Here is a 103,958-nt window from a genome sequence, read left to right as displayed (position 1 = left end):
ATTCAACGATACGAGCATTACCAAAGGGTGAGTTGAAAAAAGACTTATTATCCTGTCTGCGTCATGAAAATAAAAAGCGAAAAGCTAACGGTGAACCTAAAAAAGATTCTATATTACAGGATATTAAAACTATTCATGAGCGCCCAGCCGAAGTTCAAGAAAGAAAAATACCGGGTCATTGGGAAGCTGATTTAATTAAAGGTAAAGACAATAAAAGTTCGATAGCAACACTTATTGAACGAAATACACGGCTCTGTATCTTGGCAACATTACCTGATGCAAAGGCAGAATCAGTGCGCAAGGCTTTAACTGAAGCTCTGAAATATTTACCTGCAGAACTGCGTAAAACGTTGACCTATGACCGTGGACGCGAGCTGGCAGAACATAAAATACTTGAAGAAGATTTAGGCATAGATGTATATTTCTGTGACCCACATTCACCCTGGCAAAAAGGCACATGCGAAAATATGAATGGTTTAATTAGGCAATATTTACCTAAAGGGATTGATTTAAATCAGGCAGATCAGCATTATTTAAATCAAGTTGCGATGTCACTGAATACTCGTCCTAGAAAAGCGTTAGATTGGCTTACACCATTAGAGAAATTTGCTCAGCTTGTTGATTATCATAAGACTTTTCAAACTGTCGCACCTCATGTTTGAATTCGCCCATTTTTTCTTCAAAAAAATAATTAAAATTTTGATTGTAAAAATAGATGGGTAGAAGTAAAAGACATAAAAAAACCACCCATATGGGTGGTTTTTTTAGTAATCAATTCTAAATGAATTAACGACCTTGGATGTCACGTTGAACTTCACCAGTGTAAAGCTGACGTGGACGACCGATTTTGTAAGGACCGCTGTGCATTTCTAACCAGTGGCTGATCCAGCCCACTGTACGTGCAAGTGCGAAGATTACAGTAAACATTTCAGTCGGGATACCAATCGCTTTAAGGATGATACCTGAGTAGAAGTCTACGTTAGGGTATAGGTTACGTTTAATGAAGTATTCGTCAGAAAGCGCGATACGTTCAAGTTCCATAGCAAGTGCAAGCTGTGGATCGTTGATGCCAAGTGCACCAAGAACTTCGTCACAAGTTTCTTTCATTACTTTCGCGCGTGGGTCGAAGTTTTTGTACACACGGTGACCGAAGCCCATGAGTTTAACTTCTTTAGTCTTCACTTTTTCCATGAAGCCAGCCACGTTTTCTACAGTGCCGATTTCATCAAGCATCTTAAGAACGGCTTCGTTCGCACCACCGTGAGCAGGACCCCAAAGTGCAGAGATACCAGCAGCGATACATGCATAAGGGTTAGCACCAGTAGAACCCGCTAGACGTACTGTAGACGTAGAAGCGTTTTGTTCGTGGTCAGCATGAAGCGTGAAGATACGGTCCATTGCTTTCGCAAGAATTGGGTTAACTTTGTAGTCACGGTCTGCAGGAGTAGCAAACATCATGTACAAGAAGTTTTCAGCGTAGCTCAAGTCGTTACGTGGGTAAACGAATGGTTGACCAACTGTGTATTTGTAGCTCCAAGCCGCTAGCGTAGGAACTTTAGCAATCAGGCGGATTGCAGTAATTTCACGGTGGTTAACATCTTCGATGTCCAGGTTGTTGTGATAGAACGCAGAAAGCGCACCAACTACACCAACCATGATTGCCATCGGGTGAGCGTCACGACGGAAACCATTGAAGAAGCGGCTAACTTGGTCGTGAACCATAGTGTGGTTACGAACTTTAGCATCAAATTCTACTTTTTGTTCAGCGGTTGGAAGTTCGCCGTTTAACAATAAGTAGCAAGTTTCTAGATAGTCTGCTTTAGTTGCAAGCTGGTCGATTGGGTAACCGCGGTGTAAAAGCACACCTTTATTACCATCGATGAATGTGATTTTAGATTCACATGCAGCTGTTGCCATAAAACCAGGATCAAAAGTAAAGTGACCTGCGGCCAACACATCTTTAACGTCGATTACATCTGGGCCCAATGTGCCGCTGTAAATTGGTAATTCAATTTCTTTGCCATCAAGCTGTAAAACGGCTTTTTTGCCAGTTGCTGCAGACATTCAATAGATCTCCTGTCCTGGTGAATGTTTTATCTGACTCGTAGTACTAATCTTTTAATGCGCGAATCAGACGGATCAAAAATTTGCTATAAGATTAGAGAGTACTGAAATTTTGTCAATTATACTTATGGATAAAACGACGCCCTCATAAGGATTGGATCACAAAATCCAGTAGCCATGAGGAAAATATCAGTATCGACGCCGTATAATAAGTCAAATGAAAATAAGTTGCAGAAAAAAATATGCATGTTGTGGGAATTGTAGGCAATTTTTAATTCCTAAAAACTCTGATAGATTGAAAATTTATATCAAGTCTAATATTTAAAATTATTATAAATTTCGTAACTTACATCTTTTTATTGTGTTTTTTGCTGTTTTATTGGTCATAATTAAAAGCGATAAATTAAAAGTAAAATAAAGTTTGTTTGGTTAAAAAATAACTGCTAAAAGTGGGTGTAAATGCTGGTTATTTGTTCAAATTGGGAAAAATAAACCATAATTTTGCTGAAAAAATCAGCATGATTTTGCTGTAGAGGGGAGTTATTCACAGACTAAGTGATTATTTCATTTCATGATCTTAAGCTGATATAATTTTTATAAATGCTATATATTTATATTAAAAATGAAAATTATCATAAATGATATAAATGTGGTTAAGCTTGTTGTAAAATATAGTAATTCTTTGTTCATCTTTAGTCTAAATAAATAAATTTAATTCTCAAAGCTAAAAACGATAAATAAAATTGGCTTTTATTTAATAAAAACCAAGCATATAGCTTTGTTTTCTTAGATGTATTTTGTCTGCTTGATCTGGGGATTTCATGTTAATGATTCTTATTTAATATTTTTTTATGGAAAAGCTAAATGTGATTGTTTGTGTTTTGATAGTTCACGTTTTATAATTCAGTGTCGTTTTAAAATTAGGTGTTACTGGATAGAGTAATTGCCTAAAAATGCTAGCTTTCCTTCGAATTAATTCCAACAAACTCCGGATGGAGTTTTTACTTACAGGATGCCCGCTGTGAAAAGCAACAGACCTGTCAATTTGTCCATGGGTCAAGTTTTAGAAGTAAACTTAAAATCCCCTGTGGCTATTGCATCAATTCTACACCGTCTTTCTGGTGTCATCGTATTTTTACTTGTACCGGTACTTTTGTGGCTTCTAGACAAATCATTGTCTTCTGCTGAAGGTTTTGCTGAAGTTCAAGCAATCTTTGGCGGCTTCATTGTACGCTTTATCGTATGGGTATTTGTAGCCGGCTTACTTTTCCATTTTATTATGGGTATTAAGCATTTACTTGCTGACCTTGGTTTTGCTGAAGAACTGCAAAGTGGTCGTGTAGCAGCTACTATTTCATTGATCTTGGCTGCGATTTCAATTGTCGCATCATTTGTATGGATTGTTCTCTAATGAAAAGTGCTACAGGTTTAACGGGTTCAGGTTCTCGCGATTGGTTTATCCAACGTGTAAGTGCTGTTGTATTAGCTGTTTATACTGTTGTGGTATTGGGTTGGATCCTTCTTAATGGTGGATTTAACTATGAACAATGGTTTGGCTTTATGATGACATTACCAATGAAGATTATGTCTTTATTGGCAGTCTTATCTCTTGTCGCACACGCTTGGATTGGCATGTGGCAGGTATTCACGGATTATGTGACTACTCGTCAAATGGGTCCTTCAGCTTCAGGCTTGCGTTTGGTGCTGACTTCAGCAGTCATTATTGCTGTATTTGCATATGCAATCTGGGCGATCCAGATTTTTTGGGCGAATTGATAGGAAAATATCATGGGCGCTATAACCCCTAAAGAAGATTACACAAATATTCCACACGAAACTTTCGATGCTGTTATCGTTGGTGGTGGTGGTTCAGGTATGCGCGCATCTTACCAGCTTGCTCAGGCGGGTTTGAAGGTTGCGGTACTGACTAAAGTATTCCCAACACGTTCTCATACTGTGGCTGCACAGGGTGGTATTGGTGCATCTCTTGGTAACATGCAAGAAGATAACTGGCACTACCACTTTTATGACACCGTAAAAGGTTCTGACTGGTTAGGTGACCAAGACGCGATCGAATTTATGACGCGTGAAGCGCCACAAGTGGTTTATGAATTAGAACACTTGGGTATGCCATTCGACCGTAACGCAGACGGTACAATTTACCAACGTCCATTCGGTGGTCACTCTGCAAACTACGGTGAAAAAGCGGTTCCTCGCGCATGTGCTGCAGCTGACCGTACAGGTCACGCACTTCTTCACACGCTTTATCAAAGCAACGTGAAAATGGGTACGCAATTCTTCGTGGAATGGATCGCTCTTGACTTGATCCGTAACGAAGAGGGTGACGTACTGGGTGTAACTGCTATTGACCAGGAAACTGGTAAAATTGCAGTATTCCAGGCGAAAGCAACATTGTTCGCTACAGGTGGTGCAGGTCGTGTTTACCGTGCATCTACTAACGCATATATCAACACTGGTGACGGTCTTGGTATGGCGGCTCGTGCAGGTATTCCATTACAGGATATGGAATTCTGGCAATTCCACCCAACGGGTGTTGCGGGCGCAGGCGTATTGTTAACTGAAGGTTGTCGTGGTGAAGGTGCAATCCTTCGTAACAAAGACGGCGAACCGTTCATGGAACGTTATGCTCCAACTTTGAAAGACTTGGCGCCACGTGACTTCGTATCACGTTCTATGGACCAGGAAATCAAAGAAGGTCGTGGTTGTGGTCCTAAAGGTGACTACATTCTTCTTGATATGACGCACCTGGGTGCTGACACAATCATGAAACGTCTTCCATCTGTATTCGAGATTGGTAAGAAATTCGCGAACGTGGATATCACTAAAGAGCCAATTCCAGTAGTACCAACAATCCATTATCAAATGGGTGGTATTCCAACGAATATTCATGGTCAGGTTGTGGTTCCTGAATCTCGCGAAACAACTCCGCTTGAAGCACACTACAACAAAGATACTGATGTTTATTCTACAAATGCGGAAGGCCGTGACTTCACTAAACCAGTGAAAGGTTTCTATGCAATTGGTGAATGTTCATGTGTATCTGTACATGGTGCGAACCGTCTAGGTACAAACTCATTGCTTGACTTGGTTGTATTTGGTAAAGCTGCTGGTCAACATATCATTGACTATGTAACTAAACATCATGGTGATGAGTACCAACCGCTTCCTACGACTGTGCTTGAACAAACTGTTGAGCGTATTCGTAAACTGGATGAGTCAACTTCAGGTGAAAATGCTCAAGAAGTTGCTGATGCAATCCGTGATATCGTTCAAGACCACGCTGGTGTATTCCGTACATCTGCACTTCTTGAAGAAGGTGTGAAGCAAATTCTTGCGATTGAGCCACGTGTTCGTAACATTCACTTGAAAGACAAATCTAAAGTATTCAACACTGCACGTATTGAAGCTTTGGAAGTTGAAAACTTGTATGAAGTGGCGAAAGCAACACTGATTTCTGCTGCTGCTCGTAAAGAATGTCGTGGTGCGCATACGGTGGTCGATTTTGAATTGCCGCCAGAACATGCGGATTATCCATACGGTCGTCGTGATGATGAGTGGATGAAGCACACATTATGGTTCTCTGCTGACAACCATCTTGAGTACAAGCCAGTGCGTTATAAGCCTTTATCGGTTGCCGCAATTCCACCTAAACCGCGTACATTCTAATAGGGAGAAGTAAGATGAGTAGAGGTACTCGTACATTTAATATCTACCGCTACGATCCTGACAAGGATAAAGCACCGTACATGCAAACTTTTAAACTTGAATTGACAGACAAGCACCGTATGTTGCTTGATGCTCTTCTTGCGTTGAAAGTACAAGACGAATCTTTAACGTTCCGTCGTTCATGCCGTGAAGGTATTTGTGGTTCTGATGGTGTAAACATCAATGGTAAAAACGGTTTGGCATGTTTGTGGAACCTGAACGACTTACCAGAAGTGATTACTGTTCGTCCACTTCCAGGTCTACCAGTGGTTAAAGACTTGGTTGTAGACATGAACCAGTTCTACGATCAGTACAACAAAATTCACCCGTTCTTGATCAACAACCAGCCTGCGCCACCGAAAGAGCGTTTACAGTCTCCTGAAGAACGTGAACACCTTGACGGTTTATACGAATGTATTCTTTGCGCATGCTGTTCAACTTCATGTCCGTCATTCTGGTGGAACCCTGACAAGTTCCTGGGTCCTTCAGCATTGTTGAATGCTTACCGCTTCATCATTGACTCTCGTGATACTGCAACTCAAGAGCGTTTGGCTCGTCTTGACGACCCGTTCTCGCTATTCCGTTGTAAAGGCATCATGAACTGTGTATCAGTTTGTCCTAAAGGTCTTAATCCAACTAAAGCTATCGGTCACATCCGTAGCATGTTGTTAGACCAAGCAGGCTAATCTGCTCCAGTCAAAAAAAGCACACCCATAGGTGTGCTTTTTTTATACTTTTAATAGTTGTAAATAAGTATGGAATACTAAATGCTTATATGAATAGATGGGAGTGGGGGTGTGCAGCGGTGTTAAAAAATATATAATTGATTAAAACAAAAGCAGAATTTTGCTTAAAAACGATCTGGGCCTGGTGGGATGGTTTGAATGGGTGATTAAAGCACTAATTTTAGGCTTGAATCTGCAAATTTGAGATTAAAATGTTATTATATAACGCAGATAAAGAGAGCCAGTTTAAATATTGTGCTCTCTTTTGTTATATATGGTGAGGTGGGCTAGGACTTTGGTCTAGATTGAATCTAATTATGAGATAAAGCACCATATGTTAGATGAAAATGTTAGATGTGTATTTCGCTAAGTTATGAGAGGTATGTGTCAAAAAAATCAATTGCAACTGGAGAACATGTTACGATTTGACACAAAGCTATATTTAAAAAAAGCCCTGTATTTGCGTACATTTTTTCAACATTTGAAATTATGTATAAGGTTTATAAATAAATATAAATCGCTTTAGAAAAATTAAGTCACGTAGTTATTTTTTCTAAGTCGATTTGCAAAAAATTGCTCGGTTTTGGTCGAGTATATATCAATGAGTGATGATGCCAATGAGGGCGTTATGATTCATTATTCACATTGGGTTATTCCTAATGTAGTGATCACGCCTCATGGCTTATGCCTTATGGGGACTAATGTCATGTTACCAATTTGACATTATTAATCATGGGTTCGCTTAAAAAGCATCCTGAAAATGTTTTTGCAATAGGAAATGGGTCCACAAATGCAAGAAGTTGCTGACGCACTGCGTCTTGACACTGAACTTAGCGCTGACAGTGCAGCGTATATTGAAGAACTTTATGAGCAGTATTTGACGGCTCCAGATTCAGTAGGTGCTGACTGGCAAGAATACTTCGGTAAATTCCCTAAAGGTGATCAACCACATAGCAATGTACGTGAGCAATTCCTTTTATTAGGTCGCAACTCAAGTCGCGTTCAACCTGTGATTCAAAGTGCTGTAAGTTCTGAGCATGAGCGTCGTCAAATTGGCGTATTGCAACTCATTGCAGCTTATCGTAACCGTGGTCATCAAAAAGCAAAATTAGATCCATTAGGTTTGGCTAAGCGTGAAATCGTGCCTGATCTTGATCTTGCTGCGCATGGTTTGACTCAATCTGATTTAGACACAGTGTTTAACACGGGCAACCTTGCAATCGGTAAAACTGAAGCAACTTTAGCTGAAATGGTTCAGGCAATGGAAGCAACTTATTGTGCTTCTATTGGTGCTGAATACATGCACATTGTTGATACCAAAGAAAAACGCTGGATTCAACAACGTCTTGAAAGTGCAAAAGGCCAATTCGGTTTCACTGCTGAACAGAAAAAACACGTCTTAGAACGCTTAACAGCAGCTGAAGGTCTGGAAAAATACCTCGGTAATAAATACGTTGGTGCAAAACGCTTTGGTGTGGAAGGCGGTGAATCTTTCATTCCTATGGTGAATGAACTGATTCAACGCGCAGGTTCTGTAGGCTGTAAAGAAGTGGTTATCGGTATGCCTCACCGTGGCCGTTTAAACCTGCTTGTGAACATCATGGGTAAAAACCCGGCTGACCTGTTTGGCGAGTTTGAAGGTAAATCACTGCACAAAAAAGGTTCTGGTGACGTTAAATACCACCAAGGTTTCTCATCTAACGTGATGACTCCAGGCGGCGAAGTTCACTTGGCATTGGCATTTAACCCGTCGCACCTTGAAATTGTAGGTCCTGTGGTTGAAGGTTCTGTACGTGCGCGTCAAGTGCGTCGTAAAGACATTGGCGGTGACGATGTATTGCCAATCATTGTTCACGGTGATGCAGCATTTGCAGGTCAAGGTGTTAACCAAGAAACCTTCCAGATGTCACAAACGCGTGGTTATACCGTAGGTGGTACAGTTCATCTTGTGGTCAACAACCAGGTGGGCTTCACAACTTCTGACCCACGTGATGCACGTTCTACAGAATACTGTACTGATATCGCGAAAATGATTCAGGCACCGATCTTCCATGTGAATGGTGATGATCCTGAAGCTGTATTGTTTGTTTCTCAATTGGCACATGACTTCCGTCATACTTTCCGTAAAGACGTTGTAATTGACATGTTCTGTTACCGTCGTCGTGGTCACAACGAAGCGGATGAGCCAGCTGCAACTCAACCAATGATGTATCAGGTAATTAACAAAAAAGCGACCACTCGTACGCTTTATGCTGACCAACTTGTACAACAAGGTGTTCTGGATCGTGCTGCTGCTGATGCAATGGTTGAACAATACCGTTCAGACCTTGAAGCAGGCAAGCATGTTGCCAATGCCTTGGTACTTGAACCAAATACCAAAATGTTTGTTGACTGGACTCCATACCTAGGTCACGAATATACAGACGAATGGGATACATCATTCCCAATCGAACGCTTGAAAGAACTCGGTACCAAAATGCGTGAGCTTCCAGAAGGCTTCGTGATGCAACGTCAGGTTGCAAAAGTGATTGATGACCGTCTGAAAATGCAAACGGGTGAAATGCCCCTGAACTGGGGTGCTGCAGAAACTCTAGCCTATGCTTCTATTCTGGATGAAGGCTTCCTGGTTCGCTTAACCGGTGAAGACGTGGGGCGTGGTACCTTCTCACACCGTCATGCAAAATTGCACAACCAGGTGGACGGTTCAACTTACATTCCATTATGTAACCTGAAAGAAAACCAGCCACGTACAGCAATTTATGACTCTTTATTGTCAGAAATGGCGGTACTTGCATTTGAATACGGTTATGCAACGACGCTTCCAAAGAGCTTAATTATCTGGGAAGCGCAGTTCGGTGACTTCGCGAACTGTGCGCAAGTCGTGATTGACCAGTTCATCGCATCTGGCGAAACCAAATGGGAACGCGTGTGTGGTTTAACCATGCTTCTTCCACACGGTTTTGAAGGTCAGGGTCCAGAACACTCATCTGCACGTTTAGAACGTTTCTTGCAGCTTTGTGCTGAAGACAACATGCAGGTGATGACACCGACTACCCCAGCGCAAATTTTCCATGCGATGCGTCGTCAAGCACTTCGTCCAATCCGCAAGCCAATGATCATCATGTCGCCGAAGTCATTGCTTCGTCACAAACTTGCAACTTCTACGCTTGAAGAGCTTGCAAATGGTTCATTCCAGACTGTGATTGACGAAATCGACAACATCAACAAGTCTGATGTGACTCGTCTGGTACTTTGTGGTGGTAAGGTTTATTACGACTTGCTTGAAAAACGTCGTGAACAGGAATTAAACAACACTGCAATCGTTCGTATTGAACAATTGTACCCATATCCAGAACAACGCATTGCTGAAGTACTTGCTTCTTACCCAAATATCAAAGAAGTGGTTTGGGCTCAAGAAGAACCGAAAAACCAAGGTGCTTGGTTGTTCATCGCACCGCGTCTATATGACGACGTGATGAAATCAGGTAAACAAGTACGTATTAGCTTCGCAGGCCGTGAAGCTTCTGCTGCACCGGCATGTGGTTCACCATATTTGCACGCAAAACAACAAGCTCAGCTGGTAAATGACGCACTCGCGATTGCAGCTGAACAATCAGGAGATTCTAAATAATGGCAACCGAAATTAAAGCACCGGTATTCCCAGAGTCAGTTGCTGACGGTACGATCGCAACTTGGCATAAACAACCAGGTGAAGCGGTATCACGTGATGAAGTGATCTGTGATATCGAAACTGATAAAGTTGTTTTGGAAGTGGTTGCTCCTGCGGACGGTACAATTGCGTCAATCATTAAAAATGAAGGCGACACAGTACTGTCAAATGAAGTGATTGCACAGTTTGAAGAAGGTGCTGTTTCTGGCGCTGCGCAAACTCAAGCCGTTCAATCTGAAGAGAAAGTTGAACAAGCTGCAGCTCAAACTGAAGCGGGTGCTGCACCTGTGGTAGAACGTAGCCAGCCTGTTCAAGACCAAGCTCCAGCAGTGCGTAAAGCATTGACTGAAACGGGTATTGCAGCTAGCGATGTAGCAGGTACTGGTCGCGGTGGCCGCATTACTAAAGAAGATGTTGCAAACCATCAAGCTAAACCGGCGGCTCCTGTTGCTGCGCCTTTAAGCGTTGCTGTGGGTGAGCGTATCGAAAAACGTGTTCCTATGACCCGTCTTCGTAAACGTGTTGCTGAGCGTTTACTTGCTGCGACTCAATCAACAGCAATGTTGACTACGTTCAACGAAGTGAACATGAAACCAATCATGGAAATGCGTGCTCAATATAAAGACGCATTCGAAAAGCGTCATGGTGCGCGTCTGGGCTTCATGTCATTCTTCGTTAAAGCAGCGACTGAAGCACTGAAACGCTACCCTGCTGTAAACGCTTCTATCGATGGTGATGACATTGTTTATCACGGTTACTATGACATCGGTGTGGCTGTATCAAGCGACCGTGGTCTAGTGGTTCCTGTATTACGTGATACTGACCGCATGAACTATGCTGAAGTAGAAAACGGTATTCGCGCTTATGCTGCTAAGGCACGTGACGGTAAGTTAGGCATTGAAGACATGACTGGAGGTACGTTCACTATTACCAATGGTGGTACTTTCGGTTCATTGCTTTCTACGCCAATTTTGAATACACCACAAACTGCAATCTTGGGTATGCACAAAATCCAGGACCGTCCTATGGCAGTGAATGGTCAAGTAGAAATCTTGCCAATGATGTACTTGGCGCTGTCTTATGACCACCGTTTAATTGATGGTAAAGAAGCTGTAGGTTTCCTTGTAGCAATCAAAGAATTGTTAGAAGAACCTGCTCGTCTTATCCTTGACCTTTAATTCTATAGAATAAATCCATGGGCTTAGAGCGAAACTCTAGGCCCATTTTTGGAGATAAACATGTCTCAACAGTTTGATCTTGTTGTTATCGGCGGTGGACCAGGTGGTTATGAAGCGGCAATTCGTGCAGCTCAACTTGGTTTCAAAGTTGCCTGTATCGAAAAACGTATTCATAAAGGCAAACCGTCTTTAGGCGGTACTTGCTTAAACGTAGGTTGTATCCCGTCTAAAGCTTTGCTTGATTCTTCACACCGTTATGAAGATACAGTGCATCACCTAGAAGATCACGGTATTGCAACTGGTGAAGTGAAATTCGACCTAGCAAAAATGCTTGCTCGTAAAGACAAAATTGTAAACCAATTAACAATGGGTATCGATGGCCTTCTAAAAGGTAACGGTATCGAATGGTTAAAAGGTACAGGTAAATTACTTGCTGGTAAAAAAGTTGAATTTGTATCTCACGAAGGTGAAACTCAAATTCTTGAACCTAAATATGTCATTCTTGCGACAGGTTCAGTACCGGTAAACATTCCAGTAGCTCCTGTAGATCAAGACATCATTGTTGATTCAACTGGCGCACTTGAATTCCCTGAAGTACCTAAACGCCTAGGCGTAATTGGTGCGGGTGTCATCGGTCTTGAGCTGGGTTCAGTATGGCGTCGTCTGGGTGCAGAAGTTGTTGTATTTGAAGCAATGGATGCATTCTTGCCAATGGCTGATAAAGCATTGGCGAAAGACTACCAAAAAGTATTGACTAAACAAGGTCTAGACATCCGTGTTGGCGCTAAAGTTGCTGGTACTGAAGTAAATGGCCGTGAAGTTACTGTTAAGTACACTCAAGGTGGCGAAGACAAAACTCAAACTTTCGACAAGTTGATTGTTTGTGTAGGTCGTCGTGCTTATGCTGAAGGCCTATTGGCTGAAGATTCAGGCATTAAGTTAACTGAACGTGGTCTGGTTGAAGTAAATGATTGGTGCGCGACTTCTGTTGAAGGCGTATATGCAATTGGTGACTTGGTACGTGGTCCAATGCTTGCTCATAAAGCAATGGAAGAAGGCGTAATGGCCGTTGAACGTATTCACGGTCATGCTGCACAAGTGAACTACGACACCATCATTTCTGTAATTTACACACACCCAGAAGCGGCGTGGGTTGGTTTAACAGAAGAGCAAGCAAAAGAAAAAGGCCATGACGTTAAGACAGGTCAATTCGGCTTTGCTGCAAATGGTCGTGCAATGGCAGCTGGCGAAAATGCTGGTTTCGTGAAGTTTGTTGCTGATGCAAAAACTGACCGTTTATTGGGCATGCACGTGATTGGACCTGCTGCGTCCGATATCGTACACCAAGGTATGATCGCACTTGAGTTTGTATCTTCAGTTGAAGATTTACAGTTGATGACATTTGGTCATCCTACATTCTCTGAAGTAGTTCATGAAGCTGCTTTGGCTGTAGATGGTCGAGCGATTCACGCGATTCAACGTAAGCGTAAGTAATAAAAAAGAGCGGCTTAGGCCGCTCTTTTTACATTTGATGGTTGTTTTTATTAGAACAATCATCTAAAAATAAAGACAAGAATCATTTTAAGTTCTAAAAATACCAATATGGATTGATGTGAACCAAAAAATATTGGTGAACGTAATAACAAAGTCAAATAAGTAGTAAAAGGTTGTTCAATGAATCTACATGAGTATCAAGCAAAAACGTTATTAAAAAAATATGGAATGCCGGTGCAAGAGGGTATTCTGGCAACAAATGCAGAAGAAACCGTAAAAGCTTTTGAACAGCTTGGAGGAAAATTTGCAGTACTCAAAGCCCAGGTTCATGCCGGGGGGCGTGGTAAGGCCGGTGGGGTAAAAGTGGTGAAGTCTGCGCAAGAAGCCGCAGACTATGCTAACCAGATTATTGGTACCCGTTTGGTTACGTATCAAACCGATGCCAATGGGCAGCCAGTCAACAGCATTTTAGTCTCTGAAGATGTTTATCCGGTTGAACGCGAGTTGTACCTTGGTGCAGTGGTCGACCGTTCTAGCCGTCGCATAACCTTTATGGCATCCACTGAGGGTGGGGTCGAAATTGAAAAAGTGGCGGAAGAAACTCCTGAAAAAATTATTAAAGTTGAAGTTGACCCGCTGGTGGGTTTATTGCCATTCCAGGCGCGTGAAGTGGCTTTTGCACTGAATTTAAAAGATGGACAGATCAATCAGTTTGTCAAAATCATGACCGCAGCTTATCAGGCATTCATTGAAAATGATTTTGCCTTATTTGAAATTAACCCGCTTTCAGTCCGTGAAAATGGTGACATCTTATGTGTTGATGCCAAAGTCGGGATCGACTCTAACGCTTTGTATCGTTTACCCGAAATTGCAGCGATGCGCGATAAGTCCCAGGAAAATGAACGTGAATTGAAAGCTTCAGAGCATGACCTGAATTATGTAGCCCTAGAAGGAAACATTGGCTGTATGGTCAATGGTGCCGGTCTTGCCATGGCAACCATGGACATCATCAAACTGTATGGCGGTCAGCCGGCAAACTTTCTGGATGTGGGAGGGGGTGCAACCAAAGAACGTGTCATTGAAGCCTTTAAAATTATTTTGGCAGACAGTTCAGTACAAGGGGTTTTAATTAATATTTTTGGTGGGATTGTACGTTGTGACATGATTGCTGAAGCCATTATTGCAGCGGTTCAGGAAGTTCACGTAGCCGTGCCGGTCGTTGTGCGTTTGGAAGGAAATAATGCAGAACTGGGTGCCAAGTTATTGGATGAATCTGGACTCACGTTAATTTCTGCATCAGGTTTGGCCGATGCTGCAGAAAAAATTGTCGCTGCTGTAAAAGCTTAAGGAGTATCAAACATGAGCGTATTAATCAATAAAGACACGAAAGTATTGGTACAAGGTTTTACAGGTAAAAATGGTACATTTCATTCAGAACAAGCCTTAGCCTATGGCACCAAAGTCGTTGGTGGGGTAACTCCTGGAAAGGGCGGTCAATCCCATTTACATCTTCCTGTTTTTAATACCATGAAAGAAGCAGTCAAAGAAACAGATGCAGATGCCTCTGTGATTTATGTCCCTGCACCATTTGTATTGGATTCAATTGTAGAAGCAGTAGACTCTGGGATTGAGCTGATTGTGGTGATTACGGAGGGTGTACCAACACTGGATATGTTAAAAGCCAAACGCTATTTAGAAACCAACGGTAATGGCACACGTCTGATCGGGCCAAACTGTCCAGGTATTATCACACCGGGTGAGTGCAAAGTCGGGATTATGCCGGGACATATTCATCAGCCAGGTAAAATCGGCATTATTTCCCGTTCCGGAACATTGACCTACGAAGCAGTGGCACAGACCACTAGATTAGGCTTGGGTCAATCCACCTGTATTGGCATTGGCGGTGATCCAATTCCAGGCATGAACCAGATTGATTGCCTGAAACTGTTCCAGGAAGATCCGCAAACCGAGGCCATCATCATGATTGGTGAAATTGGCGGAACAGCAGAAGAAGAAGCCGCTGAATATATTCAGTCTCATGTGACTAAGCCGGTTGTGGGTTATATTGCAGGGGTAACAGCACCTAAAGGCAAGCGTATGGGGCATGCCGGAGCAATTATTTCGGGGGGTAAAGGCACAGCAGAAGAAAAATTTGCAGCCTTTGAAAAAGCCGGTATGGCTTATACCCGTAGTCCTGCAGAACTTGGCTCAACCATGTTTGAAGTGTTGAAGAATAAAAGTTTGGTGTGACACATAACAAGTGCAATAAAAAAAACCCTCTTTTGAGGGTTTTTTATTGCATGATATTTGATATGGATAACAATCTAACGTTGAGGAATTTTAAATTAAAATAGTAGATTGTAAGGAAGGATATTTTTACAACCCGTTAAAATAGCTTGTTGTATGAAAATTGTAGGTTGCTTGAATAAAGAAAATATTATCGTTAAATTAAAATAATCAGATTAAAAAACAATATAATTTATATTTAAAATAATGTGATTTATATCACATATAATAATAAAAAACACAAAACGAAACACAATATTTTATTAATTTGCTCTTTTATTCACATATTGTGGATTACAATGTCAGCATTAATAACAATGAATAAAGAATATTTTAATTATGAACTTTAATTTCACTGTACTCGCGCTTTCCTGTGGGACTTTACTGTTTTCTACATTGTCATACGCAGAATTGATCTATAAGGACGTTGTGGATCAACAACGTGAAAAAGTTATACCTTTAATTAAACAGGGTCAGGTGGACACTGGTTTACAAAAACTCAGACAATTATTGGGCCGCTATCCCAATAATCAGAAACTGATTGCTGATTTTGTAATAATGGCTTATGAAAATAAAAAGTTTGCAGAGTCGGATATTCGCTACCTGAAGGGTATACAAAGTCAACAATTTCCAGACTATGGAAAAATATATGTCATCAAGGTATTACGCGACTTAAAGAAATTTGAGTTAGCAGAAAACTGGGCCAAAACCTTTGCAAAAACCGATTCCAATCCACAATGGATTGTCTGGACAGGCATATTACAGGCAGAAGCGGGTAAAAAGGCTCAGGCGAAAAAAACACTTTCTCAAGTCGATATTAATCAGGTCGAAGCAGATTATTTAGCCCAGCTTTCTTATACTTACCGGTTGCTAGATATGCCGGTTGAGGCATTGAATACGGCTAATCTGGCTATTGAAAAAAGCAAGGACGCGAGTACCGAAGAACAGTATGCATTGGCATTGCTGACCAATGCAGATTATGCCAATGCTGAAAATTTCATACAAAATAGTCAATCACTAAAAGAAAATGCCGATCTGAGAGCCAATGCCAAAATTAATGAATTTTCCCAACGAATTCAAAATGCTGTCGAATATTATAAGCTTTCCATTTATAGAGGACGAAAACAGCCGTACCAGCCACTTGATGAAGTGCTCGCGGATATGGAGCAATACGAATCACAACTGCCGAATGATCCGAATTGGAAGCGACGGTTTTACTATGAATACATTTATGCCTTAAACGAACGAAATCGCTCACAAAAAGTCTTCGAGCAAATTCCCAAAACTGGCGTACCTATAGAGCAAATGCCTCCGTATGTGCGTCAAGCTATTGCAGATGCCTACTTTAAGAATCAACAGCCTCAAATCGCTGAAAAAATTTATAAAAATTTGCTGCAAGAAAAGAACTATGCGCATTTTGAGTTATATGCAGGCTTATATTATTCGTTAATTGAACAGGAGAAATACAAGGAAGCTGATCAATTATTAAAAATAATGGACAAAGCATTACCTACTTTTCAATACAGTAATGCTAAAGGCGTGGATAAAGTTACCCATGATGACCGAAGTGAATATTTAGCTTTAGTCGGGCTGAATTATGCCTATCGTCAAGAATATGCCAAAGCCGAACAATATTATGAACAATTGATTGCAAAAGCACCCAATAACGTACTTTTCCAAAATAATCGTGCATTTATTCAACTTTTGCGTGAAAACCCGCAACGTGCTGAATGGATTGTATCTCAATGGGATGGCGTCATACCGGTAGATGAAGGCATCCGAATCCGTCATTTAGAAAACCTGCGAGCTTTGGAAAATATCCAGGAATGGCGTATCCAAAGTGCTGAACTCATACAAACCATGCCTGAAGATACGACTGTAGTAAAAAATAAAAAAGAACTGAATGACCGTAATCATGCCTCTATTCAACACCTGAGTAATTTTTCAGAAAGTGACTCAGATAATTCGGCTTTACTCGATCGTTTGAGAGGGAACCGTGAGCAGGATCATTTCACACGCATTCACAGCCCATGGCTTTTTGATAATTATCGTACCTATGTTGATCACAGTTTTCGTTCTGGTGAATATGATACCGGCACCATTGAATATCAACGTGTAGGTCTAGGGCTGGAATGGGCATCGCGTCGTAAAGCGGTAAATATCATGTTGTCTCAGAGTATCGACAATGAACAAGATCAAGACCGTTTTGGGGTTAAGCTCAATTGGTCACAATGGCTGAATGATCATTGGCAGTACGCATTAGGATTTAATAGTCAGGCGGATATTCCTTTACAGGCCATCAGAAATGGCAATGAAGGAAAATCTTATACCTTTGATTTGAATTGGCAACAGCATGAATCCCGTAAGGCAGGTCTTGTCTATCAGTTAACCGATATTGATGATGACAATACACGCCAAGAGGTTTCGGCATACCTTAAACAACAGATTTTTCAAGCTCCGCATCATACCACCAGTTTGACTCTAGCTGGTTATTACAGCCAGAACAAAGATGTCATTGTGGACTATTTCAATCCTGAAGAAAGTTATAGTGCAGAACTGAATTTACAGCATGAGTGGATTACGTGGCGTAGATATGACAGGAATTTCACTCAACATTTTGAAGCTACTATTGGGACTTTTGGACAAGATAACTATTCCAGCAAGCCAATTTATAACGTTTTTTATGAACATGATTGGCAGCTTTCTCGGACATGGCGTCTGAACTATGGCATAGGATGGGGAACTCATCCTTATGATGGTGAAGATGAAGAAAAAACGTATGCAACAGTGGGCTTTAAAGGAATTTTTTAATGAAACACGTGATAAAAACCTTACTTTCTGCTGTCATGGTAACGGCATTCGCCGTTCCAGTGACGGTTTTTGCTCAAAATATAACGAAAAATACCACTGAAATACCTGATAATTTATTTGTGACCATCACTTTTCATGATGTTCGGGATGACGTTTCCCGTGACGGAGATCGGGATCTTTATGCAATTAGTACTAAAAATTTAGGACGCTATTTTGCATGGTTAAAACAGGAAGGGTGGCAAACGATTAGTTTGCAAGATGTATGGGATGCTCGGCAAAAGAAAAAGAAATTACCTAAAAAATCAGTGTTATTAACCTTTGATGATGGGGCAATCAGTAGTTATACCCGTGTTTTCCCGTTATTGAAACAGTATAAATATTCCGCTGCTTTTGCTATTCCTACGAGCTGGATTAATGGGAATACCAAAGATGCTTATGAGGCCTATGGTCAAAATAGCTTAATGACTTGGGATCAAATGCGGGAAATGCAACGTTCAGGTCTGGTAGAGTTTGTATCACATTCGGATAATCTGCACAAAGGCATACTTGCCAATCCTCAACAAAGTATGCAACCTGCGGCAATTACTCGCCAATTTTTGCCAAAATATCAACGTTATGAATCAGATCAAGCCTATCAAAAACGGGTTATAGATGATTTAAAACAGTCTAAGAAAATTTTAGACACTGAATTAGGAATAGATACAAGGGCTATATTCTGGCCTTATGGTGCCGTGACCAAGGAAAGTGAAGAACTTGCAGAAAAAGCGGGTCTGCCTATGTCATTTAGTTTGGGCAGTATGTCCACCCTTGCTGATTCGGGGCAAACCTATCAACGCGCCCTGGTCATGAATAATCCAACCCCTGAAATGTTACATGCAGAAATGCTGGATTTTTTGACTTTTGCAAGTGATATCCATAAGCAACGTAGAAGTTATATCCGTTTTGATTTGGCTGAAATGGTCAGTCCCAATAATGAAATTTTTGATCAAAAACTTGGGCAATTTCTAGATCAGGTTAGTGCATTACAAACCAATACCATTTTATTAAAAACCGTAGCGGATGAGAATGGTGATGGAAAAATAGATGTTGCCTATTTCCCAAATCGTCAACTGGGCATGCGTAAAGATTTATTAAATCGTACAGTTTGGCAAGCGCGCACCCGTGTAGGTAATCGGGTATATGCTGAATTACCGATTAGTTTACAAACCAAACAGGGACTCAATTTTGCAGATCTCACTGCCGAATTGGTTAAATATAATTCTTCAGTTGAAGGTGTAATGATCGATATTGGAGATGAGCTCGACTGTGCGATACAGAAACAGACTTGGGATGAGGAATGCGCTCAAAAAATAAAAAAGGTTTTTGATATAAAAGATCAAGCTAAAAAACAGGCAAAATATTACACCAATATCAGTAATAATTATCAAACTGTTTTGAAAATTACCTTAAAGGATAAGCATGTAGATGGATTAATGCCTTTGATGGAATACAGTTTAAATAATAAGGATTTTCTTTATATTGAATTTGATCCGGTGAAAGATGCTGGAATATTTAAAACTTTAGAAAAACAACTCGAAAAATTAAACAGTATACAAAAACAGTATTTAATCGTGAGTTTTACAGTAAATCAGAATGCAAAACGAAGCGACTGGAAAGAGTATTCGCAATATTATCAGGAACTAAAAAAATTATCCGTACAAAAAATTGGAATTAATAATTATCAATTAAAGGCTGGACAACAAGTTCAAGAGTATCTTTACCAAGATTTAAGTATTAATACCAGTCCACTCACTTATCGTAATCCATATGAAAATAATACTGCGAAGGGGAGGAAATAATGACTGACTCAAGTTTATTTCAAATTAGTGATGTGTATTTCGGCTTTGCTTTTTTCTACCCATTATTTATGGCTTGGCTTTGGATTGCGGGGGGAATCTGGTTCTATTTAAAACATGAACGCAAGCAACCGCCATTACCTCATCCTAGCGAACATGGATGCAGTATTATTATTCCTTGTTTTAATGAAGCAGCCCAGGTTCGGGATACCATAAAATTTGCCATGCAAACGCAGTATCCGGATTTTGAAGTCATTGCAGTAAATGATGGAAGTCAGGATAAAACTGCCGAAATTCTTGATGAACTTTTGCAAAAATATCCGAAACTCAGAGTTGTCCATTTGGCTGAAAATCAGGGCAAGGCCTATGCTTTACGTGCCGGTGCAATGGTGAGTCAAAATGAATATCTGGTGTGTATAGATGGTGATGCCTTAATCCATCCGCATGCAGTGCTATGGATGATGCATCATTTAACAAGATATCCAAGGGTTGGGGCAGTCACGGGGAATCCACGTATTTTGAACCGCTCCAGTATTCTGGGCAAAATTCAGGTGGGTGAATTCTCTTCTATTATTGGATTAATTAAACGTGCACAACGCACCTATGGACGAATCTTTACTGTTTCAGGCGCAATAGTCGGTTTTCGTAAAACGGCGCTAGACCGGATTGGATATTGGCGTGATGACATGATCACGGAGGATATCGATGTATCATGGCGTTTACAGTTCGATCATTGGGACCTGCAATATGTCCCAAGAGCACTGTGCTATATCTATATGCCTGAAACTTTTAAAGGTTTATGGAAACAGCGTTTGCGTTGGGCACAAGGAGGAGTAGAGGTTTTATTTGCTTATTTACCGAGCTTATTTAAGTGGAATCGACGCCGTATGTGGCCTATTGCATTAGAGTCTATTGTCAGTGTGGTTTGGGCATATGTGATGTTCGGTATTATTATTCTATATCTATATGGTCTGTTTTTTTCTTTACCCGGAGAGTGGGCAATTCAATCTCTCTTTCCACAATGGTACGGGATTATTCTGGGTTTAACTTGCCTTATTCAATTCTTTGTTAGTTTATGTATCGATAAGCCCTATGATAAAGCCCGAATCTTCAGAAACTATTTTTGGGTCATTTGGTATCCATTGTTCTTCTGGGTTCTCACTATGCTGACGACAGTGGTTGCATTACCTAAAACGATTTTCAAGACTCAAAAACGTGCACGCTGGGTAAGTCCAGATCGTGGATTTAGAGGAGCGCCAGAAAATGACTAAAGTATATAAATATTATTTAATTGAAGATGAGTCAAAATTAGAACTGCCAGCGTATATTGATCAACCTGAATATGTACGTAATAAAAGCGCGGGTTACAGCTTACAAATTGTGGGTTGGTTTATGTTTATGTGGTTATTTATGCCAGTGTTGACTCTGTTTTTATGGTGGTTTGAAGGTCAAACCATTTATCAGCAACTGGTTATACAAGCCCAACCCAATAGCCCATTAAGTTTAATCAATATTGTTGTAATGATTTTAAGCTTTATTGGTCTGCTGTTGCTGTGGGCAACTTATAACTGGGCTCGCTTTTCAGGTAAGGATCGTAGAAAAACCCCAGTAGCGGTCGCAGTACCGCAACTTGCCAGTAGTTTTAAGGTGAATACGGCAGATATTATCAATATGCAGCAGGCTAGGAATTTAACCCTTTATTATAATAATAAAGGGTTTCTGGAATTTTTTGAGACTAATCACCAGTTAAAAAAGCGGATTTCAGCTTAGATGGTTGAGGATGTTCCTCTACAAAATCATCGGGGTAATAACCAATATGTTTTACCCCGTGTTTTTCTAAAAACTTGATGGTATCAACAATTTCTTCGGTGGAAAGTTTTTGATTATTTCGCCAATTCAACGCCTGAAGTTCAAAAATCGTATGACTCAAATCTGGGTCATATTTTTTTGACCGTTTTACGAGATCCAAATAGAATTGTTGATGGTCATCCGCTTCTTCCATATAGGGCATCGCCATAATGGCATTGTAGTCATAATATTGATAAGTACTGGGCATGGATTGGCTAAACCAGTTTTCACTATGAGGTTCTAAGACCACAGGTGCATACATATTGCGTGCAGTCAGTAGATGAGGCTGTTGTTGTTTAATGATTTTGGTAATACCTGCAGCAAATTGATCCAGATAGGCTGTTTTGAATTTTGCAAACTCTAATTGTTTGGATTGCCGAGGCTGTTTTAATAATTGATCTGCACCAAATCCCCAAGCCCGATACATATTTTGTGCCGGAGCCGAGCTGTCCTCATAATCATTCAGCGTAACATCATCATGGTAGAGCACACCATCTACCGCATTTGATTTGATAAAATCTACAAAAATCTCGGAAACATATTGAAGGTTTTTAGGATCAAAGGGAGAAACCCGAATATAACCCTGTTTTCCGCCGTCGTAATGTGAGACATAAGTCAGTTTATAACTTTTTGGAAATTCCCACGCCATTAAGGGGAGCCAGGCATAAATATGCTTGACCTGAGTCTTGCTGCGAATCTGGCTAACAAGAACAGGAAAAAGATTGTCCCTGCTTGGGATGTGGCGGTTTTTAAAATAGACCTGATCGGCTGAACCATTGGCATCAGGATCGGCAAAGGCTTGCAAGAAAATGGTATTGGGTTGAATCTTGTTAATACGCTGTAATAGAGTCTGAAGATTTTTTTTCTGCTGCGCTTTATCTTTATCATAAACATAGTCGATATCGATATGCATGATACGCATCTGATCGATTTTTCCGGTTTTTTTAAATGGCGGTGCAACTGATTTTTGTGTCATATTTTGCTGCACAATTGCATCAATAGGATGTTGTTTGATTTGCACGAGATCTGCAGCCTGTGTAGACAATGGCAGACAGCCTAAGCTCCAATAAAGGCAACGGCTAAGCCTGTTCTGGTATAAATTTTTAAAATTATTCATTGTTATACTCGCTTTTATTGGTTATTGAATTTTTAAAAAAATTATCAATGTATTGATGCTTGTTTTATTGTTACCTGATCGTGATGCCGAGTGATCAGGCATGAATCAAATCCTCAATCACCAGCTTTTTCATTTTAAATGCTGCGGCTTGGGCACGAGGATTCTGCTTAAAGATTTCACTCAAATTTTCAGGATGAATTTGCCAGCTAAAACCATACTGGTCTTGCAGCCAGCCGTAATAATCACTCCAGGCATACTGACCTAATTCCATCAAGATAGAACCACCCTCGATCAACCGATTCCACAAGTGATCAATTTCATTTTGGCTTTCACAAATGACCATAAAGGAAATAGACGGATTCGGGTGAAAAGTAGGACCTCCATTCATGCCTAAAAATGGCACACCTGAAAAACTTGCTTTTGCCGCATATGGGTTTGTTTCGATCATATGACTATGCGGAAAAATAGAACCATACCATTCAAAGGCTGCTTGGGCATTTTCTTCAAACCATAGGCAGGGGTAAATAGAGTGAGTCATTATTATGCTCTATATAGGTCATATAAACAGATACAGATAATGTAGTGTTCTGGCAGCATTACTCAAGTGATTTTATGCAGGGTAATTGTATAAAGTTTATTCGATTTTAATAAAAATGCAGTCATTAAGACTGCATGTTTTTTATGATAAAAATTTATATAGATTCAACTGTTTGTAATACGAAAATGAATGATCTTTTCAATCAGCCTGCTTTAATCTTTTATCTTAAATGGATGATGTATGCAGCTTGAATAACTATGCTTAAAGCAAGCAGGTTTGAATACGGACTTTCATGTCTAGGGCCTGTTGCAGAATAAAAGCTTTCATCCAGTTGACCTGTTGTCCCATCGGATTGGTTTTGATGGCTGTGTTCAGAAAAGCTAACTGTGGCTGGTTGAAAAGTTGCGTTTCAATGGCATGTTCAAGTTGAGCGCTACTGGCTGTCATGGGCAGGCTGACCAGATAAAATGCCTTGGGATAATTATAAAAGGCATACAACAGGTTAAAGGCTTTCTGATCGGCCTTCAGATTGCCTGCACCAATTTCATAGCTGCGATCCTGGTTGCTATGCGTGACTCCAATCAAAAAATCAAAATGATTATCCGAAAGTCTTAGTCCATATTGCAGCCCAATCTGGTCAGCGGTATGTTCATGTTGCACAAAATTATTCAGGATTGAACCATCATCATTCAACGGTTCCTGCAAGATCAGTAAATGCGCATTGTGCTGATAGATATGACCTGCAAGCTGCGCCTGTTCCAGGCGGGATTTAACGGATTCAAGAGTACGGTCTAGCGTATGCATAATTCAAAAAATACAGGAGATGGGAGAAAGTCTAAGTACTCTATGCAATTTTCAGCAAGAATGACATAGATGTGTTAGATGAATTAACAATCAGATTAGATTTTGTACATTTTAATGTTGGCTTGTGGTAAAGGGCGCATCTGGATAAAATAATAGAACATCATTTAAGTGAATCATTAATAAAAACTTATACTCTTTATTAGTTAAGCTTTATATGACAAATATGCATATCAATATAATAAAACAAGCAATAGATGTGATAACTAAATCTCTATAATGAATATATATATTTTTAAAAGTGTAATAAGTACACGTTGATCTGAGCTGGTGTTGTAAATGTCCATAACTGAGGAAAGACTTACTCATCTTAAACAGCTTGAAGCTGAGAGTATTCACATTATCCGTGAAGTGGCTGCCGAATTTGAAAATCCGGTCATGTTGTATTCTATTGGTAAAGATTCTGCAGTAATGCTGCATCTTGCTTTAAAAGCATTCTATCCTGCAAAACTTCCATTCCCGCTACTGCATGTAGACACGGGCTGGAAGTTCAAAGATATGATCAAATTCCGCGACAATATGGCGAAAACCCATGGTTTCGATTTGATCGTGCATCAAAACAAAGAAGGTAAAGACGCTGGAATCAACCCGTTTGATCACGGCAGTTCTAAATATACCGACATCATGAAAACCCAGGGCTTAAAACAGGCTTTGGATAAATACGGTTTTGATGCTGCTTTTGGTGGCGCGCGCCGTGATGAAGAAAAATCACGTGCCAAAGAACGTGTTTATTCGTTCCGTGATACAAAGCACCGTTGGGACCCTAAAAACCAGCGTCCTGAGCTTTGGAACCTTTACAACGGTAAAGTGAACAAAGGCGAAAGTATTCGTGTATTCCCGTTATCAAACTGGACTGAGCTTGATATCTGGCAATATATCTATTTGGAAAGCATTCCATTAGTACCACTTTATTTGGCTGCAGAACGTCCTGTAGTTGAACGTAGTGGCACACTGATTATGGTTGATGATGAACGTATGCCTTTACATGAAGGCGAAGTTCCACAAATGAAATCGGTACGTTTCCGTACTTTAGGTTGTTACCCGTTAACGGGTGCAGTTGAATCAACTGCCAACACCTTGCCGGAAATTATCCAGGAAATGCTTTTAGCCACCAGCTCTGAACGTCAAGGTCGTATGATTGACCATGATGAAGCAGGCTCGATGGAGAAGAAAAAGCAGGAAGGTTACTTCTAATTTCCTGATGAAAGTCCCCCTTTTTAAAAGGGGGAAACAGGGGGATTAAAAACTGATTTCAACGAATTTGTGGAGCTTTGAGCAATGTCTCATCAATCAGAATTGATTAGCCAGGATATTCTGGCGTATTTAAAACAGCACGAAAATAAAGACCTGCTACGTTTCCTGACTTGCGGTAATGTGGATGACGGTAAATCGACTTTAATCGGTCGTTTGCTTTACGATTCAAAATTGATTTATGAAGATCAATTGCAAGCCGTAACCCGTGACTCGAAAAAAGTCGGTACAACGGGTGATGCACCTGACTTGGCGTTACTTGTAGATGGTCTGCAAGCTGAACGTGAGCAGGGGATTACCATTGATGTGGCTTACCGTTATTTCTCTACCGAAAAGCGCAAGTTCATCATTGCCGATACTCCAGGACACGAGCAATACACCCGTAACATGGCGACAGGTGCATCTACCTGTGACCTTGCAATCATCCTGATTGATGCGCGTTACGGTGTACAAACCCAAACCCGCCGTCATACCTATATTGCAAGCTTGCTCGGTATTAAGAACATTATTGTTGCGATCAACAAAATGGACCTGGTAGAATTCTCTGAAGCGCGCTTCAATGAAATTCAGGCCGATTATGCCAACTTCGTAAACCAGTTAGGCGACCGCAAGCCAAGCAACATCATCTTTACGCCTATTTCTGCATTGAATGGCGATAACGTGGTGAACAAGTCTGCCAATACGCCGTGGTACACTGGTGAAACCTTGATGGGTACGCTTGAGTCTGTTGAAATTAACCGCGATACCGCGCAACGTGATTTCCGTTTCCCTGTACAGTATGTCAACCGTCCTAACCTCGACTTCCGTGGTTTCGCAGGTACGATTGCGCTGGGTGAAATCAATGTGGGCGATAAAGTTGTTGCTTTACCATCGGGTAAGACTTCAACCGTTAAAGAAATCGTTACCTTTGATGGCAACCTTGAACATGCATTTGCAGGTCAAGCAGTCACACTTACGCTAAACGATGAAATTGACGTATCACGCGGTAATATGCTGGTTCGTGCGGATCAGGCTGTTCCTGCCATTTCACGTTCAGTGAAAGCGACTGTGGTCTGGATGGCGGATCAGCCGTTAGTAATTGGCAAGCTGTATAATATCAAGATTGGTACGCAAACTGTGCCTGCCAAAGTGACTGGCATTAACTTCCGTACCAATGTGAATACGCTTGAGCAAATGCAAGTGGATCACCTTGAGCTGAATGCGATTGCCAATGTGACTGTTGAATTTGATGCGCCAGTGGTCTTTGACCGTTATCAGGACAGCCGTTACACCGGTTCGTTTATCTTCATTGATCGTTTGAACAACGTAACGATTGGTGCAGGTATGGTTGAAGAGTCGGTTGAGTGGACTGCACATAGCAACCCTGTCACTGCGGAAGACCGTGCAGCACGTTTGGGTCAAAAACCTGCGTCAATTACGGTATCTGCCAAAGCACTGGAAAGTGCACAAGCGCTTGAAAACCTGTTGCTTCAACAAGGTATTGTTACGATTGCCAAAGCTGACCTTGATGCTGCGCAAGTTGCACTGCTTCGTGAAACAGGTATTGCGGTGATTACCACTGTTGCGGAAGGTACAGATGTAAGCTTCGCGCAAGAGTCGGTTGAAGAATTGGCTGAGAAAATTGTGGAATTGGTTCGTCTTTAATAGATTGAATTGATTTAAAAAACCTGCCGAAAGGCGGGTTTTTTATGTAGAATATTAAAATTAAATTTTTGATAATCATAATAATGAATGAATTCTTAGTCTTTTTGAAAACTAATCAAAGTTTAATTGCATTATGCACAGTATTAGTGACTATAGTATTCAGTTTATTAACGGTCAGACATAATAGAAAAAGTCGAGAACTCCAGCTTAAACTTAATATTTTCATGAATTTGGCAGAGAATATTGATTCAGCATTGTATAAGTTGAAACATCCAATTTATGTAGCAATTAATGAAAATATTGAATTACCTATTGAATTTTTTCAGAGTCTTACAAAAGTAAAAATGGTTTTGCATCTTGACTCTTTGGAGATAGTGAATAGATGGGAGAATACCTATATATCTATTTATTTCCAAATGATTGAGTTGGGTTACGCAATTATTGATATAAAAAGTGAGATTTCTGCAATTGACCCTATAATTAATAATTTTGAAAATGAAATAATTTTTTTACAGCAAAAATATTATGATGCATTTGTTAAAGGGGACATGAATGCTACACAACGAGCTTTGGAACACAAAAAAGCTGTTAGTAATTTAAAAAAAGAATATGTAGATGAAAGGCTAAAGTTAATTTTAAAAAGATGTGAATTGGAAGATATAGCAAATATTAAACTTTTTGAATTAAAAGGAGAGATGGCCAAAGTTAATATAGATTTACTTAATGCTTTTCGTTCAGAATTAGGATTAAAAAGTGTGAAGTTCAATGAAGCAGAACATAATAAGGTTATCAATGAATGGAGAGATAAGCTTAAAGACTTGATAAAGCTTAGTAAAGAAGCATTATAAATATGAAAGTTCTTCTTTAATGTAAAACTTTTCTAAAATTCTTAAATGGAATGGAAGGATCAAAACACTTTGAGTTTATATAATTAATATTAACTGAATTCTTAAAATAGCTTCATAACAATTTAAAAAATTCAAAATTGAAATATTAAACATAAATTTTTTTTAATAATTTTGATATGTTATTAGAAAATATACATAAAAAGTCTCATTATTATATTGGAGTAGGATAAAAATTGAAGGAATTTAGAGGTCATCTAAATCTAAAATAATTAAAAAATAGAGGTGACTAAAATTTTAAAAATATATTAAGATATATCTTAATGGTTTTTGAGGTATGTCTTAGCTATGCCAAATTCAGACCTTCTCGCAGTTAGCGAAAGTCCTGTTAAAATCCGAAAACGCCTGTTTGAAGCAGGCGAAATGAAGCTCTTGGTGCTGCACTTTATTGCCCAATCCCCAAAGTTTAGCTACGACATTATCAAAGATGTTGCTGCTTTGGTTGGTGGAAACTACAAGCCGAGCACCGGCACCATCTGTCCGACCATCAACTATCTTGAAGAACACCATTACACAGAAGTAAAGCTGAGTGTGGATGAGCGCAAGCAATATCATATTACAGCCAAAGGCCTAAAACATTTAGCCGCGCATCAACAAGAGGTCAATAAAGTTCTCGACCGTTTTAATACGCGTAAGCAAATCCACAACAACGAACAGTTTATTGATATCAAACGTGCGATGGAAAACCTGAAAACTTCCCTGCGTTTAAAGCTGTCTCATGCTGAATTAAGCAGTAAAGACGTTCTAAAGATTGCAGAACAGATTGACCAAGCCGCAGCGAACATTACCCGTTTGTAATTCGATTCACGATTTAAAAGATCAGGTTAAATGATGAAAAATAATCTCCCAAAATTTCACCCTAAGCATCTAACCTGGCTGATGCCCCTTATTCTGTCGGGCATTATGAGTGGAGCAATTTCCTGCTTTAACATGCTGCTGAATAAAGGCTGGAGTGACCAGTTTATCTCATTATGGCTACATGCCTGGAGCTTGTCATGGCTGATGGCATTTCCATTGATTCTGGTCGTGCTGCCATTGGTACGTAAATTTCTAATGCAATTTGTAGAAATGCCTAAGTAAAAAACGATTCGGTTTGATTTAAAAACTGTCAAAACCATGGAATATAAGAGACGGGATGAATATATAAGATTTAGCCCCGTTTTTTTATCAGCCAGATCACTAAGCGGGTCAACATAAGCAGTACGGCAAAATAGATCTGAAAGACGGCTGCAAAGATCATGATCCAGCCGCTATTCTCAGGTGTTTTTCTTGCATCAAGCTCAATGACAAATACCAAAATTGCAACTACAACTTCAAAAGCAATCACAGTTTTAAATAGCCAGGCCCAAGGAAAACGCAACAACCATGTCAGGAAAATAATGCCCAAACAAGGGAACAGGCAAAATAGGAAAATGACTTTTAAATCCATAATAATTGAGTATTTTTTATTGTCGGTGTGGGTCTTACAATATATTGAATAATAATAGAAATAAAGTAAGATTTACTGAAATGACGCTACAATATTCAATTGAGTATTTTTATTGATCAGCAAAGATAATTTTATATTAGTCCATTAAATCAACAATACTTTTCATTTCATTCAAACTTTTCACCCCTGCAATCCGTTGAATGATTTGTCCATTTTTAAAAATCAGTGTAGAAGGCAAACCATAAACGTTATAGCGCAAGGTCAGAATCGGGGATTGATCGACATTGATCTTACCGAATTTGATCTCGGGTTTGACTTCAGCATAATGAGCGGCCAGCTGTTCAAAGACAGGGAAGTTCTGTACACAGGGTTTGCACCAGTCGGCATAGAAACGGATGACTGCCAGGCCTTCAAACCATTCAAAGTCACTATAATTATCTTCATTGTATGCAATGACGGCTGACATCAATTTGTCCTTATCTTTTCCAAATTAAGGCTTGGACCAAGTCATACTCAATTCTGCATGACCGGTGTTTTTATCTAGGGCTTGGCTGATGATTTTAAAACCCTGCTGCCGATAAAAATTGACCGCTGCGGTATTTTCAGCATAAACATTTAAATGCAATTCATCACATTGCTGTTTTAAAAAATCAATTAAACATTTGCCATATCCAGAACCTTGCTGATGAGGTGCAATAAAAAGTGCAGCCAACACCGCCTCAGATCTTAATAAAGACGCAAAACCCAGCACTGTTTGATTTTCTTTAATGACAAAATTTTCGGCCAAAGGTAGATAAAGATCACGCATCGGAATCAGCTGCTTTTCCCAGTAAGCAGCAGGAATAAAATCATGCGCCTGCAAGGAAGCATTGAGCCAGATGCCTAAGATAGCATCCATATCCTGCATTTTAGCTTTTTGAATGGTTGCCATGTGCTATCTCATATTATTTTGCTGAATAGTGAGAGGATTATACATAAGTCCACGGTTATTCATTCCCAGCTATTTCTATGTTCAAATAGGGCGGTAAATTTAAAAAGCAATGAATAGATCAGGAATAAACTATGTCACAAGCGACGATGCAACAAGTCATTATCACAGAACCGGGCGGCGTGGATAAACTCGCTTACGAAACTGTTGCAGTACCTGAAGCTAAAGCAGATGAAGTCTTGGTAAAAGTACATGCCTTTGGTATTAACCGTCCTGACATTTTGCAGCGCCAGGGTTTATATCCAATGCCTAAAGGGGTAACGCCTGTACCGGGTCTGGAAGTGGCCGGTGAAGTGGTGGCCGTGGGTAGTGGTGTTAGCCAGTTTAAGGTTGGCGATAAGGTTTGCGGCCTGACCAATGGCGGCGGTTATGCGGAATATTGTGTGGTGCCTGAAAGCCAAACCTTGGCAATTCCTGAAGGCGTGAGCTTTACTCAGGCAGCGGCGATTCCTGAAACTTTCTTTACCGTATGGGCCAACGTGTTCCAGATGGGTAAAGCCAAAGCAGGGGAAACGGTACTGGTGCATGGTGGAACCAGCGGAATTGGAACCACTGCTTTAATGCTGTGTAAATCACTCGGCATCAAAACTTTTGCCACTGTAGGGACCGATGAAAAAGTTGCGGCCATTTCAGATTTAACCCATGCCATCAATTATAAGACTCAAGACTTCGAGCAAGTCATTAATGAAGTTACAGAGAATGGCGGTGTCGATGTGATTCTGGATATGGTCGGTGCGCCATATCTGGAGAAAAACCTGAATCTGCTGCGTCGTGACGGTCGTCTGGTCTATATCGCTTTCTTGGGTGGGGCCAAAGCCAAAGAGGTCAAACTCGGTCAAATCATGATGAAACGCCTGACCATTACCGGTTCAACCATGCGTGCACGTAATACTGCTGAAAAGGCTGAAATTGCTCAAGGCTTAAAAGAGCAGGTTGCTCCGCTGTGGGCAAAAGGAGAATGCTTGCCAATGATCTATAAAACTTTCAAGTTTGACCAGATTCAGGATGCACATGCGGTGATGGATACCGGTGAGCATGTCGGTAAAGTTGTGGTGGAAATCATCTAACGATTCCAGCTTTAAATAAAATAAAAGCCAACAGATGTTGGCTTTTATTTTGCATGTAATAAAAAATGATAACTAATTTAAATTAATGAATAGAAAAAAGGTCATAAATTTTAAAAAATGGTAAAAAAGGTCGATTAATTGACACAACCTGTCAGAACCAGGAGGTAAATTAAGTTTTAAGATAATCCGACTAAATTGATTGGTTTTAATTGAAGCGTCATGTAATAAAAGGAAGAATATTATGAAAATAGTCTCAGCTCCTTATACATCTGAACATGGCTTACGTGCCTTGAAAAGATTGCATAAAGCCATTATTTGCAATCAGGTATTGCCTTCTAATCTGCATCAGTTTTATAAAGCCATGCTACATCTGGAGCGTTATGTCGAACGCCTGAATGGTAAAGGCAAAAAAAGCCGTCGGATACGTTCGATTCAATAACTTTTAAAGCCGCCATATTAGCCTTAAGTCGGAGAAAATACTCAGAAACACGTTTTTAATTGACGCTATAATTTTTTCATAATTGAATAATTTTACGCATTTTAAGCGTTGTGCTGCAAAGCACAAAGAGGGGTTTTATGAAGGGTCATCCTTCAACACATGAGCGTCTTGCAGAACGTTTGGCCCGTATACTGACAAAGCTTAATGTAGGGCATCAACTGAGCGTGCATGAATTGGCGCTTGAGTTTCGGGTCAGTAGCCGAACCATAGAGCGTGATTTTGATCGTTTAAATTCTTATCTTCCACTTATTCAAGACACTAAAACCAAAAAATTTTACCTGGATTCTTCCTATTTTGGGCGCTTTAAATTACAGGATATCCAAAATTTTGCCCAGCTGTCTGGCATTCAGAATCTTTATCCCTCTTTAGATATCTCCTTTTTAAGGGAACTGTTCGACAATCGGTCCAATCCGGTTTTTTCTGCCAAAGGCTACAATTTTGAAGACAATACCCAGTATGCTGAACATTTCAAGGTGCTCACTGCAAGTATTCAAAAAAGACAACAAATCGCTTTGCTTTACAGAGGCCAAATACGGGTTGTAAAACCCTATCGATTAATTCATCACATGGGCAACTGGTATTTGGCGGCTGTACGCAAGCAGGAACTGCGCGTTTACCGTCTGGGGCGTATTGAGAAAATTATCTGTAGCCATCGGCTTTCAGCGTTTGAACATGATCAGACTATCTTGCAGCAATTGGAAGATGATGAAGGCATCTGGTTTCAGTACGAAAAACAGGAAGTAGTTTTATCTGTGCACCCAGAGGCTTCGATTTATTTTAAGCAACGCCGGATTTTTCCAGAACAAGCGATTCTAGATGAATCGGAAACAGAAGGGCTGTTGATGAGTTGTCAAATTCGGCATCAGAAAGAATTGAACCCGCTGGTACGTTACTGGATTCCTTATGTGAAAATAATAAAGCCAGCACATTTGCAGCAAGAGCTGGAAGCTAGCCTGCAGGGTTATTTACAGAATCATCATTAACAAAGAAATGAAAGAGCGTGAAATAAGAGAGGGGTCTGGAAGAAATTTCAGGCATAAAAAAACCAGCTGGTCGCTGGATTCTTTATTTACACCATCTTAGTAGGCTAAGAATGGTGCCCGAGGCCAGACTCGAACTGGCACGCTTTGTGGGCGGGGGATTTTAAATCCCCTGTGTCTACCGATTTCACCACTCGGGCTTAACAAGATTGGAGGCGGAGGTCGGAATCGAACCGGCGTACACGGAGTTGCAGTCCGCTGCATGACCACTCTGCCACCCCGCCATCTCTTGTTGCTGCGTATATTATCAAGCCCTGAAAAAAAAACAATAGTAGATTTATGCAGATGTGCAGAAAAGCAGCATATAACGGAAAATATTTAAAATATTCATGTAGAATGTGCGAAATTGATTCATATCAACATTTGGGAGAAGTGCCGTGGCATTAGTATTAGATGGTCGTGCATTGGCAAAGCAAATTGAGGCTGATTTGTTAACTCGCGTAGAAGCGTTAAAAGCAAAATCAGGTCGTACTCCAATCCTTGCGACTATTTTGGTGGGTGATGATGGTGCATCTGCAACTTACGTTCGTATGAAAGGTAATGCCTGCCGCCGTGTTGGTATGGATTCACTCAAAGTTGAGCTTCCAAAGGAAACCACAACTGAACAGTTGCTTGCGGAAATTGAAAAATTAAACGCGAACCCAGATGTTCACGGTATTCTGTTACAGCATCCGGTACCTGCGCAAATTGATGAGCGTGCATGTTTTGATGCCATTTCACTGGCGAAAGACGTAGACGGTGTAACTTGCCTGGGCTATGGCCGTATGGCAATGGGTGAAGCGGCTTATGGTTCTGCAACGCCTGCAGGCATCATGACCATTCTGAAAGAAAACAACGTTGAAATTGCAGGTAAGCATGCCGTTGTTGTTGGCCGTTCTGCAATTTTGGGTAAACCGATGGCTGCAATGCTGCTTGAAGCAAATGCAACAGTCACGATTTGCCATTCACGTACCCAAGACCTTGCAAGCTTTGTAAAACAGGCAGACATCATTGTTGGTGCGGTAGGTAAAGCTGAATTGATTCAAAAAGACTGGATCAAACCAGGTGCAGTGGTTGTAGATGCCGGTTTCCACCCACGTGATGGCGGTGGTGTCGGTGACATTCAACTGGTTGGGATCGAAGAAATCGCTTCTGCTTATACACCAGTTCCGGGTGGTGTAGGTCCAATGACCATTACCACTTTGATTCGTCAAACGGTTGAAGCTGCTGAGAAGGCTTTGGGTTAATAAATTGACTTCTCCCTGACCCTCTCTTGCGCTTCGATTTAAAAGCAATCCTTTAAATCTTGCTCAGGAGAGGGGAAATTCATTGTAAAAATAATGGATACTCCTTCTCTTGCGCCGTATACGGCTCAGGGAGAAGGTTGGGATGAGGGAAGAAGTCTCAGGAATTTAGACCTCTCCATAACCCTCTCCTAAAAGGAGGCGGAATATCTTCAAATTTTTTCAAATTAAAACGAATAAAAATCCAATGAGCTGTACTTTTCAATTTCCAAAAGCCCCAGAACATCTTATTCAAGCTTTGCATGAAGTAATTCCGAACTGTGAACTGCTTGCCCAGCAATTGCCTGAAACCCCCATTTCTTTATGGCTCATTCCACCTGTATTTCCAACTGACAGACTTGATGACGAAGTGATTCGCCGGATCTGGAATGATACGCCGTACTGGATATTCTGCTGGGCTTCTGGACTTGCTATGGCGCAGTGGCTTCTTGCTGAACCGCATCATGTCAAAGACAAGGTGGTTCTGGATTTTGGTGCAGGGTCGGGCGTGGTGGCGATTGCAGCGAAAATGGCAGGCGCGAAGCGGGTAATCTGCTGTGATATTGATCAGGTTAGTCTGGATGCCTGTCGCGCCAATGCAGAACTGAATGATGTCGAGCTTGAATATCTGGATGATCTGTATAAAGCAGAACAAGTCGATATCTTGCTTGCAGCAGATGTGCTGTATGACCAATGTAACCGCTTTTTCCTGGATGAATTCCTGAAATTTGCACCCGAGGTATGGGTGGCAGACAGTCGGGTGAAAAACTTTAGTCATCCAAACTATCAAAAGCTGGATGAGCGCAGTGCGACCACCTGGCCGGACCTGGATGAAGCAAAGGAATTTCGTAATGTCAGTTTTTATAAGACGCTATAAACAGCGTCTTATTTTTATCTAGCCTGTAAATTTTAAGAGCAGGTATAACGCACCACACTTAAGGTACTTGGACGCGCCTCCAACGACTGGCGAGTCGCCATATTTTCACTGTTATATAGATCTGGGGTGTTGCTGAGACTGATGCTGGTGCGACTTTGACCCAGTTGACGGCCATAGTGTGGTGTTTGTATTTCCGGATTGGCAATTTCACTAATGCTCAGGATCGTTAATTTATATTGTTTATTTAGACCTAATACTTTTTGACAGGCACGTTGTAATTTCTGTTCATCAACTTTCTGGTTTTGACGAATAGCCAGAGTATAAGCCAAGGTTGCACTATCCGTAGACTTGCTTTCAATCTGATAGCCGACATTACCGTTGTATTGGCGCGGAGTGCTTTGACAGGCAGCCAGTCCAAGCGCAATCAAACCCAAACCCAACAATTTATAGCTCTTGTTCATCTTCAAAAGTTCCCGGCGTTATTATTCTATTCAGTATGCCATAAGCCCGATTTTTTAACGATCTTACCGTGCTTATATCTCATAAAAAAGCTTTCCAAATGTGACCATTCCTGGCTTAGAAGTGGATGATTCAACCGGGTTAAATCGAATTAATTATCACTTGTCTGACACTGCATACTGGGGAGTAGCCATATGAATATAAAGATTGTGGCAAAGTTCATTTCTGTCCACTTGAGTTGAGAGAATATTTTTTGAGCTTTTATTGCACATGCACTACTTATTTTATTTAAGCGTACAGATAAATCAAAAAAGCCTTTCAATAAAGAAAGGCTTTTTTGATTGGTTTTGGATTAATGTTCCTTAATTTCGGAATGGTGTTTGGTATCTTTCATAAAGATATAAACCAGCAACGAGATAAAAATTAAAATCGTGACATAAATAAAGAACCAGGACTCATGTCCGGCTTCCTTAAAACTTAAGGCAAAAAATTCGGCCGTGCCGCCAAACAGGGTATTGGCGAGGGCATAGGGCAGTGCAACGCCCAAGGCACGGATATGGGCGGGGAACAATTCGGCTTTGACGACTGCATTAATGGAGGTATAGCCAGTTACAATAACCAGACCTGCCAGGCAGAGCCAAAATGCTGCCCAGTAGTCATGCGTCTGACCTAGACGATCAAATATAAAATAGGTAAATAAAACGCCTAAGACCCCAAAAGCAATCATGAGCGGTTTACGTCCAATTTTATCTGACAAAGCACCGGCTAAAGGTTGTATACACATGAAAATGAACAGCGCCAGAGTCGTAATTTGTGTGGCTGCAGGTTTGCTAAATCCGGAAGTATTCACCAAGTATTTTTGCAAGTAGGTGGTATAGCTATAAAAAGCAACCGTACCTCCAGCGGTTAAAAATAAAACCGTAAAGGCTTGTTTAGGATAATGTTTAAATAAAGCAAACATGCCAGATTCAGGCTGAGTTTTATCTTTTTGAGCATTTTTAAAAGATTGCGTTTCAAGCAATCCACGACGGATATAGAACACCACAATGGCGAGACAAGCTCCAATAAAGAAGGGAATACGCCAGCCCCAGTCATGCAGCTGTTCTTCAGTGAGGACGAACTGCAAAATCAGCAATACGCAGAGTGCAGTCAGCTGACCGGCAATCAGGGTCACATACTGAAAGCTTGAGAAAAAGCCGCGCCGGTTTCTTTCAGCCATTTCACTTAAATAGGTGGCGCTGGCGCCGTATTCACCACCGACACTTAAGCCCTGGATGAGCCGGGCAACTACTAAAATAATAGGCGCGAATATGCCAATTTGATCATGGGTTGGGGAAACAGCAATCATCAGAGAGCCAATACACATCAAGGTCACAGAAAGGGTAAGCCCGGATTTGCGTCCTTTTTTATCCGAGTAAATACCCATAATCCAGGCACCAATCGGTCGCATTAAAAAGCCGACTGCGAAAATGGCGGCTGCCTGAAGTAATTGTGCTGTCTGGCTGCCTTTGGGGAAGAAGACATGGGCAAAATATAAGGTAAAAGCAGCATAGACATACCAGTCATACCATTCCACCAGGTTGCCTGCCGAACCGCCAAGAATGGATTTGACCCGTGTTTTGGTGTCTAAATTTACTTGAGAAACGTTTTGTTCAATCATCTGCACAAGTCCATTTTGCTATTGTTTTTTTGATGTTAAACCCATTATTAAAGTGGAATAAGCCTATGATTCTTTCAGTTTTGTATGAGAAATGTGCAAAATTTACAGTGTAAAAAGAAAGTATATAAATAAGCAGTGGGATCAAGTTTTGGGGGAGTTGATAAAAATAAACACGCTGTCCATTTTGTCTTCATGGAAGTGAACGACAATTATTCGGTGTCCTTTCACTTTAAATAGTGTTAAGTTTCTTGGAACAACAGAAAATTTAAGTTTACTGTTCGAACAGGACTAGAGGAGGTGGACATGCAAGTGAGTCATCCGGTCTATGATGTAGCGGTGATTGGTGGTGGCATCAATGGCGTGGGTATTGCGGTTGATGCTGCAGGACGCGGTTTATCCGTTTTTTTATGTGAAAAGGACGATCTCGCCAGCCATACTTCCTCTGCGAGCAGTAAACTGATCCATGGCGGTTTGCGTTATCTTGAATATAAAGAATTCCGCCTGGTACATGAAGCTTTGCTGGAACGGGAAATTCTGCTAGCCAAAGCGCCCCATATTATTCGCCCCTTGCGTTTTGTCATGCCGCATCAACCGCATTTACGTCCTGCATGGCTGATACGGACCGGTTTATTTATTTATGATCATTTGGGCAAGCGGAAAAAATTAGCCGCTTCCCGGCATATTCATTTTGATCCAGCCAGCAGTCCTCTGAAAGATGAAATGACGCAGGGTTTTGAATATTCGGATTGTGCTGTGGATGATGCGCGCCTGGTGGTTTTAAATGCCATGCAGGCCCATGAGCTGGGCGCCAAAATTGCCACACAAACCCGTTGTAGCGCTGCTTACCGTGAAAATGGCGTGTGGAACATCCATCTGGAACATGCGCAGGGCAGTTATCAGGTGCAGGCAAAAGCCCTGGTTAACGCTACTGGGCCTTGGGTGCTCCAGTTTATTGAACACAATTTACAACAGCAATCGCCACATGGTTTACGTCTTGTCCAAGGCAGTCATATTATCGTGCCTAGAATTTATGAAGGCGATAAAGCGTTCATTCTGCAAAATGATGATCACCGTATTGTATTTGCCATTCCTTATCTGGAGCAATACACCTTAATTGGTACCACAGATCATGAATATCAGGGCAACCTGGATCAGGTCAAAATCACCTCGCAGGAGGTGGACTATTTGCTGAATGTTTATAATGATCATTTTAAACATCAGCTGACGGTTGAGGATATTTTATATACCTATTCAGGTGTGCGCTCTTTGTGTGATGACGAGTCAGATAATCCATCGGCGATTACCCGAGATTACACTTTGGCGATATCGCCTACGCAGGAAAATGATGCACCCTTGCTTTCAGTCTTTGGTGGCAAGCTCACAACCTATCGAAAACTGGCAGAGTCGGCAATGGCGCATTTGGCACCCACATTCCCGGACATGAATAAATCCTGGACCGAGACGGCATGTTTGCCGGGTGCGGAAAACCTGGTTTCGGTGGAGCTGTTAATGCAGCAGCTTATGCAAGGTATTGATCAGGTTTCTTTGTCATTGGCTTCGCGCTGGGCACATGCTTATGGTTCACGGGTGTGGAATTTTTTAAAGGATATTTCAACGACAAGTGAACTGGGTGAAGATTTTGGTCATGGACTGTTTGCTAGAGAGGTTGACTATCTGGTCGATCAGGAATGGGCAAGAACCAGTGAAGATATTTTATGGCGCAGAACCAAACTCGGCTTTCAATTTAGTGCTGATGAAATACAGCAATTAGATCAATATCTTTTAAAGTTGCTGCTGAAAAGATCAAGCGATACGGCTGCTTAAACCGGTCAATAAAAAAGACCGCCTGAGCGGTCTTTTGGGTGCAGCAAGTTGTAGTTTTATCTTGACTGAAGTCCCAGCTCTGGGCTGTACTTAAATTTCAACGCCGCCGAGTTCTTTACAATTTACTGGCGTATTCCATTTCACTGCAGTTCCCCAAACCACTGGACGTACAATACGCCAAGGCCAGAAACCGAATCTCTGGCTGGCATTGTAATTAATGACCACATTGCCACCGACTTGATGGGCACGTTCTGCAAAACGTGAATACAGCTCTTCTACGCTGCCATAAGTACCTTTAGCCACTTTAATGCGCTTTTTGATCTGAAACTGGCTAGAGTCTGGCGTACCTTTGATTGCACAAACGTGTAAGGCCGGTTGTTCTGCAGTTTCAGATTTTGCCATCACCAAAGTAGACAGGCCAAGCAGGCAAGCGCTAAGAGTAAGCATTTTTAACATGAATTTTCCCCTTTTATGGTTGTTGTTAAGTTATAAAGTCTTGTTATTAAACAAACAGTTGAAAAAAAGACCGCACGTGCGGCCTTTTTTCATTATCTACTGATTAAGCAGATTTTTTTACAGCTTCTAAAAGCTCGTTTTGACGTGCTTTAAGTGCAGCTGGTAAGCGCTCACCAAGTTTGTTGAACAATTCAGTGTGGCTTTCAAGTTCTTTGATCCATTGATCTTTGTCTTGAGAGGTGACAAGCTCGAACTGTTCTTTAGTGAAGTCAGAACCAGTCCAGTTCAGCTGTTCGTAAGTTGGAACGCGACCGATTGGTGTGTCAACTGCTGTTGCACGACCTTCACAACGGTCAATAATCCACTCAAGAACACGCATGTTTTGACCGAAGCCAGGCCATACGAAGTTGCCTTCAGCATCACGACGGAACCAGTTCACGTTGTAGATACCAGGCAGCTTGTTGCCGGCAGCTGCAGCTTTCTCGCCAACTTTTTCACCCATTTCTAACCAGTGAGCGAAGTAGTCAGCCATGTTGTAACCTGCGAATGGAAGCATTGCGAATGGATCGCGACGTACCACCCCTTGTTGGCCTACAGCAGCAGCAGTTGTTTCAGAACCCATGGTTGCAGCTTTATATACGCCATCAACCCAGTCGAACGCTTCAGAAACTAAAGGCACTGTATCTGCACGGCGACCACCGAAGATGAACGCAGAAATTGGAACACCTGCCGGATTTTCCCAGTCAGCATCAATAGAAGGACATTGACCCGCAGCAACGGTGAAACGAGCATTTGGATGTGCTGCTTTCTCTGCGCCAGTGTGTGGTTGACCTTTCCAGTTGGTCAGGTTAGCAGGAGCTTCTTTAGTCAGACCTTCCCACCATACTTCACCGTTGTCAGTTACAGCAACGTTGGTATAGATAACATCTTTCGCTAATGTCGCCATACAGTTCGGGTTGGTCTTGGTATTTGTACCAGGCGCTACACCGAAGAAACCAGCTTCAGGGTTGATGGCATATAAGCGACCGTCTTCACCCGGTTTAATCCAGGCAATATCATCACCTACAGTTTCAATTTTCCAGCCTTCGTAACCTGCTGGTGGAATCAACATTGCAAAGTTGGTTTTACCACAAGCAGAAGGGAATGCAGCAGCGATGTAATGTTTTTCGCCTTGTGGATTGGTCACGCCAAGGATCAGCATGTGTTCAGCTAACCAGCCTTGTTGACGGCCCATCGAAGAAGCGATACGTAAAGCCAGGCATTTTTTACCAAGCAATGCGTTACCGCCGTAGCCAGAACCGAATGACCAGATTTCACGGGTTTCTGGGTAATGCACGATGTATTTTTCTGGGTTGCATGGCCAAGCAACGTCTTTTTGACCTTCTTCAAGCGGCGCGCCAACAGTGTGTACACATGGAACGAATTCGCCATCAGTACCCAGTACTTCATAAACCGCTTTACCCATACGAGCCATTTTGGCCATGCTGACTGCAACGTAAGGAGAGTCAGTGATTTCAATACCGATGTGGGCAATATGAGAACCTAAAGGACCCATAGAGAAAGGAACCACGTACATAGTACGGCCTTTCATTGAACCGTCAAACAAACCGTTCAGGCGAGCGCGCATTTCGGCAGGCGCTTCCCAGTTGTTTGTCGCACCTGCGTCTTCTTTTTTTTCTGAACAGATAAATGTGCGACCTTCAACACGAGCAACGTCAGAAGGATCAGAATTTGCCAAGTAAGAACCAGGATGTTTTTCTTGGTTCAGCGCTTGCATAGTGCCGTTAGCGATCATCAAGTCAATAAGACGTTGATATTCTTCTGCGCTACCGTCACACCATTCAATTTTTGCCGGTTTTGTTAATTTAGCAATCTCTTCCACCCATGCAATAAGCTTAGGGTGACGAACGAATTCTGGTGCGTTCACTTGGGTCATGGTGAGGCCTATCTCAAATATGTACGATTCAAATGTACAAAGTACAATCCGGACAATGGGATACATCGCCCGGAAGAAAATATAAAAAAAAAGTGGCTGTATTAAAGCATAAAATCGTGAAAAAAATAAGACTAAAGAAGTAGCTGAAATAGATTGGAATATTATATGTTTCTATTTTTATGTAATAAAAAACAATAGGTTATGATGTAGTGTGTTTATTAATTAATCCATTTATTAACTTTATGGGTATAATTTATTTAAATTATGTTTTTTAAAAACAATTACTTAATTGGGTTATTTGGGTGGCAATTGTTATTGATTTAATAAATGGTGGTAATTCGAATTTTACATAAAGATGCTTTCAATTGTCGATAATTTGGACAAAATTAGAGCAATTACTTCAAAGAAGTATGGAAAATGTCAGTTTCTGCCAAGCCTTTATCGCTTATCTATAATGAAAAATCGGGATTTCATGCAGCCAATAAAGATGAAATCTATGAACAGCTTATGACAAATTTAACAGCCTATGGCTATGAAATCCAGGCTTTTGAAATCAGTGCAGAAGCAGATTTTAACAGTTTTATGGACAAAATAATCGAACGTCATCAACAGGCTGAAGAAATTGGTGTTGTAGTGGCTGCGGGTGGGGACGGCACACTCAATACGGTGGCAACCAGACTGATCGGTACCGAGATTCCCATGGGAGTTTTTCCTCTGGGAACCTTTAATTATGTTGCCCGTCTACTGCATATTCCGCTGGATCTGCTCAAAGCGGCCGATGTTATAGCGACCGGGAAGATCCGTGAAGTCCATGTGGCGCAAATCAATGATCATATCTATTTGAACAACGCCAGTTTGGGGCTTTATCCTTTATTTATACAAAGGCGTGAACTCTATAACCGGAGTTTTGGGCGTTTTGCTCTACATGCCTATACTTCAGCGCTGGATGTGCTGATTCGTGATCGCAAAGAGCTGAAACTTGAAGTGGAAATTGACGGTAAAAAATATCCCGTCAAAACGCCGCTGATTTTTTTTGGTAATAATCAGCTGCAACTTGCAGAGATGAATTTACGCATTGCCAAATGTGCTGAATTGGGAAAGGTCGTGGGGGTGATAGTGGCGAAAAGCGATAAACCCACCTTGTTTAAAATCTTATGGCAATTGATCCGCGGCAAGCTTGATCATACGCCCGAGGTATATAGCTTTTCCGCCGACAAGGTGCAAATACATTCCAAAGCCAAGAAACTGACCCTGGCACTGGATGGTGAAATCGTGGAAATGCAGCCCCCGCTTCAGATTTCCGTACGCAAGCATGCATTGAAAATAATGGTTCCTTATGATTCTACATCTGTCTGATTTGCATTTTGGTACGGAAAAACCGGCCTGTATGGCAGCAATTCGCCTATTTTGTCAGCAACATCCTTTAGAGGCTGTGGTGGTCAGTGGGGATTTAACCCAGCGCGCCCGTTACAAGCAGTTTTATGACTGCAAACAGTTTGTGGAAAGTTTAAATCTGCCTTACCTGGTGGTGCCGGGTAATCATGATATTCCTTTGTACCATGTCTGGAACCGGATATTCAGTCCTTTTACCCGTTATAAAATTTTCTTTGGCCATATGGAAACGGTACTGGAAACCAAGCATTTTTATCTCATTGGCGTGAATAGTATTCGGCGGCGCTATCACACCCGCGGGCATATTTCCCTGGAGCAAATTCAGAAAATTGATCAAAGACTTATGATGGCTCCCAGGCATAAAATCAAACTGATTGTTGCGCACCAGCCATTTTATACGCCTCCGGATAATCCGCATGGCATCAAGGACTGTCCAATGCTGGGGCGTATGGCTTTAGAATCGTGGAGTCAAAGTGGCTTAAATGGCCTGTTGCATGGTCATCTGCATCAGTCGGCTGTATATGACCTGAACCAGATTTACCATTTGGGGGCAGACCATTCGGTGCTGGACATTCATGCCGGAACTGCAATTTCCTACCGTTTGCATCGTGGTTTGCCCAACAGTTTGAATCTGATTTATTCCAATGGCGATGTGGAGCATTATTATTTTAACAATCAGCAAAAAGAATTTGTATTAAAAGAAGAAAATGCCGATTAAATGAAGAAATATCAGATTTGAATAAAAAAAATACAAAAAACAGCAATTTTTTTTTGTTTGCCCCTTGAAGCGTTTTTTTCCATCCCCACAAAAGTGTCATCGAAATTATTTGATGATGACCGATGGAATAACAAAGTCATCATTACTTCACTAATAAAAGACTTAGTCTGATGGAGTTTCCAATGAGCAACATTCGTCCATTACATGATCGCGTAGTTATTCGTCGTGTTGAAGAAGAAACTAAAACTGCTGGCGGTATTTTGCTTCCAGGTTCTGCTGCTGAAAAACCGGCTCAAGGTGAAATCATTGCAGTAGGCAATGGCCAGATTACTGACAACGGTGTACGTGCTTTAGATGTAAAAGTTGGCGACAAAGTATTGTTTGGTACTTATGCAGGTACAACGGTAAAAGTACAAGGCGAAGAACTTCTTATTATGAAAGAGTCTGACATTTTAGCTGTGCTTGAAGGTTAATCCTGAGCCGGAAAATTCAGACCTGATTATTTATTCAGCTTATTGAAAATTAAAATATTTGGAGTAAACCATGTCAGCTAAAGACGTAAAATTTGGTGATTCAGCTCGCGCTAAAATGATTGCAGGTGTAAACGTACTTGCAGATGCGGTAAAAGTGACTTTAGGTCCTAAAGGCCGTAACGTTGTGATCGACCGTTCTTTTGGTGCACCACACATCACTAAAGATGGTGTAACTGTAGCGAAAGAAATTTCACTGGCAGACAAATTTGAGAACATGGGTGCGCAACTGGTTCGTGAAGTATCTTCAAAAACTAATGACATCGCAGGTGACGGTACTACAACTGCAACTGTATTGGCTCAAGCAATCCTGAACGAAGGGATCAAGTCGGTGACTGCGGGTATGAACCCGATGGACTTGAAACGCGGTATCGACCTTGCAGTAAAAGCTGTAGTTGAAAACATTAAAGCTACTGCAAAACCTGCTTCTGATACTAAAGCCATTGAACAAGTGGGTTCAATCTCTGCTAACTCTGATGAAACAGTGGGTAAACTGATTGCACAAGCTATGGAACGCGTGGGCAAAGAAGGTGTGATCACGGTTGAAGAAGGTTCAGGTTTCGAAGACGCTTTAGACGTAGTTGAAGGTATGCAGTTTGACCGCGGTTATATCAGCCCGTACTTCGCCAACAAACAAGATACGTTAACAGCTGAACTTGAAAATCCGTTCATTCTTCTTGTAGACAAAAAAATCAGCAACATCCGCGAATTGATTACAGTACTCGAAGCTGTTGCTAAAACTGGCAAGCCGCTTCTTATCATTGCTGAAGATGTTGAAGGTGAAGCGTTGGCAACTCTAGTTGTGAACAACATGCGTGGCATCATTAAAGTATGTGCGGTGAAAGCACCAGGTTTCGGTGACCGTCGTAAAGCAATGCTGCAAGATATCGCAATCTTGACTGGTGCGACTGTGATCTCTGAAGAAGTGGGCATGTCTTTAGAGCAAGCGACACTTCAAGACTTGGGTACTGCACATAAAATCACGGTTTCTAAAGAAAACACCGTGATTGTGGATGGTGCTGGCGATGCGAACCAGATTGCTGAACGTGTTCAACAAATCCGCGCGCAAATTGAAGAATCGACTTCTGAATATGACAAAGAAAAACTTCAAGAACGTGTAGCTAAATTAGCTGGCGGTGTTGCAGTCATCAAAATTGGTGCAGCAACTGAAGTTGAAATGAAAGAGAAAAAAGACCGTGTAGACGATGCGCTTCATGCAACTCGCGCTGCGGTTGAAGAAGGTGTAGTTGCTGGTGGTGGTGTTGCACTGGTACGTGCTGCTAAAGCACTTGAAGGTGTGACAGGCGGTAATGATGACCAGAATGTAGGTATCAATATTTTACGCCGTGCAATTGAAGCACCACTTCGTCAAATCGTAGCGAATGCGGGCGACGAACCATCTGTAGTCATCAATGCTGTGAAAAATGGCGAAGGCAACTTCGGTTATAATGCTGCAACTGGTGAATATGGCGATATGCTTGAGATGGGTATTCTTGACCCTGCAAAAGTAACCCGTTCTGCACTTGAACATGCTGCATCTGTAGCTGCTTTAATGCTAACCACTGAATGCATGATCACAGATATCCCTGAAGATAAACCTGCTATGCCTGATATGGGCGGCATGGGTGGAATGGGCGGTATGATGTAATTCATACTGATCATTTGATCTTAAAAAATCCCCGCAAAAGCGGGGATTTTTTATTCACTTTCTATTCAACTGATGAATAAAAGTTCGAGTTCATCCTGATCATATACGTCAAAGCTGAAATTTCTTAAACCATCAACAAAAGCCAGGTATTCTGATATATCTATCTGTAGTTATAGATGCGGATTGAGTCATGAATGTCATTCCATCGCGTATAAGTTTCTGATTCTCTATCTTCATTTGCATATTTGTCGTTTTCAATTTTCAAGCTTTTTAAGTGCCTAAAGACAAAGGTTCAAATAGAAATTATTTAAGATCTTTTTGTAATTTATAATTCATTTTGGAATCAATGACTTTTCCAGACTTTATATCACGTGCTTCAACAAAGTTTTCACCGACAAAAAATTTACGATTTTCTCCCGCTTGGTCCAGGTTAATCATGGAGGGTTGATTTGCATCAAAGCTAAACCTTCCTTTTACCTTGAATTCATTGTCTTTTCCTTTACCCAAATATTCCTGGGTCAATTCATAGGTTTTATCTGCCTTTAATTCCAGTTCGGTTTCAATACCTTCGCAGTCGGCGCAGGGTAAAACCCCTTTATATTCACCAGGCCAATCCAGGGGAGTTTCTGCCGTATCGCTTATAGCTGAGGTGGGTTGAGCTGTGGTGGCGGCTGATGGGGAGGTTTGATTCATGGGCTGATCAGGTGCTGTATTGCTGTCATGAGTATCGGTTTTGGGTTTGCTGCACCCAGCTAAAGCCAGAGTCGTTAATGACAGGATGAATATTATTTTTTTCACGATATTGTCCTTTTGGCCCATAATAGCTTTAAAAAATACGTAAAAATGCAGATCAATTAAATGTTCATCTTGTTATGGCTTTGTTATATCTATTTTGTATGGATTTGAATAGACAACTTGGGTGTAAGCTTGCCAAGCTAAAATTTCGGCAAAAATAAAACGGCAACTTTACCTATTTTATTTGAACTCTAAAGTTATACATTTATATATTAATTGATTATTTATTGGCCATATTGCACTTTTATATTTCAGCCACCTTGTTAAAATCTGCGCACTTTATATAGGTGTCGGTGCGGCAAGTGTTTGAAAAATTAGCTGAACAAGGTTTAAAAATGATGGGCTGGGAAATCGATAATCATTGGCCACTTGACTTGGATCAATGTGTCATGATTGCTGCACCGCACACCAGCAACTGGGATGCCTTATATGCACGTCTGGCACTCAAGGCCTTAGGCGTCAACGTTCGTATTACCATTAAAGACAGTTATATGAAATTTCCTTTTGGTCCATTTGTACGTGCAATGGGTGGAATCGGGATTGACCGCACAGCCAAAAAAGAAGGGGAGCCACGTCCAAGCATGGTTCAAGTGATGTCGGATTTATTTAAAACCCATCCCAAACTGGTGATGCTGGTCACACCGGAAGCAACGCGTGCCAAACAGGAACAATGGAAAACCGGTTTCTACCATGTGGCGATCAATGCAGGGGTACCCATTGCATTGGCTTATATGGATTATGCCAAGAAGAAAACCGGAGTGGGTAAAATTGTTTATCCCACGGGCGACTATGAAAAAGATATGGCTGAAATTATGGCTTTTTATGCACAAATTCATGCCAAATTTCCAGAACAGTTTAGCGTGGATACACGTTATTACCCTGAAACCTAACTGAAAAACCGAGTTCATTGTCATTTTTAAGCGAAGCCAAGAGATGCAGATAGAAAATCTTGGCTCGCTGCATATGCTGGCTCAGCAAGTATGGGGTTTGACTTTTGCTTAAAAAAAATTATTGATTTTGTGCCGGACTAATTCCGCCTAAATGCTGGCAAGCTTCCTGATAAATATAATATTGTTCCTCAATCACTTCCGTTAAGGGCAGATTAAATAAATCCTCTCCATCTTTATAGCTCTGGATATAAGATTGGGCTTTCTGGCGGCTAGAGGCAAGTGTCTGTTCATGATAAGAGGTAATCGAACTATGCGCCATTTGTGCACTTTCAATTTTATTGCACTGAAAATCTGCAAGCATTTTTTCTGCATGTTTAAGCTCGCGAGAAGTGCCGAGAGAGCAGCCAGAGAGTAGAATTATTCCTGCTAATAAAATCAAGGTTCTCATTTCTAGGAAAATTGATGGTGGGATTAAGTTATTGTATAAAGTTTTCCTGCCGATAAATTTGATCTGTCCGACTGATTGGGCATTTTTTGTTTAAATGAGATTTATGAGGCTTTTGATCAGTTGTTATGGATCAATAGGCCTGCAATATCTCAACATATGTAAGTGATTTGTGTAAACCAGAAATCAACCTTACAGCAGGGTATTGAAAATCAGGAAGCCACCGGAAGCAAATAAAAGGCTTAAAACTGTATGCTTAAATTGGGTTTCCGAAATTTTATAAAATAATTTTGCCCCTAGAATGGCGGGAAAACTGACGCTGATCAGCAAAATTGCCATATAAGGCCAGAGCTGGATGACAAGCGTGCCTTGTAGTAAATAGGCCAGTAGCGTAAACAGCTGAATGCCAAAATTAAAGTGTCGTAAAACGTAACGCTGTTGCTGTTTGGATAGATTTTTCAGCATGACCCAGGCAGATGGCAATGAACCGCAAAAACCGCCTAAACCACCCAAAATTCCGCCGAGAAATCCTATCAGGCTATCTGCCAGTTTTCCCGACTGTTGCAGCCGTGGAAATGCCGGACTGAAAAACATCACTGGGCACCACAACAGCAAAAAAATGCCTAAAACCACTTTAAAGGTTTCGGGCTGAATAATATGCAGCAAATAGGTGCCTAAAGGTACGCCAATCAGCCCGGCAATCAAATAAGGCAATACCAGGGTTTTGTTCAGATGTGGATGCTTCTGTTCATTGGACAATGAAATGATATGGCTCCATACCGAGGCAAAGACCACCAGGGGCGCCGCAATTTGCGGGGGGAGGACCCACACCCAGAATGACATGGCAATGAGGGCAAAGGCAAAGCCGGTCAGTCCCTGCACAAAACCTGCGACCATGGCCCCAACAATAAATAACAACCAGGTCATAGAAATAGGTACAGACGAAAAGTCAGTAGTATTCAAAACATGAACCAAAAAACCAAGCCCCTATTTAGCAGTATTTCTGCAAATCTAAGGAGAACTTTGTATAACGCCGCTTCAGCTTTCATTACAGAAATTGTTCCTGTGAATAAAAAATACATAAATGGCTACAAGAATCTAACACGCAATCCTATCGCTCTTCATCAAACCCGCTAATACTGAGAATACGCCGTAAAGAGGTGACGAAAATGATGAAAAAATTGCTCTTGCTTTCTGTATTGGCAGTGTCATTAACTGGCTGTGTCCTAGATCCTTATGATGACGATTATGATGGTCATCGAGACCGTAACGGGCACTATGACCGACACCATCATGGTGACCGGGACTGGGACAACAAAGACCGTCGGGACTGGGATCATGATAGAGATGACCGGGACTGGCGCTATGGTCGTTGATTAATCTATCACCGATCTTAAATTGACTGACTACATTTGACAAAAAGGATTCCATTCAGGAATCCTTTTTTAATTGTTAATCAGGAGGCATTTTTTTGATACAGTCCTGCACGGACAGTTCCCGCCTTGCTTTGTTTAATCTGTTGCCATGAAGCGGGGAGTTTAAGCTGGTTTAACTCGCGATCGGCCTCAACATAAATAAATGCGCGGTCTTTTATGAACGGGTCAGCAAGCCGGGCGAGTTCTTCCCATAAATCCAGACTATAAGGCGGATCTAAAAAAACCAGGTCAAAGGATTGTTTCAGGGTGGGTAAGGTTTGCTGTGCCGTGGCGACTCTCAGTTTGGCATGTTGGCTGGTCACTTTCAGCAACTGCAAATTATCTGTCAAAAAAGCAGCCTGGGTGCGATTTGGTTCAATCATGACCACCTGTGCTGCACCACGTGACAAAGCTTCAAAACTTAAGGCCCCTGAGCCAGCACAGATATCGAGAACCTGCGCATTTTGAATATCCCACATCAGCCAGTTAAACAAAGTTTCACGGACACGGTCGGGAGTAGGACGTAAGCCTTCAATACTGGCAAAAGGAAGCTGACGGCGTTTCCATTCACCGCCAATAATACGGAGTTGATTTTTCATAGATCATTCACCTTCAGCTTCTGCGGGTTGTGCACCTGAGGCAGCTTGCGGAACCTGCTGTGGCACTGCTGTTGCATTGGTCTGAGCATTGGTCGCCGTGCCTGCGGGTACCGTGCCACTTGGCAATTCACCCGGTTTGATGCCGGCAGTCATTAAGCCGCCACTAATTTGATGCGCTGCCGGACGGATTGGATTCTTTTTACGGGTATATAACCAGTAATCAAACATAGGACGAGCCAGCTGAGCTGCGGAGCCCCCGTGTTTACCATTTTCCCAAACGACTGCAATCGCAATTTCAGGATTTTCTGCCGGGGCAAAACCGACAAATAAACCGTGGTCAAGTTGACGCTCGGTTAATAATGCTTCGTTGTATTTTTTGCCCTGGGCAATACTCTTGACCTGTGCGGTTCCGGTTTTCCCTGCAATATGATACAGCGGGGTACGGATGCCGCGTCCTGTACCAGATTCGATGACATCAACCATGGCATCGCGCATTTTAATCCAGTCTTCCGGTTTGCCGTTAAACTGGATTTTGCCATCAGGTGCATTACGCATGTGAAAAGGTTTGGCACCGTGACTTTCACGCAGTACATGCGGGGTAATATGCGCACCCTGATTTGCCGTAATTGCGGTCGCCATGGCCAGTTGTAGCGGTGTTGCAGTAAAAGCACCCTGTCCGATACTGACGGAAATGGTTTCGCCTTTCAGCCATTTACTGTTACGGGTACGCATTTTCCAGTCTGGGTTGGGATACAGGCCTGTACTTTCACTCGGTAAATCCACGCCCGTTTTTTCACTAAAACCAAATTGGCGCATCCAGGCATTCATTTTTTCGATGCCCATGCGGTAAGACAGGATATAAAAGTAGGTATCACAAGATACCACCTGGGCTTTATGCATATTTACCGCACCATGACCGGATTTTTTATGGTCACGGAAGCGGTGGCTGTCACCCGGTAAGGTGAAATAGCCCGGGTCAGAAATGGCTGTTGCCCAGTCGACATAGCCGTAATGAATTCCGCCTAATCCGAACATCGGCTTAATGGTGGAACCGGGAGGATAAGCCCCTTGCACAGCACGGTTATACAGCGGCTGGTCAAGGTCGTCCCGTAGTGCGCTATAGTCGGTATTGCTAATCCCGGTCACAAATAAATTCGGGTTAAAACTTGGACTGGAAACCAGGGCCAGAATTTCCCCTGTTTTCGGATTCAGCGCCACAATGGCACCACGACGACCCGCCAGCTGCTCGGTTGCTGTGACTTGCAAGCCGTAGTCAATTGAAAGGTACAAGTCATTCCCGCGTACCGGCTCTTTACGACCTAAATTGCGTAATACGTTACCGTGAGCATCAGCTTCGACAGATTCATTACCGGGCAGGCCATGCAACAGATCTTCATAGGATTTCTCCACCCCGATTTTACCGATCAGGTTGGTGCCAGCATATAAATCTTTATCAATCGATTTTAATTCTTTGTCGTTAATACGCCCCACATAACCGATTACATGGGCAAACAGGTCGCCATGCGGATAATAGCGGGTCATTTGGGTTTCAATATTGACCCCGGGAAACTGAAATTTGACTTCGCTAAATTTTGCAATATCGGTTTCGTTTAAATTTAATTTGAGCGATACGCGTTCGGTTTTTTTAGAGGTCTTGATGCGGCTGCTAAAACGGTCAATATCTTCTTGCGTCAGGCTTAAAATGGGAGTCAGACGCTTTACGGTGTCGTCAATGTCCTGCACATCGGCCCGAGACATGGTTGCAGAAAAGACCGGATAATTGTCTGCCAGCAAAATACCGTTACGGTCATAGATATAGCCGCGCGCAGGTGCCAAAGGCTGCAGGCGGATACGGTTCTGGTCTGAAGCCGTTGAAAATTCATTATAATGCACGATTTGCAGATAGGCATAACGGGCAACAAGCAGGAGCAGAAAGAAAGCCACGATCCCGATGGAGATAAAAACCCGATTGCGATAAATGCGCTTTTCTTGTTGAACATTTTTTAAAGGAAAGTGCTGCTTCATACGCGATCGACTTACATACAGGGGAGTGAAAAAATCTGGTGGCACATTCTAACGCAAGTCAGCATTTTTTGATATTTGTTCCGGTGAACTGTTGGACGGGTTTAGCTTAAACTTTGACTTTACAGACATTAAAATTGTAAAGTGAAGTATATAAGAGTTCTGATAATTCTGCTAAAGTCAAAATTCAAAAAAAGGACTGTATTAAAAAATAAAATTTAGGGACAACGATGAAAATAATCACAAAAGTGTATCCTTTGCTGGCTTTTTTTGCGCTGGCAAATATTGCTCATGCACAAGACAATCCATATTCACCTGAAGCGAAATTGACATCAGACAGTGCTAAAACATGGAATGTCGGGGTTGGATTTACCCAAAAGCTTCTTCATTTGAATGCAGAATGGGTGAATCCTTATGGCATCGCTTATGCAAAAGCGGGTGTGTTTTATAATGATGACTATAATGCCGGTGCTCAGGTCGGGTTTCGTTATCCTTACTATCTCACCGGAAAAGATAAAAACGGTTACTACGTGGGTGTCTATGCAGGACATATTGAAAGCAAACACATCAATAATGAATACGAAGCAAGACTGGGAGCCGGTGTAGATTTGGCCTATGTATTGCTTAGTAAAGAACGAATTAGCAGTTTTAGTATCGGTATCGGCGCTGGTGAAAAGATGACGGACCAATATGGCGAAGTGATTGCAGAAACAGAACCCATGCTACAATTTTCCTATACTCTAAGTGTCGGTATATAGCGAAAATAGTCAGTTTTTACAATTAAGTATTTTGTGATTAAAAAATTAAATATGGATATCGTGCATGTTTGAGTACGTCAACGAATTGTGGCAAACCTTCTTGAATCGCCCTGATTTCTGGGCAGTACTTAGCATCATTCCTGTGACAGCTTTTGTAACTTGGGCGCATGTGTGGATGGCGCTGAAAATGGTATTTTATCCCCTGACGTTTTGGGGATTCCATGTAGGTCCGCTGCCTGTGGGCTGGCAGGGGATTGTGCCACGTAAAGCCGGTCGCATTTCAGGGATTATCACAGACAATACATTGTCGAAACTGGGTTCTTTGCGTGAATTTCTGGATGCCATGGACCCTGAAGATATGGCACGGATCATTGGTGAGCAGGTCGGGTTTGAACTTGAACATCTGATTGATGAAATGATGATTGACCGTAATGCCGTACTATGGGAAAACTTGCCATATTCGATTAAACGCCGTATTTATTCCCAAGCGCATAAACAGCTGCCGGGTATCTTAAGGGAACTGGTGACCGAGCTGACCATGAACGTCGAGTCACTTGTGGACATGCGTGAAATGGTGGTGCGCCAAATGGAAGGTGATCGCCGTTTAATGGTGAACATGTTTCTTAAGGTGGGGCGTAAGGAAATCAACTTTATCTGGCATATCAGTGCATTAATTGGAATGTTCTTCGGTATATTCCAGATGATTGTCTGGTTTGTGGTGCCTTGGCACTGGACGGTTCCTTTCTGGGCAGCGGTGTGGGGGTTTTTGACCAACTGGATTGCCATCTGGATGGTGTTTAATCCGCTGGAACCGCATTATATTCGCTATCCGCAGTTTTTTGCGCGCACCGAAAGCCGCCAGTTTCCTTGGATCAAACCGGTGATTCCGCGTATTGGCACCTATAATATCCAGGGTGCCTTTATGAAACGTCAGGATGAAGTTTCTGATGTTTTTGCACGAGTGGTCACAGAAGACCTGATTACGTTAAAATCCATTATGACCGAGATGATGTATGGCGGGAAGAAAGATAAAACTCGCCGTATCGTTAAACGCCATATCAACGAAATTATGGAAACTCCGATTGTTCGGACCTCTTTGCAGCTGTCTTTAGGACCAAAAGAGTATGCAAAACTCAAGACGGACTTGATCGATCGCTCGATTGAAATTACGATGGTGCCTGTATGCGACCCGGCCTTTAATGCGAGCCGTGCACAGAAAATCTATCAAATGTTTAGAGACCGTATTCGCGAGTTGACGCCAAGAGAGTTTCAGAATCTGTTACGTCCTGCCTTTCAGGAAGATGAATGGATTCTGATTGTCTTGGGTGGCGTAACCGGATTTATAGCGGGTACAATACATTTGTTTGTGGCTTTCTTATAATTAGATGCTGGACTACATGACGAATAGAGAGATTTGTCATGCAAACGCATCACATATATTTGTTAAATGAGGATGTTTTTTTATGCGCATTATATTACTCGGACCACCTGGAGCAGGTAAAGGTACACAAGCTCAGTTGATCTGTAAGCGCTACAATGTCCCACAAATTTCAACCGGTGATATGCTCCGTGCTGCAATTCGTGAAGGTACTGAATTAGGTCTTAAAGCTAAAAGCGTGATGGAAAGCGGTGGTCTGGTATCAGACGAGCTTATCATCGGTCTTGTAAAAGAACGTATTGCTCAACCTGATTGTGTAAACGGTTGCATTTTTGATGGTTTCCCTCGCACCATTCCTCAAGCAGAAGCTTTGGAAAATGAAGGCATCAACATTGATCACGTGATTGAAATTGATGTTCCAGACGAAGAAATCGTAAAACGTCTTTCTGGTCGCCGTCAGCACCCGGCATCTGGCCGTGTTTACCATGTGGTTTACAATCCGCCTAAGGTGGAAGGTAAAGATGATGAAACGGGTGAAGACCTGGTTCAGCGTCCTGATGACCAGGAAGAAACCATCCGTAAACGTTTAGGTTCTTATCATACTGAAACTGAACAGCTGGTAGGTTTCTACCAAGGCCGCGCAGCATCGGGTGAAAATGCACCGACTTATGACAAGTTAAACGGTCTGCGTCCAATTGAAGAAGTTCAAACTGATCTTTTCGCCATTCTGGACCAATCAAAATAATCGTATTTCGATGCTTTTGACAATCGAAGAGCCCTAAGTCATATTAGGGCTCTTTTTATTATGCTCTCAAAAAGGACACTGCTGTGAAATTTGCTGTATTAGGGTTAATGGTCGTATTTCTGGCAGTATTGTTTGCTTTGTTCTATGTCAGTTTCAAGATGCTGAAAAAAGTACGTCAGCAAGAGCGTAGCGAAAATGCTGGCAAGGTTCCTGTGAGTCGGCTGCATCCCAAATTACAGGCAGAACTCGAACAAAAACGCCAGCAAGAACAGGCAAAACAAAATAAAAAATAATGGCTTTTAAACGGAGCACATCACCTGGTTGAACTCATCTCATTTATGATTCAACTTCAATGTTCTTGACAGGAATCACACGGCCAGCACCAAATTCAAAACGATCTGGCCAGTTGCACACATCACACACCACACATTCATGACATTTGGGCTTGCGTGCAATACAGGTATAACGACCGTGTAAAATCAGCCAATGATGGGCATCAACTATAAATTCCTTGGGAATGACTTTGACCAGCCGGTGTTCAACTTCAAGCACATTTTTGCCAATAGCCAGACCGGTACGATTACCTAAACGGAAAATATGCGTATCGACTGCCATGGTCGGATGGCCAAAAGCGGTATTCAGCACCACATTGGCAGTTTTACGCCCCACACCTGGTAATGCTTCCAGATCAGCCCGATTGTTGGGCACCACACTATTGTGTTTTTCAATCAGCAGCTTGCAGGTTTTAATTACATTCTCAGCTTTGGCATTATATAAACCGATGGTCTTGATATATTCTTTTAACCCTTCAACGCCCAAAGCATAAATGGCTTCCGGGGTATTGGCCACTGGAAACAGCTTGTCAGTGGCTTTGTTGACACTGACATCGGTGGCTTGAGCGGAAAGCGTCACGGCCACCAATAGCTCAAAAGGAGTGCTGTAATTCAGTTCGGTTTTAGGGCTAGGTCTTTGCTCTCGTAAGCGTTCAAAAAAAATCTGAACCTGCTTTCTGGTCATGTTTTTAACAGCCATCATGAAGCTCCCAGAACAATCAGCTGCTGTTGCAAATCATCCAGCAGGGCACGTTTCTTGAGGTCTTCACGAACACTGAGCTGTTTTTCTAATTTTTTGATTTGGGTGCGAATTTTTGCCAGTTGAATGGTGGTTGCTGCATCGTGGCTCACGATAGGTTTAGCTGTTTTTTCCACCACTTGAATCTCTGGAACCAAGTCACTTTGCGCTGAAAATTGGGCAAATAAGGCCGTATCAATATTGGCACGCACCACCGGACCTTTGCGGTTAATCCGGCGTTTCTCTTCACGCTGAATATGTGCGTAATAGCGCTTGCGCAGGTCAGTTTGTTCAGCAATACGCGTCTCTTCTGAAGGCACGACGTGGTTGTCTTCTACCAGGTCAATACAGTCGACCGGGCAGGGCGGAATACAGAGTTCGCAACCGGTACACAGGTCAGTCAAAATGCTATGCATGAGCTTACCTGAACCAATAATCGCATCGACTGGGCAGGCGTTAATGCACTTGGTACAACCAATACATTCATCTTCACGAATAATCGCTTTCATACGTTGTGGACGACCATCACTTTGAATCGGCCAAACACTTTCTTCTGCTTTGAGTTTTGGGCGACCCAGCAATTCAGCCAAAGCGTCGGCAACGGGTTGTCCGCCTGGTACACATTTATTGGCCTCTTCACCTTCACTTATGGCTTTTGCATAAGGGAGGCATCCATCTCGATGGCCGCAAAGTCCGCATTGTGTTTGCGGCAACAGGGCGTCAATTTTTTGAATCAAGCTAATTTGAGTGTTCATGTATAACCGGGAGTGCTGGGCAAGCAGCGTGAAACAATGTGCTGGAGAGCAATACTAGCATGTTTTTACATAGAATTCCTGTGCGCAAAAATGGGACTGAAAATGCATTAATATCGGGCAAAATATTACACCGATATATAGCTAAAAGTTATTTAACATATAATAAAAAAGACTTAATAATTAAATTAAATATATGTTCTATATAGATAATTAAAGTTTTTTTCAAAAAACTATTGCTGAATGGGTGCAAGTGATATTTAATGTTTTGCGCCAAAATATATCATTGATTGAAATTTTGACCAATTTTGATCCACTTTCTGCTGAGGATTAAGCGTTGAAATACAACAGCCTTAACGACTTCCTAAACTACGTTAAATCACGTGACCAACATCAACCAGAGTTTCTACAAGCTGTAGAAGAGGTAATGACTAGCCTTTGGCCATTCATTGAAAAGAATCCAGAATATGCTGATCATGGATTACTTGAACGCCTTGTAGAACCTGAACGTGCGATTCAGTTCCGTGTTTCATGGGTAGATGACCAAGGCCAAACTCAAGTAAACCGTGCTTTCCGTGTACAGTACAACTCAGCTATCGGTCCATTTAAAGGGGGGATGCGTTTCCACCCTTCAGTGAACCTTTCAATTTTGAAATTCCTAGGTTTTGAACAAACTTTTAAAAATGCCTTGACTACATTGCCTATGGGCGGTGGTAAAGGTGGTTCAGATTTCGACCCTAAAGGTAAGTCTGAAGGCGAAATCATGCGTTTCTGCCAGGCATTAATTATCGAGTTGTACCGCCATCTTGGCTCTAATACTGACATCCCTGCAGGTGATATCGGTGTAGGTGGCCGTGAAGTGGGTTACATGGCCGGTATGATGAAAAAACTCAGCAATGACACTTCATGTGTATTCACTGGTAAAGGTCTGACTTTTGGTGGTTCATTGGCGCGCCCTGAAGCAACAGGTTACGGTACTGTGTATTTCGCTGAGGAAATGCTGAAAACTCGTGGCGACAGCTTCAAAAATAAAGTCGTAACGATTTCTGGTTCTGGTAACGTTGCACAATACGCTGCTGAAAAAGCAATGTTCCTGGGTGCGAAAGTGGTTTCACTTTCTGACTCTGCGGGTACGGTATTCGTTAAAGATGGTTTCACTGATGAGCTTCTTGCAGAAGTGATGGAACTTAAAAACGTTAAACGTGGCCGTATTTCAGAATTTGCGTCTAAACACGGTTTTGAATATCTTGAAGGTCAACGTCCTTGGGGTATCAAGTGTGATATCGCGCTTCCATGTGCAACTCAAAACGAGTTAGATGCAGACGATGCAGCTAAACTTCTTGCAAATGGCGCAATCTGTGTTGCTGAAGGTGCAAACATGCCTTCTACACTTGAAGCGGTTGAGAAATTCGTGGAAGCGAAAATCCTGTATGCTCCAGGTAAAGCATCGAATGCAGGTGGTGTAGCGACTTCTGGTCTTGAAATGTCTCAAAATGCATTGCGTTTAGGCTGGACGTTTGAAGAAGTTGATGAACGTTTACACGCGATTATGAAAGAAATTCACCGTAACTGCGTGAAATACGGTACTAAAGAAGATGGTACTGTAAACTATGTTGATGGTGCGAACATTGCAGGCTTCGTAAAAGTGGCTGATGCTATGCTTGCTCAAGGCGTATTCTAAGTCTGACTTGGTTTAAGTTTTAAAAAAACCGGGGCAAATGCCCCGGTTTTTTATGTCCTGAATAAACTATTTACTTAACCGTTGAGCGTTCAACCGTCATGTCATGGATATAAGCATATTTCGACTGATCTGCAGCAGGATGCTTGATTTCATAACGCTTGACCCTGATGATTTGTCGCTCATTGGGGTTATGGGTAAAACCTTCGATTTGATCATAGAATAAAGTCCAGTCTTTATCGACTTGGATTTTTATCCCGCTTTCACTGTATTTAACTTCCCGAACCTGTAAACAGTTTTGTGGGGCGACACCGCTACATGGCTTAGTTTCAGGTGAAATTTCCAGAAAAATGGTTTCAGCCTGAGTCTGATATTTGCTTTCAGGGGTCATGGTGCCAGTGAAAACGTATTTCTGACCTGTGGCTGAAATGAGGGTTAATGTCGGTTGTTGTGAATTTTTTAAATCTAAAATAAACGGTACTTTGCGGTTATTAAACAGATCTTTGGCAATGTTTTCTTGCTGCATGGAGACGTCTGGACATGCCATTTGGGTTCCCATGAGGGGGCCTGTCACGATCTGATTATTTTCAACTTTCCAGCTGCTACCCATACCATTACAGCTGGTAGCAATGCTCAAACGGCCTTGATCGTCAAAATTTAGTACCAGTGGTTTAGGTGCGGACCCTGTAGCTGTAAGCCATTGATAAGTGCTCAAGGTCTTATCTGCATTTTGTTGTTGAAGTACAGACACGGCGACATCTCCAACTTTTTGAATATCGCCAGATTGACAAGCTGCAAGCGTGAGTGGGAAAAGAGCCATTGCTAAAAGTTTAACTTTCATTTTAAAAGTACTTGGTTTTGAAGAATTTTTAATAGAATAACGTAAAGGTACTTAAAAAATATGGATATATTTTGGTGAATTAGGTATCAAAATGTATCCATAACTATAATTTTGTTAATAATTAATAAAAATTTATGAGTTGATGTGCATCAGTCAAAACGGTAAATATCCATACCCAGAGAACCCATACTGAAACTGCTATGCACAATACTGAAACGATGCCCAGTCCCCATCGCAAAGAACAGGGGAGCAAAGTGTTCTAAGGTCGGATGATTACGCTCTACATGAGGGATACTTTGCCAGTCCAGAACCGCAGCATAATCGCTGTGATTCATTTTGCTGACCACATAATTCCGAAAAGTCGATGCCCACTCGGGTACAGTAGCAGCTTCACCATGCCATGCCAATTCACGCAGGTTATGGGTAATACTTCCCGAACCGATTATTAATATTTGTTTTTCACGTAATGGTGCCAGGGTTTGACCAATTTTATAAATCTCCTCAGCAGACATGTTCATCGGTAAAGAGATTTCTACCACAGGAATATCAGCCTCGGGATACATATGCAACAATGGCATCCACACGCCATGATCACGTGGACGAGTGCTGTTGGCATGGGCTGTAAAGCCAGCATTGGCCAAAAGATGCAGAACCTGTTCTGCAAGTTCAGGTTGACCCGGTGCCGGATAGCGGATTTCATACAGCTCAGGCGGGAAACCACGAAAGTCATGCCAGGTTTCTGGACGAACGCTACTACTCACTTCAAGCGCATTACTTTCCCAGTGCGCAGACATCACAATAATGGCTTCAGGCTTAGGCAGATTTAAGCTCAATCGCTCCAGAGCAGGACCTACCTGTTCCGGATTTAGCGCCAGCATGGGTGATCCATGCGAAATAAATAAACCGGGTAAAGTCTGTAGATTCATGTTGATGCGCCTAATTTAAATAACATCGATTGAGGCTATGATGCCAAATAAAGAGAAATGAAATAAATACAATTTATATCAACATATTGTTCCTTTTTTGGAACAATAATGCAGGGTCCGGTCAGGTGGATGACCCAAGCTTGGCAATATGTTCGCCTGATACGGTTTTGCCCAGCTTAAATCACCTGGTGTTGCATGAAGCCGTTTAACCCGCCCGATGATAAGGATGATTATGGTTGATGCTCATTGCGCGGTAGAGCTGCTCGATCAGCATGACGCGAACCATAGGGTGAGGCAGGGTGAGCTTGGATAAAGACCAGTGCCATGCAGCAGCTTTACGTACCGCTTCGGAGTGACCATCCGGACCGCCAATCGCCAAGACCACATCATTACCTTCCAGCATCCATTGTTTCATGGTTTCAGCCAGTTTTTCAGTACTGAATTCTTTACCCCCGACTTCAAGGGCAATCAGGGTTTCATTATGTTTCAGTGCATTCAGAATGCTTTCGCCTTCAATCTGGCGATATTTCAGAATATCGGCTTCAGAATCATTTTTTCCGCGTTTTGCCATAGGTAATTCTATAATTTGGGTCTGCACAAAAGGCTGGATACGTTTGAAGTAATCTTCAAAACCGGTGAGCACCCAGGCTGGCATTTTTTGACCGATGGTAATAATACGGATTTTCATAAGATTCGATGATTTAAGACTCATCTTTATTATAAACGCTAAAACTGATTTTACTTGTTTTTGAGCAACAAATTGCAATTGAAAAGGCGTGCCAGATGCTGCTTTAATCTTCAGCAATGGATTGAATATGCATAAGAAGAGAGGACGATAATAAATGAGATTAAAAAGGGATAAAAATTTAGGCTTATGGTTGAGCACCTTCCTTTGCACTCTTTTGTTCAATACTTCAAGTTGGGCATTACCGAGCATATCACCCGCCAGTAACGATAATTTAAAGGTCTATCTGGAGCAAATTATAGGTCAGCAGGGGCATCGTAATTATAAAAACTCACAAGAGCTACAACGCGTTTCTGCCTGGATTAAAGAACAGATGCGTTTGTTTGGTATCCCATGCCAGTATCAAAATTATTCGGTGAATGGTTTGGGTTATCGCAACGTAGTATGTACCTTAACCGCAGGTCATGCTGACAAAGTGATTGTCGGCGCGCATTATGATGTGTTTGGTGAAACTCAAGGTGCGGATGATAATGCTTCCGGAGTAGCAGGGGTGATTGAAACCGCACGCATACTGTCACAGCAGAAATCGCAACTGCCATATAATGTTGAATTTGTATTTTATACCTTGCAGGAGCCGCCATTTTTCAAGACCGAATACATGGGCAGTTTTGTCCATGCAAAATCCATCCAGGCTCAGAAAGATCACATTCGTGGCGTTTATATTTTAGAGATGATCGGGTTTTATGATGAAAATCTGGTGCAGGAATATCCTGCCGGCCTGAAATGGGTTTATCCGCAACATGGTAACTTTATTGCGGCGGTCAGTAATATACAGTCCTATGATTTGAGTGCGAAATATTGTGAATCGATGCGAATACTGGACCGCCTGGAATGTCAACGACTGGTGGCACCGTCCTTTATCACGGGGATGGAATTTTCAGATCATCTGAATTACTGGAAGCTTGATATTCCCGCGATGATGATTACCGATACGGGTCATTTCCGTAACAAGCACTATCATCGAGCCACGGATACCTTAAAAACTCTAAATATTGCCAAAATGGCCCAGGTGATCGATGGACTGGCTTATAGTTTAATGATGCAGGCTGATGAATAGAAACCCATAAAAAACGCAGTCCCTGAATAGAATACTGGGACTGCGATCAAAAGGTCATCCACCTGGAGATGTAGATGACCATTCACATAACTTATTAACAACTTTCTAACTAGAAATAAATTAGAAACTTACAGCGCATCTGTGTCTCTATAATATTAATTGGGGATGAGCTGCTGATTTTTCAAGTTGATGCTTTATAAATATCTTCAAATTTTTACACAAAAAAAGAGAGCCGAAGCTCTCTTTTTTTGTAGCAAATTACAATTAATGACGGGCTGCTTTGCCTTCTGCAATTGGTTTAACAATTGGAGCTTTCACCAGCGGTTTCGGCGCTTCAACCAAGGCAAATGGCAAGATTTCATCAATGCTTTTCACGGTCTTGATTTCCAGGCCGGCTTTAACATTTTCTGGAATTTCCACCAGGTCACGAGCGTTCTCTTGAGGGATGAATACCAGTTTAATGCCACCGCGGTGTGCAGCTAAAAGTTTTTCTTTCAAGCCACCAATACGCATTGCACGACCGCTCAGATTGGTTTCACCGGTCATGGCGATATCAGCACGAACTGGAATGCCCGTGAAGGCTGAAACCAGTGCAGTGGTTAAGGCCAAACCTGCAGATGGACCATCTTTCGGTGTTGCACCTTCAGGCAAATGCACATGAATATCGGTTTCTTCAAATCTTGAAGCTTCGATACCCAAGGCATCGGCACGGGTGCGTACGACAGTCATTGCAGCGGTAATGGATTCTTTCATGACATCACCGAGTGAACCGGTGGTAATGAATTTACCTTTACCTTTTACGGCTGCCACTTCAATCGAAAGCAATTCACCACCCACGGAAGTCCAAGCTAAGCCATTGACACGACCCACTTGCGCTTCTTCTTCTGCCATACCGAAGTCGAACTTATGTATGCCCAGGTAATCAGACAGGTTTTCAGCAGTGACATCGATATGCAGGTTTTTGGCTTTTTTGCTGACCGCTTCTTTCACCACTTTACGGGCAATTTTTGACACTTCACGTTCAAGACTACGCACACCGGCTTCGCGAGTATAACGACGCACGATGTCACGAATCGCTTCTTCATGAATGGTCAATTCTTTTGCACGCAAACCGTTGTCTTTAATGGCTTTAGGAACCAGATAACGCTCGGCAATATTGACTTTTTCCTCTTCGGTATAACCCGGCAGACGGATCACTTCCATACGGTCTAAAAGAGCCTCAGGAATATTCATGCTGTTTGCAGTACAGATGAACATCACTTCAGACAGGTCCAGATCAAGATCGAGGTAATGATCGTTGAACTTGCTGTTTTGTGATGGATCAAGGACTTCAAGCAAGGCAGAAGCAGGGTCGCCACGGTAGTCCTGTGCCATCTTGTCAATTTCGTCGAGCAAGAACAGCGGATTCTTCACGCCGACTTTGGTCAAGGACTGGACAATTTTACCCGGCATTGCACCAATGTAAGTACGGCGGTGACCGCGGATTTCCGCTTCGTCACGCACGCCACCTAAAGCCATACGTACAAATTCACGGCCTGTGGCTTTGGCAATCGATTCACCCAGGGACGTTTTACCCACCCCAGGAGGACCAACCAGGCAAAGAATCGGGCCTTTAAGTTTTTTCACGCGTGATTGAACAGCAAGGTATTCAACAATACGCTGTTTCACCTCGTCCAGACCATAGTGGTCGGCATCCAGAATCTCTTGCGCCTTGTTCAGGTTAATGCTGACTTTGCTGGCCTTATTCCAAGGCGTATCTAAAATCGCCTCGATATAGTTGCGCACCACCGCAGCTTCACTGGAAGCCGGTTGCATGGCTTTGAGCTTACGGAATTCAGATTCGGCTTTTTTACGCACGTGTTCAGGTAAATCAGCTTCTTCAAGACGACGTTCAATTTCAGCCACGTCATCTTCAGCACCGCCGTTCATGTCGGAAAGCTCGCGCTGAATGACCTTCATTTTTTCATTCAGGAAGTATTCGCGCTGGTTTTTCTCCATCTGGCGTTTTACCGAGTCATGCAAGGTTTGTTCAATCTGCTGTTCTTCTGACTGTTGCAGCAAATAAGTCATGAGCTCAGTCAAATGTGCTTCAAAGTCATCGTGTTCCAGGAACTTTTGCTTGATATCGATGTTCAAGGGCACACGGGTGGCCACAAAGAACAACAGTTGCAGCAAGTCATCGATCTTATTTGCAGCAGTAATCAATTCACGTGCATTACGTAATTTGGCTTCTGCATACTGGGCAAATAAAGTTCGCAGTTCTTGCACACGTGTCGCTTGAGAAGCCGCTGCAACATTCACGGTCATTGGGCTAATGGCATGTTCGGCTGATAAATATTCATCATGGTCGATGATTTTGACCAGCTTGGAACGGTGTAAGCCTTCAATGAGTACCTTTATACAGTTTTCATCATTTTCATGATTCACAACTTGCACAATCTTCGCGACAGTACCGTATTGATATAAGTTGTCGTGATCAATTTCTTCTGTAAGAGAATCTTGTTGTGCAACTACAAATACGAGATTGTCACTGTTACGGGCCACGTCAACTGCTTTGATCGATTTTTCACGACCTACGAATAACGCAATTTGCATGTGTGGATAAACCACCACATCTCGTAGCGCTAAAAGTGGTAATACGCTTGGAACCTGTGCATCTAAGGTTTCTTGATTCATAATAATTTCAGACATGGGCACTCCTAATGAGTAACAATGGTGTTGCCATATTTTTATAGTGAAGTGTATTTTAAAAATTACAAGGGCAGGGCAAATGAAAATGTATAAAAAATGAGTAAATATGTGATTTTAAAATATTCCTATCAGTCAAAAATACCAATTCAACGCTTAAAATGTAGATATTTTGCAGGGGTAAGTAAGGCATCCAGAGGTTGATCCCAGGTTTCGCGATGCAGGCGGAATTGAATCAATTGAAAGTCATGCGCAAGACCAAGCCGATAGGGCTTATGGGGTGCACTGGCCAGGGTTTTGTCGTAAAAACCGCCACCCATGCCTATGCGTGTGCCATAGAGGTCACAAGCCAGTAAAGGCATGATTAGAAAATCCAGCGTCGAAACATGCGCTCCACGCCCGGCCATCGGTTCTTTCATGCCCAAGGGATGATATGAAAACTGATTGTTTCGGTATTGTTGCTGCGTAATTTTGACCCAGTGCAATTGCTGGTTCATGCTGCAAATCATCGGCAGATAAACCTGCTTATGCTTTTTAAAGCAGTATTCAATAATTTGTCTGGTATGAATCTCTCCAAAAGCCTGCAGATACACACCAATTTTTTTTGCATGCTGAAAATGTTTGAGCCGGATCAGTTGCTGAAGTACTTTTTGTTGTGCCTGTTTTTGTTGAAAGCTGGAAACGGCTCTGCGCTGATGTCGAAGTTGCTTGCGTAAAACTTTTAAATCCACAGACATCTTTTATTTGTTCCCAAAAAAATAGATAAATATTCATCTTATAAAGCAGTTTAACTGTTTTTCAGCTCTTTCAAAATCGGGCAACCGCTTTCACTGGTGGTTTTACATTCATCCACCCAACTGCTTAAACGGGTTTTGAGTGCCTGTAATTCCTGAATCCTTTGATCAATTTTTTCCAACCGTTGCTCTATGACATGCCGCACCTGTTCACGGTCTTCGAGTTGAAGTTGCAGTAATTCCTGTATTTCACTGAGCTGCAAACCTGCATCTTTGCCTTTTTGAATAAAGCTTAAGGTTTCAATGTCTTTTTCATTGTAATAGCGGTAGCTCTGCGTGGATTCAGGTACGCGCATTAAACCGATGCGCTGATAATAGCGAATGGTTTCAACGTTGACATGACAGTGTTTGGCCAGTTTTCCGATGGTGAGCATAAAATATCCTCAAATGACTTGACTCTGTACCTGGGTACAGACTTTATGCTAACACAATGAAAGAATAAAACAGGTGAGTCGGATGAATGAGCAACAAAAATCTTCCTGCTGTGCAAAACAGAATTCAGCTCTTGAAGTGGTGACAATTGATCCGGTATGTGGCATGAATGTGTCTGAGCATTCGGAACATGCTTTTGAATTTGAGGGGAAAAAATATTTGTTCTGTTGCCATGGCTGCAAACAGAAATTTATCAATTTTCCTGAGCAATACCTTCAGCAGCAAAACAAGCCAGCTTCCGGCTGTGGCTGTGCCAGTCGGGCAAAAGCTGCTGCATCATCCAGTTCGTGTTGTGGCAGTCAAAAGGTTGAAGCAGAGCAATATATTGATCCTGTCTGTGGCATGACCGTGACAGATTTATCCAAGCCGCACACTACCTATTTAGATAAAAGTTATTATTTTTGCGGTCAGGGCTGTCTGGATAAATTTCAGGCCAATCCGGAACAGTATTTAGAAAAAAATAAACCTAAAGCTTCGGGCTGCGGTTGTGCATCTAAACCAAAAGCAGATGAAAAAAAGTCTTGCTGTGGTTCGCAAAATCAACCAGCAGTAGCGCAATCCTCAGGCTGTTGTGCGGGAACCAAAGCGCAAACCGTAGAGCAAGTGAGTGAAACAACGGTCGATCCGGTATGTGGCATGCAGGTGAAAACCGATTCTAAATGGCACAGCCAGTTTGAATCAAAAGACTATTATTTCTGTTCAGAACGCTGTTTGACTGCATTTAACCAGCAACCTGAGCAATATGTGCAGACTCAACCAACAGCATCTTCCTGCTGCGGTTCAACAGCAAAAGTGGCCGTTGCAGAAAAGAAGTCCAGCTGCTGTGGCGGAACTCATCCTGCATCAGTACAAAATTCAGAGATTGATCCCGTGTGTGGCATGTCGGTAGATACTTCAACCGATTTAAAAACAGAGTATCAGGCGAAAACTTACTATTTCTGCAACCCGTCCTGCCTGGAAAAATTTAAAGGCGACCCCGAGTTTTATCTGCTTCCGGCAGACCAGCGACCTGTGCCAGAAGGCGCGGAAGATATGGACTATACCTGTCCGATGGACCCTGAAATTGTGCAGAAAGGGCCGGGAACCTGTCCCATCTGTGGCATGGCATTGGAGCCGATGCAGCCAAGCTTAAATGATGCCCCCAATCCTGAGCTGGTCGATTTCAGCCGTCGCTTCTGGATGACGTTGCCACTGACTTTAATTGTCTTTGCACTGGCCATGGGTTCGCATATTCATGCCTTTATTCCGCAGCATATTCAGCCGTGGATTGAACTGGTGTTGTCTATTCCCGTCATCCTTTGGGCAGGAAAACCTTTTATTGAGCGTTGCTGGATTTCCTATAAAACCCGCAACCTGAACATGTGGAGCCTGATTGGTGTCGGAGTGCTGGCGGCATTTATTTACAGTCTTGTGGCGACGGTTTTTCCATCCCTGATCCCGATGCAGGCCAAAACCGGTCACGGTGTTGCCGTGTATTATGAAGCGGCTTGTATGATTGTGTCCTTGAGTTTGCTCGGGCAAATCATGGAACTGAAAGCCCGTGCCAAAACTGCAGACGCACTTAAATCCTTGCTGAAACTGCAACCGCATACCGCCAAACTGGTGCAGCATGATCAGGTGGTCGAAGTGGATATTGGCATGGTGAAACAGGGCGATATCCTGCAGATTTCTTCAGGGGACCAGATTCCACTCGACGGCATTGTGGTGGAAGGCAAAACCTATGTTGATGAAGCCATGATGACCGGTGAACCTGTTCCGGTGAAAAAAGAAGTTGATGACCGGGTGATTGGCGGTACGGTGAACCAGCAGGGCAGTATCCGTATTCAAACCACGGCAGTGGGTGCCAATACCACCTTGGCGAAAATGATTCAGACCGTGGCGGAAGCACAGCGTTCCAAAGCGCCGTTACAAAAACTTGCCGATGTATTTGCCAAATATTTTGTGGTGATTGTTCTGGCGATTAGTGTGTTGACCTTTATGGCGTGGATGCTCTTTGGCAAAGCCCAGTTTGATCTGGCGCTGATGTGTGCAGTGGCAGTACTGATTATTGCCTGTCCATGTGCTTTGGGGCTGGCAACGCCGATGTCGGTGATGGCCACCACAGGGCGGGCAGCGCAAAAGGGCGTGCTGTTTAAAGATGCAGAAGCGATTGAGGCTTTAAGCAAAGTCACCACTTTAATTGTCGATAAAACCGGAACCTTGACTGAAGGTAAACCGAGCCTGAAAGAGATTAAACTGCTTTCAGATACAGCCCAGCAAACACAAGTGGAACAATGGATTGCCTCGATTGAACAGTATTCAACCCATCCGATTGCACAGAATTTAACCAAGCTGGTTCCGCATGAACAACTGCTGAAAGTCAGTGATTTTGAAGATGTCACCGGTTTTGGGGTGAAAGGGCAAATTGAGGGACAAACCCTGTATGTGGGTAGTCAAAAGCTGATTGATCAGTTGGGTTTGCAGCTTTCTGCACATGCTCAGGCGCAGCTGAATGCTGAACGCGAGAGCGGTAATGTGATCAGTTTCCTGGCCAATGAGCAGCAGGTGTTGGCCTATATCTCCATTCATGATGCGATTAAACACAATGCCCATCAGGTGATTGATCAGCTGATTGCCGATGGCATTGAAGTGGTGATGGCGACTGGTGACCACGAACAGAATGCCAAACTGGTCGCGGCTGAGCTGGGCATTCAGCAGGTCTATGGCAACTGTACCCCGACTGAAAAATTAGATCTGGTAAAGAAATATCAGGCTCAAGGCAAAGTTGTGGCAATGGCGGGCGATGGCATTAATGATGCACCAGCACTTGCCCAGGCCAATGTCGGTGTGGCGATGGGCAATGGTACCGATATTGCCAAACAGACGGCTCAGGTGACTTTGGTCAAAGGTGATATTCGCGGTGTAGCCGATGCGATCCATATGGCAAAACTGGGCGTGAAGAACATGAAGCAGAACCTGGCATTCTCTTTTGTGTATAACGGCCTAGGTGTGCCGGTTGCGGCGGGTGTTTTTTATCCATTGACTGGGCTGTTATTAACCCCGATGCTTGCTGCAGTTGCCATGTCGCTGAGTTCGTTGTCTGTTGTGATTAATGCTTTGCGGCTGCAAAAGTCTAAATAACTGAATGCCAGAACTTAAATTAGATACCCAAGCTGAAAATCTTGGGTATTTTTTTTGCATAAAATATCAATCAATAATCAATCAATATGAGGGAGAATAAAATTTAAAAATGTTTTAAAAAGAAAAATAAAGGAATAAATATTGTAATCAAGGTCACTGAGACTAATAAGAAAAAACACTCCGAAGATGCCGCTGCATGTCGTTACCCTGAACCCGAAGAAGTTCAAGGTGGACGCGACGCATACTTGCTGGGTTTCCCATTCGAAGATGGGCATACACTCTAAATATGCAGAACACAATCCGTAGATTTAAGTATCGGCAGGGATATAGACTCACTGGCGAACACCTCAGAGATAGAATAAGTATAACCAATAATGAGGTGTTGGCAAATCCTCAATGTGCAACAACTGTAAAGTTAAATCGCAAATGCTGATAGTTTATTCAATTTAAGAGGAAATTAAACCAAATCCTCGACATCTTCTAAAATGGTCGTCAGCAAGCGCTCGCAATGGGCATACTCTTGCAAGGATTTATTCATTGAAAGAACTTCCTGCATCAGTTCAAGCGCCACCATAATAATCAGTTTACTTGGTTCGACACGTGGCGCTTTACGGCGAAAATCATCATATTTTTCATTTAACAGTTCAGCTGCACGCTCTAAATCAGCTTTTTCTTTTTCAGTGGTGGCTAAACGAAAATTATGGCCGAGTACACGCAATTCCACAGCAATTTGTTCACTCATGATTAAATATCCTCATTTACATCGGCTGGGTGAGCAAGCTGTTGAATTTCTTGCGCATGCTGATCTTGAGCAGTACCTAAAATAGAAAGACGCTGAATAATGGCTTCAACTTTGGCTTTGGCATGCTCATTTTTTTGTAACAATCTTTCACGTTCCTGCTGCAAGCCTTGAATTTCCTGTTGAGCAAGACGCTGATCATTTTGCATCTTTTCTTTAATGACACGTAATTCATTACGCTCAGCCAGAATTTCCTGAAAACGGTTCTTAAGATCGGTACAGCTTTTTTCCAGGCGGCTATAACGGTCTGCCAAAGAGGCTGCATCGCTATTCAATTGCTTGAATTGTGATTGGGTTTCGCTTAATTGCTCGCTCAGATTATCTATTTCTTCTTGTTTCTGGGTAATAATGCCATTTTTTTGCACAATTTGGGCATGATGGTGCTCGTTGGAATCTGCTTTTGCAGCATTGAGGGCATCATTTTCACTTTTAAAATGCGCAAGTCGCGTTTTTAAAACGCCAATATGCGCCTGTAGACGCTGTAATTCTTCTAACATATCGTAGTCGCACAGTATCGCAAACAAGGGTAATATATAAGAAGTATAGAGATTGGATAAGCGAATGCAAGACGATATTTCAGGTTGGTCGGAATGGCACCACAATTTTTCAAAAATTGAAGAGATTTCAAGTCCAAGTGAGTTACATGGACTGCTAACGGGTATTGTTTGTGTTACTCAGGCACCCACCGGTGATGAATGGCAACAGATTTTAGCGACCCTTGAAATTCCGGCGCTAGAGCAGCAGGTTTTAGAGGTATTAACTGATGAAGCGGAAGATATTGCCCATGCTTTATCTGAAGATGAACTCGATTATTTGCCTTTGCTTCCGGATGATGAACATGTTCTTGCGGATCGTGTACAAGCCCTGGCAGACTGGTGTGCAGGTGTGGTTTTAGGTTTTGGTCTGGCTTCCGGTCATATCCGTCAGGATGAAATGGAACTAATTGAACATCTGCAGGATGTCGCAGCAGTCGAGTTTGATGAATCGGATGATGACGAAGAAGGCGAAGAAAGCTATCAGGAGCTTTACGAATTTGTGCGCTTGATTCCTGTCAGCCTGTCATTGGGACGCAAGAAAGTGGAAGTGGCAGAAACCCCATTGCTGCAAAACATCCAGCCGCAATTGCAAAAAAATACTGCGCCTACAGAAGCCAGCAGTGTAGTTGAAATGTTTACCCCGCATCGTCCGAGTTAATTCGGGCGATGGTGTTCAAGAACAGACCATTTAACTGACCCTTTAAAAGTTATCACCTACCCATAAAAGACAAAAGTACACTTAATGATGAAACTGACTCAAGCAGATTTTCAGGAACGTCGTGACCGCCTGGCAGAAGAAATGGGTCCGCACAGTATTGCAATTATTGCCACCAGTCCGGTTGCCCTGCGTAACCGCGATGCGGATTATAAATTCCGTGCAGACAGCAGCTTTTTCTATCTGACGGGCTTTGCAGAGCCTGAAGCCGTGGCGGTGATCGAGACTTTTGAGTCGATTGATGAAGGTTATACCTATAGTCTGTTCTGCCGTGAACGTAACCGCGAGATGGAAATCTGGAATGGTTACCGTGCCGGTGTAGACGGTGCAGTGGATGATTACGAGGCGGATGAAGCCTATGCCATTGACCTGCTCGATGAAGAAATTATCGAGAAACTGCACAATAAACAAAAGCTGTTCTATCGTATTGGTCACCAGGCCGATTTTGATGCCCGTGTAGCAAAATGGATTGCCAAAGCCAGTGGTGAATCACGCAAAGGTACTTCTGCACCTGCCCAAGTGATTCAACTCGACCGCATTGTGGATGAAATGCGTTTGCATAAATCTGAAAAAGAAATCAAGCTCATGCAGCTTGCATCGGATATTTCGGCAGAAGCGCATACCCGTGCCATGCAAACGGTGAAACCGGGCATGATGGAATATGCACTGGAAGCCGAGCTGAATTATATTTTTGGTAAAAATGGCTGCGTGCCTTCCTATAACAGTATTGTTGGTGGGGGAGCCAACGCCTGCATTTTGCATTATGTGGAAAATGACAAAGCACTGAATGATGGTGATCTGGTGCTGATTGATGCAGCCTGCGAATATCAGTTATATGCCTCAGACATCACCCGTACTTTTCCGGTCAATGGCAAGTTCAGTCCTGAACAGAAAGCCCTATATGAGCTGGTATTAAAATCACAACTGGCTGCGATTGATGCCGTACGCATTGGCAATTCTTATAAGGAACCGCACAATGTGGCGGTACGCATTCTGGTTCAGGGTTTATTGGACCTTGGCATTATGCACGGTGATCTTGAGGAAATTATTGAAAAAGAAAGTTTCCGTCAGTTCTACATGCATGGTACCGGACACTGGTTGGGCATGGATGTGCACGATGTCGGTTCATATAAACAGGATGGCGAATGGCGTGTCTATGAAGAAGGCATGGTGGTGACGGTTGAACCGGGTTTGTATATTGCACCTGATGATGAAACTGTCGATGCCAAATGGCGTGGCATTGGTATCCGCATTGAAGATGATGTGGTTGCTACCGAAAATGGACCATTGGTGCTCACCAAAGATGTGGTGAAAACAGTGGAAGATATTGAAGCCCTGATGGCAAAAGCCAAAGTCGCCTAAGCAATTTTTAGGATGAAAAGCCGGTCAGATGATCTAATGCTGATCAGTTAAGGAGTTTAGAAATAAACTCCTTAATTTTTAGTAATTCATGGCGGAGTCTTATCGTTTTAAATCAAATGCTTGCAGCTCATTTGTTACTTTGGTTTCGCCCTGAGAAGCACTGCTTCGTAAGACCAAAGGCATCTTGCGGAGCAATGCTCCTCACCGCAAAACTCGTCAGCCACTATCAACTCGAAAATTTATCGCAGAAACAATCATTTTTTAATGTAGTCCTGCCTCAAACAGTTGCTGATGACTTTTCCATATATCAACTACAATCATGAATTTAAAAAGAAAATACCAGTCAGTTTCTTAACTGACTGGTATTAAGTCAGAAGATCGGCTTTTTTACTTACGTTTATCGTGAATAACTTAAATAAAACCAACCCAGTTAAAATTTAAAGTTTAAAAACTGACACGACTTCAACACAAGAAATCGGTTATTAGCATCAAAGCAACATATTAAATCTGCGTTCTTTCCCATAATTTCTTTGATCCTTAAATAAACTCTTAAATAAACTAAAGAACAGTGGGAGAAAAATGATGAGATTAAATACGATCGACTGGATTGCTTACGCTTTGGCGATTATTGGTGGCCTGAACTGGGGCTTAATTGGTGCATTTGATTTCAATTTAGTTGCCGCTATTTTTGGTGAAATGAGCGTTCTATCCAGAATTATTTATATCTTGGTGGGCTTGTCGGCACTCTACCTGATTTATACAGGCACGAAATTAGGCAGAACAGTGCATCATGAGCCTCAGACAAGAGTGGTGCGTTAGCAGATCACGACCGAATACAAAGACCCACTTGAAACCTCATGAAGGCGATTTTTCTGTAATCTGTATCATCGTGTTATGAGAATTTCATTGAGTCTGGAAAAACGGAGCTTAAGTTCCGTTTTTTTACGTTTCGAGATTGAAACATGACGGTTTTCCCGGGGGAATTTCACTTCCATACAGACTTGAAGCCGATCGCTTCAACATGTTTTTTCATGGTGGCTATTTGAGGAATATCGCCACGATGTTTAGCGCCTAAGCGTTAAACATTTTTTATGGAGCCAAGACAGCGCGGGAATAAGCCGAGTTTGACTGAAATCCATTCAGCATTGGATATCATCTATAAGAGGCAGTGCTAATTCATTATAAAAATGCATTTCTTTGAGGTAATATAAAATCAATCAAGATTATAAGTATCTAGACCTGATAGATACGACATAAAAGGATCAAAACATGCAGCAAGAAGTGATCATCGTCGGTGGTGGTATGGTCGGGCTAAGTTTAGCCTTGATGTTGGCTAAGGCAAACATTGCAGTGAAGCTGCTCGAAGCCATTAAGTACCCCAATTATGATGATGCCAATCTTGTACCCTATCATTCCAGTTTTGATGCACGTAACAGTGCCTTGTCACGCCGTAGCGTACAAATTTATCAGGAACTCGGCTTATGGAATGCCTTGCAGGAACATGCCACACCAATTCTGGAAGTGCATATTACCGAGAAAGGCAGCTTTGGCAAGGCGCGTTTAAAAGCAGAACAGGAAAAAGTTGAAAGCTTTGGTCAGGTCATCGAAAATGCCTGGCTTGGTCGTGTACTACTTACGGAAGTACGTAAACAGCCTTTAATTGAACTGATTGATGGCGTACAAGTGACCTCACTGACCCAAGATGCCGATTGGGCTTATATCGAAGCACAACGTGGCGATGAAACCTTATCCTTACAAGCAAAACTGCTGATCGCTGCCGATGGCCGTGATTCATTCTGCCGTAAGGCCCTGGGCATTGGGGCATCGGTACATGACTATGACCAGGTGGCGATTGTCACAACCGTACAAACCTCAAAACCGCATAAGCATGTCGGTTTTGAGCGATTTAGCCCGCTTGGACCTTTGGCGCTGTTGCCATTGCCGGGTGAGTACCGCCGTTCGGTGGTATGGCCGGTGCAAAAAGGTACCGAAGGCGAATGGCTGGGCGATGAAAACGATCAGCACTTTTTGGATGCCCTGCAACACACCTATGGTGACCGTGCCGGTAAATTCCAGAAAACCGGTCGGCGTTTTAGCTACCCATTGTCGCAAGTGCTTGCAGAAAAACAGGCGGTGGGCCGTGTCGTGCTGATGGGCAATGCAGCCCATACCATCCATCCGGTAGCCGGCCAGGGCTTTAACCTGTGTATGCGTGATGCCTATGTTTTGCTCCGTTATTTAAGCGAACAAGTCGCACAACAAGCCGACTTAGGTGATGCAGCCATGCTGCAAGACTATGAAAAATCCCGTCTGACCGATCAGCAACGTGTGATCAAGTTCTGTGATTCGGTAGTCCGTGGCTTTAGCAATAGCAACCCTGTTTTAAAATTCATTCGTAATACCGGCTTGGTTGCTTTTGATACCATTCCAGGCATTAAACCGCTGGTTGCCAATTATGCAATGGGGTTAAAAGCATGAACCAGGTTCAATCTGATGTTTTAGATGCTGTCATTATTGGTGGTGGTCTGGTTGGTGGTCTGACTGCATTGTTATTAGCTCAAGGTGGTGTACAGGCAACAGTTTTGGATGCAGCTCCCATTCTGGATGCCGAGAAAACCAAAAGTGTTGCCAACCCGCGTGTATTGGCGCTCAGTCAGGCGACCATTCATTTACTGAAAACGGTCGGTGTCTGGGACAGGCTGGCACGCCAACAGCCATACACAGGCATGCAAGTGTGGAATAAAAATGGCTATGGTGAAATTAACTTTGGGCATGCAACAGAGCAAACGCCATCGGTTGAGCAAGCTTTGGGTTCAATGGTCGAGCCAAGTTTGTTGAACTTGGCCATTCAAGAAAAAATGCTGGAGCAGCTTCAGGATTATCGTACTCAGGTCAAGGTCACAGCTATAGAGCAGGGTGTGGGGGGAATCTGGCAGATTCACCTGGCAGATGGTACCCAATTAAAAACCAGACTGCTGATCGGCGCGGATGGTGCAAATTCCTTTGTCCGTGAACAGGCCTTTATTGACCTGGATATTCTGGATTATAAACAGGCCGGTTTGAGCTGTGCCATTCGAACGGCCCAGCCACATCAGCATGTGGCCCGTCAGATTTTTCTGGAAACTGGCCCATTGGCCTTTTTACCGATGGCCAGTTTAAAGCCGGAACAGGAAGGCTATTGGCAATCTATTGTCTGGACATTGCCAGACGATTATGCGGAAGAATATGCAGCCTTGAATGATGCCGATTTTACTGCGTTGCTCACGCGTGAAAGTCATCACATGCTGGGTGAGGTGTTAGAGGCAACACCACGGGCACAGTTCCCGCTGAAAGCACGTGCCGCACAGCAGTATGTCAAAGCCGGTTTAGCCTTGATTGGAGATGCTGCACATGTGATTCATCCACTGGCCGGTCAAGGGGTCAATATTGGCTGTCTGGACGCAGCCATTTTATGCGATGCCCTGTTGCATGATCTGAAACGTGGCGTATGGGCACATGAACAGACCTTGCAGCGCTACGAACACCGCCGCAAAGGCCAAAACGATGCCATGATGCACAGCATGTCTGCGATTGGATGGATGGAAAGAACCCCGCTTTTCCCCGTGGTGTGGGCACGAAATTTTGGCTTGAAACAAGTGGAACAACATGCCGCATTAAAAGATGCTTTTATGTCTCAAGCCAACGGATTGCAGATCTTAAAAGATACACGATATGCGGTTTAAGCAGGAAAAACTGTTTTTTGTACAAATATTTATATAAGGTTACTTTTTTGATTAAAAAAGATACGATTTTTTTTAAATTGACTCTATGCGAAAGCTAAAGAGATTGCTAAATTTCTTCCTAGTTCACAATCAATTTAAATTGGATGGATAGACGTCATTTTTGGGGAGAAAGGAAGATGACAGATATGAATGACTACGATGATGTAGAAGACACTGCAGTCGATGAAGATGAAGCAAAAGCTGCTGAAAAAGGTGCATCTGACAGTGATTCAGTTGCAACTGATGGTGATGTGGCTGAAGCCGAAACACTGACAGTGACTGCTAAACTGAAACAGCGTCAAGCTTTGGAAGATGAAGTGGCTGCCTTCCTTGCTCGTGGCGGTCGCATCACTGAGGTGCCTGCAGACGAGTCAGCAAAAGATTAATAGATTCTTTTGCCAGCTTGGCTACAAAATAAAAAAGCATCACTTTCGTGATGCTTTTTGCTTTTAAACGTGCTTTAAACGGACAGCCGCTTAGACCTTATTGCTGAGTTCCAAAGCGCGTTGATACGCCACTTTCTTTTTTATCCCCGTTAAATCTGCGGCCAATTGTGAAGCGGCCTTGACGGATAAGTCCTGTAATAAACGGGTCAAGAGCTGGTCCAGTTTTTCCTGCTCCAGATCCTTTTCTTCAGTTGCACCGCCAATCACCAGCACAATTTCACCTTTTTGCTGGTTGTGGTCAGCTTCAATAAACTGAACCAGTTCTGCCAAGGTCATCTTTTTGATGGTTTCAAAGGTTTTGGTAATTTCACGGGCAAAACCCACAGGACGATCGGCACCAAACACCTGTGCCATATCTTTGACCGACTCTAAAATACGATGCGGTGCTTCATAAAAAATCAGGGTTTGGGTTTCATCTTTCAGCTTTTCCAGCTGGCTGAGACGCTGGCTTTGGCGTGAGGGCAAGAAACCTTCGAAACTGAAGCGGTCACTCGGCAAGCCGACAGAACTGAGCGCCGCAATGGCGGCACAGGCACCCGGAACCGGAATAACGCGAATATGATGTTCTTGTGCCGCACGAACCAGTTTAAACCCCGGATCGCTAATTAGCGGCGTACCCGCATCACTGATCAGGGCCATATTTTCGCCATTCAGCAAGCGCTGGATCAAGATGTCAATTTTATTACTTTCATTATGTTCGTGACAGGCAGTCAGTGGAGTTGCTATATTAAAGTGCTTTAATAATTGAGCGGAAGTACGCGTATCTTCTGCCGCAATGATACTTACAGACTTTAGAATATCAATAGCACGATAAGTAATGTCATCTAAGTGCCCAATTGGGGTTGCTACAACAAATAACTGAGCACTCATAAGGTTTCTCCAATGTTGAATAATAATAAAAAATTAATTGGCTTCATCCTGTATTGCATTTTCAATCACGCTCAAGCTGAAGTGCTGGTCATTTTACCTGAATCGGGGCCTATGGCGCGAGCCGGATTAAGTGTCAAACAGGGTTTTATGAGTGCTTATCAGGCATCAGAGCTGGAAACACCCATTAAATTTGTAAACTCGGACAAAAAACCGATTGCGCAGTTGCTTAAACAAAATGTCAATAAAAAAACCCAAATGATAGTCGGACCTTTGGCACGGCAGGATGTGGAAGCTTTAATCCAGATACAGCCGAAGGTTCGGGTTTTGGCCCTGAATGAAGTATCCTCACAATCTGCAAAGGTAGGACAATTTAGCCTGTCCAAGCAGGATGATGCGGTGGCGCTAAATCAGGTATTGCAGAATGACCAAATCAAAGAGCTGTATGTGTTGCAGCAAAAAGACTCGGAAACTGACAATGAACTGTTTTTGATTTCTTTACTCACTGAAACCAATTATCCTCTGAATTTAATTGAAGAAATACCCAAAAAGTTAAATAAACATACCGGTTTGTTGCTACTCGGAAACAATGCCTGGCTGAATAAACTGCCCAAGCTGCCGCATAAAAATATCTATATTTTACCGAATGCCATTGAACAAGATCAGGTATTGCCTGTAGGGGTAAAGTTTTGTGATGCGCCGGCCTTATATGAATCTGAATGGCCGGATGTCATTCAGGCCGCTCAAGCAAACGCCGCTTCCATGGCCTATCAGCGCCTGATCGCTTTTGGTGGGGATGCCTGGCATATTGCGAGCCAGTATTTAGCCGAACCCAATTTAAAAAGTATGCAGTTCCAGGGGCGGACCGGACTGATTCAAGTCAATAACAATCAAATCCAGCGCATTCCACACTGTTATGAACATACCAAAAAGGGAATCAAGGGATTGTAATGTCAAATCTTCCGGCGCATTTAAATCTGGGACAATGGGCTGAACAGCAGGCTTTAACATTATTACAGGCCCAAGGCTTTCAGCTGGTTGTGGCAAATTATCATTGCCGTTACGGGGAAATTGACCTGATTGTACAGCAGGCCCAGGAACTGGTTTTTGTCGAAGTCAAGGCGCGTTCAGTGACCCAGTATGCCCAATCCTTCGAAAGCATTTCTTTATCCAAACAGCGCAAAATGATGAAATCGGCACTGTGCTTTTTGCATGCCCATCCGGAATTGCAAACCTTTTATTGTCGTTTTGATGTGATTTGTTTTGATTTTCTTCAACAATTTGCAAAAACCATACAGCAAGATTTTTCCAAATTCACTTATGATCAACAATGGATTGAAAATGCTTTTACTTTTGATGAAGAGTTTATTAATCTTTGAACAAAATCATAGCGTAAATGCTGACATAAAATAGAACTGAATAATGAGGAGTCTTGCTGAGTGTTTAACCGTATTGCAATGACGTTACTGTGTGTAGCAAGTTTATCTGGTTGTGCAAGTTTTATCTCTAGTGGCACAGGATCAGCCCCGGTAGGTACAGAAAGTGGCGCCCGTTCTCTTGGACAGGTGTTTATTGATTCCTCAATCGAACGTACCGCTAAAATCAATTTATATAAATTAGACAGTCGTTTTAAACAATCCCGTGTCAATATTGAAAGTTTTCATGGCAATGTATTATTAACCGGTCAAGTGCCGGATGCACACTTGAAACGGCTGGCAGAAGATAATGTCCGTGCCATGAGTGATGTGAAAACCGTGCATAATTACATTGCTGTCGGTAACCAGATTGGTTATGGCACCATTATGCAAGATACCACAGTGACGGCAAATACGCGTGGCCTGATTATGAAAGCTGTGGTGGTGTCTGACAGTAAAGTGCGCATTCACACCGAAGATGGTGTTTTATATGTGATGGGGCGTTTAAACACTGCTGAAATTAATGATCTGAATCAGGTGCTGCAACAAGTCGGCAACGTGACTAAAATTATTACTTTAATTGATAATATTGAGCAATCGCGTGCCATGACTTCAAGTTTTAGTAGTCCTGTCGTGAATGCACTGCCGGTTGAACAGACACCGGTGGCTATTGATCCGGATCAAGCAGAGCCAACCTATGCTCAATAAGGTTGTACAAACAGTTAGTCAGGAAATTCAGCAAAAAGTCGAAAAAGTGAAAATATTGTACAAGGATTTTCGCCTTTACGATTTTGGTAGCTATGCCCTGAACCGTTTAACCCCGCGTAAAGGCTATACGGTCACTGAAAACATTGCCTATGGTTTAAAAGCCCGTCAGCGTTTAGATATTTTCTCTGCTGCATCTCCTCTAGAGCATCGGCCTTTAATCGTGTTTGTGCATGGTGGGGCATGGCTGCATGGAGATAAAAAAGATTACCGTTTCGTGGGTGAAGCCTTTGCCAGAGAAGGCTATGATGTTGCGGTGATTAATTATCATCTTGCGCCCGAGCATGTATTTCCCAGTTATATTGATGACCTGAGTTTGGCCTTAAACTATTTGACCCAGCATCAGTCCAGATACAATATCCAGACTGAAAAACTGGTATTGATGGGGCACTCGGCGGGTGCATTTAACGTGATGTCGGCACTTTATCATCCGACACCTTATCCTTTGCAATGCCGCAGCCAAATTCGTGCCATTATTGGTTTGTCTGGGCCCTATCATTTTGATTATAAAAATGATCCGATCTGTGCAGATGCTTTTGACCAAAGCGTGCCTTATCAGCAGGTGATGCCTTATTATTTTGTTGAAACCAATACGGTGCGACATTACCTGTTTTTAGCTTCCAATGATCAGGTGGTCGGCCATAATAATTCAGAAGATTTACATCGGATTCTGCAGGAAAAGGGCAACCATAGCCAGATAATTACCATCCCGGGTACTGGACATGTGTCTATTATGGGTTCGGTTTCCAGTTTGTTCAGCCGCTATTTCCAGACCAAGAAACAGATTTTGGCGGTTCTCGATGAAGCGCTAAAACCCTGACTTAAAGCCATTCACGGGTGTCATCTGCCACAGGATGACCTTCGGTAATATGTTTAATCATGGCATAGGCAATACTGCCTTTAAATGGAATTTCAGGCAGTTGGTCAAATTTAAAGAATTGCGCATCGCTAATCTCTTCTTCTTGTAACTGAATGTCGCCAGAAGCATATTCAGCACGGAAGGCGAGCATCAGGTTACTTGGAAAAGGCCAGGGCTGGCTGGCAAGATACTGGATATTTTTGAGTCTTAAGCCCACTTCTTCAAAAGTTTCACGGCGTACCGCTTCTTCCAGGGTTTCTCCTACCTCAACAAAACCAGCAATCAGGCCGTACATATTCGTTTTGTTTTTGGCATTTTTAGCTAGCAGAATTTCATCTTGACCACGGGTAATCACGGTAATGACACAGGGCTGTACCCGTGGATACTGATGATAACCACATGCTGGGCAAACCATGGCATATTCAGTCGCATGGGCTTCAGTTGGATGTCCACAATGACTACAGAACTTGTGGTTGCGGCGCCATTCTAACAGCTGGATGGCACGACTGGCGGCTTCGAATTGTTGGGTATCCCAGAGCGTTAATAATTGACGGATGGGTACCAGTTGCAAGCCGGAAGGAATAGGCTCGTTTTCGAGAAGGTCACGGGCAATCACTTGATCACCCGTGTTGAACTGAAGGTCACTTGCTAAACGTTCTACCCGAGGGAGCTGAAAGTTTTCATCGACTAAAAGTTGATGCTGATGGAAGATATAGGCAAGTGACAATTCGGACATTAGGCAACAGTTTTCAGTTTTTCGCTACTTTGCAATGCTACATCAAACATCGACTGCAGGACAGGCTGTTTTGATTTTAAATTGTCAATCAGCATGTCGGCACTGGCTAAGGTGTCGAGGATGTGGTTGATTTGTTCAGCAGTGATCGTTGCAGAATTTTCAATTTGCTGTTGGATAAACGTTGCAGCAGTGTTCAATGAAGTCTGACCGGATGGGGCATTTAAGAACAGCAGGGCACCACCAATTTCACGCAATTGGGTTGGAATATTCTCAAGCGCAGCCAGATTTTGATCTTGCATGTACTGCATCAGGATTTGGCTGGAAAGCTCAGTCACGGCTTTGGTTTCATTGAGTAAAGCTTCATGCGCTTCATCTAAACGGTCCAAAGAGATGTTCATGTTATGGACGCGAAGCTGTAAACGGCTTGAAGTGTGATGACGTTCCAGAACGCCAATCGAATTCATTGCCGATAAAATGCAGCTCATCAATTGCTGAGCAAAATTTTCATCTTTAAGCACTTCAGCCTTGTCCAGCAAGTTGGCTTGGCGAGATAAATCGTTGAAGGCTTCACTCAGATTCAATACTTTGAAAATGTTGGCAAGACTGATTAATTTGTCCTGTAATTCCTTCGTTTTCTCAGTTGTCATGTTTTGATAGTTGAATTCGATGTCATTACGAATTTGTGCCATTTCTGTGGTCACAAGTTCACTAATGGTATGCATGGTATCAAAATCAGGTCCATAGAGATGGCGGCTAAATACCTGCAATTGGGTATCGGTCAAATGATCTTCACCCACATTTAGCTGGCTACGGATATGCTGGGCCGTCTCATCTTCCTGGCTTATGCACAAGCTCAAGATATTGGCTAAATCCGGCAGGCTTGGCTTAAAGCGATCTGGAGCACTGAAATATTGTGCCATATTGCGTTCAATACTGATCAGGGTACGTAAACGCGCATCATTGATCAATAAGTGATCTATCTGATTAAATGCCACATGCACCAGATTCCAGTATTGCTTGCTTGGCGTATTTTCTGCCAGACCTGCCAGATAGGCACCGACCAGTTTGATTGCCTGCAGATCTAATTCAGTCTCTTCCTGTTTAATCAGCTTGTTTAAAGACAGTTTGTACAGGCGATGTACATATTGCGACTTTTCCAGGCTGGGTGCTTGAGGAAGTTTAAAATCGGGGGTAATACAGTCCAGTAATGACTCGATATGCTGACCTTCATGCGTAATCGGTTTACCCAGCACAATTTCCAGACGATTCAGGGTGTCGAGCAGGAATTGTGGAATTTTAACTTCACGTAAGCAAATAAATTCGATGTAACGTTTCAACATGGTGGTGCCTTCACTTAAGGCCTCCACTTCCTGAGTATTAATCTGCGCAGGATTCCCCATAATCTTGCGCATTAACTCTGCGGAATATTGGGCAATTTTAGCCAGGCTTTGCATGTCAATAAGAGCAAGAACCTGAGCACACTGCTCAAATTGATTAAGTGCATCATCAATACCGAAAGGTAAAGTCTGGTCTTCTGCCAAGGAACTAACCGCTGATTCAACTAATTTAATTGAATTATCAACCTCATTTTTTATTATCAGCAATGCAGTCGGGTCAAAATGAATAGAGGTTTGGTAAGACATGTATCTGCACCTTTCCTAGTGTTTTATCTGTTTGTGAGTAGCCCGTTCAAGGCCAAACTTCTTTGCGTTTAACTATAACGTAAGTGCTAAACGATTAAATACAAAAAACCACTAGAAATGTAGATTTTATTTTGCAAAAAGACAAGCTGTTCCATGTTTTTCTTCAAATTGTTTGACCCAATTCTCATGTGCTTCCAGTTCTTCGGCTGAAGGTAAAATGACAGGCAGGTCTATTTGCACAGCGGAGCGGGCAGTTTGACCCTGTTGTTGCTCGGCCTCGGTCAGGGTATCCATATCGAAAGACACCTGACCGCCAGTCATGGCCAGGTAGACATCTGCCAGAATTTCGGCATCGAGTAAGGCACCGTGGAAAGTACGGTCACGCTGCGGAATTTCATAACGGCGCACCAAAGCATCGAGCGAATTTTTTTGTCCCGGGTGCTTGCTCTTGGCCATGGCCAAGGTATCGGTTACTTCACAGACTTCCGATAAGGCCACAAAGCCTGCGCGTTTAAACTCCATATCCAGGAAGTTCATATCGAAGGTGGCATTATGCGCAATAATTTCTGCGCCTTTTAAATAGTCAAACAGCACATCGGCAATCTCTGCATAAAGCGGTTTGTCTTTCAGGAACTCATCTGAAATACCGTGAATATTTTCAGATTCACCAACCGGTTTTTGCGGATTGATGTAAATATGAATCGAGCTGCCGGTCAGTTTGCGGTTGACCATTTCAATCGCCCCGACCTCAATAATTCGGTCAGTGTCCTGAAAATAGAAACCGGTGGTTTCGGTATCCAGAATCAGTTGGCGCGGACCATGAACTTCTTTGCTGCGTGGGGTAATCACGATATGCGGGTGCAGCGGTTTTTCGGAAGCAGATGTTGCACTTTCTAAAACAGGTTCCGGAGCTTGCGCTTGTGGTTGCATGGTGTCTGCCTGAGGGTTTTCCTGTTCCGCATTTTCTAAAACATCGTTTTCTAAAACTTCGCTGTCATCTTGCAGCTCGGCTTCCATCAGGTCAAAACCAAAGGGGTCATCTAATAGCCAGTCCTGCTCAGCTTTTTTTTTATCCAGCATGTCGGCTTGTTCTAAAACAGTTTCGGCAGATGACAAGAGATTTTTCATGGCTATTAAGGTTTGATCGGCACCCTGGTTGGCCAGTTGATCAGCCATCTCATTGCCTGGATGTCCGGCATGGCCCTTAATCCAGTTCCATTCAATGTCACGCCCCTGACAGGTCGCATCCAGTAATTTCCACAGGTCCGGGTTTTTGACATCTTTCCAGTTTTTCTTTTTCCAGCCATGAATCCATTCGGTGATGCCTTGCTTGACATACTTGGAATCGGTCCAGATGATCAGTTTGGCATCGCGCGGACAAAACTGAATACCTTCAATTGCGGCGGTGAGTTCCATGCGGTTATTGGTGGTTTCCGCTTCTCCGCCACACAGTTTATGCTTTTCCGATTCGGTAATGATATATGCACCCCAACCGCCTAAACCAGGATTGCCGCGACACGCGCCATCGACATAAAGAGTGATTGTTTGAGTCATATAAACCAAATCCGAACGCTATAAATGAGAGTCAAAATAAACCAGGTGACTGGCATATTGTATAACGCAATTTCACTTTAAAAGTGTATTACACGGTTATTTTTTAAATTCTTGTAACATTTATAGTGAAATCGCGCTAAATTAATCCCTTGTGTCTACCCCATGCTTCACTACAATGGCAGATCTAAAAAATAAATTTTATACGAGTTGTTTGGATTTTTTTATGTATAAACCAACCGCGATTTTGTGGCAGCCAACCTTACCCAATTTTTTAAAAATAACAGTACTGGGTTCAGCTTTAGCTGCATTAGGACTGTCAGGCTGTTCTTCAAGCCAGAGTGCGACACATGGCTCAAAATCGAAAATGGTGGGTTCATCCGGATATCTGGATGCCGACAGCTTGGATTCATTGGAAGATTTATTGTCTGCTACAGACATGAGCGCAGTAGAAGGCGATCGCCTGCTGATTTTAAAACATGGTGATGTTTGGAAGCGTATGACCGTCGGTTTCAAGATGGATCATAGCCATTGGGATGCCCGTATTGAAGCACAGCGCGGCTGGTTCATTTCCCGACAGCCTTATCTGGACCGTTTAAGTGCCCGTGCTTCACGCTATCTGTATCATACCGTGAAAGAGGCGGAACGCCGCGGTTTGCCGACGGAACTGGCTCTATTGCCGATTATTGAAAGTTCCTATGACCCTGCTGCGACCAGTAGTGCGGCAGCAGCCGGGATGTGGCAGTTTATTCCAAGTACCGGACGGATTTATGGTTTAAGACAGACCAGTCTGTATGATGGCCGTCGTGATGTGGTGGAATCGACCCGTGCAGCCTATGAGTTCCTGGGGGGCTTATATAACCAGTTTGGTTCATGGGAACTGGCCTTGGCAGCTTACAATGCGGGTCCGGGGCGGATCCAGCAGGCGATTAACCGCAATAAGGCAGCCGGTTTGCCTACAGATTACTGGTCACTGAAACTGCCTCAGGAAACCATGAACTATGTGCCACGCTTCCTGGCAGTGGCACAAATCATTAAAAATCCTGGGGCCTATGGGGTGTCTTTACCTCCGATTGCCAACCGACCACACTTTAGAGAAGTTCCGGTAGGGCCGGTAAACTTAAATGAAGTTGCCTCCATTACCGGTTTAAGCCGCGCCGAGCTATACCAGCTAAATCCAGGGCATCGTGGGGACTGGGTTGATGAGCAAAGCCCGATGAAGATCATTATTCCTGCGGATTTAAGTCCTGCTATTGATGCCCGGCTTAAAAAGTTATCGCCAAGTTCTGGGGCGTTATGGGCAAGTACGGCAAAACCTTTTACTCCGGAAAGAAGCAATCCGCCTGAGCTCAATACGCAAGTGATTAATCCGGCAAAAACAGCGCCACCAGTATTAACCGCCAGTACTTCTACAAGTACTTCTAAAAGTTCTCAGCCAGTGACTGCGGCAAATCCTGTGACAGTCACCAAGCCTTCAGGTACCAAACGTGTGGCTACGCCTCAAGGCTCTGATGCCTTGGCATCTTTTGCTGCAAATAGCGATATTCCAAGTGCACCACGTATTCCTGTTGCGGTGAGTCAGGTGGCGAATGTCAAGCCTGTGACGGTAGAGCCTCCATTGTCTGCTGCTGAGCGCGAGCAGATTATGGCGGCAGTAAAAGCGGAAGGTGAAAATAAAACGCTAGAACAGGTACTGCAACCGGTAGCCAGTAAAGCTGAACAGGAAAAAGTCGTTGCAGAAATTAAAGCCATTGCACCGCAAGGCACCGAAATTGTCGATCCCTTTGATGGCAAAATCAAGTTAACGGCCATTCAAACCAGCCTGTCGGTCGCTGAACAGCAAGGCAAGGAGTTAACCAAAGGTTTCGCTTATCCAAAAGGGGTGGCGGAAAGCACCAAGCCTGATTCAGATGAAGCCAAACGTAACCAGGGCAAAAACTACGTCAAGACCGATTCAGAAGTGGTGGTGATCCCGCCAAAAGGAAAACGCAGTACCTATACCGTTCAACAGGGCGATACTTTAGCCGTCATTGCCATGAAAAATGGCCTGAACTGGCGTGATGTGGCGAAATGGAACCAGATAGATCCAAACTCTCCGCTGTACGTGGGAACCAGTATCTATTTATATGATGCCAAACCACAAAGCGAGAAAAATACCGAAGCTTCTTCATCGGCCAAGTCTAAAGCACAGCTGGAAAGCTATGTAGTTCAGGCCAATGACAGCCTGACCGGAGTGGCCAGCCAGTTTGGCTTGTCGGTGAAACAGCTGGCAGATTTCAATAACTTATCGGTCAGCAGCGGTTTGCGTGTGGGGCAAAAATTATCGTTAAAAGACACGGCACAAAATAATTCCGATCTTGTTGAAAGCAAAAGCAATAATTCAAAATCTGCTGCGAAAGTGAAAACCAAATCTTATGTGGTGAAACGTGGTGAATATCTTAAACTGATTGCTGACCGTTATGCCTTGTCCAATCAGGAGTTGGCTGATTTAACCAGTGGATTAACTGCGGGCAGTAGTTTAAGGGTGGGGCAAAAAATTAATGTGCCACTGCATGAAGTAGACAGCAAGCCAGAAGAAAAAGCGAGCCCGGTTAAAATAGATCCGGGAGACATTGAGCCAGCGTATAAAACGGAAAGTTATCAGGTGCAACGTGGCGATACCCTGTCGAGCATTGCAGGCAAATCGAAAATTTCCTTAATCGAACTGGCACAGCTGAATAAATTATCCAGCAACAGTGGCGTCCGGATAGGTCAAACCCTGAAGATTCCTGTAAGTTCAACTGTTCCAGAGAGTTATACCGTGCAATCCGGGGATAGCCTGTCTGCCATTTCTGCTAAATACAATTTAGGCATGGATTATATTGCCAATATCAACGGCATTAACCGCAATAGTGGCTTACGTGTGGGTCAGCGTTTGAAACTGACGGGTGAAGAACCGGTTGCAGCATCAAACAAAGTAGAAGCGAAAATTGAAAAAGTCAGCTTTGAAAAGAGTGATAGCCATGTGGTTAAACCGGGCGAGACCTTAAGCAATATTGCAAAAAAATATCATTTACAGCTGGATTATTTGGCAGCATTGAATGGCTTGACCCGCAATTCAACGGTCCGTATTGGACAGCGTTTAAAAATTGACGGGGATCTGCCAAAGCTGGACGCTAAAGTGGATGAGCCTATTGCAAAATCAGTGAAGTCATCTAACAACACCGATGGGTATACCGTGAAATCGGGCGAGTCATTGAACGCCATTGCCAGTCAGACAGGGGTATCGGTTGCTGAATTGGCAGCGATGAATGGTCTTAGCCCTCGTTCCGGTTTACGTGTCGGCCAGCAGATTGTTATTCCTAAAACTGTGGTTGAATATAAAGTCAAACGTGGCGATACCCTGATTGGCCTTGCCAACCGTTATGGTCTGGAAAGTTCAAAACTTGCAGAAATGAATGAGATGCAACCCAATAAACAATTGCGAATTGGTGATGTGATTAAAGTTCCAAACTTATAATAAATGCAAAGACAGGGAGTCATTTAGATGTCATTTGCCAGGGCGAAATATTGGGGTTTTGCATGGGGGCTCAGTCTTTTGACTCAGGGGCTATGGGCTGCGGTGCAGACCACGCCCTATATTGCGGTACATAGCCAGCCGAAATATGCTGGCTTGTCGGTCATGCCCTATGCCAATGCTCAAGCGCCTAAAGGCGGCTATTTAAGTACTGCCAGCAATGGCACGTTTGACAATTTAAACAGTATGAATGGCAAAGGCAGCTCAACCGATGGGGTAGAGTATCTGTTTGACTCGCTGATGTCGAATTCGCTGGATGAGCCGGGGGTGATGTATCCCTTGCTGGCCGAGAAAGTGACTTATGATCCCAAGCAGACCCAATATGTCATTTTCCACCTCAATCCCAAAGCACGTTTTAGCGATGGCAGTGCAGTGACTGCCGAAGATGTCAAATTTACTTTTGATACTTATCAAACCAAGGCCAATCCTGGACTGCAAATGTATCTGGCCGATCTGGATAAAACTGAAGCATTGTCCAAATATACGGTCAAGATGAGCTTTAATTCTGCCAATAATGCAGAGATGCCACTGATTCTGGCGCAGATGCCAATCTATTCCAAAAAAGACTGGCAAAAGAAGGATTTCACCCGGGTCACCATGCAGCCGATTTTGGGGTCAGGGCCTTATCTGATTGACCGGATTGATGCCGGTCGCAGCATCAGCTACAAACGCAATCCAAACTACTGGGGCAAAGACCTGCCGGTCAATAAAGGCCGATATAATTTTGATCGCCTGAAATATGTTTATTACCGCAATCTGGACATTGCCTTTGAAGGTTTTAAGTCGGGGCAATATACCCTGCATGAAGAATTTACCGCACGTAAATGGGTCACGGAATATCGTTTTCCCGCCGTCCAGGCAGGCATGGTGGTGAAATATAGATTCAAGCATCAGAACCCGATTCCGACACAAAGTTTTGTGTTTAATAGCCGCCGCACACCTTTTCAAGACATCAAGTTTCGACAAGCCATCACCTACGCTTACGATTTTGAATGGCAAAACAAGGCGCTATTTTACGGACAGTATCGACGCTTACAGAGTTATTTTGCCAACAGTGAGCTGGAGGCTAAAGGCACGCCCAGCCCTGCAGAGCTAGCCATTTTAAAACCCTATCTAGCCCGACTGAATCCAATTCAGCGGCAGGGTGTTTTGAAAGATTGGAAATATCCGGTGTCGGATGCCAGCGGATTTAACCGCAATAATCTGCTGACGGCGCGTCAGCTACTCATCAAAGCCGGCTATACCTTTAAAAATGGCCGTTTGCTGGATACCCAAGGCAAGCCGATCCGGATTGAATTTCTAATCCATCAGGATGGTTTGCAGCGTACCTTGATGCCGTTTATCCGCAACATGAAACGTCTGGGCGTTGAAGTGGCGATCCGCCATGTCGATGTGCCGCAGTATATCGAGCGCATGCGCACCAAGGATTTTGACATGACCACCAACGTGATGCCGCAGTCGCTCAATCCGGGCAATGAGCAGGCACAGTTCTGGGGCAGTGCATCGGCAGATCAGCCGGGGAACTACAACTATGCAGGCATTAAAAATCCTGTGATTGATGCGATGGTCCAGCAGGTTATTCATGCACCGAGTCGTGAGCAGCTGGTACTCAGAACCCGGGTGCTGGATCGTTTGCTGCGTGCCGGTTATTATCAGATTCCGACCTATGGTAAGGGAGAAAACTGGTTTGCCTACTGGAACATGTATCATCAGCCCAAGGTAAAACCGAAGCTATCATCGGGCATTGACTACTGGTGGAGTGATGCCGGACAAGCGAAAAAAGTCACTCAGTATTTACGTCAAAAATAAACAAGAAGTCATAACGCAGGCACAAGGAACGCTGTTTCGATGGGCATATATATATTAAAAAGACTGCTGCTGATTATTCCAACGCTGTTTTTCATTTTATTGATTAACTTTGTGGTGATCCAGATTGCACCGGGTGGCCCGGTTGAGCAAGCCATTCAACAGGCAGAAGCTTTTCAGGGGCTGGGTGCAACGGGTGGCGAAACGGCCAGTGCCAAAAGCAATTATCAGGGAGCGAAAGGCTTAAGTGATGAAATGGTGCAGAAGATTAAAGCTCAATATGGCTTTGATCAGCCTGCGCACATCCGTTTCTGGAACATGCTGAAAAGTTATGCCAGCTTCGATTTCGGTACCAGTTTTTTTAAAGACAAGCCGGTCACGCAATTGCTGTGGGAAAAAATGCCGGTGTCTTTATCTTTGGGCCTGTGGAGCACTTTGCTGATTTATCTGGTGTCTATTCCCTTGGGCATTAAAAAAGCCCGCCAGCATGGCATGCTGTTTGATAAATCCACCTCGCTGTTACTGGCGATCGGTTATGCCGTGCCTGCCTTTGTATTTGCGGTTTTACTGATTGTATTCTTTGCCGGAGGGTCTTATTTTCAGTGGTTCCCGCTGCAAGGCTTGGTGTCGGAAAATTTCCACAGCCTAAGCTGGCTGGGCAAAATCCAGGACTATTTCTGGCATATGACCTTGCCTTTGCTGGCCATGGTGATTGGCGGTTTTGCCGGACTGACCTATCTCACCAAATATTCCTTTATGGAAGAATTAAACAAACAGTATGTGCTGGCGGCACGATCCAAAGGTCTCACCGAATCACGGGTGCTCTATGGTCATGTCTTCCGTAATGCCATGCTGATCGTGATTGCGGGTTTACCGGAAGCGCTGATCGGCATTTTCTTTGTTGGTAACCTGTTTATTGAAATCATTTTCAATCTGGACGGTTTGGGCCTGCTCGGTTTTGAAGCCATTCAACAGCGCGATTATCCGGTGATTTTTGGCACATTGTTCCTGTTTACTTTGCTTGGTTTGGTGCTGCGACTGATTAGCGATGTGCTGTATCAGGTGATTGACCCGCGGATTAATTTTGAATCGCGAGGTGCTGAATAATGTCCCCATTAATGCAGGCGCGCTTGAAACGATTTCAGGAAAATAAACTCGGTTTCGGCTGCTTAATTATCTTTGCCGTGATTTTTGTTTTATCACTGGTTTCTGAACTGATCGCGAATGATAAACCCCTTTTAGTGAAATACGATCATTCACTTTATGTGCCGGTGTTGAAGTCTTATCCGGAAACGACTTTTGGCGGGGTATTTGAAACCGAAGCCGATTATAAAGATCCGGTGGTGCAGCAATTGATTGATGAAAAGGGTTGGGCAGTCTGGCCGCTGATTCAATATTCCTACCAGACGCCTAATCTGGAACTGGCAGTCCCCGTACCTTCTGCACCGACTGCACAAAACTGGTTGGGAACCGATGACCAGGGACGAGATGTATTGGCCCGTATTCTCTATGGTTTGCGCGTATCGCTGCTGTTTGGCTTTGCCTTAACCTTTGCTTCAGCATTGCTGGGCATCGCGGTTGGCGCGATTCAGGGCTATTATGGGGGATGGGTCGATTTATTGGGGCAGCGTATTCTGGAAGTGTGGGGCGGTTTGCCGATGTTATTCATGGTGATGATTCTGGTCAGCATGTTTACCCCAAACGTCTATTGGCTGTTTCTGATTATGCTGTTATTCGGCTGGACTACTTTGGTCGGTCTGGTGCGTGCCGAATTTTTAAAGGCACGCAATCTGGACTATGTGCGTGCCGCACGCAGCCTGGGAGTTACAGACCGGACCATTATGCTGCGCCACATCTTGCCGAATGCCATGAGCTCCAGCCTGTCGCAGCTTCCTTTTATGTTGACCGCCAACATCACCGCTCTTACCGCCTTGGACTTTTTAGGCTACGGTTTACCACCCGATGCGGCATCTTTGGGTGAATTGTTATTACAAGGCAAATCCAACCTGAATTCACCGTGGCTGGCACTGTCCGGCTTCTTTACCCTGGCCATTGTCCTATCTTTACTGATTTATATTGGGGAGGCGACACGCGATGCATTCGATCCAAGACGCCAATAATCCGCAAGCCTTGTTAACTGTCCAGCATTTAAATATCCGGCAAGCAGAGCAGGTGCTGGTAGCTGACCTGAATTTTCAGCTGCATGCCGGTGAAACCATTGCCTTAGTCGGTGAAAGTGGTTCGGGCAAGTCGATTAGCAGTCTGGCCTTGCTGGGACTGTTGCCCAGTACCTTAAAGATTCAAGGTCAGGCCGTATTGGAACAGCAAAATCTACTGGCAATGAAAACTGAACAGCTGCGCCAAATTCGTGGCCAGAAAATAGCCATGATTTTTCAGGAACCGATGACGGCTTTAAATCCCTTGCACAGGGTGGAAAAAATTATTGGCGAAACCTTGTTGCTGCAAGGCTGGTCCAAACAGAAGACCCGGGCACGCATTATTGAATTGCTGCAAGATGTCGGCATTACCGACCCTGAAGATAAATTGCGCCGTTATCCGCATGAGCTTTCCGGCGGGCAGCGGCAGCGCGTGATGATCGCCATGGCTTTAGCCTTAGATCCGGACATCCTGATTGCGGATGAGCCGACCACGGCGCTGGATGTCACCTTACAGGCACAGATTCTAAAACTGCTTAAATCCTTGCAGCAAAGCCGCAAGATGGCGATGATCCTGATCAGTCATGATCTTAATCTGGTGCGTCGCTATGCCGATCAGGTCATTGTAATGAACAAAGGTGTAGTGGAAGAACAGGGTAGCGTTACCGAAATCTTTCAACAGCCGAAACAGGCCTATACCCGTGATTTGCTCAATCATGATTTTGGTGAGGCGCTGCAGATTCCAGAAGCTGAAAATTTATTGACCTTAAAGCAGGTTGCGGTGAAGTTCCCGATCAAGCAGGGATTACTCAACCGGGTCAAAGACTACTTTGTCGCGGTAGAACCCTTGGATTTGCAGTTAATGCAAGGTGAATCGATTGGCATTGTCGGCGAAAGCGGTTCAGGCAAAAGCTCGCTGGCTTTGGCCATTAGCCGTTTGATTAAAAGTGACGGTGAAATTGTGCTGCTGGGCACCGATTTAAACCAGTGCAATGAAAAACAGTTACGGCCTTTACGCGCTGAATTTCAGATTGTGTTTCAAGACCCGTTTAGCAGCCTGAATCCGCGCCTGAATGTGGAACAGACCATTGGTGAAGGCTTGGGCCTAAAAGAACTCTCAGCGACAGAAATATCAGAGCGGATTGATGAAGCCCTGGAAAAAGTCGAATTGCCGGTGTCGTTTCGAAGCCGTTATCCGCATGAGCTGTCTGGTGGGCAACGTCAGCGTGTCGCCCTGGCACGTGCCTTGGTATTGAGTCCTAAACTGCTGATACTGGATGAGCCGACCTCGGCGCTGGACCGTACCACGCAGCGCGCCATTGTGAAATTGCTCAGACGTTTGCAGCAGGAACATCAGATCAGCTATCTGTTTATCAGTCATGACCTGCAAGTGGTTAAAGCCCTGTGTCAGAAAGTGCTGGTGTTGCGCCGTGCGCAGGTGATGGAATTTCAAGGTACTGAACAGCTGTTTTTAAATCCGCAAACTGAATATACCCGTCAATTAATCGAAGCCAGCCAATATGTTTAAAATTACTGACAAGTCATATTGTCAGAAGAGTCATTGACGGATAACGAAATAAGTTTAGGGTATTAAGGCTAAATAAATACAAATACATCGGGATTGAGAGATGAGCCATCTTGCTGAAGCAACAAGTATTCGACATACCACCTTTAAAAACAGAATTATCAAAGCCGCGATGAGTGAAGCCTTGGCAAATGACGCAGGTCAGCCGAGCCAGTTGCATTTTAATCTGTATGAAGCCTGGGCCAAGGGTGGCTTGGGCTGTGCGATTACCGGCAATGTCATGGTGGATGTTCGCGCCAAAAATGAACCGGGCGTGGTAGTGATTGAGTCAGAACGCGATTTGGCCAAACTACAGCAATGGGCAGCGCTCGGCAAGAAATATGGCATGGTGCAGCTGGTGCAATTGTCCCATCCCGGCCGTCAGTGTCCCAAAGGTTTAAACAGGGAAACTGTTGCGCCTTCGGCGGTGCCTTTTTCTCCGATGCTGGCAACCACCTTTGGTACGCCGCGTGAATTACGTGAAGATGAGATTCTCGATATTATCCAGCGTTTTGCCACTTCTGCACAAATCTGCGAAAAAGCCGGCTTTGAAGGCATACAGCTGCATGGTGCGCATGGTTATCTGATCAGCCAGTTTTTATCGCCATTGACCAACAAGCGTCAGGACCAATGGGGCGGTCCGATTGAAAACCGGATGCGCTTCCTGCTGGAAATTTATAAGGCTGTCCGTGCGGCAACTTCGGATCAATTTATCATTTCGGTGAAACTGAACTCGGCCGATTTCCAGCGTGGCGGCATTAGCGAAGAAGAAGTGGTTGCGGTGTTTAAAGCCATAGATGCTGCTGGAATCGACTTGATTGAAGTTTCAGGCGGAACCTATGAAGCTCCGGCCATGGCAGGTGCCAAGGCAGAAAAACGCAAAGCCAGTACCATTGCCCGCGAAGCCTATTTCCTCGATTTTGCCGAGAAAATTCGTAAAGAAGTGAAGTGTCATTTAATGGTGACCGGTGGCTTCCGTACCGTAGAGGGGATGAATGCGGCACTCGACAGTGGTGCCTGCGATTTTATTGGCATTGCCCGTCCATTGGCAGTGGAAACGGATTTAACCGATCGTCTGATTGCGAGGCAGGATGTACGTTATGCGGTGCATAAAATTAAAACCGGCATTCCTATGGTCGACAAAATGGCAATTATGGAAATCATCTGGTATGCCGCACAGTTTAAAGATATTGCGCGGGGCAAGCGTCCGAATCCAAAACTGTCACCGCTGAAAGTATTTTTGAAATATGCCAAAAACAATATTACCGCAATCATTAAAGGTCAGATTAATTCACGTCGCAGTGCTTAACGGGATGAGCCTGCCTTAGACCAGGAAGTTTTAAACTGCGCAGCAGACCATCGTCTTTTTTTCCGTGCATGCTGAAAGGCAGGTCTGCGCTATTTTTATGATTTTTTGGCTGTGCAGTAAAGATCAGGCGATGCAGGAATTCAATCTGTTTAAAAACGAAAAAGCCTGATTCATCATGATCAGGCTTTTTGCAGAGATATTGCTATCTCGAATATGGCGACCCTACGGGGATTCGAACCCCGGTTACCGCCGTGAAAGGGCGATGTCCTAGGCCTCTAGACGATAGGGTCATCTAAGAATTGGCGTCCCTACGGGGATTCGAACCCCGGTTACCGCCGTGAAAGGGCGATGTCCTAGGCCTCTAGACGATAGGGACGTTTCAGAGGTGGGCGTATAATAGGGTGGATAGGACACCCTGTCAAACCTTTTTCTAGGATAATTTTTAAAAACGGATTCAACTGAATAAAAATAAAACAAATGCGTGAAATGTGTTTTGAAAAGCACTATTTTTCTGCGGTTAAACCCTCAATGATGCTGTTGATCACCGCTGGATGCTGTAAGTAACCGCTAATGCTGTGAGGATTATAAAAAGATGTGGTAATGGCCTGGTTAATGATGGGTGGCTGAAAATTGAAAGGGGCTTCGGATAAAGGGAAAGCAGTCAAAAAATCATCAGGTGAATAAAAATTAAACCAGTCGCCCTGCAGTTGCGGTGGTCTGGAAATAGGGGTGACGAGTTTTTCCTGAATGACTCTAAAAGCCAGGGGAGAGCCTAAGGTAATAAAGCGCTGTATTCTAAAATGCGGATATTGATGCAGCAGGTTGTAGGTAATGACCGAACCGAGGGAATGCGCCACCATAATATGATCTAGCTCGGGATGAAGATAAGACATGATCCGGTGATGGACTTCATGCATGAAATCCGGATTGGATAAATATAAATAGGTTTCAATCAGGAATTTATGGATAAAGGTTTCATGCAGCTTTGGGTAATGATTTAGAAATAGTGCCAGTTCCTTAAAGGCATGATCTCTGGTGAGTGCGCTAATGAGGGCTAATCGCTGTGTGAATGACTTGGTGCATTCGGCGTTTACACTCGGTAATCTACTCGCACAGGGATGCTGTTCCGGGACAAGGGTAGTGTTATGCCTTAAATGAAAGGGAAGATGCAAATGCGGAATAGACTTGGGTAAAAAAGTCTCCAGATCGAGGTTGTTATATAAATGATGTTTGCTGAGCAAATCTCCATAAAAGGGGAAGCGTATTTCCAGGGCATTAAGATCAATATTTTGCTGAGAATTACGCAAACCGGTCTGAAAAGCAGATAGCCAACGCTGTTTTAATGAGGGTTGATCATAATTTTGTTGATTCATGCCGTGAATAAAAATGATTTTCATACATGGTCAGAGCTTTTATCAAAGGGATTATCTTGATTGAGCTTAAAAAAAAGAGCGGTACTTGACCACTCCTTTTCTGTGTTAGTTTTGCTTTCGATAGAAAACATAATAACTGAGATAACAACCCGCAATAAATAGCAGGCAGCCAATAAAGCCGGCCAGCATTTCCGGATCTGCTGCCATACTGATACAGGTAATAAAACAGAACACAAAACCTAGAATCGGTACAATCGGGAACAGCGGTGCGGCAAAGCCCAGCTCTTCCACGCTATGGCCGGCCTTATACCACTGGCGACGGAAATTAAACTGGCTTAAGCAAATGCTCATCCAGACCACCACCATGGTAAATGCAGCCACACCCAGCAGGTTCTTGAAGATGGTTTCCGGTGCAAACTGCTCTGACAGTAATCCCGGAATTGCACCAAACATGGTGACAATAATCGCCACAAAAGGAATGCCACGATGGTTCACTTTGGAGAACACGGCAGGTAGCTGTTTTTTGTCAGATAAAGACCACATCATGCGGGAAGCGGCATATAAACCCGAGTTGGCTGCCGATAACAGCGCGGTGATAATCACAAAGCGGATGATATCTTCCGCGTGTGGAATACCGATATAAGTAAATACTGTGACAAACGGACTGCTACTGACGCCTTCAGCACCTAAGCCTGCCATCTGATGCGGCAACAGTGCGCTAATCACCACAATTGTGCCGACAAAGAAAATCAGCAGTCGCCAGATTGCGGCATTAATCGCTTTGGGTACGTTCTTAGCCGGATCCTGAGTTTCACCTGCGGCAACGCCAATCAGTTCGGTGCCAGAGAAAGCGAAGTTGACAATCAGCATGGTGGCGAAAATTGGAAATAAGCCTTGAGGAAACCAGCCCTGAGCCGTAAGGTTGCTAAATAAAGGCGCAGAAGTGTTCCCCTGAAACGAAAGCACGCCAAAAATTGCCAACAAGCCGAGAATAATAAAGCTAATCACGGTCACGACTTTGACCAGGGAAAGCCAGAATTCAGATTCTGCAAACAGTTTGGTTGAACTCATATTGAGCCCAAACACAATGGCTGCAAAAACGATGGTCCAGATCCAGACTGAAATTTGCGGAAACCATTCCTGCATCAGCAAGGCTGCGGCGGTAAATTCGGTTCCCAGGGTGGCAGTCCAGGTCAGCCAGTACAACCAGGTAATCATATAACCGGTACCTGGACCAATATATCTGCGTGCATAGGTACCAAAAGAACCTGATTCGGGCATGTGCACCGCAAGTTCGCCCAGACAAAGCATGACTGCATAAGCGATTAAACCGCCTAATACATAGGAGATGATGGCACCTACAGGCCCCGTTTGTGCAATGACTTCACCCGAACCTAAAAATAACCCCGTGCCGATTGCGCCGCCTAGCGAAATCATGACCAGGTGTCGAGTACTCATAGCGCGTTTTAAAGGCGCAGAATTGCCCTGATGCATAGCATCATTCGGAGTATGAGATGACTGCATAAGAGAAAAAGAAAAAGAAAAATGAAGCGAACTATTGTAGTGAAAAACTACGAATCTGCAATGTAATAATGATAGGTGTTGAAGCTTGAATGATCGTATAGCACGATATATGGCGACCCTACGGGGATTCGAACCCCGGTTACCGCCGTGAAAGGGCGATGTCCTAGGCCTCTAGACGATAGGGTCGTTAGGAGGTGATGGGTATATTATGGATTTTTAATAAAGCTGTCAAACCTGTAATTGTGTTATTTTTAAAATATTGAATTAATTGCATAAAAAATGACAAATCTAAAATAAAAAGAGCAGTTTTTTAAACGGGACTTGATCTATCGCTTTAAAAGCACATTTATTTTCAGCACGATACAACTTGCATCAATCTACCCTGTAGGGATGGCTTAATGAGATAAAGTGCGGTCATGGCCCTTTTTAGCGATGGCTTCGGCCCCTCGGCAGATGAATACTGCGAAGGTTGGGGAAGATTGGATAAGATAAAAAAATAGGCTGAAAGCATTATTTTAATTATAGGTTAGGTGAATGTTAAAGCAACCAAACTTTTTGATGATGAATACGGGTTGAGGGCGATTTTAAAGTTAAAAGACCACTTATCAGTGGTCGGGTGTTTGATATTTCTCAGGTTGTTCTTGCGCTGGAGCTTCTGCCGGTGTAATAGATGAATCCTTGGCTGGAGCTTCATCTCTGCTAACGATATATAAATATAAAGCAGAGGGCAGGAGAATGATTAAAACAAGGAAAAATTTTTTCAACATGCGAGCAGGTTCATTAATTGCAATGGGGGAAACTTAGCATGCAAATGGCCATAAAAAAAGGGTGCTGTAGCACTTAAGGCTAAACTTTAAAAATCAAGCTTGAAAACGAATATTCAGGATGGGCTGATGATTAATTTTAGCAATCATGTTTAGTGATTATCCGAAAGTTATGACGGCTTTTTAAGAGGCTATGGATGTGAATATACGAATCAAGGTTTTAATTTGAAAATGTTTTCGGAAGCGAAATAAAGGAAACCTAGTACTAATCTAAAAACTAAAAGTTTAGATGAGTAAATAGAATATAAAACTATAAAAATAAAGAAGAGAAAAATAGATGGCGTCCCTACGGGGATTCGAACCCCGGTTACCGCCGTGAAAGGGCGATGTCCTAGGCCTCTAGACGATAGGGACGTTTAGAAGATGGCGGTATCTTATTGATCCGCCACCAAGGTGTCAAGTAGATGGGGAGCGAGTTTGTTCAAAATATAGCAAAACAGTTCTGCAGTCTTTTGAGTGTCGTACAAAGCAGAGTGTGCTTCCTTGCCATCGAACTCGATTCCCGCCTGAATGCAGGATTTTGCCAGTACGGTTTGACCAAACATCACGGCACTTAAAGTCACGGTGTCAAACACTGAAAAACTGTGAAAAGGATTTTGATTTTTAGTCCCCGTACGGGCAATGGCCGCTTGTACAAAGCCCAAATCGAAATGTGCGTTATGGCCGACCAAAACTGCATGGGTACAGTTTTGCTGACGGCGAACTTCATTGACCGACTTGAAAATGCGTTTTAATGCACTTTTTTCATCTTCCGCCATGGCAATACGCATTGGGTTGGATGGATCAATACCAATAAATTCCAGGGAACGACGGTCTAAGTTCGCCCCTTCAAAAGGATTAATATGTGCATGGTACGCTTCACCAGGTACAAATTGACCTTCTTCATTATAAATGATGGGGATCGCTGCAATTTCCAGCAAGGCATCGGTCTGTGAGTTAAAACCTGCTGTCTCGACATCGACAACAACAGGTAAAAATCCACGGAAACGCTGACCAATTACTGGTGGGGTTTCATCTGTCACACTTTTCTCCATTGGATGGTCTTACCCGCATACAATGGGATAATCTGTTCGCCATCCAAATAGTCTAAACTTTCCGGAATAACTTGTTCTTCTTTGACCAAAGTAATGGTATTGGTGTTGCGCGGTAGGCCATAGAAATCAGCACCGAAATGGCTGGCAAAACCTTCCAGGCGGTCCAGTCGGCCAACCTGATCAAAAGCCTGAGCATATAATTCAATTGCGGTAGGTGCACTGTAGCAACCGGCACAGCCACAGGCATTTTCTTTGGCATTTTTTGAATGCGGCGCGCTGTCTGTTCCCAGGAAAAACTTGGGATTAGAACTGGTCGCCACTTCAAGCAGGGTTTGCTGATGGCTTTGACGCTTTAAAATTGGCAAACAATAGAAATGCGGTTTAATACCACCCACCAGCATATCGTTACGGTTGAACAGTAAATGCTGTGGGGTAATGGTCGCAGCGACATTGCGGTCTTGTTCAAGTACAAAATGTGCCGCGTCGCTTGTGGTGATGTGTTCTAAAACCAATTTAAGTTTAGGGAATTGTTTTAGAAGCGGTGAAAGCACTTCATCTAAAAAGCGTTTTTCACGGTCAAAAATATCCACATGGTTATGGGTGACTTCACCATGAAGCAACAACGGTACCTGGTGTTCTTCAAGCTGTTCAATCACCGCATAGACTTTACGGATATCACTGACGCCATTGTCTGAATTTGTGGTTGCACCGGCTGGATACAGCTTGATGGCATTCACATGCTCGGATTCTTTAATTTTTTTGACTTCGCTCGGTTGGGTCTGGTCGGTAAAATAAAGCACCATCCGGGGATCAAAAGCGACACCTTCAGGGACATGCGCCATAATGCGTTCACGATAAGCCAGTGCTTCCTCAACTGTTTTAATTGGAGGGACAGTATTGGGCATGCAGATGGCACGAGCAAACTGCTTGGCAAGATCTGGAACTGTGCGTTTTAAAGATAAACCGTCACGTAAGTGAGCATGCCAATCGTCTGGCTGGAGAAGGGTGATTGTATTCAAGGCCATTTCAATCGAAGAAATAAAACAAATGATAATCCATAAAGTGTGAAAATGGTAACGAGAATTACAGACAAATGGTTATATATATATAATTCTAAATAAGAAAAATATGTTATTTTTAGTAACTAGAAGAAATAAGAAATGCTGGGCAATGGAATCCAAGTATAATCTAGCGAAATTACAATATGATAAAGAAAAGATAGAAGAACTGATTACGCGGCAAAGTCAACGCGTAGGACAGGTTTTTCCAAAAAAAATGGAACAGGAATTTTGGTCGAAAAACTTGGAACGTGCCCGTAAGCATGTACAAAAATACCTGTGGGGTGGCGTTTTATCTTATTTTATTTTTATTCTGGTGATTTTACCCAGCGATTACTGGGTAATTGACAAACAGTATCTCAAGCATGATTTTCTGAACTGTAGCTTAGGTTTGGCCAATGGTGCTCTATGCTTGCTGGTCTTATTTTCTTTTTCGCATTTTCCTAAACTGCGTCCCTATTTTGCTCCGGCTTCCATGGTGCTTATGTTTTGGGCCATGGTCTCCATATCCTGGTTAACCTTGACCGTAGAAACCGTCGCCTTGCGACAACAAGGTATGGCTATCCTGTGCATGATTTATATCATGGGTTCCCTTATTACTGGAGTAAAGCCATTTCAGATGCTGATGACCGGGTTTTTAGCAGCCTCAGTAACAGTCATTCTTTTCTTTCTACTTCATGTTGATTTTGATGCCGTGGTGTTGGGGCGTATTCTTTTTGGCAGTTGCGTATTTGGTTATGTGATTAGTCATATGATTTTTGCGCGAGAACGAATGATTTATTTGTTTACTATGCGTGCCCGAATTAGTGAAAAAATGCATCGGATTCATAATTCAGAATTATTGCATTTAAGTCAGCATGATGACCTGACCAAAATCTCGAATCGTCGTACTTTCGATGAAATGATGGACGTATTTTACGAGCAGACCCGTCAAGAACAAAGTGATTTGGCGATCCTGTTTATTGATATTGATTTTTTTAAAAACTATAACGATTTTTATGGGCACCAAAAAGGCGATGATGTGATTTCCTCTATCGCCAAATCAATTAAAAATGCCATTCGGCATATGGATTTCGTAGCGCGCTATGGCGGGGAAGAGTTTGTCGTATTGTTGCCTGAAACGGATGCTCATGGTGCTTATGCCGTAGCCTCAAATATATTTAAGGCCATCGAGCGTTTAGAAATTCCACACGAAAAATCTTTAATCTCCAATTTTATTACCATCAGCTTGGGCATTACTGTTTATCATGGCGAGACCGAGCTGAGTAAAGAAGAGTTGTTGGAAATTGCTGATCAGGCTTTATATCGTGCCAAGCACTTAGGCCGTAACCAGATTTATTATCAATCTATTCGCTCAAATATTCCTGACACTGAATTAATCAAATCATAAACGGGTCAGATAAAAAAACCGCTCTTTCGAGCGGTTTTTTTGACCTAAAACAAACTTATTTGTTTTTGTCTTTTAATTGAGGAACAGCTGAACCAGTACCTACAGAAAGTAAGCCTGCACCTGTATAGATACCCAATTTTGCACGCGTATCCGTGATGTCAAGGTTACGCATGGTCAATTGACCAATACGGTCAGCAGGGCTAAACATAGAATCACCTTTCTCCATGGTTAAACGCTCAGCTTCATAAGTGAGGTTAGGAGATTCAGTGTTCATAATGGTGTAATCGTTACCGCGACGCAGTTCTAAAGTCACCGTACCCGTTACTGCTTTAGCAACCCAACGCTGTGCAGTTTCACGCAGCATCAGTGCTTGAGAATCGAACCAGCGGCCTTGGTACAACAAACGACCTAAACGCAGACCGTTGATGCGGTATTGTTCAATGGTGTCTTCGTTATGAATACCCGTCACCAGACGCTCATAAGCGATGTGAAGCAGTGCCATACCCGGCGCTTCGTAAATACCGCGAGATTTCGCTTCGATGATACGGTTTTCGATCTGATCCGACATACCTAGACCGTGACGACCACCGATACGGTTCGCTTCAAGAATGAACTCAACCGGATCTTCGATACGTTTGTCGTTGATTGCAACAGGGAAACCTTCTTCGAAAGTAATCGATACTTCTTCAGGCTTGATTTCAACGTCATCTTTCCAGAACGCAACGCCCATGATTGGGTCAACGATTTTGATACCGGCATTCAGGTATTCAAGATCTTTCGCTTCATGCGTTGCACCCAGCATGTTTGAGTCGGTTGAGTAGGCTTTTTCTTTTGACATTTTATAGTCAAAGCCGTTGTCGATCAGGAATTGTGACATTTCCGCACGACCACCAAGCTCATCAATAAAAGTCTGGTCTAACCAAGGTTTGTAAATTTTAAGCGCTGGATTGGTCAACAAGCCATAACGGTAGAAACGTTCAATGTCGTTACCTTTATAAGTTGAACCGTCACCCCAGATGTTGACGTCATCTTCTTTCATTGCGGTAACAAGCATGGTACCGGTTACTGCGCGACCCAATGGCGTAGTATTGAAATAAGGAACACCACCAGTGCTGATATGGAAAGCGCCACATTGAATAGCAGCAATACCTTCTAATGCAAGTTGTAAGCGGCAATCAACCAAGCGAGCTTTTACTGCGCCATACGCTTCCGCTTTTTTCGGAATCGCATCATAGTCGTCTTCATCAGGCTGACCCAGGTTTGCTGTATAAGCATAAGGTTCTGCGCCTTTTTGTTTCATCCACAATAGAGCAGCTGAAGTATCTAGACCACCAGAGAAGGCAATACCAACTTTTTTGCCTACTGGGACATTCTGCAAGATAGTTGCATTATCAGACATTGTTAATCCTAACGATATGAAATAGGCACCGAGAAATTTGGTGGCCCAAGAAAATACACATTTCTTTAATTGTAGCACTATTTTATTTCTAATGGTTTTACAAAAGAAAATCTCGTTGAAAATTTGAAACTGATAGATTCAATATATGTTTATAAGCAAAGATTTGGGTTGAATCGTGAAGCAGAGCAAAGCTGTGGCTTATAAACCGGCGTTATACAGGGTTTAAAAGCAAGGCCCATAACAATTTTGAGCAGCACATTCAAAGTTTGATCGCCTGCAACATGTCCGCGCATTTTATTTCCTGTCAGCATAGTTTTCTGTCGCACCTGTTATCTGTCTCTAATTATCCAGGAGACTAATGATCAGGATCTACGCTTACTGTAAATAGTGCTTTGCTTTGAGCAAGCATCGTTCAAATAACCCCTATTATCGACTAAAGTATTAGATGGTTGTCCCGGATTTTTTAATTTTCCAAAAAAATAATAAAAATGAAATAATTAAAAATATCTGAGTGAATTTTAACCAGTGTGGTCTGTGCAGATTTTGAATATTTTATACATTATATTGGTATGACCAATTTTAAATAAATAAATTGGATATTGATCTTTAATTGGTTAAAAA

Annotated in this window: 90 protein-coding genes, 6 tRNA genes, 1 other RNA gene and 1 pseudogene; 56 read left to right on the top strand and 42 right to left on the bottom strand. The window is 43.0% G+C overall.

The genetic code is table 11. The features are described from left to right. Positions 1-662: IS30 family transposase (locus tag BLP85_RS10270; protein WP_143002187.1), on the top strand; the 662-nt coding region annotated here is incomplete at its 5' end. A gap of 124 nt (positions 663-786) precedes the next feature. Here BLP85_RS10270 and gltA read toward each other — a convergent pair. After that, positions 787-2,064 carry a citrate synthase gene (gene gltA, locus BLP85_RS10265; RefSeq protein WP_092819990.1) on the bottom strand — a complete coding sequence of 426 codons (1,278 nt, stop codon included), beginning with the start codon at positions 2,062-2,064 and terminating at the stop codon, positions 787-789. Between the two features lie 1,012 nt (positions 2,065-3,076). On the opposite strand from gltA, the gene sdhC reads away from it, so the two are divergent. The 14 genes and pseudogenes from sdhC to pgaD all read left to right on the top strand — a co-directional run bounded on the left by sdhC (position 3,077) and on the right by pgaD (position 21,559). Continuing rightward, entirely contained in the window at positions 3,077-3,475 is a 399-nt protein-coding gene (sdhC, locus tag BLP85_RS10260; RefSeq protein ID WP_143002188.1) for a succinate dehydrogenase, cytochrome b556 subunit, read from the top strand. After that, positions 3,475-3,840 (top strand): succinate dehydrogenase, hydrophobic membrane anchor protein, encoded by a 366-nt coding sequence (gene sdhD, locus BLP85_RS10255; protein ID WP_092819989.1) that lies wholly within the window; start codon positions 3,475-3,477, stop codon positions 3,838-3,840. Before sdhC ends, sdhD begins: the two co-directional genes overlap by 1 nt. A 12-nt stretch (positions 3,841-3,852) precedes the next feature. Next, positions 3,853-5,751, top strand: coding sequence for an FAD-binding protein (locus BLP85_RS10250; protein ID WP_092819988.1), 1,899 nt, complete (start codon positions 3,853-3,855; stop codon positions 5,749-5,751). Between the two features lie 14 nt (positions 5,752-5,765). Beyond that, positions 5,766-6,476: a succinate dehydrogenase iron-sulfur subunit gene (locus BLP85_RS10245; RefSeq protein ID WP_092819987.1), complete on the top strand. Its 711-nt coding sequence runs from the start codon at positions 5,766-5,768 to the stop codon at positions 6,474-6,476. Positions 6,477-7,059: 583 nt separating this feature from the next. Further along, a pseudogene (locus tag BLP85_RS14835) lies at positions 7,060-7,152 on the top strand (hypothetical protein); the annotation flags it as partial. Between the two features lie 153 nt (positions 7,153-7,305). After that, on the top strand, positions 7,306-10,146 hold the full coding sequence (locus BLP85_RS10240; RefSeq protein WP_092819998.1) for a 2-oxoglutarate dehydrogenase E1 component: 2,841 nt from the start codon (positions 7,306-7,308) through the stop codon (positions 10,144-10,146). Next, positions 10,146-11,363 carry a 2-oxoglutarate dehydrogenase complex dihydrolipoyllysine-residue succinyltransferase gene (odhB, locus tag BLP85_RS10235; RefSeq protein ID WP_092819986.1) on the top strand — a complete coding sequence of 406 codons (1,218 nt, stop codon included), beginning with the start codon at positions 10,146-10,148 and terminating at the stop codon, positions 11,361-11,363. The genes BLP85_RS10240 and odhB overlap by 1 nt, the downstream gene beginning before the upstream one ends. 60 nt (positions 11,364-11,423) lie before the next feature. After that, positions 11,424-12,857: a dihydrolipoyl dehydrogenase gene (gene lpdA, locus BLP85_RS10230; RefSeq protein ID WP_092819985.1), complete on the top strand. Its 1,434-nt coding sequence runs from the start codon at positions 11,424-11,426 to the stop codon at positions 12,855-12,857. A gap of 180 nt (positions 12,858-13,037) precedes the next feature. After that, positions 13,038-14,204 carry an ADP-forming succinate--CoA ligase subunit beta gene (gene sucC / locus BLP85_RS10225; RefSeq protein ID WP_092819984.1) on the top strand — a complete coding sequence of 389 codons (1,167 nt, stop codon included), beginning with the start codon at positions 13,038-13,040 and terminating at the stop codon, positions 14,202-14,204. 12 nt (positions 14,205-14,216) lie between these two features. Next, on the top strand, positions 14,217-15,107 hold the full coding sequence (gene sucD / locus BLP85_RS10220) for a succinate--CoA ligase subunit alpha (RefSeq protein WP_092819983.1): 891 nt from the start codon (positions 14,217-14,219) through the stop codon (positions 15,105-15,107). A gap of 375 nt (positions 15,108-15,482) precedes the next feature. Beyond that, the gene (gene pgaA, locus BLP85_RS10215; protein ID WP_092819982.1) at positions 15,483-17,954 is read left to right on the top strand and encodes a poly-beta-1,6 N-acetyl-D-glucosamine export porin PgaA; all 2,472 of its coding nucleotides are present in this window, start codon (positions 15,483-15,485) and stop codon (positions 17,952-17,954) included. After that, the gene (pgaB, locus tag BLP85_RS10210; protein ID WP_092819981.1) at positions 17,954-19,792 is read left to right on the top strand and encodes a poly-beta-1,6-N-acetyl-D-glucosamine N-deacetylase PgaB; all 1,839 of its coding nucleotides are present in this window, start codon (positions 17,954-17,956) and stop codon (positions 19,790-19,792) included. Before pgaA ends, pgaB (BLP85_RS10210) begins: the two co-directional genes overlap by 1 nt. Then, positions 19,792-21,060, top strand: coding sequence for a poly-beta-1,6-N-acetyl-D-glucosamine synthase (pgaC, locus tag BLP85_RS10205; protein ID WP_092819980.1), 1,269 nt, complete (start codon positions 19,792-19,794; stop codon positions 21,058-21,060). Before pgaB (BLP85_RS10210) ends, pgaC begins: the two co-directional genes overlap by 1 nt. After that, on the top strand, positions 21,053-21,559 hold the full coding sequence (gene pgaD / locus BLP85_RS10200; protein ID WP_092819979.1) for a poly-beta-1,6-N-acetyl-D-glucosamine biosynthesis protein PgaD: 507 nt from the start codon (positions 21,053-21,055) through the stop codon (positions 21,557-21,559). The genes pgaC and pgaD overlap by 8 nt, the downstream gene beginning before the upstream one ends. Here the strand turns inward: pgaD and pgaB (BLP85_RS10195) are convergent. The 3 genes from pgaB (BLP85_RS10195) to BLP85_RS10185 form a co-directional block, all read right to left on the bottom strand. Then, positions 21,525-22,658, bottom strand: coding sequence for a poly-beta-1,6-N-acetyl-D-glucosamine N-deacetylase PgaB (gene pgaB / locus BLP85_RS10195; RefSeq protein WP_228143287.1), 1,134 nt, complete (start codon positions 22,656-22,658; stop codon positions 21,525-21,527). The genes pgaD and pgaB (BLP85_RS10195) overlap by 35 nt on opposite strands. A gap of 190 nt (positions 22,659-22,848) precedes the next feature. Continuing rightward, positions 22,849-23,292 (bottom strand): VOC family protein, encoded by a 444-nt coding sequence (locus tag BLP85_RS10190; RefSeq protein ID WP_092819977.1) that lies wholly within the window; start codon positions 23,290-23,292, stop codon positions 22,849-22,851. Between the two features lie 261 nt (positions 23,293-23,553). After that, positions 23,554-24,096: a hypothetical protein gene (locus BLP85_RS10185; protein WP_092819976.1), complete on the bottom strand. Its 543-nt coding sequence runs from the start codon at positions 24,094-24,096 to the stop codon at positions 23,554-23,556. 342 nt (positions 24,097-24,438) lie between these two features. On the opposite strand from BLP85_RS10185, the gene cysD reads away from it, so the two are divergent. The 5 genes from cysD to BLP85_RS10160 all read left to right on the top strand — a co-directional run bounded on the left by cysD (position 24,439) and on the right by BLP85_RS10160 (position 29,033). Further along, on the top strand, positions 24,439-25,347 hold the full coding sequence (cysD, locus tag BLP85_RS10180; protein ID WP_171259703.1) for a sulfate adenylyltransferase subunit CysD: 909 nt from the start codon (positions 24,439-24,441) through the stop codon (positions 25,345-25,347). Positions 25,348-25,431: 84 nt separating this feature from the next. Then, entirely contained in the window at positions 25,432-27,048 is a 1,617-nt protein-coding gene (gene cysN / locus BLP85_RS10175; protein WP_092819974.1) for a sulfate adenylyltransferase subunit CysN, read from the top strand. A gap of 83 nt (positions 27,049-27,131) precedes the next feature. Further along, positions 27,132-27,896 carry a hypothetical protein gene (locus tag BLP85_RS10170; protein WP_086198719.1) on the top strand — a complete coding sequence of 255 codons (765 nt, stop codon included), beginning with the start codon at positions 27,132-27,134 and terminating at the stop codon, positions 27,894-27,896. Between the two features lie 345 nt (positions 27,897-28,241). Beyond that, a complete protein-coding gene (locus BLP85_RS10165; RefSeq protein WP_092819973.1) occupies positions 28,242-28,751 on the top strand; it encodes a PadR family transcriptional regulator in 510 nt (169 codons plus the stop codon). 33 nt (positions 28,752-28,784) lie between these two features. Then, positions 28,785-29,033, top strand: coding sequence for a DUF2798 domain-containing protein (locus BLP85_RS10160; RefSeq protein ID WP_092819972.1), 249 nt, complete (start codon positions 28,785-28,787; stop codon positions 29,031-29,033). A 70-nt stretch (positions 29,034-29,103) separates the two neighbouring features. On the opposite strand, the gene BLP85_RS10155 is transcribed toward BLP85_RS10160, so the two are convergent. The 3 genes from BLP85_RS10155 to BLP85_RS10145 all read right to left on the bottom strand — a co-directional run bounded on the left by BLP85_RS10155 (position 29,104) and on the right by BLP85_RS10145 (position 30,313). Beyond that, entirely contained in the window at positions 29,104-29,340 is a 237-nt protein-coding gene (locus BLP85_RS10155; RefSeq protein ID WP_228143286.1) for a hypothetical protein, read from the bottom strand. A 178-nt stretch (positions 29,341-29,518) separates the two neighbouring features. Beyond that, positions 29,519-29,848, bottom strand: a complete 330-nt coding sequence (locus tag BLP85_RS10150; protein ID WP_092819970.1) for a thioredoxin family protein — start codon at positions 29,846-29,848, stop codon at positions 29,519-29,521. Between the two features lie 24 nt (positions 29,849-29,872). Then, on the bottom strand, positions 29,873-30,313 hold the full coding sequence (locus BLP85_RS10145) for an N-acetyltransferase (protein ID WP_092819969.1): 441 nt from the start codon (positions 30,311-30,313) through the stop codon (positions 29,873-29,875). Between the two features lie 131 nt (positions 30,314-30,444). On the opposite strand from BLP85_RS10145, the gene BLP85_RS10140 reads away from it, so the two are divergent. The 3 genes from BLP85_RS10140 (at position 30,445) to BLP85_RS10130 (ending at position 32,919) form a co-directional block, all read left to right on the top strand. Continuing rightward, a complete protein-coding gene (locus BLP85_RS10140; protein WP_092819968.1) occupies positions 30,445-31,437 on the top strand; it encodes an NAD(P)H-quinone oxidoreductase in 993 nt (330 codons plus the stop codon). Positions 31,438-31,678: 241 nt separating this feature from the next. Then, the gene (locus BLP85_RS10135; RefSeq protein ID WP_092819967.1) at positions 31,679-31,876 is read left to right on the top strand and encodes a hypothetical protein; all 198 of its coding nucleotides are present in this window, start codon (positions 31,679-31,681) and stop codon (positions 31,874-31,876) included. A 137-nt stretch (positions 31,877-32,013) separates the two neighbouring features. Further along, positions 32,014-32,919 carry a helix-turn-helix transcriptional regulator gene (locus BLP85_RS10130; RefSeq protein ID WP_092819966.1) on the top strand — a complete coding sequence of 302 codons (906 nt, stop codon included), beginning with the start codon at positions 32,014-32,016 and terminating at the stop codon, positions 32,917-32,919. Between the two features lie 111 nt (positions 32,920-33,030). Here BLP85_RS10130 and BLP85_RS10125 read toward each other — a convergent pair. Further along, positions 33,031-33,116, bottom strand: a tRNA-Leu gene (locus tag BLP85_RS10125). Between the two features lie 10 nt (positions 33,117-33,126). Next, positions 33,127-33,200, bottom strand: a tRNA-Cys gene (locus BLP85_RS10120). A gap of 153 nt (positions 33,201-33,353) precedes the next feature. Between BLP85_RS10120 and folD the strand changes: the two genes are divergently transcribed. Both folD and BLP85_RS10110 read left to right on the top strand, forming a co-directional pair. Beyond that, a complete protein-coding gene (gene folD / locus BLP85_RS10115) occupies positions 33,354-34,202 on the top strand; it encodes a bifunctional methylenetetrahydrofolate dehydrogenase/methenyltetrahydrofolate cyclohydrolase FolD (RefSeq protein WP_092819965.1) in 849 nt (282 codons plus the stop codon). A gap of 244 nt (positions 34,203-34,446) precedes the next feature. Next, positions 34,447-35,115: a class I SAM-dependent methyltransferase gene (locus BLP85_RS10110; RefSeq protein WP_092819964.1), complete on the top strand. Its 669-nt coding sequence runs from the start codon at positions 34,447-34,449 to the stop codon at positions 35,113-35,115. A 32-nt stretch (positions 35,116-35,147) separates the two neighbouring features. Here the strand turns inward: BLP85_RS10110 and BLP85_RS10105 are convergent, their stop codons facing one another. Then, positions 35,148-35,576 carry a hypothetical protein gene (locus BLP85_RS10105; RefSeq protein WP_092819963.1) on the bottom strand — a complete coding sequence of 143 codons (429 nt, stop codon included), beginning with the start codon at positions 35,574-35,576 and terminating at the stop codon, positions 35,148-35,150. A 350-nt stretch (positions 35,577-35,926) separates the two neighbouring features. After that, the gene (locus BLP85_RS10100; RefSeq protein WP_092819962.1) at positions 35,927-37,234 is read right to left on the bottom strand and encodes an MFS transporter; all 1,308 of its coding nucleotides are present in this window, start codon (positions 37,232-37,234) and stop codon (positions 35,927-35,929) included. Positions 37,235-37,537: 303 nt separating this feature from the next. Between BLP85_RS10100 and glpD the strand changes: the two genes are divergently transcribed. Further along, entirely contained in the window at positions 37,538-39,058 is a 1,521-nt protein-coding gene (gene glpD / locus BLP85_RS10095) for a glycerol-3-phosphate dehydrogenase (RefSeq protein WP_092819961.1), read from the top strand. Positions 39,059-39,148: 90 nt separating this feature from the next. Here glpD and BLP85_RS10090 read toward each other — a convergent pair whose 3' ends face one another. Together BLP85_RS10090 and BLP85_RS10085 are read right to left on the bottom strand one after the other, a co-directional pair. Continuing rightward, positions 39,149-39,514: a hypothetical protein gene (locus BLP85_RS10090; protein ID WP_092819960.1), complete on the bottom strand. Its 366-nt coding sequence runs from the start codon at positions 39,512-39,514 to the stop codon at positions 39,149-39,151. 103 nt (positions 39,515-39,617) lie between these two features. Further along, positions 39,618-41,450, bottom strand: coding sequence for a phosphoenolpyruvate carboxykinase (GTP) (locus tag BLP85_RS10085; RefSeq protein ID WP_092819959.1), 1,833 nt, complete (start codon positions 41,448-41,450; stop codon positions 39,618-39,620). Positions 41,451-41,867: 417 nt separating this feature from the next. On the opposite strand from BLP85_RS10085, the gene BLP85_RS10080 reads away from it, so the two are divergent. From BLP85_RS10080 to groL, 4 genes are all read left to right on the top strand, one after another. After that, positions 41,868-42,806, top strand: a complete 939-nt coding sequence (locus BLP85_RS10080) for a diacylglycerol/lipid kinase family protein (protein WP_092819958.1) — start codon at positions 41,868-41,870, stop codon at positions 42,804-42,806. Next, positions 42,787-43,560, top strand: coding sequence for a metallophosphoesterase family protein (locus BLP85_RS10075; protein WP_092819957.1), 774 nt, complete (start codon positions 42,787-42,789; stop codon positions 43,558-43,560). The genes BLP85_RS10080 and BLP85_RS10075 overlap by 20 nt, the downstream gene beginning before the upstream one ends. A gap of 182 nt (positions 43,561-43,742) precedes the next feature. Continuing rightward, positions 43,743-44,033 carry a co-chaperone GroES gene (locus tag BLP85_RS10070; protein ID WP_016167026.1) on the top strand — a complete coding sequence of 97 codons (291 nt, stop codon included), beginning with the start codon at positions 43,743-43,745 and terminating at the stop codon, positions 44,031-44,033. A 70-nt stretch (positions 44,034-44,103) separates the two neighbouring features. After that, entirely contained in the window at positions 44,104-45,738 is a 1,635-nt protein-coding gene (groL, locus tag BLP85_RS10065) for a chaperonin GroEL (RefSeq protein WP_092819956.1), read from the top strand. 303 nt (positions 45,739-46,041) lie between these two features. Here the strand turns inward: groL and BLP85_RS10060 are convergent, their stop codons facing one another. Further along, complete coding sequence (locus BLP85_RS10060; RefSeq protein ID WP_228143285.1) at positions 46,042-46,536, bottom strand: copper resistance protein NlpE; 495 nt, start codon at positions 46,534-46,536, stop codon at positions 46,042-46,044. 299 nt (positions 46,537-46,835) lie between these two features. Between BLP85_RS10060 and BLP85_RS10055 the strand changes: the two genes are divergently transcribed. Continuing rightward, positions 46,836-47,423, top strand: a complete 588-nt coding sequence (locus tag BLP85_RS10055) for a 1-acyl-sn-glycerol-3-phosphate acyltransferase (RefSeq protein WP_092819954.1) — start codon at positions 46,836-46,838, stop codon at positions 47,421-47,423. A gap of 118 nt (positions 47,424-47,541) precedes the next feature. Here BLP85_RS10055 and BLP85_RS10050 read toward each other — a convergent pair whose 3' ends face one another. Both BLP85_RS10050 and BLP85_RS10045 read right to left on the bottom strand, forming a co-directional pair. After that, entirely contained in the window at positions 47,542-47,871 is a 330-nt protein-coding gene (locus BLP85_RS10050; protein WP_092819953.1) for a hypothetical protein, read from the bottom strand. A gap of 189 nt (positions 47,872-48,060) precedes the next feature. Next, the gene (locus BLP85_RS10045) at positions 48,061-48,795 is read right to left on the bottom strand and encodes a sulfite exporter TauE/SafE family protein (RefSeq protein WP_092819952.1); all 735 of its coding nucleotides are present in this window, start codon (positions 48,793-48,795) and stop codon (positions 48,061-48,063) included. Positions 48,796-49,037: 242 nt separating this feature from the next. Between BLP85_RS10045 and BLP85_RS10040 the strand changes: the two genes are divergently transcribed. Continuing rightward, positions 49,038-49,244, top strand: coding sequence for a hypothetical protein (locus BLP85_RS10040; protein ID WP_092819951.1), 207 nt, complete (start codon positions 49,038-49,040; stop codon positions 49,242-49,244). 80 nt (positions 49,245-49,324) lie between these two features. Here the strand turns inward: BLP85_RS10040 and rsmD are convergent, their stop codons facing one another. Both rsmD and mrdA read right to left on the bottom strand, forming a co-directional pair. Next, the gene (rsmD, locus tag BLP85_RS10035; RefSeq protein WP_092819950.1) at positions 49,325-49,882 is read right to left on the bottom strand and encodes a 16S rRNA (guanine(966)-N(2))-methyltransferase RsmD; all 558 of its coding nucleotides are present in this window, start codon (positions 49,880-49,882) and stop codon (positions 49,325-49,327) included. Between the two features lie 3 nt (positions 49,883-49,885). Then, complete coding sequence (mrdA, locus tag BLP85_RS10030) at positions 49,886-51,907, bottom strand: penicillin-binding protein 2 (protein ID WP_171259695.1); 2,022 nt, start codon at positions 51,905-51,907, stop codon at positions 49,886-49,888. A 236-nt stretch (positions 51,908-52,143) separates the two neighbouring features. On the opposite strand from mrdA, the gene BLP85_RS10025 reads away from it, so the two are divergent. The 4 genes from BLP85_RS10025 to BLP85_RS10010 all read left to right on the top strand — a co-directional run bounded on the left by BLP85_RS10025 (position 52,144) and on the right by BLP85_RS10010 (position 55,078). Further along, on the top strand, positions 52,144-52,662 hold the full coding sequence (locus BLP85_RS10025) for a hypothetical protein (RefSeq protein ID WP_092819997.1): 519 nt from the start codon (positions 52,144-52,146) through the stop codon (positions 52,660-52,662). Positions 52,663-52,726: 64 nt separating this feature from the next. Then, positions 52,727-54,043 (top strand): hypothetical protein, encoded by a 1,317-nt coding sequence (locus BLP85_RS10020; RefSeq protein ID WP_092819949.1) that lies wholly within the window; start codon positions 52,727-52,729, stop codon positions 54,041-54,043. A gap of 82 nt (positions 54,044-54,125) precedes the next feature. Next, positions 54,126-54,785 carry an adenylate kinase gene (gene adk, locus BLP85_RS10015; protein ID WP_092819948.1) on the top strand — a complete coding sequence of 220 codons (660 nt, stop codon included), beginning with the start codon at positions 54,126-54,128 and terminating at the stop codon, positions 54,783-54,785. A gap of 83 nt (positions 54,786-54,868) precedes the next feature. Then, entirely contained in the window at positions 54,869-55,078 is a 210-nt protein-coding gene (locus tag BLP85_RS10010) for a hypothetical protein (protein ID WP_092819947.1), read from the top strand. A 43-nt stretch (positions 55,079-55,121) separates the two neighbouring features. On the opposite strand, the gene nth is transcribed toward BLP85_RS10010, so the two are convergent. Both nth and BLP85_RS10000 read right to left on the bottom strand, forming a co-directional pair. Then, positions 55,122-55,817 carry an endonuclease III gene (gene nth, locus BLP85_RS10005; protein ID WP_092819996.1) on the bottom strand — a complete coding sequence of 232 codons (696 nt, stop codon included), beginning with the start codon at positions 55,815-55,817 and terminating at the stop codon, positions 55,122-55,124. After that, positions 55,817-56,638, bottom strand: a complete 822-nt coding sequence (locus BLP85_RS10000) for an RnfABCDGE type electron transport complex subunit B (RefSeq protein ID WP_228143289.1) — start codon at positions 56,636-56,638, stop codon at positions 55,817-55,819. The genes nth and BLP85_RS10000 overlap by 1 nt, the downstream gene beginning before the upstream one ends. A 307-nt stretch (positions 56,639-56,945) precedes the next feature. On the opposite strand from BLP85_RS10000, the gene gdhA reads away from it, so the two are divergent. Further along, positions 56,946-58,289 carry an NADP-specific glutamate dehydrogenase gene (gene gdhA / locus BLP85_RS09995; RefSeq protein ID WP_092819945.1) on the top strand — a complete coding sequence of 448 codons (1,344 nt, stop codon included), beginning with the start codon at positions 56,946-56,948 and terminating at the stop codon, positions 58,287-58,289. Between the two features lie 70 nt (positions 58,290-58,359). On the opposite strand, the gene BLP85_RS09990 is transcribed toward gdhA, so the two are convergent. From BLP85_RS09990 to rlmH, 3 genes are all read right to left on the bottom strand, one after another. After that, positions 58,360-59,127: a DUF4377 domain-containing protein gene (locus tag BLP85_RS09990; RefSeq protein WP_092819944.1), complete on the bottom strand. Its 768-nt coding sequence runs from the start codon at positions 59,125-59,127 to the stop codon at positions 58,360-58,362. Between the two features lie 149 nt (positions 59,128-59,276). After that, positions 59,277-60,053 (bottom strand): DODA-type extradiol aromatic ring-opening family dioxygenase, encoded by a 777-nt coding sequence (locus tag BLP85_RS09985; protein ID WP_092819943.1) that lies wholly within the window; start codon positions 60,051-60,053, stop codon positions 59,277-59,279. Between the two features lie 205 nt (positions 60,054-60,258). Continuing rightward, entirely contained in the window at positions 60,259-60,741 is a 483-nt protein-coding gene (gene rlmH / locus BLP85_RS09980) for a 23S rRNA (pseudouridine(1915)-N(3))-methyltransferase RlmH (RefSeq protein ID WP_092819942.1), read from the bottom strand. A gap of 154 nt (positions 60,742-60,895) precedes the next feature. Here rlmH and BLP85_RS09975 point away from each other — a divergent pair, with 154 nt between their 5' ends. Continuing rightward, positions 60,896-61,855, top strand: a complete 960-nt coding sequence (locus tag BLP85_RS09975) for a M28 family peptidase (protein ID WP_092819941.1) — start codon at positions 60,896-60,898, stop codon at positions 61,853-61,855. Positions 61,856-62,119: 264 nt separating this feature from the next. Here the strand turns inward: BLP85_RS09975 and lon are convergent, their stop codons facing one another. The 3 genes from lon to BLP85_RS09960 all read right to left on the bottom strand — a co-directional run bounded on the left by lon (position 62,120) and on the right by BLP85_RS09960 (position 65,711). Next, positions 62,120-64,546: an endopeptidase La gene (gene lon, locus BLP85_RS09970; RefSeq protein WP_092819940.1), complete on the bottom strand. Its 2,427-nt coding sequence runs from the start codon at positions 64,544-64,546 to the stop codon at positions 62,120-62,122. A gap of 146 nt (positions 64,547-64,692) precedes the next feature. Next, the gene (locus tag BLP85_RS09965) at positions 64,693-65,280 is read right to left on the bottom strand and encodes a 5-formyltetrahydrofolate cyclo-ligase (protein ID WP_092819939.1); all 588 of its coding nucleotides are present in this window, start codon (positions 65,278-65,280) and stop codon (positions 64,693-64,695) included. Positions 65,281-65,330: 50 nt separating this feature from the next. Next, positions 65,331-65,711, bottom strand: coding sequence for a MerR family transcriptional regulator (locus BLP85_RS09960; protein WP_092819938.1), 381 nt, complete (start codon positions 65,709-65,711; stop codon positions 65,331-65,333). Positions 65,712-65,793: 82 nt separating this feature from the next. Here BLP85_RS09960 and BLP85_RS09955 point away from each other — a divergent pair, with 82 nt between their 5' ends. Further along, on the top strand, positions 65,794-68,889 hold the full coding sequence (locus tag BLP85_RS09955) for a heavy metal translocating P-type ATPase (RefSeq protein WP_092819937.1): 3,096 nt from the start codon (positions 65,794-65,796) through the stop codon (positions 68,887-68,889). Positions 68,890-69,062: 173 nt separating this feature from the next. Here BLP85_RS09955 and ssrS read toward each other — a convergent pair. The 3 genes from ssrS to BLP85_RS09940 all read right to left on the bottom strand — a co-directional run bounded on the left by ssrS (position 69,063) and on the right by BLP85_RS09940 (position 70,185). Continuing rightward, positions 69,063-69,246, bottom strand: a non-coding RNA gene (gene ssrS, locus BLP85_RS09950) — 6S RNA. 100 nt (positions 69,247-69,346) lie between these two features. After that, entirely contained in the window at positions 69,347-69,631 is a 285-nt protein-coding gene (locus BLP85_RS09945; protein ID WP_092819936.1) for a cell division protein ZapA, read from the bottom strand. A gap of 2 nt (positions 69,632-69,633) precedes the next feature. Next, entirely contained in the window at positions 69,634-70,185 is a 552-nt protein-coding gene (locus BLP85_RS09940) for a hypothetical protein (protein ID WP_092819935.1), read from the bottom strand. Between the two features lie 64 nt (positions 70,186-70,249). Here BLP85_RS09940 and BLP85_RS09935 point away from each other — a divergent pair, with 64 nt between their 5' ends. From BLP85_RS09935 to BLP85_RS09910, 6 genes are all read left to right on the top strand, one after another. After that, positions 70,250-70,882, top strand: a complete 633-nt coding sequence (locus BLP85_RS09935) for a UPF0149 family protein (protein ID WP_092819934.1) — start codon at positions 70,250-70,252, stop codon at positions 70,880-70,882. Between the two features lie 87 nt (positions 70,883-70,969). Then, on the top strand, positions 70,970-72,301 hold the full coding sequence (gene pepP, locus BLP85_RS09930) for a Xaa-Pro aminopeptidase (protein ID WP_171259701.1): 1,332 nt from the start codon (positions 70,970-70,972) through the stop codon (positions 72,299-72,301). Positions 72,302-72,883: 582 nt separating this feature from the next. Next, a complete protein-coding gene (locus BLP85_RS09925; protein WP_092819932.1) occupies positions 72,884-73,120 on the top strand; it encodes a DUF378 domain-containing protein in 237 nt (78 codons plus the stop codon). Between the two features lie 450 nt (positions 73,121-73,570). Then, a complete protein-coding gene (gene ubiH, locus BLP85_RS09920) occupies positions 73,571-74,779 on the top strand; it encodes a 2-octaprenyl-6-methoxyphenyl hydroxylase (RefSeq protein ID WP_092819931.1) in 1,209 nt (402 codons plus the stop codon). Continuing rightward, positions 74,776-76,023, top strand: a complete 1,248-nt coding sequence (locus tag BLP85_RS09915) for an FAD-dependent monooxygenase (protein WP_092819930.1) — start codon at positions 74,776-74,778, stop codon at positions 76,021-76,023. The genes ubiH and BLP85_RS09915 overlap by 4 nt, the downstream gene beginning before the upstream one ends. Positions 76,024-76,199: 176 nt before the next feature. Beyond that, positions 76,200-76,448, top strand: a complete 249-nt coding sequence (locus tag BLP85_RS09910) for a hypothetical protein (protein ID WP_086194938.1) — start codon at positions 76,200-76,202, stop codon at positions 76,446-76,448. A 90-nt stretch (positions 76,449-76,538) separates the two neighbouring features. On the opposite strand, the gene rsmI is transcribed toward BLP85_RS09910, so the two are convergent. After that, positions 76,539-77,378 (bottom strand): 16S rRNA (cytidine(1402)-2'-O)-methyltransferase, encoded by an 840-nt coding sequence (rsmI, locus tag BLP85_RS09905; RefSeq protein ID WP_092819929.1) that lies wholly within the window; start codon positions 77,376-77,378, stop codon positions 76,539-76,541. A 12-nt stretch (positions 77,379-77,390) separates the two neighbouring features. Here rsmI and BLP85_RS09900 point away from each other — a divergent pair, with 12 nt between their 5' ends. The 4 genes from BLP85_RS09900 to BLP85_RS09885 are packed head-to-tail and all read left to right on the top strand — an operon-like array spanning position 77,391 to position 80,375. Beyond that, positions 77,391-78,326: a penicillin-binding protein activator gene (locus BLP85_RS09900; protein WP_092819928.1), complete on the top strand. Its 936-nt coding sequence runs from the start codon at positions 77,391-77,393 to the stop codon at positions 78,324-78,326. Beyond that, positions 78,326-78,754 carry a YraN family protein gene (locus BLP85_RS09895; protein ID WP_092819927.1) on the top strand — a complete coding sequence of 143 codons (429 nt, stop codon included), beginning with the start codon at positions 78,326-78,328 and terminating at the stop codon, positions 78,752-78,754. The genes BLP85_RS09900 and BLP85_RS09895 overlap by 1 nt, the downstream gene beginning before the upstream one ends. 60 nt (positions 78,755-78,814) lie before the next feature. After that, positions 78,815-79,498: a BON domain-containing protein gene (locus BLP85_RS09890; protein ID WP_092819926.1), complete on the top strand. Its 684-nt coding sequence runs from the start codon at positions 78,815-78,817 to the stop codon at positions 79,496-79,498. Next, positions 79,488-80,375 carry an alpha/beta hydrolase gene (locus BLP85_RS09885; protein ID WP_092819925.1) on the top strand — a complete coding sequence of 296 codons (888 nt, stop codon included), beginning with the start codon at positions 79,488-79,490 and terminating at the stop codon, positions 80,373-80,375. Before BLP85_RS09890 ends, BLP85_RS09885 begins: the two co-directional genes overlap by 11 nt. Before the next feature lies 1 nt (position 80,376). On the opposite strand, the gene nudC is transcribed toward BLP85_RS09885, so the two are convergent. The 3 genes from nudC to dnaQ form a co-directional block, all read right to left on the bottom strand. Continuing rightward, positions 80,377-81,150, bottom strand: coding sequence for an NAD(+) diphosphatase (gene nudC, locus BLP85_RS09880; protein WP_092819924.1), 774 nt, complete (start codon positions 81,148-81,150; stop codon positions 80,377-80,379). Next, positions 81,150-82,793 carry a chemotaxis protein gene (locus BLP85_RS09875; protein ID WP_092819923.1) on the bottom strand — a complete coding sequence of 548 codons (1,644 nt, stop codon included), beginning with the start codon at positions 82,791-82,793 and terminating at the stop codon, positions 81,150-81,152. The genes nudC and BLP85_RS09875 overlap by 1 nt, the downstream gene beginning before the upstream one ends. A 126-nt stretch (positions 82,794-82,919) precedes the next feature. After that, entirely contained in the window at positions 82,920-84,347 is a 1,428-nt protein-coding gene (dnaQ, locus tag BLP85_RS09870; protein ID WP_092819922.1) for a DNA polymerase III subunit epsilon, read from the bottom strand. Positions 84,348-84,570: 223 nt separating this feature from the next. Here dnaQ and BLP85_RS09865 point away from each other — a divergent pair, with 223 nt between their 5' ends. From BLP85_RS09865 to BLP85_RS09840, 6 genes are all read left to right on the top strand, one after another. Next, on the top strand, positions 84,571-87,843 hold the full coding sequence (locus BLP85_RS09865; RefSeq protein ID WP_092819921.1) for a LysM peptidoglycan-binding domain-containing protein: 3,273 nt from the start codon (positions 84,571-84,573) through the stop codon (positions 87,841-87,843). Positions 87,844-87,870: 27 nt separating this feature from the next. Continuing rightward, positions 87,871-89,709: an extracellular solute-binding protein gene (locus BLP85_RS09860; RefSeq protein WP_092819920.1), complete on the top strand. Its 1,839-nt coding sequence runs from the start codon at positions 87,871-87,873 to the stop codon at positions 89,707-89,709. A 39-nt stretch (positions 89,710-89,748) separates the two neighbouring features. Further along, the gene (locus tag BLP85_RS09855) at positions 89,749-90,813 is read left to right on the top strand and encodes a microcin C ABC transporter permease YejB (RefSeq protein WP_092819919.1); all 1,065 of its coding nucleotides are present in this window, start codon (positions 89,749-89,751) and stop codon (positions 90,811-90,813) included. Continuing rightward, the gene (locus BLP85_RS09850; protein WP_092819918.1) at positions 90,813-91,826 is read left to right on the top strand and encodes an ABC transporter permease; all 1,014 of its coding nucleotides are present in this window, start codon (positions 90,813-90,815) and stop codon (positions 91,824-91,826) included. Before BLP85_RS09855 ends, BLP85_RS09850 begins: the two co-directional genes overlap by 1 nt. Next, positions 91,801-93,390, top strand: a complete 1,590-nt coding sequence (locus BLP85_RS09845) for an ABC transporter ATP-binding protein (RefSeq protein WP_092819917.1) — start codon at positions 91,801-91,803, stop codon at positions 93,388-93,390. Before BLP85_RS09850 ends, BLP85_RS09845 begins: the two co-directional genes overlap by 26 nt. A 100-nt stretch (positions 93,391-93,490) precedes the next feature. Continuing rightward, positions 93,491-94,735 (top strand): NADH:flavin oxidoreductase/NADH oxidase family protein, encoded by a 1,245-nt coding sequence (locus BLP85_RS09840; protein WP_092819916.1) that lies wholly within the window; start codon positions 93,491-93,493, stop codon positions 94,733-94,735. A 214-nt stretch (positions 94,736-94,949) separates the two neighbouring features. On the opposite strand, the gene BLP85_RS09835 is transcribed toward BLP85_RS09840, so the two are convergent. From BLP85_RS09835 to pyrC, 8 genes are all read right to left on the bottom strand, one after another. Next, positions 94,950-95,025: transfer RNA gene (locus tag BLP85_RS09835), tRNA-Glu, on the bottom strand. Positions 95,026-95,035: 10 nt separating this feature from the next. Then, a tRNA-Glu gene (locus tag BLP85_RS09830) sits at positions 95,036-95,111 on the bottom strand. A 127-nt stretch (positions 95,112-95,238) separates the two neighbouring features. Next, positions 95,239-96,132: an alpha/beta fold hydrolase domain-containing protein gene (locus tag BLP85_RS09825; RefSeq protein WP_092819915.1), complete on the bottom strand. Its 894-nt coding sequence runs from the start codon at positions 96,130-96,132 to the stop codon at positions 95,239-95,241. A gap of 81 nt (positions 96,133-96,213) precedes the next feature. Beyond that, positions 96,214-97,632: an amino acid permease gene (locus tag BLP85_RS09820; protein WP_092819914.1), complete on the bottom strand. Its 1,419-nt coding sequence runs from the start codon at positions 97,630-97,632 to the stop codon at positions 96,214-96,216. 110 nt (positions 97,633-97,742) lie between these two features. Continuing rightward, positions 97,743-97,818 (bottom strand) — tRNA-Glu (locus BLP85_RS09815). Positions 97,819-98,734: 916 nt separating this feature from the next. Beyond that, positions 98,735-98,810, bottom strand: a tRNA-Glu gene (locus BLP85_RS09810). Positions 98,811-98,830: 20 nt separating this feature from the next. Beyond that, positions 98,831-99,490 (bottom strand): ribonuclease T, encoded by a 660-nt coding sequence (gene rnt, locus BLP85_RS09805; RefSeq protein WP_092819913.1) that lies wholly within the window; start codon positions 99,488-99,490, stop codon positions 98,831-98,833. After that, positions 99,475-100,509 (bottom strand): dihydroorotase, encoded by a 1,035-nt coding sequence (gene pyrC / locus BLP85_RS09800; RefSeq protein ID WP_092819995.1) that lies wholly within the window; start codon positions 100,507-100,509, stop codon positions 99,475-99,477. Before pyrC ends, rnt begins: the two co-directional genes overlap by 16 nt. 151 nt (positions 100,510-100,660) lie before the next feature. Between pyrC and BLP85_RS09795 the strand changes: the two genes are divergently transcribed. Beyond that, positions 100,661-101,938, top strand: a complete 1,278-nt coding sequence (locus BLP85_RS09795) for a GGDEF domain-containing protein (protein WP_092819912.1) — start codon at positions 100,661-100,663, stop codon at positions 101,936-101,938. A 55-nt stretch (positions 101,939-101,993) separates the two neighbouring features. On the opposite strand, the gene argG is transcribed toward BLP85_RS09795, so the two are convergent. Continuing rightward, on the bottom strand, positions 101,994-103,337 hold the full coding sequence (argG, locus tag BLP85_RS09790) for an argininosuccinate synthase (protein ID WP_092819911.1): 1,344 nt from the start codon (positions 103,335-103,337) through the stop codon (positions 101,994-101,996). Positions 103,338-103,958 lie beyond the last annotated feature (621 nt).

The organism is Acinetobacter kookii (genome assembly GCF_900096895.1).
GTDB classification, from domain to species: Bacteria; Pseudomonadota; Gammaproteobacteria; order Pseudomonadales; family Moraxellaceae; genus Acinetobacter; species Acinetobacter kookii.
Note: the sequence above shows the minus strand (reverse complement) of the source record. Positions and strands in the feature narration are given on the sequence as shown.

Bases quoted from the DNA above. Each gene is read 5' to 3' on its own strand.
- gltA (WP_092819990.1), bottom strand. From the start codon at position 2,064: ATGTCTGCAGCAACTGGCAAAAAAGCCGTTTTACAGCTTGATGGCAAA.
- sdhC (WP_143002188.1), top strand. From the start codon at position 3,077: ATGCCCGCTGTGAAAAGCAACAGACCTGTCAATTTGTCCATGGGTCAA.
- sdhD (WP_092819989.1), top strand. From the start codon at position 3,475: ATGAAAAGTGCTACAGGTTTAACGGGTTCAGGTTCTCGCGATTGGTTT.
- BLP85_RS10250 (WP_092819988.1), top strand. From the start codon at position 3,853: ATGGGCGCTATAACCCCTAAAGAAGATTACACAAATATTCCACACGAA.
- BLP85_RS10245 (WP_092819987.1), top strand. From the start codon at position 5,766: ATGAGTAGAGGTACTCGTACATTTAATATCTACCGCTACGATCCTGAC.
- BLP85_RS10240 (WP_092819998.1), top strand. From the start codon at position 7,306: ATGCAAGAAGTTGCTGACGCACTGCGTCTTGACACTGAACTTAGCGCT.
- odhB (WP_092819986.1), top strand. From the start codon at position 10,146: ATGGCAACCGAAATTAAAGCACCGGTATTCCCAGAGTCAGTTGCTGAC.
- lpdA (WP_092819985.1), top strand. From the start codon at position 11,424: ATGTCTCAACAGTTTGATCTTGTTGTTATCGGCGGTGGACCAGGTGGT.
- sucC (WP_092819984.1), top strand. From the start codon at position 13,038: ATGAATCTACATGAGTATCAAGCAAAAACGTTATTAAAAAAATATGGA.
- sucD (WP_092819983.1), top strand. From the start codon at position 14,217: ATGAGCGTATTAATCAATAAAGACACGAAAGTATTGGTACAAGGTTTT.
- pgaA (WP_092819982.1), top strand. From the start codon at position 15,483: ATGAACTTTAATTTCACTGTACTCGCGCTTTCCTGTGGGACTTTACTG.
- pgaB (WP_092819981.1), top strand. From the start codon at position 17,954: ATGAAACACGTGATAAAAACCTTACTTTCTGCTGTCATGGTAACGGCA.
- pgaC (WP_092819980.1), top strand. From the start codon at position 19,792: ATGACTGACTCAAGTTTATTTCAAATTAGTGATGTGTATTTCGGCTTT.
- pgaD (WP_092819979.1), top strand. From the start codon at position 21,053: ATGACTAAAGTATATAAATATTATTTAATTGAAGATGAGTCAAAATTA.
- BLP85_RS10190 (WP_092819977.1), bottom strand. From the start codon at position 23,292: ATGACTCACTCTATTTACCCCTGCCTATGGTTTGAAGAAAATGCCCAA.
- BLP85_RS10185 (WP_092819976.1), bottom strand. From the start codon at position 24,096: ATGCATACGCTAGACCGTACTCTTGAATCCGTTAAATCCCGCCTGGAA.
- cysN (WP_092819974.1), top strand. From the start codon at position 25,432: ATGTCTCATCAATCAGAATTGATTAGCCAGGATATTCTGGCGTATTTA.
- BLP85_RS10170 (WP_086198719.1), top strand. From the start codon at position 27,132: ATGAATGAATTCTTAGTCTTTTTGAAAACTAATCAAAGTTTAATTGCA.
- BLP85_RS10165 (WP_092819973.1), top strand. From the start codon at position 28,242: ATGCCAAATTCAGACCTTCTCGCAGTTAGCGAAAGTCCTGTTAAAATC.
- BLP85_RS10160 (WP_092819972.1), top strand. From the start codon at position 28,785: ATGAAAAATAATCTCCCAAAATTTCACCCTAAGCATCTAACCTGGCTG.
- BLP85_RS10150 (WP_092819970.1), bottom strand. From the start codon at position 29,848: ATGTCAGCCGTCATTGCATACAATGAAGATAATTATAGTGACTTTGAA.
- BLP85_RS10145 (WP_092819969.1), bottom strand. From the start codon at position 30,313: ATGGCAACCATTCAAAAAGCTAAAATGCAGGATATGGATGCTATCTTA.
- BLP85_RS10140 (WP_092819968.1), top strand. From the start codon at position 30,445: ATGTCACAAGCGACGATGCAACAAGTCATTATCACAGAACCGGGCGGC.
- BLP85_RS10135 (WP_092819967.1), top strand. From the start codon at position 31,679: ATGAAAATAGTCTCAGCTCCTTATACATCTGAACATGGCTTACGTGCC.
- BLP85_RS10130 (WP_092819966.1), top strand. From the start codon at position 32,014: ATGAAGGGTCATCCTTCAACACATGAGCGTCTTGCAGAACGTTTGGCC.
- BLP85_RS10110 (WP_092819964.1), top strand. From the start codon at position 34,447: ATGAGCTGTACTTTTCAATTTCCAAAAGCCCCAGAACATCTTATTCAA.
- BLP85_RS10105 (WP_092819963.1), bottom strand. From the start codon at position 35,576: ATGAACAAGAGCTATAAATTGTTGGGTTTGGGTTTGATTGCGCTTGGA.
- BLP85_RS10100 (WP_092819962.1), bottom strand. From the start codon at position 37,234: ATGATTGAACAAAACGTTTCTCAAGTAAATTTAGACACCAAAACACGG.
- glpD (WP_092819961.1), top strand. From the start codon at position 37,538: ATGCAAGTGAGTCATCCGGTCTATGATGTAGCGGTGATTGGTGGTGGC.
- BLP85_RS10090 (WP_092819960.1), bottom strand. From the start codon at position 39,514: ATGTTAAAAATGCTTACTCTTAGCGCTTGCCTGCTTGGCCTGTCTACT.
- BLP85_RS10085 (WP_092819959.1), bottom strand. From the start codon at position 41,450: ATGACCCAAGTGAACGCACCAGAATTCGTTCGTCACCCTAAGCTTATT.
- BLP85_RS10080 (WP_092819958.1), top strand. From the start codon at position 41,868: ATGTCAGTTTCTGCCAAGCCTTTATCGCTTATCTATAATGAAAAATCG.
- BLP85_RS10075 (WP_092819957.1), top strand. From the start codon at position 42,787: ATGATTCTACATCTGTCTGATTTGCATTTTGGTACGGAAAAACCGGCC.
- BLP85_RS10070 (WP_016167026.1), top strand. From the start codon at position 43,743: ATGAGCAACATTCGTCCATTACATGATCGCGTAGTTATTCGTCGTGTT.
- groL (WP_092819956.1), top strand. From the start codon at position 44,104: ATGTCAGCTAAAGACGTAAAATTTGGTGATTCAGCTCGCGCTAAAATG.
- BLP85_RS10050 (WP_092819953.1), bottom strand. From the start codon at position 47,871: ATGAGAACCTTGATTTTATTAGCAGGAATAATTCTACTCTCTGGCTGC.
- BLP85_RS10045 (WP_092819952.1), bottom strand. From the start codon at position 48,795: ATGACCTGGTTGTTATTTATTGTTGGGGCCATGGTCGCAGGTTTTGTG.
- BLP85_RS10040 (WP_092819951.1), top strand. From the start codon at position 49,038: ATGATGAAAAAATTGCTCTTGCTTTCTGTATTGGCAGTGTCATTAACT.
- rsmD (WP_092819950.1), bottom strand. From the start codon at position 49,882: ATGAAAAATCAACTCCGTATTATTGGCGGTGAATGGAAACGCCGTCAG.
- mrdA (WP_171259695.1), bottom strand. From the start codon at position 51,907: ATGAAGCAGCACTTTCCTTTAAAAAATGTTCAACAAGAAAAGCGCATT.
- BLP85_RS10020 (WP_092819949.1), top strand. From the start codon at position 52,727: ATGTTTGAGTACGTCAACGAATTGTGGCAAACCTTCTTGAATCGCCCT.
- adk (WP_092819948.1), top strand. From the start codon at position 54,126: ATGCGCATTATATTACTCGGACCACCTGGAGCAGGTAAAGGTACACAA.
- nth (WP_092819996.1), bottom strand. From the start codon at position 55,817: ATGGCTGTTAAAAACATGACCAGAAAGCAGGTTCAGATTTTTTTTGAA.
- BLP85_RS09990 (WP_092819944.1), bottom strand. From the start codon at position 59,127: ATGAAAGTTAAACTTTTAGCAATGGCTCTTTTCCCACTCACGCTTGCA.
- BLP85_RS09985 (WP_092819943.1), bottom strand. From the start codon at position 60,053: ATGAATCTACAGACTTTACCCGGTTTATTTATTTCGCATGGATCACCC.
- rlmH (WP_092819942.1), bottom strand. From the start codon at position 60,741: ATGAAAATCCGTATTATTACCATCGGTCAAAAAATGCCAGCCTGGGTG.
- BLP85_RS09975 (WP_092819941.1), top strand. From the start codon at position 60,896: ATGAGATTAAAAAGGGATAAAAATTTAGGCTTATGGTTGAGCACCTTC.
- lon (WP_092819940.1), bottom strand. From the start codon at position 64,546: ATGTCTGAAATTATTATGAATCAAGAAACCTTAGATGCACAGGTTCCA.
- BLP85_RS09965 (WP_092819939.1), bottom strand. From the start codon at position 65,280: ATGTCTGTGGATTTAAAAGTTTTACGCAAGCAACTTCGACATCAGCGC.
- BLP85_RS09960 (WP_092819938.1), bottom strand. From the start codon at position 65,711: ATGCTCACCATCGGAAAACTGGCCAAACACTGTCATGTCAACGTTGAA.
- BLP85_RS09955 (WP_092819937.1), top strand. From the start codon at position 65,794: ATGAATGAGCAACAAAAATCTTCCTGCTGTGCAAAACAGAATTCAGCT.
- BLP85_RS09945 (WP_092819936.1), bottom strand. From the start codon at position 69,631: ATGAGTGAACAAATTGCTGTGGAATTGCGTGTACTCGGCCATAATTTT.
- BLP85_RS09940 (WP_092819935.1), bottom strand. From the start codon at position 70,185: ATGTTAGAAGAATTACAGCGTCTACAGGCGCATATTGGCGTTTTAAAA.
- BLP85_RS09935 (WP_092819934.1), top strand. From the start codon at position 70,250: ATGCAAGACGATATTTCAGGTTGGTCGGAATGGCACCACAATTTTTCA.
- pepP (WP_171259701.1), top strand. From the start codon at position 70,970: ATGAAACTGACTCAAGCAGATTTTCAGGAACGTCGTGACCGCCTGGCA.
- BLP85_RS09925 (WP_092819932.1), top strand. From the start codon at position 72,884: ATGAGATTAAATACGATCGACTGGATTGCTTACGCTTTGGCGATTATT.
- ubiH (WP_092819931.1), top strand. From the start codon at position 73,571: ATGCAGCAAGAAGTGATCATCGTCGGTGGTGGTATGGTCGGGCTAAGT.
- BLP85_RS09915 (WP_092819930.1), top strand. From the start codon at position 74,776: ATGAACCAGGTTCAATCTGATGTTTTAGATGCTGTCATTATTGGTGGT.
- BLP85_RS09910 (WP_086194938.1), top strand. From the start codon at position 76,200: ATGACAGATATGAATGACTACGATGATGTAGAAGACACTGCAGTCGAT.
- rsmI (WP_092819929.1), bottom strand. From the start codon at position 77,378: ATGAGTGCTCAGTTATTTGTTGTAGCAACCCCAATTGGGCACTTAGAT.
- BLP85_RS09900 (WP_092819928.1), top strand. From the start codon at position 77,391: ATGTTGAATAATAATAAAAAATTAATTGGCTTCATCCTGTATTGCATT.
- BLP85_RS09895 (WP_092819927.1), top strand. From the start codon at position 78,326: ATGTCAAATCTTCCGGCGCATTTAAATCTGGGACAATGGGCTGAACAG.
- BLP85_RS09885 (WP_092819925.1), top strand. From the start codon at position 79,488: ATGCTCAATAAGGTTGTACAAACAGTTAGTCAGGAAATTCAGCAAAAA.
- nudC (WP_092819924.1), bottom strand. From the start codon at position 81,150: ATGTCCGAATTGTCACTTGCCTATATCTTCCATCAGCATCAACTTTTA.
- BLP85_RS09875 (WP_092819923.1), bottom strand. From the start codon at position 82,793: ATGTCTTACCAAACCTCTATTCATTTTGACCCGACTGCATTGCTGATA.
- dnaQ (WP_092819922.1), bottom strand. From the start codon at position 84,347: ATGACTCAAACAATCACTCTTTATGTCGATGGCGCGTGTCGCGGCAAT.
- BLP85_RS09865 (WP_092819921.1), top strand. From the start codon at position 84,571: ATGTATAAACCAACCGCGATTTTGTGGCAGCCAACCTTACCCAATTTT.
- BLP85_RS09860 (WP_092819920.1), top strand. From the start codon at position 87,871: ATGTCATTTGCCAGGGCGAAATATTGGGGTTTTGCATGGGGGCTCAGT.
- BLP85_RS09855 (WP_092819919.1), top strand. From the start codon at position 89,749: ATGGGCATATATATATTAAAAAGACTGCTGCTGATTATTCCAACGCTG.
- BLP85_RS09850 (WP_092819918.1), top strand. From the start codon at position 90,813: ATGTCCCCATTAATGCAGGCGCGCTTGAAACGATTTCAGGAAAATAAA.
- BLP85_RS09845 (WP_092819917.1), top strand. From the start codon at position 91,801: ATGCATTCGATCCAAGACGCCAATAATCCGCAAGCCTTGTTAACTGTC.
- BLP85_RS09840 (WP_092819916.1), top strand. From the start codon at position 93,491: ATGAGCCATCTTGCTGAAGCAACAAGTATTCGACATACCACCTTTAAA.
- BLP85_RS09825 (WP_092819915.1), bottom strand. From the start codon at position 96,132: ATGAAAATCATTTTTATTCACGGCATGAATCAACAAAATTATGATCAA.
- BLP85_RS09820 (WP_092819914.1), bottom strand. From the start codon at position 97,632: ATGCAGTCATCTCATACTCCGAATGATGCTATGCATCAGGGCAATTCT.
- rnt (WP_092819913.1), bottom strand. From the start codon at position 99,490: ATGGAGAAAAGTGTGACAGATGAAACCCCACCAGTAATTGGTCAGCGT.
- BLP85_RS09795 (WP_092819912.1), top strand. From the start codon at position 100,661: ATGGAATCCAAGTATAATCTAGCGAAATTACAATATGATAAAGAAAAG.
- argG (WP_092819911.1), bottom strand. From the start codon at position 103,337: ATGTCTGATAATGCAACTATCTTGCAGAATGTCCCAGTAGGCAAAAAA.